This window comes from Leifsonia sp. NPDC058230 (assembly GCF_042882245.1).
GTDB lineage: Bacteria > Actinomycetota > Actinomycetes > Actinomycetales > Microbacteriaceae > Leifsonia.
Window position 1 is genome coordinate 112,690 of sequence record NZ_JBHVWM010000005.1, and the last position, 115,343, is coordinate 228,032.

The 115,343-nt window shown below is 68.3% G+C and carries 101 protein-coding genes and 2 pseudogenes (2 of these 103 only partly in view); 59 read left to right on the forward strand and 44 right to left on the reverse strand.

The window, feature by feature from the left end; translation table 11 throughout:
• From ACFVV0_RS16600 to ACFVV0_RS16645, 10 genes are all read left to right on the forward strand, one after another.
• Positions 1-558 carry the 3' portion of a phosphate/phosphite/phosphonate ABC transporter substrate-binding protein gene (locus ACFVV0_RS16600; RefSeq protein WP_387065487.1) on the forward strand. 381 nt of this gene lie to the left of the window's left edge, so 558 of the gene's 939 nt are visible here — the last part of the coding sequence; its start codon lies off the left edge, out of view; the stop codon is at positions 556-558.
• A gap of 205 nt (positions 559-763) precedes the next feature.
• On the forward strand, positions 764-1,684 hold the full coding sequence (gene phnC / locus ACFVV0_RS16605; protein WP_387065490.1) for a phosphonate ABC transporter ATP-binding protein: 921 nt from the start codon (positions 764-766) through the stop codon (positions 1,682-1,684).
• The gene (phnE, locus tag ACFVV0_RS16610; protein ID WP_387065493.1) at positions 1,684-3,276 is read left to right on the forward strand and encodes a phosphonate ABC transporter, permease protein PhnE; all 1,593 of its coding nucleotides are present in this window, start codon (positions 1,684-1,686) and stop codon (positions 3,274-3,276) included. Before phnC ends, phnE begins: the two co-directional genes overlap by 1 nt.
• On the forward strand, positions 3,273-4,424 hold the full coding sequence (locus ACFVV0_RS16615) for a TIGR03364 family FAD-dependent oxidoreductase (RefSeq protein ID WP_387065496.1): 1,152 nt from the start codon (positions 3,273-3,275) through the stop codon (positions 4,422-4,424). Before phnE ends, ACFVV0_RS16615 begins: the two co-directional genes overlap by 4 nt.
• 30 nt (positions 4,425-4,454) lie before the next feature.
• The gene (locus ACFVV0_RS16620) at positions 4,455-5,348 is read left to right on the forward strand and encodes a phosphonatase-like hydrolase (RefSeq protein ID WP_387065498.1); all 894 of its coding nucleotides are present in this window, start codon (positions 4,455-4,457) and stop codon (positions 5,346-5,348) included.
• On the forward strand, positions 5,345-6,523 hold the full coding sequence (locus tag ACFVV0_RS16625) for an alcohol dehydrogenase catalytic domain-containing protein (RefSeq protein WP_387065501.1): 1,179 nt from the start codon (positions 5,345-5,347) through the stop codon (positions 6,521-6,523). The genes ACFVV0_RS16620 and ACFVV0_RS16625 overlap by 4 nt, the downstream gene beginning before the upstream one ends.
• Positions 6,524-6,565: 42 nt before the next feature.
• Positions 6,566-6,916, forward strand: a complete 351-nt coding sequence (locus ACFVV0_RS16630) for a hypothetical protein (RefSeq protein WP_387065504.1) — start codon at positions 6,566-6,568, stop codon at positions 6,914-6,916.
• A 106-nt stretch (positions 6,917-7,022) separates the two neighbouring features.
• A complete protein-coding gene (locus ACFVV0_RS16635; RefSeq protein WP_387065507.1) occupies positions 7,023-8,126 on the forward strand; it encodes a S1C family serine protease in 1,104 nt (367 codons plus the stop codon).
• 39 nt (positions 8,127-8,165) lie between these two features.
• Positions 8,166-8,768, forward strand: a complete 603-nt coding sequence (locus ACFVV0_RS16640) for a uracil-DNA glycosylase (RefSeq protein WP_387065510.1) — start codon at positions 8,166-8,168, stop codon at positions 8,766-8,768.
• A gap of 4 nt (positions 8,769-8,772) precedes the next feature.
• On the forward strand, positions 8,773-9,318 hold the full coding sequence (locus ACFVV0_RS16645; RefSeq protein ID WP_387065513.1) for a DUF1697 domain-containing protein: 546 nt from the start codon (positions 8,773-8,775) through the stop codon (positions 9,316-9,318).
• Between the two features lie 54 nt (positions 9,319-9,372).
• Here the strand turns inward: ACFVV0_RS16645 and ACFVV0_RS16650 are convergent, their stop codons facing one another.
• Complete coding sequence (locus ACFVV0_RS16650; protein WP_387065516.1) at positions 9,373-10,257, reverse strand: DUF11 domain-containing protein; 885 nt, start codon at positions 10,255-10,257, stop codon at positions 9,373-9,375.
• A 2,376-nt stretch (positions 10,258-12,633) separates the two neighbouring features.
• Between ACFVV0_RS16650 and ACFVV0_RS16655 the strand changes: the two genes are divergently transcribed.
• Together ACFVV0_RS16655 and ACFVV0_RS16660 are read left to right on the forward strand one after the other, a co-directional pair.
• Positions 12,634-18,618 (forward strand): hypothetical protein, encoded by a 5,985-nt coding sequence (locus tag ACFVV0_RS16655; RefSeq protein ID WP_387065518.1) that lies wholly within the window; start codon positions 12,634-12,636, stop codon positions 18,616-18,618.
• A gap of 156 nt (positions 18,619-18,774) precedes the next feature.
• Positions 18,775-18,975 (forward strand): annotated as a pseudogene (locus ACFVV0_RS16660) (CDP-alcohol phosphatidyltransferase family protein); the annotation flags it as partial.
• A gap of 267 nt (positions 18,976-19,242) precedes the next feature.
• Here the strand turns inward: ACFVV0_RS16660 and ACFVV0_RS16665 are convergent.
• The 5 genes and pseudogenes from ACFVV0_RS16665 to ACFVV0_RS16685 all read right to left on the reverse strand — a co-directional run.
• On the reverse strand, positions 19,243-19,581 hold the full coding sequence (locus ACFVV0_RS16665; protein ID WP_387066372.1) for a hypothetical protein: 339 nt from the start codon (positions 19,579-19,581) through the stop codon (positions 19,243-19,245).
• Between the two features lie 119 nt (positions 19,582-19,700).
• Positions 19,701-20,207: a hypothetical protein gene (locus tag ACFVV0_RS16670; protein WP_387065519.1), complete on the reverse strand. Its 507-nt coding sequence runs from the start codon at positions 20,205-20,207 to the stop codon at positions 19,701-19,703.
• A 224-nt stretch (positions 20,208-20,431) separates the two neighbouring features.
• The gene (locus ACFVV0_RS16675; RefSeq protein ID WP_387065522.1) at positions 20,432-21,340 is read right to left on the reverse strand and encodes a serine hydrolase; all 909 of its coding nucleotides are present in this window, start codon (positions 21,338-21,340) and stop codon (positions 20,432-20,434) included.
• Complete coding sequence (locus tag ACFVV0_RS16680) at positions 21,337-22,008, reverse strand: LysR family transcriptional regulator (protein ID WP_387066374.1); 672 nt, start codon at positions 22,006-22,008, stop codon at positions 21,337-21,339. Before ACFVV0_RS16680 ends, ACFVV0_RS16675 begins: the two co-directional genes overlap by 4 nt.
• Before the next feature lie 84 nt (positions 22,009-22,092).
• Positions 22,093-22,161 (reverse strand): annotated as a pseudogene (locus ACFVV0_RS16685) (hypothetical protein); the annotation flags it as partial.
• On the opposite strand from ACFVV0_RS16685, the gene ACFVV0_RS16690 reads away from it, so the two are divergent.
• From ACFVV0_RS16690 to ACFVV0_RS16715, 6 genes are all read left to right on the forward strand, one after another.
• Positions 22,139-24,730 carry a transglycosylase domain-containing protein gene (locus tag ACFVV0_RS16690; protein WP_387065525.1) on the forward strand — a complete coding sequence of 864 codons (2,592 nt, stop codon included), beginning with the start codon at positions 22,139-22,141 and terminating at the stop codon, positions 24,728-24,730. The pseudogene ACFVV0_RS16685 and the gene ACFVV0_RS16690 sit on opposite strands and share 23 nt — an antisense overlap.
• 273 nt (positions 24,731-25,003) lie before the next feature.
• Entirely contained in the window at positions 25,004-25,573 is a 570-nt protein-coding gene (locus ACFVV0_RS16695) for an Ig-like domain-containing protein (RefSeq protein ID WP_387065528.1), read from the forward strand.
• A 67-nt stretch (positions 25,574-25,640) separates the two neighbouring features.
• Complete coding sequence (locus ACFVV0_RS16700) at positions 25,641-27,101, forward strand: Ig-like domain-containing protein (RefSeq protein ID WP_387065531.1); 1,461 nt, start codon at positions 25,641-25,643, stop codon at positions 27,099-27,101.
• A gap of 30 nt (positions 27,102-27,131) precedes the next feature.
• Positions 27,132-27,962, forward strand: coding sequence for a DUF5819 family protein (locus ACFVV0_RS16705; RefSeq protein ID WP_387065534.1), 831 nt, complete (start codon positions 27,132-27,134; stop codon positions 27,960-27,962).
• A gap of 98 nt (positions 27,963-28,060) precedes the next feature.
• A complete protein-coding gene (locus ACFVV0_RS16710) occupies positions 28,061-29,125 on the forward strand; it encodes an HTTM domain-containing protein (protein ID WP_387065536.1) in 1,065 nt (354 codons plus the stop codon).
• Positions 29,083-30,570 (forward strand): phytoene desaturase family protein, encoded by a 1,488-nt coding sequence (locus ACFVV0_RS16715; RefSeq protein ID WP_387065539.1) that lies wholly within the window; start codon positions 29,083-29,085, stop codon positions 30,568-30,570. The genes ACFVV0_RS16710 and ACFVV0_RS16715 overlap by 43 nt, the downstream gene beginning before the upstream one ends.
• Here the strand turns inward: ACFVV0_RS16715 and ACFVV0_RS16720 are convergent.
• The 4 genes from ACFVV0_RS16720 to ACFVV0_RS16735 form a co-directional block, all read right to left on the reverse strand.
• Positions 30,559-31,188 carry an RNA polymerase sigma factor gene (locus ACFVV0_RS16720; protein WP_387065542.1) on the reverse strand — a complete coding sequence of 210 codons (630 nt, stop codon included), beginning with the start codon at positions 31,186-31,188 and terminating at the stop codon, positions 30,559-30,561. The genes ACFVV0_RS16715 and ACFVV0_RS16720 overlap by 12 nt on opposite strands.
• Before the next feature lie 55 nt (positions 31,189-31,243).
• A complete protein-coding gene (locus ACFVV0_RS16725) occupies positions 31,244-32,251 on the reverse strand; it encodes an Ig-like domain-containing protein (RefSeq protein ID WP_387065545.1) in 1,008 nt (335 codons plus the stop codon).
• An 8-nt stretch (positions 32,252-32,259) separates the two neighbouring features.
• Positions 32,260-33,882, reverse strand: coding sequence for a sigma-70 family RNA polymerase sigma factor (locus tag ACFVV0_RS16730; protein WP_387065548.1), 1,623 nt, complete (start codon positions 33,880-33,882; stop codon positions 32,260-32,262).
• Positions 33,883-34,008: 126 nt separating this feature from the next.
• Entirely contained in the window at positions 34,009-34,242 is a 234-nt protein-coding gene (locus ACFVV0_RS16735; protein WP_387065551.1) for a hypothetical protein, read from the reverse strand.
• Positions 34,243-34,579: 337 nt separating this feature from the next.
• On the opposite strand from ACFVV0_RS16735, the gene ACFVV0_RS16740 reads away from it, so the two are divergent.
• Together ACFVV0_RS16740 and ACFVV0_RS16745 are read left to right on the forward strand one after the other, a co-directional pair.
• Complete coding sequence (locus tag ACFVV0_RS16740) at positions 34,580-35,161, forward strand: PadR family transcriptional regulator (RefSeq protein ID WP_387065553.1); 582 nt, start codon at positions 34,580-34,582, stop codon at positions 35,159-35,161.
• Positions 35,162-35,177: 16 nt separating this feature from the next.
• Entirely contained in the window at positions 35,178-36,851 is a 1,674-nt protein-coding gene (locus ACFVV0_RS16745; RefSeq protein WP_387065556.1) for a DHA2 family efflux MFS transporter permease subunit, read from the forward strand.
• Between the two features lie 84 nt (positions 36,852-36,935).
• Here ACFVV0_RS16745 and ACFVV0_RS16750 read toward each other — a convergent pair whose 3' ends face one another.
• The 4 genes from ACFVV0_RS16750 to ACFVV0_RS16765 are packed head-to-tail and all read right to left on the reverse strand — an operon-like array spanning position 36,936 to position 40,147.
• Positions 36,936-37,814 (reverse strand): VOC family protein, encoded by an 879-nt coding sequence (locus ACFVV0_RS16750; RefSeq protein ID WP_387065558.1) that lies wholly within the window; start codon positions 37,812-37,814, stop codon positions 36,936-36,938.
• 46 nt (positions 37,815-37,860) lie between these two features.
• Positions 37,861-38,478, reverse strand: coding sequence for a TetR/AcrR family transcriptional regulator (locus ACFVV0_RS16755; protein WP_387065561.1), 618 nt, complete (start codon positions 38,476-38,478; stop codon positions 37,861-37,863).
• Between the two features lie 6 nt (positions 38,479-38,484).
• The gene (locus ACFVV0_RS16760) at positions 38,485-39,396 is read right to left on the reverse strand and encodes a phosphoribosylaminoimidazolesuccinocarboxamide synthase (RefSeq protein WP_387065564.1); all 912 of its coding nucleotides are present in this window, start codon (positions 39,394-39,396) and stop codon (positions 38,485-38,487) included.
• 43 nt (positions 39,397-39,439) lie between these two features.
• Complete coding sequence (locus tag ACFVV0_RS16765) at positions 39,440-40,147, reverse strand: hypothetical protein (protein WP_387065567.1); 708 nt, start codon at positions 40,145-40,147, stop codon at positions 39,440-39,442.
• Between the two features lie 53 nt (positions 40,148-40,200).
• Between ACFVV0_RS16765 and ACFVV0_RS16770 the strand changes: the two genes are divergently transcribed.
• Positions 40,201-40,692 carry a MarR family winged helix-turn-helix transcriptional regulator gene (locus ACFVV0_RS16770; RefSeq protein WP_387065570.1) on the forward strand — a complete coding sequence of 164 codons (492 nt, stop codon included), beginning with the start codon at positions 40,201-40,203 and terminating at the stop codon, positions 40,690-40,692.
• A 102-nt stretch (positions 40,693-40,794) separates the two neighbouring features.
• Complete coding sequence (locus ACFVV0_RS16775; protein WP_387065572.1) at positions 40,795-42,036, forward strand: FAD-binding protein; 1,242 nt, start codon at positions 40,795-40,797, stop codon at positions 42,034-42,036.
• Positions 42,037-42,073: 37 nt separating this feature from the next.
• On the opposite strand, the gene ACFVV0_RS16780 is transcribed toward ACFVV0_RS16775, so the two are convergent.
• Positions 42,074-42,829 carry a class I SAM-dependent methyltransferase gene (locus tag ACFVV0_RS16780; protein WP_387065574.1) on the reverse strand — a complete coding sequence of 252 codons (756 nt, stop codon included), beginning with the start codon at positions 42,827-42,829 and terminating at the stop codon, positions 42,074-42,076.
• Between the two features lie 8 nt (positions 42,830-42,837).
• Positions 42,838-44,097, reverse strand: coding sequence for a phosphoribosylamine--glycine ligase (gene purD / locus ACFVV0_RS16785; protein WP_387065577.1), 1,260 nt, complete (start codon positions 44,095-44,097; stop codon positions 42,838-42,840).
• 87 nt (positions 44,098-44,184) lie between these two features.
• Between purD and ACFVV0_RS16790 the strand changes: the two genes are divergently transcribed.
• The 9 genes from ACFVV0_RS16790 to ACFVV0_RS16830 all read left to right on the forward strand — a co-directional run bounded on the left by ACFVV0_RS16790 (position 44,185) and on the right by ACFVV0_RS16830 (position 52,851).
• Positions 44,185-44,553: a sterol carrier family protein gene (locus tag ACFVV0_RS16790; RefSeq protein ID WP_387065580.1), complete on the forward strand. Its 369-nt coding sequence runs from the start codon at positions 44,185-44,187 to the stop codon at positions 44,551-44,553.
• A gap of 44 nt (positions 44,554-44,597) precedes the next feature.
• Positions 44,598-44,978, forward strand: coding sequence for a hypothetical protein (locus ACFVV0_RS16795; protein WP_387065583.1), 381 nt, complete (start codon positions 44,598-44,600; stop codon positions 44,976-44,978).
• 26 nt (positions 44,979-45,004) lie between these two features.
• Positions 45,005-46,582 (forward strand): amidophosphoribosyltransferase, encoded by a 1,578-nt coding sequence (gene purF / locus ACFVV0_RS16800; protein WP_387065586.1) that lies wholly within the window; start codon positions 45,005-45,007, stop codon positions 46,580-46,582.
• Between the two features lie 64 nt (positions 46,583-46,646).
• Entirely contained in the window at positions 46,647-47,768 is a 1,122-nt protein-coding gene (purM, locus tag ACFVV0_RS16805; protein ID WP_387065589.1) for a phosphoribosylformylglycinamidine cyclo-ligase, read from the forward strand.
• A 107-nt stretch (positions 47,769-47,875) separates the two neighbouring features.
• Positions 47,876-49,198, forward strand: a complete 1,323-nt coding sequence (locus tag ACFVV0_RS16810) for a Calx-beta domain-containing protein (protein WP_387065591.1) — start codon at positions 47,876-47,878, stop codon at positions 49,196-49,198.
• Between the two features lie 83 nt (positions 49,199-49,281).
• Positions 49,282-50,262, forward strand: coding sequence for an ATP-binding cassette domain-containing protein (locus ACFVV0_RS16815; RefSeq protein WP_387065594.1), 981 nt, complete (start codon positions 49,282-49,284; stop codon positions 50,260-50,262).
• Complete coding sequence (locus ACFVV0_RS16820; RefSeq protein ID WP_387065597.1) at positions 50,259-51,002, forward strand: ABC transporter permease; 744 nt, start codon at positions 50,259-50,261, stop codon at positions 51,000-51,002. Before ACFVV0_RS16815 ends, ACFVV0_RS16820 begins: the two co-directional genes overlap by 4 nt.
• A gap of 41 nt (positions 51,003-51,043) precedes the next feature.
• Positions 51,044-52,240, forward strand: a complete 1,197-nt coding sequence (locus ACFVV0_RS16825; protein WP_387065600.1) for a sensor histidine kinase — start codon at positions 51,044-51,046, stop codon at positions 52,238-52,240.
• The gene (locus tag ACFVV0_RS16830; protein ID WP_387065602.1) at positions 52,237-52,851 is read left to right on the forward strand and encodes a response regulator; all 615 of its coding nucleotides are present in this window, start codon (positions 52,237-52,239) and stop codon (positions 52,849-52,851) included. The genes ACFVV0_RS16825 and ACFVV0_RS16830 overlap by 4 nt, the downstream gene beginning before the upstream one ends.
• 24 nt (positions 52,852-52,875) lie before the next feature.
• On the opposite strand, the gene ACFVV0_RS16835 is transcribed toward ACFVV0_RS16830, so the two are convergent.
• Positions 52,876-53,088: a DUF3073 domain-containing protein gene (locus ACFVV0_RS16835; RefSeq protein WP_387065605.1), complete on the reverse strand. Its 213-nt coding sequence runs from the start codon at positions 53,086-53,088 to the stop codon at positions 52,876-52,878.
• Positions 53,089-53,234: 146 nt separating this feature from the next.
• Between ACFVV0_RS16835 and ACFVV0_RS16840 the strand changes: the two genes are divergently transcribed.
• Positions 53,235-54,308, forward strand: a complete 1,074-nt coding sequence (locus ACFVV0_RS16840; protein ID WP_387065607.1) for an NAD(P)-binding domain-containing protein — start codon at positions 53,235-53,237, stop codon at positions 54,306-54,308.
• 34 nt (positions 54,309-54,342) lie between these two features.
• On the opposite strand, the gene ACFVV0_RS16845 is transcribed toward ACFVV0_RS16840, so the two are convergent.
• The 5 genes from ACFVV0_RS16845 to ACFVV0_RS16865 all read right to left on the reverse strand — a co-directional run bounded on the left by ACFVV0_RS16845 (position 54,343) and on the right by ACFVV0_RS16865 (position 60,499).
• Entirely contained in the window at positions 54,343-56,364 is a 2,022-nt protein-coding gene (locus ACFVV0_RS16845) for a glycogen debranching N-terminal domain-containing protein (RefSeq protein ID WP_387065609.1), read from the reverse strand.
• An 8-nt stretch (positions 56,365-56,372) separates the two neighbouring features.
• Positions 56,373-57,173 carry a Type 1 glutamine amidotransferase-like domain-containing protein gene (locus ACFVV0_RS16850; RefSeq protein ID WP_387065612.1) on the reverse strand — a complete coding sequence of 267 codons (801 nt, stop codon included), beginning with the start codon at positions 57,171-57,173 and terminating at the stop codon, positions 56,373-56,375.
• Positions 57,170-58,003 (reverse strand): carbohydrate ABC transporter permease, encoded by an 834-nt coding sequence (locus ACFVV0_RS16855; RefSeq protein ID WP_387066352.1) that lies wholly within the window; start codon positions 58,001-58,003, stop codon positions 57,170-57,172. Before ACFVV0_RS16855 ends, ACFVV0_RS16850 begins: the two co-directional genes overlap by 4 nt.
• A 113-nt stretch (positions 58,004-58,116) precedes the next feature.
• Complete coding sequence (locus ACFVV0_RS16860) at positions 58,117-59,229, reverse strand: carbohydrate ABC transporter permease (RefSeq protein ID WP_387065615.1); 1,113 nt, start codon at positions 59,227-59,229, stop codon at positions 58,117-58,119.
• A gap of 13 nt (positions 59,230-59,242) precedes the next feature.
• Positions 59,243-60,499: an extracellular solute-binding protein gene (locus ACFVV0_RS16865; protein WP_387065618.1), complete on the reverse strand. Its 1,257-nt coding sequence runs from the start codon at positions 60,497-60,499 to the stop codon at positions 59,243-59,245.
• Positions 60,500-60,738: 239 nt separating this feature from the next.
• Here ACFVV0_RS16865 and ACFVV0_RS16870 point away from each other — a divergent pair, with 239 nt between their 5' ends.
• From ACFVV0_RS16870 to ACFVV0_RS16895, 6 genes are all read left to right on the forward strand, one after another.
• Entirely contained in the window at positions 60,739-61,788 is a 1,050-nt protein-coding gene (locus ACFVV0_RS16870) for a LacI family DNA-binding transcriptional regulator (RefSeq protein ID WP_387065621.1), read from the forward strand.
• 36 nt (positions 61,789-61,824) lie between these two features.
• Positions 61,825-62,427 (forward strand): antibiotic biosynthesis monooxygenase, encoded by a 603-nt coding sequence (locus ACFVV0_RS16875; protein WP_387065624.1) that lies wholly within the window; start codon positions 61,825-61,827, stop codon positions 62,425-62,427.
• Between the two features lie 194 nt (positions 62,428-62,621).
• The gene (locus ACFVV0_RS16880) at positions 62,622-63,470 is read left to right on the forward strand and encodes a DUF4097 family beta strand repeat-containing protein (RefSeq protein ID WP_387065627.1); all 849 of its coding nucleotides are present in this window, start codon (positions 62,622-62,624) and stop codon (positions 63,468-63,470) included.
• Positions 63,467-64,084 carry a helix-turn-helix transcriptional regulator gene (locus ACFVV0_RS16885; RefSeq protein ID WP_387065630.1) on the forward strand — a complete coding sequence of 206 codons (618 nt, stop codon included), beginning with the start codon at positions 63,467-63,469 and terminating at the stop codon, positions 64,082-64,084. Before ACFVV0_RS16880 ends, ACFVV0_RS16885 begins: the two co-directional genes overlap by 4 nt.
• Before the next feature lie 225 nt (positions 64,085-64,309).
• Positions 64,310-66,496, forward strand: coding sequence for an APC family permease (locus ACFVV0_RS16890; protein WP_387066354.1), 2,187 nt, complete (start codon positions 64,310-64,312; stop codon positions 66,494-66,496).
• Positions 66,497-66,566: 70 nt separating this feature from the next.
• The gene (locus ACFVV0_RS16895) at positions 66,567-67,325 is read left to right on the forward strand and encodes a MerR family transcriptional regulator (RefSeq protein ID WP_387065632.1); all 759 of its coding nucleotides are present in this window, start codon (positions 66,567-66,569) and stop codon (positions 67,323-67,325) included.
• A 6-nt stretch (positions 67,326-67,331) separates the two neighbouring features.
• Here the strand turns inward: ACFVV0_RS16895 and ACFVV0_RS16900 are convergent, their stop codons facing one another.
• A complete protein-coding gene (locus ACFVV0_RS16900; protein ID WP_387065634.1) occupies positions 67,332-68,237 on the reverse strand; it encodes a YitT family protein in 906 nt (301 codons plus the stop codon).
• Positions 68,238-68,298: 61 nt separating this feature from the next.
• Here ACFVV0_RS16900 and ACFVV0_RS16905 point away from each other — a divergent pair, with 61 nt between their 5' ends.
• The 3 genes from ACFVV0_RS16905 (at position 68,299) to ACFVV0_RS16915 (ending at position 74,337) form a co-directional block, all read left to right on the forward strand.
• Positions 68,299-69,795, forward strand: a complete 1,497-nt coding sequence (locus tag ACFVV0_RS16905) for a PLP-dependent aminotransferase family protein (protein WP_387065637.1) — start codon at positions 68,299-68,301, stop codon at positions 69,793-69,795.
• Between the two features lie 189 nt (positions 69,796-69,984).
• Positions 69,985-70,971, forward strand: coding sequence for a hypothetical protein (locus ACFVV0_RS16910; protein ID WP_387065639.1), 987 nt, complete (start codon positions 69,985-69,987; stop codon positions 70,969-70,971).
• A 51-nt stretch (positions 70,972-71,022) separates the two neighbouring features.
• Positions 71,023-74,337: an efflux RND transporter permease subunit gene (locus tag ACFVV0_RS16915; RefSeq protein ID WP_387065642.1), complete on the forward strand. Its 3,315-nt coding sequence runs from the start codon at positions 71,023-71,025 to the stop codon at positions 74,335-74,337.
• A gap of 80 nt (positions 74,338-74,417) precedes the next feature.
• On the opposite strand, the gene ACFVV0_RS16920 is transcribed toward ACFVV0_RS16915, so the two are convergent.
• Complete coding sequence (locus ACFVV0_RS16920; protein ID WP_387065645.1) at positions 74,418-74,741, reverse strand: hypothetical protein; 324 nt, start codon at positions 74,739-74,741, stop codon at positions 74,418-74,420.
• 95 nt (positions 74,742-74,836) lie between these two features.
• Between ACFVV0_RS16920 and ACFVV0_RS16925 the strand changes: the two genes are divergently transcribed.
• On the forward strand, positions 74,837-75,772 hold the full coding sequence (locus ACFVV0_RS16925) for an arginase family protein (protein WP_387065648.1): 936 nt from the start codon (positions 74,837-74,839) through the stop codon (positions 75,770-75,772).
• 140 nt (positions 75,773-75,912) lie between these two features.
• On the opposite strand, the gene hutI is transcribed toward ACFVV0_RS16925, so the two are convergent.
• The 3 genes from hutI to hutH form a co-directional block, all read right to left on the reverse strand.
• Positions 75,913-77,130, reverse strand: a complete 1,218-nt coding sequence (gene hutI / locus ACFVV0_RS16930) for an imidazolonepropionase (protein ID WP_387065651.1) — start codon at positions 77,128-77,130, stop codon at positions 75,913-75,915.
• A 2-nt stretch (positions 77,131-77,132) separates the two neighbouring features.
• A complete protein-coding gene (gene hutU / locus ACFVV0_RS16935) occupies positions 77,133-78,788 on the reverse strand; it encodes a urocanate hydratase (protein ID WP_387065654.1) in 1,656 nt (551 codons plus the stop codon).
• A gap of 91 nt (positions 78,789-78,879) precedes the next feature.
• Positions 78,880-80,445, reverse strand: a complete 1,566-nt coding sequence (gene hutH / locus ACFVV0_RS16940; RefSeq protein ID WP_387065657.1) for a histidine ammonia-lyase — start codon at positions 80,443-80,445, stop codon at positions 78,880-78,882.
• 102 nt (positions 80,446-80,547) lie between these two features.
• Here hutH and ACFVV0_RS16945 point away from each other — a divergent pair, with 102 nt between their 5' ends.
• Positions 80,548-81,306 (forward strand): IclR family transcriptional regulator, encoded by a 759-nt coding sequence (locus tag ACFVV0_RS16945; protein WP_387065659.1) that lies wholly within the window; start codon positions 80,548-80,550, stop codon positions 81,304-81,306.
• 132 nt (positions 81,307-81,438) lie between these two features.
• On the opposite strand, the gene ACFVV0_RS16950 is transcribed toward ACFVV0_RS16945, so the two are convergent.
• The gene (locus ACFVV0_RS16950) at positions 81,439-81,912 is read right to left on the reverse strand and encodes a GNAT family N-acetyltransferase (RefSeq protein WP_387065662.1); all 474 of its coding nucleotides are present in this window, start codon (positions 81,910-81,912) and stop codon (positions 81,439-81,441) included.
• 52 nt (positions 81,913-81,964) lie between these two features.
• Here ACFVV0_RS16950 and ACFVV0_RS16955 point away from each other — a divergent pair, with 52 nt between their 5' ends.
• The gene (locus tag ACFVV0_RS16955; protein WP_387065665.1) at positions 81,965-82,846 is read left to right on the forward strand and encodes an RNA polymerase sigma-70 factor; all 882 of its coding nucleotides are present in this window, start codon (positions 81,965-81,967) and stop codon (positions 82,844-82,846) included.
• Here ACFVV0_RS16955 and ACFVV0_RS16960 read toward each other — a convergent pair.
• The 5 genes from ACFVV0_RS16960 to ACFVV0_RS16980 all read right to left on the reverse strand — a co-directional run bounded on the left by ACFVV0_RS16960 (position 82,832) and on the right by ACFVV0_RS16980 (position 86,398).
• Positions 82,832-83,296 carry a DUF6194 family protein gene (locus ACFVV0_RS16960; RefSeq protein WP_387065668.1) on the reverse strand — a complete coding sequence of 155 codons (465 nt, stop codon included), beginning with the start codon at positions 83,294-83,296 and terminating at the stop codon, positions 82,832-82,834. The two genes, ACFVV0_RS16955 and ACFVV0_RS16960, sit on opposite strands and share 15 nt — an antisense overlap.
• Positions 83,297-83,310: 14 nt before the next feature.
• Entirely contained in the window at positions 83,311-84,063 is a 753-nt protein-coding gene (locus ACFVV0_RS16965) for an SDR family oxidoreductase (RefSeq protein WP_387065671.1), read from the reverse strand.
• Positions 84,064-84,133: 70 nt separating this feature from the next.
• On the reverse strand, positions 84,134-84,406 hold the full coding sequence (locus ACFVV0_RS16970; protein WP_387065674.1) for a DUF2277 domain-containing protein: 273 nt from the start codon (positions 84,404-84,406) through the stop codon (positions 84,134-84,136).
• A gap of 16 nt (positions 84,407-84,422) precedes the next feature.
• Positions 84,423-84,926 (reverse strand): SRPBCC family protein, encoded by a 504-nt coding sequence (locus ACFVV0_RS16975; protein WP_387065677.1) that lies wholly within the window; start codon positions 84,924-84,926, stop codon positions 84,423-84,425.
• Positions 84,927-84,928: 2 nt separating this feature from the next.
• The gene (locus tag ACFVV0_RS16980; protein ID WP_387065679.1) at positions 84,929-86,398 is read right to left on the reverse strand and encodes a phytoene desaturase family protein; all 1,470 of its coding nucleotides are present in this window, start codon (positions 86,396-86,398) and stop codon (positions 84,929-84,931) included.
• A gap of 281 nt (positions 86,399-86,679) precedes the next feature.
• Between ACFVV0_RS16980 and ACFVV0_RS16985 the strand changes: the two genes are divergently transcribed.
• Positions 86,680-88,869 (forward strand): DEAD/DEAH box helicase, encoded by a 2,190-nt coding sequence (locus ACFVV0_RS16985; protein ID WP_387065682.1) that lies wholly within the window; start codon positions 86,680-86,682, stop codon positions 88,867-88,869.
• A 121-nt stretch (positions 88,870-88,990) separates the two neighbouring features.
• On the opposite strand, the gene ACFVV0_RS16990 is transcribed toward ACFVV0_RS16985, so the two are convergent.
• The 3 genes from ACFVV0_RS16990 to ACFVV0_RS17000 are packed head-to-tail and all read right to left on the reverse strand — an operon-like array spanning position 88,991 to position 91,173.
• Positions 88,991-89,872, reverse strand: coding sequence for an aminoglycoside phosphotransferase family protein (locus tag ACFVV0_RS16990; protein ID WP_387065685.1), 882 nt, complete (start codon positions 89,870-89,872; stop codon positions 88,991-88,993).
• A 4-nt stretch (positions 89,873-89,876) separates the two neighbouring features.
• The gene (locus ACFVV0_RS16995) at positions 89,877-90,518 is read right to left on the reverse strand and encodes a TetR/AcrR family transcriptional regulator (protein WP_387065688.1); all 642 of its coding nucleotides are present in this window, start codon (positions 90,516-90,518) and stop codon (positions 89,877-89,879) included.
• A 7-nt stretch (positions 90,519-90,525) separates the two neighbouring features.
• Positions 90,526-91,173, reverse strand: a complete 648-nt coding sequence (locus ACFVV0_RS17000) for a TetR/AcrR family transcriptional regulator (RefSeq protein ID WP_387065690.1) — start codon at positions 91,171-91,173, stop codon at positions 90,526-90,528.
• Positions 91,174-91,323: 150 nt separating this feature from the next.
• Between ACFVV0_RS17000 and ACFVV0_RS17005 the strand changes: the two genes are divergently transcribed.
• The 6 genes from ACFVV0_RS17005 to ACFVV0_RS17030 all read left to right on the forward strand — a co-directional run bounded on the left by ACFVV0_RS17005 (position 91,324) and on the right by ACFVV0_RS17030 (position 99,200).
• Complete coding sequence (locus ACFVV0_RS17005) at positions 91,324-93,003, forward strand: ABC transporter substrate-binding protein (protein WP_387065693.1); 1,680 nt, start codon at positions 91,324-91,326, stop codon at positions 93,001-93,003.
• Between the two features lie 90 nt (positions 93,004-93,093).
• Positions 93,094-93,918 (forward strand): ABC transporter ATP-binding protein, encoded by an 825-nt coding sequence (locus ACFVV0_RS17010; RefSeq protein ID WP_387065695.1) that lies wholly within the window; start codon positions 93,094-93,096, stop codon positions 93,916-93,918.
• Positions 93,915-94,724, forward strand: a complete 810-nt coding sequence (locus tag ACFVV0_RS17015) for an ABC transporter ATP-binding protein (RefSeq protein ID WP_387065698.1) — start codon at positions 93,915-93,917, stop codon at positions 94,722-94,724. The genes ACFVV0_RS17010 and ACFVV0_RS17015 overlap by 4 nt, the downstream gene beginning before the upstream one ends.
• An 89-nt stretch (positions 94,725-94,813) precedes the next feature.
• The gene (locus ACFVV0_RS17020; protein ID WP_387066356.1) at positions 94,814-95,836 is read left to right on the forward strand and encodes an ABC transporter permease; all 1,023 of its coding nucleotides are present in this window, start codon (positions 94,814-94,816) and stop codon (positions 95,834-95,836) included.
• A 68-nt stretch (positions 95,837-95,904) separates the two neighbouring features.
• The gene (locus ACFVV0_RS17025; RefSeq protein ID WP_387066358.1) at positions 95,905-96,918 is read left to right on the forward strand and encodes an ABC transporter permease; all 1,014 of its coding nucleotides are present in this window, start codon (positions 95,905-95,907) and stop codon (positions 96,916-96,918) included.
• On the forward strand, positions 96,915-99,200 hold the full coding sequence (locus ACFVV0_RS17030; protein WP_387065700.1) for a glycoside hydrolase family 3 N-terminal domain-containing protein: 2,286 nt from the start codon (positions 96,915-96,917) through the stop codon (positions 99,198-99,200). The genes ACFVV0_RS17025 and ACFVV0_RS17030 overlap by 4 nt, the downstream gene beginning before the upstream one ends.
• Positions 99,201-99,328: 128 nt before the next feature.
• Here the strand turns inward: ACFVV0_RS17030 and ACFVV0_RS17035 are convergent, their stop codons facing one another.
• The 3 genes from ACFVV0_RS17035 to ACFVV0_RS17045 form a co-directional block, all read right to left on the reverse strand.
• Positions 99,329-100,264, reverse strand: a complete 936-nt coding sequence (locus ACFVV0_RS17035) for an alpha/beta hydrolase family protein (RefSeq protein ID WP_387065703.1) — start codon at positions 100,262-100,264, stop codon at positions 99,329-99,331.
• Positions 100,264-101,448: an amidohydrolase gene (locus ACFVV0_RS17040; RefSeq protein WP_387065706.1), complete on the reverse strand. Its 1,185-nt coding sequence runs from the start codon at positions 101,446-101,448 to the stop codon at positions 100,264-100,266. Before ACFVV0_RS17040 ends, ACFVV0_RS17035 begins: the two co-directional genes overlap by 1 nt.
• An 80-nt stretch (positions 101,449-101,528) precedes the next feature.
• Complete coding sequence (locus ACFVV0_RS17045; RefSeq protein ID WP_387065709.1) at positions 101,529-102,059, reverse strand: AAA family ATPase; 531 nt, start codon at positions 102,057-102,059, stop codon at positions 101,529-101,531.
• Positions 102,060-102,241: 182 nt separating this feature from the next.
• Between ACFVV0_RS17045 and ACFVV0_RS17050 the strand changes: the two genes are divergently transcribed.
• A complete protein-coding gene (locus ACFVV0_RS17050; RefSeq protein ID WP_387065712.1) occupies positions 102,242-103,636 on the forward strand; it encodes a pyridoxal phosphate-dependent decarboxylase family protein in 1,395 nt (464 codons plus the stop codon).
• Positions 103,637-103,657: 21 nt separating this feature from the next.
• On the opposite strand, the gene ACFVV0_RS17055 is transcribed toward ACFVV0_RS17050, so the two are convergent.
• Positions 103,658-104,338, reverse strand: coding sequence for a GNAT family N-acetyltransferase (locus ACFVV0_RS17055; protein ID WP_387065715.1), 681 nt, complete (start codon positions 104,336-104,338; stop codon positions 103,658-103,660).
• A gap of 4 nt (positions 104,339-104,342) precedes the next feature.
• Positions 104,343-104,939: a TetR/AcrR family transcriptional regulator gene (locus ACFVV0_RS17060; RefSeq protein WP_387065718.1), complete on the reverse strand. Its 597-nt coding sequence runs from the start codon at positions 104,937-104,939 to the stop codon at positions 104,343-104,345.
• A gap of 114 nt (positions 104,940-105,053) precedes the next feature.
• Between ACFVV0_RS17060 and ACFVV0_RS17065 the strand changes: the two genes are divergently transcribed.
• Together ACFVV0_RS17065 and ACFVV0_RS17070 are read left to right on the forward strand one after the other, a co-directional pair.
• Positions 105,054-105,776, forward strand: a complete 723-nt coding sequence (locus ACFVV0_RS17065) for an MBL fold metallo-hydrolase (protein ID WP_387065721.1) — start codon at positions 105,054-105,056, stop codon at positions 105,774-105,776.
• Positions 105,777-106,009: 233 nt separating this feature from the next.
• The gene (locus ACFVV0_RS17070) at positions 106,010-108,067 is read left to right on the forward strand and encodes an acyltransferase family protein (RefSeq protein ID WP_387065724.1); all 2,058 of its coding nucleotides are present in this window, start codon (positions 106,010-106,012) and stop codon (positions 108,065-108,067) included.
• Here ACFVV0_RS17070 and ACFVV0_RS17075 read toward each other — a convergent pair.
• Together ACFVV0_RS17075 and ACFVV0_RS17080 are read right to left on the reverse strand one after the other, a co-directional pair.
• Entirely contained in the window at positions 108,064-109,566 is a 1,503-nt protein-coding gene (locus ACFVV0_RS17075) for a DUF4127 family protein (RefSeq protein WP_387065727.1), read from the reverse strand. The genes ACFVV0_RS17070 and ACFVV0_RS17075 overlap by 4 nt on opposite strands.
• A 39-nt stretch (positions 109,567-109,605) precedes the next feature.
• Positions 109,606-110,319, reverse strand: a complete 714-nt coding sequence (locus ACFVV0_RS17080; RefSeq protein ID WP_387065730.1) for a GntR family transcriptional regulator — start codon at positions 110,317-110,319, stop codon at positions 109,606-109,608.
• A 172-nt stretch (positions 110,320-110,491) separates the two neighbouring features.
• On the opposite strand from ACFVV0_RS17080, the gene ACFVV0_RS17085 reads away from it, so the two are divergent.
• The 5 genes from ACFVV0_RS17085 to ACFVV0_RS17105 are packed head-to-tail and all read left to right on the forward strand — an operon-like array spanning position 110,492 to position 115,266.
• On the forward strand, positions 110,492-111,787 hold the full coding sequence (locus ACFVV0_RS17085; protein WP_387065733.1) for an ABC transporter substrate-binding protein: 1,296 nt from the start codon (positions 110,492-110,494) through the stop codon (positions 111,785-111,787).
• On the forward strand, positions 111,777-112,700 hold the full coding sequence (locus ACFVV0_RS17090) for a carbohydrate ABC transporter permease (protein WP_387065735.1): 924 nt from the start codon (positions 111,777-111,779) through the stop codon (positions 112,698-112,700). Before ACFVV0_RS17085 ends, ACFVV0_RS17090 begins: the two co-directional genes overlap by 11 nt.
• Positions 112,681-113,595 (forward strand): carbohydrate ABC transporter permease, encoded by a 915-nt coding sequence (locus ACFVV0_RS17095; protein ID WP_387065739.1) that lies wholly within the window; start codon positions 112,681-112,683, stop codon positions 113,593-113,595. Before ACFVV0_RS17090 ends, ACFVV0_RS17095 begins: the two co-directional genes overlap by 20 nt.
• A complete protein-coding gene (locus ACFVV0_RS17100) occupies positions 113,576-114,289 on the forward strand; it encodes an N-acetylmannosamine-6-phosphate 2-epimerase (RefSeq protein WP_387065742.1) in 714 nt (237 codons plus the stop codon). Before ACFVV0_RS17095 ends, ACFVV0_RS17100 begins: the two co-directional genes overlap by 20 nt.
• Before the next feature lie 11 nt (positions 114,290-114,300).
• Positions 114,301-115,266 carry an ROK family protein gene (locus tag ACFVV0_RS17105; RefSeq protein ID WP_387065745.1) on the forward strand — a complete coding sequence of 322 codons (966 nt, stop codon included), beginning with the start codon at positions 114,301-114,303 and terminating at the stop codon, positions 115,264-115,266.
• A 24-nt stretch (positions 115,267-115,290) separates the two neighbouring features.
• On the opposite strand, the gene ACFVV0_RS17110 is transcribed toward ACFVV0_RS17105, so the two are convergent.
• On the reverse strand, positions 115,291-115,343 hold the end of the coding sequence (locus tag ACFVV0_RS17110; protein WP_387065748.1) for a GH1 family beta-glucosidase. 1,321 nt of this gene lie beyond the right edge of the window; only the last 53 of its 1,374 coding nucleotides appear in the window; its start codon lies beyond the right edge, outside the window; its stop codon occupies positions 115,291-115,293.

The following is a 115,343-nucleotide window of genomic DNA, read 5'->3' on the forward strand; positions in this document are numbered from 1 at the left end:
ATCATCACCAAGGAGGGCCAGGAGCCGGGGTACTACTCCGAGGCGATCGTGCCGCAGAACTCGTCGATCACCTCGCTCGACGGCTTCAAGGGCAAGAAGGTGTGCTTCGTCGACCCGAGCTCGACCTCCGGCTACCTGTTCCCGAGCTACAACCTGCTCGAAGCCAAGATCGACCCGACCACCGACGTCACGCCGGTGTTCGCGGGCAAGCACGACGCATCCGCGCTCAAGGTCTCGCAGGGCGCCGAGTGCGACGCCGGCTTCGCCGAGGACTCGGCGGTCGACGCGCAGCCCGGTCTGAAGGTGATCGCCAAGACGATGGTCCCCGGCGCGCCGATGGTGTTCTCGAACACCCTCCCCGACGCCATCAAGAAGGACCTCAGCGACAAGCTGTCGAACGTGACCATCGCCGACATCCAGAAGGCCGGCATCAAGAACGCCGACTCGCAGGGGTTCAAGGACACGTTCTTCGCGTTCAGCCCGGTCGACGACAAGTACTACGACCAGATCCGCGACATCTGCAAGGTCACCAAGGCCACGCAGTGCGAGGCGCAGTGACGCACTGACCGACGTACCCGAATCGCCGCCCAGCCACTCCGGCTGGGCGGCGATTCCGTTTCGGTGCCCGAGGGTGTGCATCCCGAGTCCCGACGCTTGCAGTCCGCACGGCGTTCACCTGCCGGTTACCCGGCGTTGCTCCCGCCGTCGTCCCCGACTTCTACGGTGGCGGAAGGGTTTCGGGGCCGATCTGAGGCAAGGACTAATGGGCGAAGCAGCGCATGTCGTGCAGGTGAGCGACGTAACGAAGAAGTTCGCGGAGACGACCGCCCTCGACGGGGTGTCGCTGACGGTCGGGCGCGGTGAGATCGTCGTGCTCCTGGGGCTGTCCGGCTCCGGAAAGTCCACCCTCCTGCGGCACCTCGACGGTCTCGAGACGCCGACGAGCGGTGAGGTCGAAGTGCTCGGCCAGTCGGTCGCGCAGTTGAAACAGCGTCCGCTCCGCGCCCTCCGCAGCCGGGTCGGATTCATCTTCCAGCAGTTCGAGCTGGTCGGCCCGCTGACCGTGCTCGAGAACGTGCTCACCGGATCCCTCGCCACCCTGCGCGGGCCGCGGCTCGGCGTGTTCAGCTACCCCGCGAGCCTTCGCAAGCGCGCGATCCAGCACCTCGATCGGGTCGGACTCGCCGAGAAGGCGTACCAGCGGGCGGACACGCTCTCCGGCGGCCAGCAGCAGCGCGTAGCGATCGCCCGCGCGCTGATGCAGGAACCCGAGGTCCTCCTCGCCGATGAGCCGGTCGCTTCGCTCGACCCCGAGTCGAGCGAACAGGTGATGGCCCTCATCCGCGAGATCGCTCTGGACAACGGGCTGACCGTGATCTGCAGTCTCCACCAGGTGGACCTCGCCCTCAGCTGGGGCGACCGGATCGTCGGCCTGCGACACGGCCGCGTCGTGCTCGACACACCGACCGCCGATCTGGACAAGCAGCAGGTCATGGAGATCTACGGCCGCGTCGCCGCGACCACCCACGAGCTCAGCGTGATCGAGAGCGAGCTGGCGATCGAGATCGACGCCGAGAGCGAACGTGAGCTGGCGGATGCGGTGCTCGCCGCAGCCGAACCGGTCGGCGCAAGCGTGGGTGCATCCACGTCCGCCTCCGAGCAAGCACCTCCCCGCGCACGCTGATGGTCACCGTCCCCCTCGACGACCGCCTGGCCGTCCCGCGGCGCCCGCGGCCATCCCTCTCGCGCACCGCCGCGATCATCGTGCTGCTCGCCCTGCTGGCGCTGGGGATCGCGGCCTTCCCCCTGCTCGGCGTGAGCTTGGAGACGGTCGCGCGCAGCATCCCGCAGGCCGAAGCATTCTTCGGGCGTATCGTCCCGCTGCACTTCCCGCCGCCGGAGGTGCTCTGGCCGGCGATCGGGCAGACCCTCGGGATGGTCGTGCTCGGCACGCTGCTCGCCGCCTTCATCTCGGTGCCGGTCGCCTACCTCGCGGCCTCGAACACCAGCCCGAACCGCACCGCGCAGTGGATCGGCCGGTTCATCACCGTCGCCACCCGCTCGGTTCCGGATGTGGTGCTCGCGATGGTCTTCGCCGTGCTGTTCACGCTCGGAACCCTCCCCGGCATCCTGGCGATCGGCATCCACTCCATCGGCATGATCTCCAAGCTGTTCGCCGACGCCATCGAGCAGATCGACGAGGGCCCGCGGCTGGCGATCCGCGCGGCGGGTGGGAGCAAGGCGCAGGAGTTCTTCTCGGGCATCGTTCCGCAGGTCATGCCGAGCTGGGTCGCGACCGTGCTGCACCGCAACGACATCAACCTGCGCGGGTCGATCATCCTGGGTTACGTCGGGGTCGCCGGGCTCGGCTACGAGATGTGGAAAGCACTCGCCACGCTCGACTACCGCACCGCAATGGCGCTCGCGCTGGTGATGTTCGCCCTCTGCGTGCTCATGGAGGTCGTGTCGTCCAGCGTGCGGCGCGGGATGCTCGGCGGCGGCAGGCCGCGCAGCCGCGAGTCCCGGCGCATCCGGTCGGCCGTCGGCTGGACGATCACCGGGGTCGTCGTGATCGGTGCGTTCTTCGTCGCGCAGATTCACTGGGGCGACTTCCTGACCTTCTGGAGGAACGTTCCGCTGATCAAGTTCTGGCCGCCGACATTCGAGCCGTACACGGTCGAGCAGATCGCGGTCGCGATGCGCGACACCGTGCTGATCGCCCTCGCCGCGACCATCCTCAGTCTGGTGTTCTCGCTCGTCATCGGCTCGCTCGCCGCCCGCAATGTGGCGCCGAACGCGCCGACCCGCGGGGTGTTCCGTGTGCTGCTCGTGGCGATCCGCGGCATCCCGGAGCTCGTGCTCGCCATCGTGCTCATCATCATCACCGGCCTCGGCCCGACCGCCGCCGTGATCGCGCTCGGATTCGGGGGGATCGGCCTGCTCGGCAAGCTGTTCGCCGACTCGATCGAGGAGGTTCCGGGCGGCCCCGAACGCGCATTGACCGCGGTGGGCGCGCGCAGGCTCCAGGTGTACTCGGCCGCGACGGTTCCGCCGAGCGTGCCCGCGTTCGTCGGTCACAGCTTCTACCTGTTCGACAGCAACATCCGCGCGGCCACCGTGCTCGGCGTCGTCGGGAGCGGGGGGATCGGCTTCTACCTGAACAACGCCTCCCGCGTCTCGGCGTGGAACGAGGTGTTCGCGTTCGTGCTCGTGATCATGGCGACCGTCTTCATTGTCGAGGGCATCGCCGTCTGGATGCGAAAGGCTCTGCGATGACTGCCAAACACTACGACCTCGCCGTCGTCGGAGCCGGGATCGTCGGCCTCGGTCACGCCGTGGCCGCCCTGCGCCGTGGCCTCACGGTCGCGGTCGTCGATCGGGCTTCCACGATCGGCGGCGCATCCGTGCGCAACTTCGGGCATCTCTGCCTCACGGCGCAGGACGGCGAAGCGCGCGAGTACGCGGAGCTCGCCCGTGAACTCTGGCTCACGCTGGCGCCGGCTGCAGGGTTCTGGCTGAAGGAATCCGGCACGGTCGTCGTCGCCCGCGCCGACGATGAACTCGCCGTGCTGTCCGAGTTCCAGGATGCGCGCGGCGACGACGAGGTGCGGATGCTCTCGGCCGGCGAGGTGCGTGAGCTCGTTCCCGTCGGCGATGGTGTCGCTGTCGGCGGTGCCATGCTGCCGCGCGACCTGCAGGTCGACCCGAGGGAGGCATCCCTCGCCATCGCACAGTGGCTCGAGGCGCACGGCGTCGACTTCTTCTGGAGCACCGCCGTGCTCGCCGTCGAGACAGGCGTCGTGCACACGACACGCGGACGGGTCGCGGCCGACGCGGTCGTCGTCGCGGTCAACTATGACGTCGACCTGCTGTTCCCCGGCATCGCGGAGGCGCACGGCATCCAGCGCTGCGGGCTCGACATGCTGCTCGTGGATGCCGACCTCGAGCGTCCGCTGAGCGCGCCGCTCCTCACGGGCTGGTCCCTCCTGCGGTACGCGGGTTTCACCGGGCTGTCGAGCGCGGCCGGCCTGCGCGCGCGGCTCGCGGACGAGCATCCGGAACTCCTCGCGCTCGACCTCAACCAGATGTACACGCAACGCCCCGACGGCAGCCTGATCGTCGGCGACACGCACTACCGCGGCGCGGACGTGCCGCCGTTCCAGAGCGAGGCCGCCTTCGATGCGCTTCTCGAACAGGCGCGCCTGCTGTTCGGCACCGACCGCATCCGCGTTCGTGAGCGGTGGCAGGGCGTTTACGCGTCCGCCCCCGACGAGTTCCTGCTCGCCTCCCCGGCGCCGCAGGTGCGCGTCGTCTCCGTGACCACCGGCATCGGCATGACGACCGGACTCGGGTTCGCCGAGCGCGTCGTCGGAAAGCTCTTCTCATCGGCACCCGCGCTCGCCGGCGCGGGCACGGCCGGATGACCCACTGACCCACAAAGGAAAGGCAAGATCATGACCACGCGCGACGGCCTCATCACCTCCGAATTCGACGACGCTGCGACGTTCGACGACGTCGTGCCCTTCGACGACCTCACCGACCTCACCGACGTCGACCGATCCGACGAAGACGACTGGGAGCAGGAGGAGGAAGAGGACGACGACCTCCTCGACGTCGACCTGGAACTCGTCGTGCTCGACATGGCCGGCACGACCGTCGAGGACGACGGACTCGTCGAGCGCGCCTTCGAGCGGGCCGCGCTCGCCGCCGGCATCGGCGAGACGGCCGACGACCTCGTCACCGCGCTCGCCTACGTGCGCGAGACGATGGGCCAGTCGAAGATCTCCGTCTTCCGTGCCCTCACCGGCGACGAAGACCAGGCGCAGCACGCCAACGCCGAATTCGAGTCGGCCTACGCCGATCTGGCCGCCGCCGAGGGACTGCGCGAGATCCCGGGGGCCGAGCACCTCATCCGCCGCCTCCGCAGCTCGGGCGTGAAGGTCGCGCTGACCACCGGTTTCTCCCAGCCGACGAAGGATGCGGTGCTCGACGCCCTGGGCTGGCGCGACCTCGTCGACGTCACCCTGAGCCCGGCCGAGGCCGGGCGTGGACGTCCGTACCCCGACCTGCCGCTGACGGCGCTGCTGCGCACCGGCGCGACAAGTGTCGAGGGGATGGTCGTTGTCGGCGACACCGCGAGCGACATCATCTCCGGCATCGCTGCCGGAGCCGGCCTGGTGGTGGGTGTGCTCAGCGGAGCCCATGACGAGGAGACACTGCTGGACGCCGGCGCCGACGCGGTCATCGCGAGCGTCGCCGAACTGCCCGCTCTGCTCGGGTTCGACGAGTCCCCCGAATCCCTCGAGGCGCTCCACGCCCGCGACTCCGACGGCGCAGCTGTCCGGTGACAGTCCGAGCGGTCACTCCGCGCGTCGTCGAGCCACCGGCGAGCGCTGGTAAGGGGGTCAGCGTCTATCCGTCGGCGACGGCGATGGTGTGGCCGGGGGAGGGACATCCCCACGAGGCGGTTGCCGTTCCGGGCGTGCGGTTGTCGCCCGGGGACACGCTCGTCGAGATCGAGCTGGCGACGGTGTGCGGTTCCGATGTGCACACCGTCCTCGGCCACCGCAACGCCCCGACACCGCTCGTGCTGGGCCACGAACAGGTCGGCCGGGTGGTCGCTCTCGGCCGGGGCGGCGCGAAATCGGTCGACGGACACCGTGTGTCCCTCGGGGAGCGGGTCGTCTGGTCGGTCGCCGTTCCGTGCGGCCGCTGTGCTCGCTGCCGTCGCGGTCTGCCGCAGAAGTGCGTGAACCTGCAGAAGTACGGGCACGAGCGGATGCGTCGCGGCTGGGAGCTCTCCGGCGGTTTCGCCACGCACGCCCACATCCTCGACGGCACCCCGATCGTGCCGGTGCCCGAGGACATCCCTGCCACCATCCTCGCACCGGCCTCCTGTGCGACGGCGACCGTCGCGGCTGCGCTCGAGGCCGCATCCGAGATCACGCCGCTCGAGGGTGCGCTCGTGCTGGTGGCGGGCGCCGGGATGCTCGGGCTCACCGCATCCGCGATGGCCACCGAGGCTGGTGCCCGGGTCGTCGTGAGCGACCCCGATCCTGGCCGCCGGGATGCCGCGCTCGCGTTCGGAGCCGTCGCCGTCTCCGACCCCCGCGCGGCAAGCGAGTCGCCGCTCGGGCTGGGCGCCGCTCTCGTGCGCGGTGGCGGGCGCGGTGCCGCCCCGACTGTCGCTCTCGAACTCTCGGGTGCACCGGCAGCCGTGCGCTCACTCCTGGGCGCCGTCGACGTCGGTGGGGTGCTCGTGCTGGTCGGCTCCGTCTCTCCTGGCCCCGAGCTCGCGGTCGATCCCGAACAACTGGTGCGCCGCCTGCTCACCGTTCGCGGGGTGCACAACTACGCACCCCGTCACCTCGAGCAGGCCGTGCGCTTTCTCGCCGAGACATGGACCCGGTACCCCTTCGGTGCGCAGGTCGGGGAGACCTTCCAGCTCGCCTCGGTCGACGTGGCCCTCGCCGCCGCCGCGACCGGCGCGCATCCCCGCGTCGCGCTCCTTCCGACGTACTGACACGGGTTCGTCGACGAGGACGCCGCAGGAGAGAATGAGGTCATGTCGGAGAACTGGATCGAGCATCGTCGCGGCCTGGACGGGGAACTCATCGGCTGGATGAAGCCCGTCGGAGACGGCTATGTCGCGATCGACCTCCTCGGACGGGAGAAGACCGGTGTGGTCGATTGGCTGGATGCGGAGGAGACGCTCGACGAGCTCGGCATCGGCTACCTCGCCGATCCGTATGAGCTGCGACTCGACAACGGCGAATGGCTGCGCGTGCGCATGGCCGAAGTATCCGCCCACCAGATCCGGGTGAAGCGGGACGACTGGGGAGACATCAACGTTCCCGAGCTGAGCTACACGCTCCCGTTCCCGGCGCCGGAGACTTTGCGTCCCCTTCGTCCGTGAGAAGCCCGCTGGCCGTGCTCGCATCACCCTCGTTGTCGCGCACGTCTAGCGCCCCCTTCCGGCCTGCCGCTAGCCTGACGCCAGGGCATCGCGGAAGGGGCGGACGATGACGCAGGAGCCGGCGGAGACCTCGACGACCAAGGCTGAACCGTCCACGAAGGGCCGCGCCTGGCTGATCGCCGGCCTCGCCGTGGCTGCAGCGCTCATCCTGATCGCCGGCGGCTTCATCGCCGGGGCGGTCGCAACCCTCGCTCTGAACGCAGGATCGCGCGCCGCCTGCAATGCCGTGTCGGTCGCCGACCGGGTGCTGCCCACGATCGTGACCGTCCTGGTCTCGTCGGGTGGCGGCAACAGCAACGGCAGCGGTGAGATCATCACCAGCGACGGCTACATCCTCACGAACAACCACGTCATCTCGCCGGCGGCCTCGGGTGCGACGCTCCGTGTGCGCTACAGCGACGGCCACGAGACGGATGCGCGGCTCATCGGCCGGGATCCGAAGACCGATCTGGCGGTGATCAAGGTCGAGAGCGATGACGCTCTGCCCGTCATCGACATCGGAAACTCCGGCAACCTGTCCGTCGGTCAGCCGGTGGTCGCCCTCGGCGCCCCGCTCGGGCTCTCGAGCACCGTGACGGCCGGCATCGTGAGTGCGCTCGGGCGCACGGTGCCGGTGCCGAGCGACGACGACCGGAACGCGATCCTGGTGGGGGCCATCCAGACCGACGCCTCGATCAACCCCGGCAACTCCGGTGGCGCCCTGGTCGACTGCAACGGACGGCTGGTCGGAGTGAACACGGCGATCGCGACCGTGCCGGGCAGCGGTGGGCAGGCCAGCACGGGCAGCGTCGGCATCGGTTTCGCTGTGCCGCAGGCGCTCGCCGTGCCGCTGGCGCACCAGCTGATCGAGCACGGCGAGGTCGCCTACCCGACGGCGGGGGTCGAGGTGGTCCCGATCCCGCACGCGGTGGCGGTGCGCTACGGCGTCGCCGACGGGTTGTTCGTGCAGGCGGTCGATCCCGGCGGGCCGGCGGCCGAGGCGGGCATACGGGCCGGGGATGTGATCACGGGGCTGAACGGCCGGCAGGCGGTGAACCTCGACGTGCTGACAACCATCCAGCTGACCCATGAGGCGGGGGACACGATCACGGTCGACTACCTGCGGAACGGGCGGACGCACACGACGACGGTGACACTGGCCGAGCCGTAGGGCTGGCGGCTCGGCTTTCGGAGCGCGTTGAATAGGCGGGTGACGGATGCGGCGGACGAGATTCTGAGGATGGTCGTCGGCGTGCCGGTGCCGCCCGATGCGGAGCACCTCTACGGTGATGATCCGCTCGGCCGTCTCCGCGAACGCAACCTGCGTCGCTACTTCGAACAGCTCGGTGAGCCTCGCGTGCTGCTCCTCGCCGAGGCGCCGGGCTGGCGGGGGATGTGCGTCACGGGTGTTCCCTTCGTCTCGGCCCGTGAGGTGAAAGCGGGGGTGCTCGACGGTCTTGAACTTCCGGACGACCCTGCAGCGCCGTGGGAGGCATCCTCGGCTGTGGTGTGGTCGACGCTCGCCGGATGGCGGGGACCGCTCCCGTTGGCTTGGCCGATCTACCCGCATCACCCGTTCGTCGCGGGGGACCCGCACACGAACCGCACCCCGCGGCCTGGCGAGGTGCGCGCCGGAACACCGGTCGCCCTCGCACTGGCCCGTGCGTTCGGTATCGAGACGATCGTCGCCGTCGGCCGCAAAGCGCAGGGCGCGCTCGCAGCCGAGGGCGTCGAGGCCGATGCGGTGCGGCATCCGGCCCAGGGTGGCGCTCGGCAGTTCGCCGAGCAGGTGGCGAGGCTGAACCGTGCCTGAGGCCGTGAGCAGTCCATCCGTCGCATTGCTGCGTGGAATCAACGTGGGCGGCAACAATCCGGTCGGAATGGCCGACCTCGGCGACTGCTTCCGCGAGGCCGGCTATCGGGATGCGCGCACCTTCAGCGCGAGCGGCAACGTGCTGTTCACTGCCGATCGCGCTCGTGGCCCGGAGCTCGAGGAGGCGCTCGCCCGGATGCTCGAGGCGCGCTTCGGGATCCCGATCCTTGTCGTGGTGCGGTCGAGGGATGAGTTCGCGGCGACGATCGCCGCAGCTCCCCTCGACATCGGTTCCGCCTCGCTGCGCAGCGAAGTCTTCTTCTTGAAGCATCCGCTCACCGCTGAAGCGGCGTTCGCCGAGCTGCCGGAGCTGCGTGAGGGCATCGACTCGATCGCCCCGGGACCAGGCGCCTTGTATTTCTCGCGCCTGGCCGCGCAGGCGACGAAGACCCGCATCACCCGTCTCATGAGCATGCCCCTCTTCCAGCAGATGACCGTGCGCAGCTGGCGGACGAGCACGCGGCTGCTCGAGCTGCTGAACGCCGGTTGACGGGGACAGCCGTCGCGGACGCGACTACGCATGGTCGCGTCCGCTCGACTGCAGCTATTGGTGTGCTCGCTTCTTTCGACGGTTGGCCACCATCCACGCTCCGGCCAGCAGCAACAGGGTTGCAACCGCCACGGGAAGGTCGGTGTCCGCCCCGGTGGTTGCCAGCGCCGGAGGCGCATCCAGGGCAGCGACTCGAACCGACGACTCGGAGGAGGTGACGGTGTCGCCTGTGGGCGATTGCGCGGTCGCGGTTGCGGTGTTCGTGATCGCGCCTGAGTCGATGTCGGTCTGCGTTGCGGTGTAGGTCGCGGTGCAGGTGGTTGTCGTTGCGGGTGCGAGATCGGCAACAGGACAGGTGATGTCGCTCAAGGTTCCGGAGCCGGTGAACGTTGTCTCGTTGATCTGGAGCTGGTCGAGGTTGGTGTTGCCGGTGTTGGTGACGGTGAACGAGTAGCGGATTTGGTCGTCGGCGCCACTGATGTCGGTCACGTTCGCGGTCTTCACCAGTTTCAGTGCCGGCCAGGATTCGACCTCGACTGTCGCCGTCGACTCGTTGTTTGTCGGGTCCGGATCGGTATCCGCTACTGTAACTCGCGCCGTGTTGGTGAGCACCGTTCCGCCTTCGAGGTCACCGATCTTGCCAGTGACGACAAGTGTTGCCGTGCCTCCGACCGGGATCTGGAGCAGTTCATCGATCCGATTTCCCGAGCCGTTGGATGCGCCGCAGCTGGCGCCGTCGACTGCCGCGCACGTCCACGTCACATCGTCGACCTCTGAGGGAACAACATCGACCAGGCGAGCAGCCTGGGCAGCATGCGGTCCTTCATTGGTCACATCAATCGTCCAGCTCGTAGTCCCCTCAGGGGCCACAGTCGGGGCGGGGGCGGTTTTGAAAACGGCAAGGTCAGACGCACAAGGCACCCAATCGAGTTGGATCATGCCATCCGGACCATTGGCTTCTCCAACCGAGGCCGGAGCATATTGGCTGCTGACGTCACGAATCGGGCTGTTGGTGGGGCCGAGCGCTGCTACCCAGCTGGATCCTCCGCCACCACCACCGCCGGTCTCTAAATCCTGCAGTGTGGAGGCGCCGCCGCCGCCACCGGTAGCGCCGCCACCTCCGCCACCTCCCGTGTCCTGTGACCGATCCGGGCCGCCGTTGCCGCCTTGACGGCCGCTTCCCGCCTGACCCGAAACGGTTGCATTGGTGGGATGTATCCCTCCCTGGCCCGCTTGATTGCTCTGTCCGCCCTGGCCTCCGCCGCTGCTCTCGGTTCCGACGGCGCCATCAGTCCCTGGAGCAACGACGCCCGGAGACTGCGGGAGCCCAGCGGCGCCTCCTTGGCCGAGAGAAGGGTCGTGCGTGCCCCCATTGCCGCCTCCTCCGCCGGCGACGAGCACAGACTGCCCTGCAAGAAGCAGCTCGGTGTAGCCACCTCCCCCGGACCCGAGATGGTTGTTGCCTGTGCCGGCGTTTCCGCCCCCAGGAGTCCCGCCTGTGAACGTGCGCGCCCCTCCGCCGCCGATCGTGGCCTCAAACGGCATCCCCGCGACGACATCGATGCGCGCACGTATTTCCGCGGCCGCACCGCCCGCGCTGGGAGCGGGCATGGGACTACCGCCCCCGCCGCCGCGTGCGGTGACCAAGACTTCGCATACGCCGGCCGGCACGGTGCCATCCGCCCGGCCGACTTGCGTGAAAGCAGTCGAGTCCTTCGCGATTGCGGCCGGGCTGTCGGCATGTACCGCCCCCGAGCCCAAAGACAGATAGGCAGAGAGTGTGGCCACGAGGGTGGTCGTCACTACATTTCGAATCGTGGGCAAGCTGTTTCCCTTGGATCTAGACAGCAAAAGTGATTGCCACCTAACGGCAGACGGACGTGGCGCCGCTGTCGGTCTCACTGCGACAGACGGACTCCCACAACAAGTCCAGATCGCGATCTCCCGTTCCGATAACGGAACCGGCTCAGATCGAGCGACGTCGCGTGCGTCGGAGAGTCCCGAGCTCGACTCGGTGCGAACAGGATCGACTCGCGTGCCCCATCTGCCGAGCCTCTGTGATGACGAGGACGAGCGCAGGGAGACCACGACTGCGTTTCGAGTCGGCAGCGGGACGCATCGGGCGTCACGGTTCTAATCAACGACGAGTCATCGCCCCATCTCAGGTGTCAGGGAACGTAGGCATCGGTCAGGGGGTGGCGTCGGTGTTTGCTTGTCGTCGCGTTATGAGGGGGCTCTTGTGGGGTCTTTCATTGTGGTGCGTTAGCGCCGAGCTTGTTCTGGAGACAGAGAAACGTAGGAGACATTTCAGTTATGACGTCACGATTTGTAAGACGCCGGAGGGGGCTTGGTGCGGTTGCTGCGCTGGCTTTGGCTGTGGTTGCGGGGGCTCTATTGCAGCCGGCGCAGCCCGCGCAAGCTAACGTCCCCCCCAGCGTGCACCCGATCCTGTTCAATAGCTTTGGGACGTTCACGAATTTCGCGCCTCTGAACATGGGCGCAGGGGTTCCGACGCTTACGAGAACGGATTCGGGGTGGACGGATCTGGAGCTACCCGAGATCGCGGTTGGTGGTCCGGGGCTTTCCCAGCCGCAGAGTGGGCCAATCCGAAGTCGGTCTACTGGGTTTTGTCTTACGAGTGTGCCCAGTTGGGCTGTTTGCTCCGCTGCTCTAAACCAGCAATGGCGGGTTGGTGCCGGCGGAGGCCTCCCGATATTCAATGGATCTCCACTGTACGCGCTCATAGTAGCCACTCCGCTGGCTGGACCTTCGAGTTTTGCTTTGAACTGGGGTCAAACTGGTGCCAACTACCGGTTGTTCCCCCCGGGCCCGAACTCACAAGGTGGGCTCGTCATGATCTCGAGGGATCTGCGTCTTGTCGATCTCCCGGTGTCGATTGCGACGCCAGCGGCTGGGTCGACGGTTGCGACGCGGAATCCGACGTTCACGGGTACCGGGGCGCCGACTGGGCAGGTGACGGTGCGTGACTCGAACGGGACTGTTTTGTGCACGACGACGGTGCGCGCCGACGGTGGTTGGTCGTGCGCGTCGACTGTTTCGTTGCCGAATGGGCAGCACACGGTGACGGCGACGCAGGTTGTTGATGGTGTCACGACCACCGCTGACCGCACGTTCAGTATTAATGATCCGGGGAACCCAGGTGGTGGGAACGCGTCGGCGTCGGCGGCGGCGGATGCGACCGCGGTTGCTGCGGCGGTTGCTGCGGGGAACGCGGACGCGTCCACTCAAGCCTCGGCTGCTGGTGATGTGTCGGCGGCTGCGGCTGCTCAGACTGCGGCGAACGGGAACGCGTCGGTGGATGCATCTGCTGATGCAACCGCTGCGTCGCAGGCGGCCGCGACCGCGGCGGCGAACGGGGACAATTCGTCGTCCACGAACGCGGCTGCGCAGGCGGCCGCGAATGGTGACGCGTCGGCGGCGGCGCAGTCGGCGGCGATCGCGGATGCGTCCACGGATGCGTCGGCGGATGCGAACGCGAATGCGAATGCGGGTGCGTCGGCGGCGGCGGATGCGAATGGGAACCCGGCGGCGGTTGCTGCGGGGAACGCGGACGCCTCCACCCAGGCCAGCGCTGCCGGTGATGTTTCGGCTTCGGCTGCGGCTCAGGCGGCCGCGAATGCTGACGCATCGACCACGGCGTCGGCGGATGTGTCCACGGACGCGACCGCGGCCTCGAACGCGGCGGCGCAGGCTGCCTCGAACGCGGATAACTCGTCGAACACGAACGCGGCCGCTCAGGCGGCCGCGAATGGCGACGCGTCGGCGGCGGCCCAGTCGGCTGCGATCGCGGATGCGTCTTCGGACGCGTCGGTGAACGGTGGCGGGAACGTGAACGCGGCGGCGTCGGCTGCGGCGGATGCGAACGGGAACCCGGGTGCGTCGGCTGCGGCGGATGCGAATGGGAACCCGGCGGCGGTTGCAGCCGGGAACGCGGACGCGTCCACCCAGGCCAGCGCTGCCAGCGATGTGACGTCGGCTGCCGCCGCTCAGGCTGCGGCGAATGCGACGGCGTCGGTTGATGCGTCTGCTGACGTGTCCACGGATGTCACGGCGGCCTCGAATGCGGCTGCGCAGGCGGCCGCGAACGGTGACGACTCGTCGACCGCGAACGCGGCGGCCACGGCTGCTGCGAACGGGGATGCTTCCCCGGCTGCTCAGTCGGCCGCTACCGCCGATGCGTCCACGGACGCGTCCGGTTCCGCAAGCACTGGCGCGAACGCGTCGGCGTCGGCTGCGGCGGATGCGAACGGGAACCCGGCGGCGGTAGCTGCCGGAAACGCGGACGCGTCCACCCAGGCCAGCGCTGCCACGGATGTGACGGCGGCGGCGGCAGCTCAGGCTGCGGCGAACGTTGACGCGTCGACCACCGCATCGTCGGATGTGACCACGGATGCGACGGCGTCGGCGAACGTGGCGGCTCAGGCTGCTGCGAACGCGGACAACTCGTCGAACACGAACGCAGCAGCCACGGCTGCCACGAACGGTGACGCGTCCACGGCCGCCCAGTCAGCTGCGATCGCGGATGCGTCCTCGGATGCGTCTGGCAACGCCGGTGCCGGTGCGAACGCGAATGCGAATGCGGGTGCGTCGGCTGCGGCGGATGCGAACGGGAACCCGGCGGCGGTTGCTGCCGGGAACGCGGACGCGTCCACCCAAGCGTCGGCAGCGTCGGATGTGACGGCGGCGGCGGCAGCTCAGGCCGCGGCGAACGTTGACGCATCGACCACCGCATCTTCGGATGTGACCACGACGGCGAACGCGGCCTCGAACGCTGCGGCGACTGCTGCTGCGAACGCGGACAACTCGTCGAACACGAACGCGGCCGCTCAGGCTGCCGCGAACGGTGACGCCTCTACGGCGGCCCAGTCGGCTGCGATCGCGGACGCGTCCACCGACGCGTCCGGGAACGCCGGTGCTGGTGCGAACGCTGGCAGCGACACGAACGCGAACGCGGCGGCGTCGGCAGCGGCGGATGCGAACGGGAACCCGGCGGCGGTCGCTGCCGGGAACGCGGACGCGTCCACGCAGGCCAGCGCTGCTAGTGATGTGACGGCGGCTGCGGCAGCTCAGGCTGCGGCGAACACCGACGCATCCACCACGGCGTCGGCTGATGTGACCACGGATGCGACCGCTGCGTCGCAGGCGGCGGCGACTGCTGCCGCGAACGCAGACAACTCGTCCTCCACGAACGCGGCCGCTCAGGCTGCCGCGAACGGCGACGCCTCCACGGCTGCCCAGTCGGCTGCGATCGCGGACGCGTCCACCGACGCGTCCGGCAACGCGGGCGCCGGCGCCAACGCTTCGGCTGATACGAACGCGAACGCGGCGGCGTCGGCTGCGGCGGATGCGAATGGGAACCCGGCGGCTGTCGCTGCGGGGAACGCGGACGCGTCCACTCAGGCGTCGGCTGCATCGGATGTGACGGCGGCTGCGGCAGCTCAGGCCGCGGCGAACGTTGACGCATCCACCACCGCGTCCTCGGATGTGACCACGGATGCGACGGCGTCGGCGAACGTAGCGGCTCAGGCTGCCACGAACGCGGACAACTCGTCGAACACGAACGCGGCCGCGCAGGCTGCCGCCAACGGCGACGCCTCCACGGCGGCCCAGTCCGCTGCCATCGCGGACGCGTCCACCGACGCGTCTGGCAACGCCGGTGCGGGTGCGAACGCGAACGCGGCGGCGTCGGCTGCGGCGGATGCGAATGGGAACCCGGCAGCGGTCGCTGCCGGCAACGCGGACGCCTCCACCCAAGCCTCTGCTGCATCGGACGTGACGGCGGCTGCTGCAGCTCAGGCTGCGGCGAACGCGACCGCGTCGGTTGATGCGTCTGCGGATGTGTCGACGGATGCGACCGCTGCCTCGCAGGCGGCGGCGACTGCTGCTGCGAATGCGGACAACTCGTCGAGCACGAACGCGGCCGCGCAGGCTGCCGCAAACGGTGACGCCTCCACGGCCGCCCAGTCCGCTGCGACCGCGGACGCGTCCACCGACGCGTCCGGCAACGCCGGTGCCGGTGCGAACGCTGGCAGCGACGCGAATGCGAACGCGGCGGCGTCGGCTGCGGCGGATGCGAACGGGAACCCGGCAGCGGTCGCTGCCGGCAACGCGGACGCCTCCACCCAGGCCAGCGCTGCTAGTGATGTGACCGCTTCGGCTGCGGCTCAGGCCGCCGCGAATGTTGACGCCTCCACTACCGCATCTTCGGATGTGACCACTACGGCGAACGCAGCCGCTAACGCTGCGGCGACTGCTGCTGCGAACGCGGACAACTCGTCGAACACGAACGCGGCTGCTCAGGCTGCTGCGAATGGTGACGCGTCGTCGGCGGCTCAGTCGGCTGCGATCGCGGATGCGTCGACCGACGCGTCGGGCAACGCAAGTGCTGGAGCGAATGCGAACGCGGCGGCGTCGGCGGCGGCGGATGCGAACGGGAACCCGGCGGCGGTTGCTGCCGGGAACGCGGACGCCTCCACCCAGGCGTCGGCAGCGTCGGATGTGACGGCGGCGGCTGCGGCTCAGGCTGCGGCGAATGTTGACGCGTCGACCACCGCATCGTCGGATGTGACCACGGATGCGACGGCGTCGGCGAACGTGGCGGCTCAGGCTGCTGCGAACGCGGATAACTCGTCGAGCACGAACGCGGCTGCTCAGGCTGCCGCGAACGGTGACGCCTCTACGGCGGCCCAGTCGGCTGCGATCGCGGACGCGTCCACCGACGCGTCCGGGAACGCCGGTGCTGGTGCGAACGCTGGCAGCGACACGAACGCGAATGCGGGTGCATCTGCTGCGGCGGATGCGAATGGGAACCCGGCGGCGGTTGCTGCCGGGAACGCGGACGCGTCCACGCAGGCCAGCGCTGCTAGTGATGTGACGGCGGCTGCTGCGGCTCAGGCTGCGGCGAACGCGACCGCGTCGGTTGATGCGTCTGCGGATGTGTCGACGGATGCGACCGCTGCCTCGCAGGCGGCGGCGACTGCTGCTGCGAATGCGGACAACTCGTCGAGCACGAACGCGGCCGCGCAGGCTGCCGCGAATGGTGACGCGTCGTCGGCGGCTCAGTCGGCTGCGATCGCGGATGCGTCGACCGATGCGTCCGGCAACACGGGTGCCGGTGCGAACGCTTCGGCTGACACGAATGCGAACGCTGGTGCATCGGCTGCGGCGGATGCGAATGGGAACCCGGCGGCGGTTGCTGCCGGGAACGCGGACGCGTCCACCCAGGCCAGCGCTGCCACGGATGTGACGGCGGCGGCGGCAGCTCAGGCGGCGGCGAACACCGACGCATCCACCACGGCGTCGGCTGATGTGACCACGGATGCGACGGCGTCGGCGAACGTGGCGGCTCAGGCTGCTGCAAATGCGGACAACTCGTCGAACACAAACGCAGCAGCCACGGCTGCCGCGAACGGGAGCGCGTCGGCTGCTGCCCAGTCGGCGGCAACCGCGGATGCGACTTCGGATGCGTCTGCAGGCGCGGGAGCGAACGCGAATGCGGGTGCGTCGGCTGCGGCGGATGCGAATGGCAACCCGGCGGCGGTCGCTGCCGGAAACGCGGACGCGTCCACCCAGGCCAGCGCTGCCACGGATGTGACGGCGGCTGCGGCAGCTCAGGCGGCGGCGAACACCGACGCATCCACCACGGCGTCGGCTGATGTGACCACGGATGCGACCGCTGCGTCGCAGGCGGCGGCGACTGCTGCCGCGAACGCAGACAACTCGTCCTCCACGAACGCGGCCGCTCAGGCTGCCGCGATCGGCGACGCCTCCACGGCTGCCCAGTCGGCTGCGATCGCGGACGCGTCCACCGACGCGTCCGGCAACGCGGGCGCTGGTGCGAACGCGGGAGCGTCGGCTTCGGCTGACACGAATGCGAACGCGGGTGCATCTGCTGCGGCGGATGCGAACGGGAACCCGGCGGCGGTTGCTGCCGGGAACGCGGACGCCTCCACCCAGGCCAGCGCCGCCGCGGATGTAACGGCAGCGGCTGCAGCTCAGGCTGCGGCAAACGTTGACGCCTCCACTACCGCATCTTCGGATGTGACCACTACGGCGAACGCAGCCGCTAACGCTGCGGCGACTGCTGCTGCGAACGCGGACAACTCGTCGAACACGAACGCGGCCGCGCAGGCTGCCGCCAACGGTGACGCCTCCACGGCGGCCCAGTCGGCTGCGATCGCGGACGCGTCCTCGGATGCGTCCGGCAACGCCGGTGCCGGTGCGAACGCGAATGCTTCGGCTGATGCGAATGCGAATGCGGGTGCGTCGGCTGCGGCGGATGCGAACGGGAACCCGGCGGCGGTTGCTGCCGGCAACGCGGACGCGTCCACCCAGGCGTCGGCTGCATCGGACGTGACGGCGGCTGCTGCAGCTCAGGCTGCCGCGAACGCGACCGCGTCGGTTGATGCGTCTGCGGATGTGTCCACGGATGCGACCGCTGCCTCGCAGGCGGCAGCGACCGCTGCCGCGAACGCAGACAACTGGTCGAACACGAACGCTGCAGCGCAGGCTGCCGCCAACGGTGACGCCTCCACGGCCGCCCAGTCCGCTGCGACCGCGGATGCGTCCACCGACGCGTCCGGCAACGCCGGTGCCGGTGTGAACGCGAATGCTTCGGCTGATGCGAATGCGAATGCGAACGCGGCGGCATCGGCGGCGGCGGATGCGAACGGGAACCCGGCGGCGGTTGCTGCCGGCAACGCGGACGCCTCCACGCAAGCCTCGGCTGCCGCGGATGTGACGGCAGCGGCTGCAGCTCAGGCGGCCGCGAACGTTGACGCCTCGACGACGGCGTCTGCTGATGTGGCCACGACGGCGGACGCGGCCTCGAACGTGTCGGCTCAGGCTGCCGCGAACGCGGACAACTCGTCGAACACGAACGCAGCAGCCACCGCTGCCGCGAACGGTGACGCCTCCCCGGCTGCCCAGTCCGCGGCTACTGCGGATGCCTCCACGGATGCGTCCGGCAACGCCGGTGCCGGTGCGAACGCCGGTGCCAGCGCTTCGGTGAACGCGAACGCTTCGTCCTCGGCCTCGGCTGCGGGCAACGCGAACGCGGGTGCGGGTGCGTCGGTGAGTGCGAACGGCACGGCCAGCAGCAACGGCAATGTCGGTGCCAATGCATCCGTCGGTGATGACTCGCTGGCGCGCACTGGTCTGGATGTGGCCGGTTGGCTCATCATTGCCGGCCTGCTGTCCGGGCTTGGCATTGTGCTCACCGTCGTGATCGGGCGCCGCCGGCGTCGCGAGCACGAGAACGCCGAAGACGCCACCGTCTAGGCATAACCACACGTTGGGGAGCCCTGTCAGTCGACAGGGCTCCCCGACTGGTTTCAGCCACAGAACCCCCAGCACGCGGTCGACGGCGGAATGCTGCGACTTGAGCTGAGCAACGCGGGCTGGCGCGTCGGCATTCAGACCGTGGTACGGCCACGGATGCGGAATGGGCACCTCGGATGGCCCAATGACGCACGATGTCCGTCCGGCGACCGACGTACCCGTCGGACCGTCTCGGACTGGGTCGACGGGTTCCTGGCCCGGCGAACCGGAGCTGATTCGGCGCTTGGAACCCGGCTCGATCCGGTCGCCGACCGGTTCGTGGCCGCGGCCGCTGCTATCGGCTTCATCCTCGGCGATATCGTGCCGTGGCAGTGCCGGACTGCTGCTGATCCCCGACGTCCTCCTGGCGCTCACCGCCGCAGTCGCGTTTCGCGGAACTGCGAACATCCCTGTCACCTGGACGGGCAAATCCGCACCATCCTGATCTTCACCGGAATGGCATCGATGCTGGCCGGCGAGACGCTCGGTGAGCACGACGTCGCCAACGCAAGACGTCCTCTTCCCTCTAGACGGCAGAGGTTCGATACCGAGGACAGGTTCGGTCCAGGCTTCGCATTCCGTCGGTCAGCGATCGCACCGTCCGGCTCGCGGGTCCGAGCAAGCCCGCCACGTTGCGCGTTGCTCCTCCGGCGTGATGATCGTCCCGTCAGACGCGGTGACCGAGGTGAGGAAGTTCGGCATTCCAAGCGCGAGTGCGCACGCGTCGAGGGCCGGGCTGAGCTCGTCATAGAAGCCGAGCGGCCACCGCTGCGCCCGATTGAGAGCCCAGTGGTCGACTCGGTACATCATCAACGACTCGTGGGTGTCCTGCTGCGCCGCGAGCCAGCACTCAATCTGGTACCGGATCTGGAGCCCATCGTCGAGCACCAACCAGACCCGCTCCCCCTGCGTCATCACGCGCATGCGCAAACCCTCCTTCGCTTTACGCGGCTGTTTCTTGACGGGGAACCCCTCCCCGTGGGAGCGGGGTCACGAGCGCAACGCCCACTGCGACCCACACGGCGAGGCTTCCGCCGCCGTCCCTAGTTTTCGATTTTTGTTGTGGACCGTTCGGGTGAGAACGCGTACAGCTGCTCGCCCTCGCTCGCAATCCACCACGACCCATCGCAAACGACCGACGCCTTCTTCTCGACACCCTCAGGCCACCAGGTGGCCTCGATAGTGGGGACGCCCAAGTAGGTGAGTGTTGCGCCGGAGTCGAGCTTCTTTGGGGCACGCTCGATCGGTGTTCCGGGAGTGTGAGCTTCGCAGTTGCCGGGCAGGTCACGCAATGTGGAACGCATGATGAGGATCCGCTCGCTGCCGGTCGTGCGAATCTTCTCTTTGATGTCGCGTGCGTCAGCGGGGACCCAACTGGGAAGGGTGGCGTCGGTGCTGGCCAGGCCTTCAGCTCCCGTCGCGTACGCAATCGCGCGAATGTGCCCCTGCTGGTTCTCGGTGATGGCATCAAAGACGCTGCACGATGAGAGAGCCAACGCCGTCACGATCGCCAGGCTGGAAGCTGCCAGTACTTTACGTTTCTCGTTCATAAATACGAGTCTGTTCCAAGAACTCGATTTGCTCATCCGTCGCTGGGACAGGAAGGGAGCCCCCTTGTGAGGTATCCAGAGTCGTACCTCAGTACCCCTCACCAAGATGGCGAGGTGTCGGGATCTGTGGCGACTACTCGGAGTGTGCGTTAGAGAACGACCCCATTGATAAGACCAATTGCCCGCATCAAATTTCACGATAGCGAGAGATCAGCAGGCTCGCGTCACTCTAAAGATGCGCGGAGGTGGTCGTGGAGTCTTCGGGCTACTCGTCCCATGAGGGCTTCTGCCGCGGGTTGAAGCGACGTTGGCACACGGGATTCGGTGAGGGCTGCGATCGCGAAGGTGTGGCCTCCTCGGTGTTCGACGACACCGATTTCGTGCCGGAGGTTCAGGAGAGTTCCGGTTTTGGACGCCCACGACGATGCCTCCGAGATGAAGTCCGGGGTGAGCCGTTGTCGATGCTGGTTTGCCGCCATGAGAGTCCGTGTCCGATTCGCAACATCGGTGTCGATGCGAGTCGGCCGCCAAAGCGCTTCAAGGAGGTCGACCAGGGCACGAGCCGTGGAGATGCTTGCTGCGGATGTGTCGAGTTCGGGGAGCCGGTGGCCGCGCCCGTCGGTCGATCCAAGGACGGCGAGTTCGTGCGCGAGGTGGGTGTCCTCAGGTGGGAGTTTCTCAGCGAGCGTCTCGGCAAGTTCGCCTGCGCTATGACGCACCGCGATTCCGTGGACGCCCAGTTCCTTCAGGAGGTCGACGACCGCTTCGGGGCCAGTCAAAGCGAAGAGGGCATCCGCTGCAGCGCCGTCGCTGAGTGACGTGCTGAGGTAGACGAGGTCGTCGATAGCGACCGTGGCCGGATGCCTGAATCTACTGATTCCGGTGGGACCGGGTGTTGTGATCTTGCCGGGTGGAACGGTGATGGGAGTTGATCCATCCAATTCGCCTCGGCGAATGCGTTCAAGAGTCGCGATCGCCAGCGGGACCTTCACGACCGATGCGATCGGGTATGCGGCATCGGGATCGATGCCGATCTCTTCGCCGGTGTCGAGGTCTCGGACCAGGAAAGAACCGATCAAGCCGCCGCTTTCCAGCTGGCACCTGAGTTCGTCGATGACGGTGAGTTCGATCATTCGGTCCCTTGCTGAATGGAATGGAGGCAGCGGCCGACGGCTGCGCTGAGGCTGCGTTGGATGTGGTCGGCGTCTGCGAGATCCGTTGCCGCAAGATCGTATCCGCGGACCAAATGCAGGTCGCCCAACGGCTGCCAGTTGAGACCCAGCTGGTCGGCCTGTTCCTGCGGACACAGTAGCAAGTCACGCGTGGCGTAGACCTCAGCCGTTGCGACTGTTGTGGACTGGGTAGTGACCAGCTGAGCAGGCGCCAACCCGCTGCTGTCGCGAAGTCTTGTCAGTCGGTCACGGATTCCCGGCACGTCATCTTCGGCCTGCAGCCATATCCGAACTGCGTCCTCACGATCCATCCGGCCCGGTCGGATCGTATCGAAGAAGAACGCCCCGTGGCGCGACCTATCGGATCCCGCCACTCCTAAGCTCACCGACCATGCTGCTTCGGCCGGCGGTACGGGCACAACGGCGACGTTCACATCGGACAGGCGAACCTGCTCGAGGCGGTCGGGTGGGTCGGCGGTGACCACCTCGATGTGCATTCCCTCCCGTCGCGCGTCCACCACGAGGCGAGCGAGATCCGCGACTGCGATCCCTTGTGGCAACGCCAGGCGCAGGGTGCGTGATCGCGCCCTCTCCGCGTCAAGGTTGAGGCTGGCTGCTGCACGGATCAAACGCGTAGCGGAGGGTAGCAAGGCTCTACCGAATGGAGTCAAGACCGCCTTTCGAGAACTCCTGTCAATGAGATGATCGCCCAGGCGGCCCTCCAGCGCAGCAATCCGTCGACTGGCCACTGACTGAGGTATGCCTGCGGCAGCCGCACCCACAGTGAAACTTCCCCGCTCCCCCACGTTGACGAAGGCTACGCACGCCGCAATCAGGTCCATAGGCCCGCATTCTATGCCAAAACGGCATGTAATTACCCTCTTGCGTCTTCGACAGCATCACATGGTCTATCGACGATTGGGTAATGAGATCCAACGCGAGCTCCCAGACCACAGCGCCCATCCTGACGCCAATTCGCGGATACGAGGCCGGGCGATGAGCGCACGGACGACCGCAGGCGCCTTCGCCGCGTTCGTCGGCGTGAGTGCAGTTGCTGGAATTCTGGTGTCGGCTGCCGTGACCCCCGCAATCGCGGTTACCGGACTGGCCGCCAATCACAGCATCGGCGTCTTCGAGGGCCTTCCCGAGTACCTGCAGATAGATCAGCTCGCCCAGCCGACCACCATTTATGCCAAGGAGGGCGATCAGGATGTCGCCCTCGCGACGTTCTACGCGCAGAACCGTCTGCCTGTCGCGTTCGACGAAATCGCGCAGGGCGTCAAAGACGCCGCGATCGCCGGCGAGGACCCCCGGTACTACAGCCACGCCGGCGTCGATGTCCAGGGCACCATCCGCGGTGCCCTCTCCGCGGTCGTCGGGAACGACGTCCAGGGTGGATCCTCGATCACCCAGCAGTACGTCAAGAACGTGCTGCTGCAGAAGTGCGAGGCGAAGCCCGTGAAGACCAAGGAGGAGAAGGCCGCGTACCGGGCCTGTGTCGACGACTCCACGGGAGTGACACCCGACCGCAAGGTCAAGGAGATGAAGCTCGCCATCGGGCTGGAGAAGAAATACTCGAAAGACCAGATCCTCGCTGGATACCTCAACATCGCCGGCTACGGCGGCTCTGTCTATGGCATCGAGGCTGCCGCGCGCTACTACTTCGGAGTCACGGCAGCTCAGCTCAGCCCCGCCCAAGCCGCCAGCCTGGTGGCGATGGTCAACGAACCGACGAGTCTCAAGCTCGACAATCCGGAGAGCAAGACGAATGGTGCCGCCAACGGCTACCAGGCCAACAAGGATCGCCGCGACTACATCCTCGGCAAGATGTATCAGCAGAGGATGCTGACGAAGGGGCAGTACGAAGAGGCCGTTCAGACCCCGATCGCGCCCGTGATCACACCGTCTGTCCGTGGCTGCCAGACCGCTGCCGGTGCGGCTTTCTTCTGCGACTACGTGCAGCGCATCATCCTCAACGATCCGTCGTTCGGCGCGACCCAGGACGATCGCGCCTCGAACTTCAACCGGGGCGGGTACCAGATCTACACGACGCTCGACCTGGACCTCCAGCGGGTGGCTGAGGAGACGATGGCCAGTTATGTGCCGCAGACGTTCGGGGACGTCGACCTTGGTGGTTCGCTCGTCGGTGTCCAGCCTGGAACTGGGCGGGTGCTCTACATGGCGCAGAACAAGCAGTACAGCCAAGACCCGGAGTTGCTCAACCAGGGTGGTCAGTTCTCTGGCGTGAACTACTCAACGGACCGCGCCTACGGGGGTTCGTCCGGGTTCCAGGTCGGGTCGACGTACAAGGTGTTCACGCTGGCGGAATGGCTGAAGCAAGGCCATTCGCTGTACGAGTCGGTGAATGCGAACTACCGCACGTACCATCAAACGGATTTCACCGACAGCTGCGGAGGCCCGTGGACCGGACAATATCGGCCGGACAACGACGCGCCCGGCCAGACCGGCATGCGCAACGCGCTGCAGGCGACCAGCCAGTCGATCAATACGGCTTTTGTCGCCATGGCATACCAGCTCGATCTCTGCAACATCCGAAAAGACGCCGAAGCGTTCGGCGTCCACACCGCAACAGGAGCGCCGCTGAACACCAACCCTTCCTCCGTGCTCGGTACGAATACGATCTCGCCTCTGACGATGGCGACCGCCTTCGCGGGCATTGCGAACAACGGCCTCACCTGCACGCCGATCGCAATCGACAGGATTACCGATGGCACCGGCGAGGAGATCGCTCCCCCCGCGACAAGCTGCGTCCAATCGGTCGACCCCGCCGTTGCGAACGCTATGGCGTACGCCCTCAAAGGATCGATCGAGAACGGAACAGCGCGAGGGACGAACTCCACCGGCGTCGACATGCTCGGCAAGACCGGAACCACCGACGGCAGCCAACAGCTGTGGCTCGTCGCGGCGACGACGAAGGTTGCCGGAGCGTACTGGGTCGGCAATGTAACTGGTGGCGCGGACATGCGAGCGATCTATCCGTCGCACAGGACCACGCCCGCAAACGCTCGGACCCGCGTCATGAACGCAGTGATGACCGCAGCGGTGAACAAGTATGGCGGCGAAGACTTCGGCAAGCCGGGTGGCAAGCTGGTGCGCCGTCTTCAGGTCGCCATCCCGGATGTGATCGGCAAAACACTCGAGGAGGGCATGTCGATCCTGAAGAACCTCGGCCTCGACAGCGTCGATGGCGGCCCGATCGACGCTGCCAGCCCGAGCGGAACTGTCGTTCGCACGGATCCGGGAGCCGGCACCTTGGTGACGGAAGGCGGCAGGGTCACTTTCTACACGAGCAACGGGACCCTCGCCACTCTCCCTGAGGACGCGGATTAGACGCCCACGGGCAGACGGTCGACCGGGTTCCGGGTGTGTCTGGGTTGGGTTTGCTGTCGCGTTATGACTCAGGTCTCACGGTGTCCTTCTCTGTAATGCATCAAGTGGCTAGACGTCACGAGATGCATACGGGTAGGCAAAGAGCCGATCCGATGAGACTAAGGGGAATCATCAATGCGTATGAGACGAAAGATAAGGGCGATGGGTGCGGTGTCTGCGTTCGCCGTGGGGGTAACAGTCCTGGCTCTCAGTAGCCCGGCATCTGCTGCACCAATGGTCCAATCGCCAGAAACGACGTCCATCCCGGTGACGATCAGTACTCCAGCTGCTGGGTCCACGGTCAACACGGATCGCCCCACGTTTGCTGGCTCCGGTGAGCCATCAGCTCACCTTGTGGTCTCAGCCCAGAACGGACTTGGGATCTGCGCGACCCTCGTCAGTGCTGCTGGATCATGGTCGTGTACGCCCTCGTTCGCACTGCCACACGGGCCGTTCACAGTTACCGTGCATCAGCAGGCGCAATATGACGCCACGACGGCAGAGCGCTCATTCAACATCCTCTTCGGCCCCTTGACCATAAGCTCTCCGGTTGCCGGGTCCACGATCGATACAGGTCACCCGATCTTTGTTGGAGGCGGCACGCCATCGGCAGATCTCAGGATCTACGACCTCTGGGACGGGGATGTGCTGTGCACGACAACAGTGGGCGTCAGTGGGGCATGGTCATGTCCTTCGACCGTCGAGCTGTCCAACGGGGAGCACACCGTTTTGGCACTCCAGGTTGACCCAGGAGGCCACCCGACAACAAGTGAACTGACGTTCATCGTTGACAGCACCGACTAAGTGCCCGCCGGGCGTATGCGTGTGCGCGTGCGTGGAAAGCGCTAACACATAGGCGCAGACCTAAGCCGTGGCCACCGAGATCTTCGTCGGCCACGGCTTAGGCGTGGCGCACACGTTGATGCTGGTTCTTCATCGCGGCGGGGCGCACATTCGTGACCGTCTCCACCGCCTAGTGACGCGTTATGAAACAGCCGATGAAGGATCCCGCATGGTGAGGGGCAGGCAGCCGCCTCCAGCGCATCGGAGAAGACGCATGATCCAGAGAACGCAAACACCGTCCAGAGGCGCGAGCCGCTATTGGCTGATCCTGCTCGTGGCATGGATGATGTCCACCTTCGCCGTCTCGCCGGCGCACGCTGCCTCCACCGCCACGATCGTGACCTCCCTGAACGTTCAACAGGACCAGGCGTTCAACGGCGCCCAGATCCGAATCGATTTCACCTTCGAGCTCCCTGCCACGGCAGTTGAAGGCGACAGCTCGACGCTGACACTTCCGAGCACTCTCCGGGTCGCACCCGATCTCTCTGTTCCGCTCGTGGATGCCCTCGGGAACGTCGTTGGAACCATCACGGCGTCGGGCCCCAACGAGATCACCTTCACGTTCTCCGACTTCGTCACCAACTCCGGTGCCGTCACCGGTTCCGGATTCTTCTCCGCTCAGGTGAGCGACCCCGGCGCCAACGGGACCGAAATCAGCCTCGTCTTCACGAACGGCGACCGGACGTTCGAGGAATTCATCACCACCCTCCCATCCGCGACGGCGAGCTTGGACCTGGTCTGGGTCCTCGGCACCTGGAACGACTCAGACCGCGGCACGATCACTGCCGAGGAGGCGATCAGCTGGCGAATCGACACGCCTCGCGGCCCGTGGCTCGACCAATCCGTCACCTTCCGTCCGACGGACGCAACCAGCATCCTCAGGTGCGACAGCATCGCCTTCTTCGAACACCAGACCCCGCCGGGGTCCACAGCCCACCAACCCTCAGATCGACTGCAGCCCACCAGCGATGCCGACATCGTGATCCACTCGTGCACGCCCGACGAGATCACCGTCACGTTCACCAGCCCCACACCGGCCGATGTGATCCGCTCCTTCACACTGGCCGCGGACACACGTGACACCGACTCGACGCTCACCTTCGCTGCCGAAGCAACCGCCACCAACTCCACCAGCAACTCCCGGTGGTTCAACTTCGTCACCCGTCCCGTATCCGGCGGTGCAGGCGAAGGCACCCCCGCGCCCACACCGACGGTCACGCCAACGCCGGCTCCCTCACCGACCCCCGACGGCCCGACGGAAGCAACGAGCAACGCTGCGGGCCAGCCCACGCAACCCGCACGTCTCGCACAAACCGGCACAGATACAACGCCGCTCGTCATTGCGGCCGTCGGCGCCACTGCAGCGGGATTCGGCGTCCTCGCCACCCGATATCTGCTCAGAAGGTCGTATTCGCGGGGATGTCGTTATGAGCGCGGCCTTCTTGACTCTGAGTTCTTGGAGGCCCGTAAAAACCCATGGGCTCGATAGAGGGCCGCTTCCCGGCCCGAGGAGGCAGATGTGACAGCAGCTCCAGCAACGACACGATCCAAACCATCGGGCGACCGGGAAGCCAAGGCGCCCGCACGGAGACCACGCACGCTCGTCATGCGGATCGTCCTGGGCGGGGCGGCGCTGGTGACCGCCTGGCATGTACTCGCGAGCTTTCTCTGGATCGGGCCCATAACGCCGCTGCGTGAATTGATACCGGGCAATGCGCTGAGCTCGTACATGCTGCCGTGGTTCGGGCAGAGCTGGAGCGTTTTCGCGCCGGCGCCCATCAACGGCGACTACCGGTTCCACGTCAGGGCGGTCCTGGCCGACAAATCCGGAAACGAGATCGTGACCGATTGGGTTGCCGCGACCGACGTCGAGCTTGCAATGTCCCATCACACACTCTTTCCCGCTCGAGCCGCCAACCTCGGCCTCAAGCAAGCTTCATCGCTCAAAGCAGCATGGGATGCGCTGACGCCAGCACAGCGAAAGGTGGCGGAGCTGAACTACTTCAAGGGCGATGACTGGCTCGGTCGGATGCAGGTGGCGCTCAACGAGGAGAACAAGAACCAGAACACCGACGCGGTCGTGCGATACATCGTCCAGGAGAGATACTCCGACGCCTACGCGGTCCAGGTCGCACGAGCGATCTGGGGGGACTCAGTGATTCGAGTCCAATACCAAGCAAGCCGACAGAACATCATCCCCTTCGAGGATCGGCACACTCCGGGGGCGCAAAAGCCGGCGCTCCAGTTCGCGCCGATCGGATGGCGTGGCCTGATCGTGATGCCCGGGCAATCCGAACAGGAGTTCGCCGACGTCTTCCTGCGCAACTACAAGGAGGCTGTCAAGAAATGACAACCACACTTCAGCCGGAAACGACAGAAATCGAAGACAGCCCCGATCGTTCGGGCAAAGGTTCACACCGCCCATCTGTGCTGCGCCGAGTTCTGTCAATGCTCGGCTCCCTCGCCGGCGCGATCGTTTCCACCATCCTGAGCGCAATCACAACCCTCTCGACACAGGGGGAGAGCTGGATCGTCGACGGCAAGAAGGCGACCTATGGTCTGGCAGGAACCCGTATTCTCCTCGGCTCAGCGATACTCGGTCTGCTGCTGACCAATTTCGATACCCGGTTCTACACTTTCGGCGCGGGTATGGCCTGGACGGGGCAACTGCAGAACCCGACCAGTGATTTCGTGAGCATCTGGCCGTTCGGAATGTACCTGGCAGCGGCCCCGTATCCCGCCCTGTCTACCGCGATGTACGTCGCCTGCATCGTGTTCGCCGTGCTGTTCATCCTCGGCTACCGCACACGACTGGCGACGATCGGGATGTTCGTGCTGTGGATCTCGATCATCGAGACGAACGACTACGTGCAGGACCAAAGCGACAACCTCGTCAGGATCGCCCTGATCGTGATGTTCTTCGCGGCTCCCGCGGACAGGTGGTCCCTCGACGCCCGACGCCGACGCAAGTTCACCGAACGATCGGGTATCCGGTCGTCGCGCAACCCGATAGTTCGATGGTGGCGGTTCCAGCGCGTCCTTCCGGAGTGGTTCACCAACATCTTCCACAACTTCGCGATCGTCGCGCTCGCGTGCCAAGTCGCCTTCGTCTACGTGGCTGGAGGGCTCTACAAGGCCGGAGGAACACCGTGGTCGGGAGGCACAGCAATCTACGACCCCCTGCATGTGGCTCAGTTCGCACCGTGGCCAGAACTCAGCGACCTCGTGACGAGCTGGGCGCCCGCCGTTGCGTTCGCCACCGTCCTCACCTTGCTGGTCCAGGTCTCGTTCCCGCTGCTGCTGCTTCGCCGTGGAACCCGGATCTTCGCTCTTGTCGTGATGCTCTGCTTCCATCTCGGCATCGCCATCCTCATGGGCCTGCCGTGGTTCTCCCTGTCGATGATCGCGATCGATTGCATCTTCATCCGCGATGCCACGTGGCAACAGGTTCAAGGGGCGATCCGAGGAGCGTGGGACGGCACACGGAGCACCACGCGCGAGAGGTCGAGTTGAGCAATACGCCCGACGTCGTCGTCGTCGGCAGCGGACCGAACGGACTTGCCGCAGCTGTGACGATGGCACGAGCAGGCCTCCACGTCGTCGTCTATGAGCAGGCCGCCCAACCGGGAGGCGGCGCCCGCACGTCCGAGGCAACGCTTCCCGGATTCGCCCACGACATCTGCTCCGCGGTGCACCCGATGGCGCTCGCCTCACCCTTCTTCACAGCGTTCGAACTAGCGAAACGGGTCTCCCTGGTGAGCCCGGAGCTCTCCTACGCACACATCACGCCGACGGAGACAGGGCTCGCCTATCGCGACCTCGAGCGCACCGTCGAGCAACTGGGCATCGACGGTCGCAGGTGGCGCGACATGATGCAGCCGCTCGTTCGAAACATCGACGCACTCTCGAACCTCACAGCCGAACACCTGCTGCGGGTCCCTCCCGAGCTGGGCTTCGCGCTCAGCTTCGGGCTGGCTGTGTTTCGCCAAGCAGCCGGAACAGCACACGGGTTTCATGGCGAGATCGCCCCGGCGCTGTTGGCCGGACTCGGCGCTCATGCCATCCAGCCCGTCCCCTCACTCGCGGCGGCCGCTGTCGGACTCACGCTCGGAGCGCACGCGCACGCAGGCGGGTGGCCGATACCCATCGGCGGAAGCCAAGCGATCACCGACGCTCTCGTACAGGATTTGCACCAGCACGGCGGAGAACTCGTGCTCGAGACCCGAGTCGACACGCTCGACGAGTTCAGCACGGTTCCGTGTGTGTTGCTCGACACCAGCGTCAGGCAGTTCATGTCGATGGCTTCCGGCCAGCTGCAGGGGTTCTATCGCCGCCAACTCGCCTCCTTCAAATACGGACCGGGAGTCGCGAAGGTGGACTACGCGCTCAGCGGGCCGGTCCCGTGGACCCATCCAGAGCTCTCCGGCGCAGGCACGATCCATATCGGAGGAACGGCGACTCACGTCGGAATCGCCGAACGCGAAATCGCACGAGGACGCCACGCGGAAGAGCCATTCATTCTCATCTCGCAGCCAACGCGCTTCGACCCGGGTAGAGCACCCACCGGTAGCCACACGCTGTACGCGTACGCTCACGTCCCGGCGGGCTCGAACCTCGATCAGTTCTCCACCATCACCGACACGATCGAGCGATATGCTCCCGGTTTCCGCGATCTGATCCTCGCGCACAGCAGTCAGACGGCGCGTGACATCGCCCGATACAACCCCAACTATGTCGGGGGAGACATCTCTGGTGGCGCGGCCACGATGCGGCAGCTGATCCAACGCCCGGTGCTGTCACTAAACCCGTGGGCCACGCCGATTCCGGGAACCTATCTGTGTTCCTCCGCAACGCCACCCGGGCCGGGGGTTCACGGTCTCGGAGGGTGGAATGCAGCGCGACGTGCGTTGCGAGACGTATTCGCGCTCGACGCACCCGACCTCGGTTTAGCCGGCTAGCTCCGGCTTATCGTCGGATCCCCACGCTTTGCGCAATCCGCGTCGAGCACGGTAAGTCAACATCGCTGCCGCCGAAGGCGTGATCCTGAGCAGCTCACCGATCTCTGATGCACCGAACCCCTGAACCTCGCTGTACCAGAGCGCCAGTTGCCATCGTGGAGGTAGCGATCGAAACGCGTCGGCAGCGCTCATCCGGTCGATGACATCGGCGCCCTGCTCCATCGGGCTGTCCTCGATTGCGTCGATACTCACCGTCGGTATCCGAGACTCCTGCCGTGACCACCTCGAAATGACGTTTCGAACGGTCACCATCAAGTACGGGCGGAACACCTTCGGTCCGGCGCCGGCGTCCATCGCAGCGAAGACTCGAGCAAACGCTTCGGCCGCGACATCCTCCGCATCCAGGGATCGGCTGTATCGCTTCGCTACGCGGATCGCCGCGGCGTGATGATGTCGCCACAATTCGGCATAGGCCGAGCTGTCGCCGCCTCGTGCCCGTGCCAGGAGTTCGGCATCGCGACGGTACCACTCCGGTTCCGATGAGGACGAGCCCCCAACTCGAACAGGAAGGCCATCGTTCTCGGACCTATCCGGCTTCTCGCAGTATCTGCTTCCCATGCCTTGAGTGTCCGCAAACGCCGGAATACAGGGATGCGTAGCACTACGTGGTCCGCTACGTGCTTCTTAACCCGATCCCCGGTACGGAAACAGCTGCGAGCTGCTCTCCGCCGACCGCGGCGCTCACGAAATACGTGTTACCGGTGGCTGCGACTGCTGTCGTCGTGGCGATGCCGTCGGAGTCGGTGAGCGCGGAGTTCGCGGTAAGGACCAGCCCCGGCGCTGCGTGGAAGGTAACGCGGGCGCTCGCTTTCGGATTTCCAGACACATCGAGCACGCGGGCGGTGAGGAGGTAGATTCGGTCGTCGCCGTGGCTGACCACGTCGGAAGCAACGGACAGCGACGAGCGCTCAGGATCGACGGAGGGTTCGTGGAAACTCACCTCGACGTCGCCGAGCGGAATGGTTCCCCATCGCGCGGCAACAACGAAGTCGCCGGCAACGGACGAAGCCACGTCAACGTGCGCGGTTCCCCCGCTTCCCGTCTTCGTGCGGTGATGGCTCAGTATCGCTCCCGGCGTGGACGATATGTCGACATCCACTCCCGCTACGGGATTGCCGAAGCGGTCAGAGACCTGGATTTCGACGCGATGTCGTGCTCTGCCATCCGCGGGCCGCGATCCGCCGGAGTGCGACAGTGCGGATGCCTTCTCGCTCGGGCTTCCCGCGATGAATTCGACGCGCCGCTCTTCGAATCGCGGTACACCGATCGCGTACGCCGACACCGTTTGCATCCCAGCGATCGTCGAGGTCAAGCCGGCCCGTGCGTTACCGCCACGATCAGTTTCGACGTGAACGGGTCGCTGGCCAGGCAGTTGAATGACCACGGCTCGTCTGGCGATGGGCTTGCCCTGGTGGGTCGTCAAGCTCACCGTCGCAGTGTGCGTCGCAACGCCGTCGGCGACCCTGGTGCCGGTCGTCACTTCGAGCGATCCGGTCGCTTGCGGCGTGTGAGCGGCAGAGGATTGGTCGGGCTCCATGAGCGAGATGGCAATCGCAAGCGCCGTCACGCTACCGGCGACCTTGATGATTCTGGCTAGTCCAGCACGCTGCACGATGGTCATCCCACTCCTCATTCGCTGTCCTTGATCGGCGTCGAATCGCTATGAACCCAGGGTCCGGCTCTCGTTCCCACCGCATACCGTCCGCTCAACGACGCATCGAATGCCCGAACCGCAAAGTCTGAGCGCCATTCGCCGGTTGCATCCAATCGAGAGGCCAGGACATCGGCGTCAGACCGAGTGCGGAGTTGAAAGTGCGCCCCGGGCACTCCGACCACACTCACGCTCGTGTGCGTGTCGAAGAGGCGTACCTCGAGCGTTGGTGACGCCACGTGATTCGGCACGCGGATGGCAGTCGACCTGTCAGCCTGAAGATGGACCTCGAGTTCTCTCGCCGTCGATTCGATCTGGCCGGTGCTCCACCGCCCCTTGTCGTCAGCCTGGACCCTGCTGAGCTCCACGGATCCATCGCGAACGATCACGACCGCAGAAGCTGGGCCGGCGCCCGACAGGATCGGGAAGAACGTGCGGTCTGGGCCGTTGTCGATCGAGACGCTGAGTTCACCGGCTGTAACGAGCGTCTGCTCCGTCGGCGGCCGTTCTGAGCCCTGGATGCTCGGATGTGATGGCTCGGACGACGTCGGGTCGCCCGACGGCGGACTCCCTTGGTCGCGCGGTTCGTGCTCGATCGACGACACCGATGCTTGCGATTGCCCACGGTGGTCCCAGGTGGAAGCTCCAGCGGCGATGGTTGCGACAATGGCCCCCGCTGTGAGGCCAGTCAACAACTTCGGCGAAACCAGCGACAAGCTGGACCCTAACGATGCGCCCCAATCGAGTGCTGATACAACGGGATCGGAGCTCATCGGAACAGCGGCGGCCGTGTCGGCCAGTCGCAGGTCCCCATTCCGGATGGCGGCGAGGTATCCAAGACTGCCCACAGCCCCGAGCGCCAGCGGGAGAAGCACCAGGGCGAGCCTGGAATTGATGTTCTCTGCCTCCGAGGCCAGAGCCGTGCATGCCTCGCATTCGGCGAGGTGGGCTTCGATCCGATCGCGGTCGCGTTTGGTGAGCGTGCCTCGCGTGCGCGCACCGAGCCGTTCGATGGTCCACGAATGCGCTGGATCATCGCCCGACGACGCTATGTGGACCTGTACCCACGCGCGTCGAAGCCCTTCCCTGGCGCGGAAGGAAAGCATGGCGGCGGCCGCCGGAGAGATCCCCATCAGTTTTCCGACGGTTGCGGGATCGTACTCTTCTACCTCCGAGTACCAGAGGACTTCTTGCCACCGTGCCGGGAGGGTCGCGAAGGCTTTGGCGCTCATCCCGCGATCGAGCGCGCGATCCGCTTCGGCGTCCAAGGTTGATTCATCAGGAAGATCATCGGCGAAGTCGATCGGTGCTTCTCTGACCTTGGCACCCAAGCGTGCTGCGAGATTGCGAATCGTGACGATCAGGTACGGCCGAAACCCTTTGGTGGGGCCCGCGCCTCTCTTCGTCGTCTCCCAGATCCGAGTGAAGGCTTCGCTCACGAGTTCATCGGGATCGATCGACGAAGTGATCGACTTCGCCGCTGCGCGCCCCGCCTGGGCATGTCGAACCCACAGCTCTCCATACGCGGACGCATCGCCTGCTCGGGCCCGTTCCACGAGCGTTCCGTCGGAGACGCTCTGGTTCGGTCGTGGGTCATTCATTGCTGCTCGGGTCTTCTGTATGGATCGTGGGGGAGAGGTGCCACGGGACGTGCGACACGCTCCGGTGCGGCGGGCCGCCTCTGGCCCGCCGCACCTGTGGGCCGCTTGACCGATGTCGTGAGGCGATTACCGCGAGGCGAACGAGTAATTGACGACACCGTCGCGAACAGACACCGCGACGAAGTACTTGCTGCTTGTCGCGCCGAGACCGTCCGATGTCACCGAATGAACCTCGAACTTGCCTGCTTTCAGAGCTTTGATCGCTTCTGCCAGAGGCTCGGATTGCTTCGAGCGGATTTGTAGTTGGAACCCCTTGGGGTTGCTCGTGTCGGGTTTGCCCAGCACCTCGCCGGTGATCACGGGCAGTCCTGCGAGGGAATGCGTCGAACTCGAGGCGCCCTCGGGAGGCGAACCGGGAGCGCAGGCTGCAAGCGTGAGTGCGAGCACCACCCCGCATGCTCCAAGCAGCACGCGGCGGGAGTATGGCTTTCGTTCGATTCCGGGCTCAGATCTGTTGCGTGCTCGAGTGCTCATACATCTGTAGACCCCAATGTCACAGCTTCATAACGCGAACGACAACTCGAAATTCATAACTGGTCCCTTGACTTCCGGCTAGCCCACCCCGTATATTCCAAGTGGAATAATCAAGCCGGAGCATCCCGGCGCATCCCCACCCACCAATCGAAAGCTCAGCACCATGCCGCCCCTCGCCCCATTGACACCGCTCGGTGTGGCAGCCCTCGCGCTGCTCATGGAGCGGCCGATGCATCCGTACGAGATGTACCAGACACTGGTGCAGCGCTCGGAGGATCGGGTGGTCAAGGTGCGCCCCGGCTCGCTCTACCACACGGTCGATCGCCTGGCGGTGCAGGGTCTGGTGCGGGCGACCGGAACGGAGCGCGAGGGCAACCGGCCCGAGCGCACGACCTACGAGATCACCGAGCCGGGCAGCCTGGCGCTCAGCGAGCGCGTCACCGAGATCCTCGCCACCCCGGTCAACGAGTACCCGGAGTTCCCGCTCGCCCTCGGGGAATCGCACAACCTGCCCGTGGAGACCGTCATCCAGCTCCTGCGCAATCGTGTCTCGCTCCTCCGTGCCGATCTCGAATTCATCGAGGCGGGCATCCGCGATCTCGAAGCGAAGGAACTGCCCCGCAAGTACTGGATCAACGTGCAATACAGCCGGGCCCTGCGCGAGGTCGAAGTGACCTGGCTCGACTCCCTCATCGTCGACCTCGAATCGGGCGTACTGTCCTGGTCCGAGGAGAAGAAACACTGAAAGAGAAAAGACTCCAATGGAAAAAGAACTGAAGCCGTGGCCCGCGCTTTGGGCGCTGGTCATCGGGTTCTTCATGATCCTCATCGACACGACCATCGTGTCGGTCGCCAATCCGGCGATCATGAAGGGCCTCGACCTCGGCACCGACTACAACGCCGTCATCTGGGTGACGAGCGCATACCTCCTCGCGTACGCCGTTCCCCTGCTCATCACCGGACGTCTCGGTGACCGCTTCGGCCCGAAGAACCTCTACCTGATCGGCCTCGTGATCTTCACGCTCGCCTCCGCCTGGTGCGGATTCTCTGGCGTGCTGCCGGGCGGCGGTATTGGGATGCTCATCGCAGCCCGCGTCGTGCAGGGCCTCGGTGCTGCGCTCATGACGCCGCAGACCATGGCCGTCATCACCCGCATCTTCCCGCCCGACCGCCGCGGTGCGGCCATGGGACTCTGGGGCGCGGTCGCCGGCGTCGCCACCCTGATCGGCCCGCTGCTCGGCGGCGTGCTCGTCGACGGTCTCGGCTGGGAGTGGATCTTCTTCATCAACGTCCCGGTGGGCATTGTGGCCTTCATCCTCGCCATGCGTCTCGTGCCCAAGCTGCCGACGCACTCGCACAGCTTCGACATCATCGGGGTGATCCTGAGTGCTGTGGGCATGTTCCTTCTGGTGTTCGGCATCCAGGAGGGCGGCACGTACGACTGGGGCACGATCGTCGGACCGATCTCGGTGTGGGGTCTCATCATCTCCGGCATCGTGGTGCTGATCGCGTTCGTGGTGTGGCAGCGGTACAACAAGAAGGAGCCGCTGCTTCCGCTCAAGCTGTTCCGCGACCGCAACTTCTCCCTCTCGAACGGCGCCATTACCACGGTCGGCTTCGCCGTGACCTGCATGGCCCTGCCGCTCGTGTTCTACTTCCAGACGGTCCGCGGCCTCACCCCGACCGACTCGGCGCTGATGCTCGCCCCGATGGCCGTGTTCTCGGGCGTGCTCGCGCCGTTCGTCGGCAAGCTCATCGACCGCATCAACCCGCGCTACTTCGCGACCACCGGCCTGGTGCTGTTCGCGCTCGCCCTGTTCTGGTATTCGCGTCTGCTGACTCCGGATGTGTCGATTTGGTGGCTGCTCGCACCGAGCGCCCTCCTCGGCATCGCGATGTCGGGCGTCTGGGGACCGATCTCGACCACGGCGACCCGCAACCTGCCCATGAACCAGGCGGGTGCAGGATCCGGTGTGTTCAACACCACCCGTCAGGTCGGCGCCGTGCTCGGGTCCGCGTCGATCGCAGCCCTCATCGAGGGGCGCCTCGCGGTCGACCTGCCGAAGGCGCCCGGCGGGGCCAGCCCCAGCGAGGCGGCCACCGGAACCGTGCTCCCCGACTTCCTGCACGCCGGATTCACGCAGGCCATGTCTGAGGCGCTGCTCCTGCCCGCCGCGGTCGCCTTCCTCGGCGCGATCATCGTCGCGTTCTGGGCGAAGCCGAAGCCGCCGGCGTGGGGACCGAACGCCGTGCCCGCCGCTGCCGCGGGTACCGCATCCGGTGCAGACGCCGCTACGACCCACGGATCGCATGCCGCTCCGGTGCCGGTGGATGCGGTGCAGCACGGCAGCCACGCGGCCGACGTCGCGCCCGCGACCGACCTGGCGCCGAACGAGCAGCCGCCGCACGGACTGCACGCGACTCCGGTCGACTGACCGAACAACGACGGAGCCCCGTCCGGCCGCATCCACGGCCGGGCGGGGCTTCTCCGTGCTGAAGTCTGCGTTACGAAGTGCGCGCTACGAACCGGTGACCGCGCGCACCGTGTTGGCCCACGGGTCGTCGAAGGCGACCGAGCGCCCGTCGTCCCTGGCTTCGATGCCGTAGTGGCGCATCCGCTCGGTCAGCTCGCCGAGGTCGTCTGCGCCCGGAACCCGGATCTCCACCTGGCCGAGCCCGAGGGCCAGCCGGCGGCGCCCGGCGCCCCGGCTGTTCCAGGTGTTCATCGCCATGTGATGGTGGTAGCCGCCCGCGCTCACGAACAACGCCTGGTCGCCGAGCTCGGCTGTCGCTTCGAAGCCCAGCTTGTCCACATAGAACGATCGCGCGGAGGCCACGTCGCCGACCGAGAGGTGGACGTGTCCGACCACGGCCGTTCCGAGGCGGCTGTCATCGCCCGCTTCGACGGATGCGGTGGCCCGCTCGGTCAGACTCTCGCCGAGAAAGGCGTTGGGGTCGAGGTACAGGCTCGCCATCTCGACCCGGCCGTGCACCCAGCTCCACTGCGAGCGGTCGCGGTCCCAGTAGAGTTCGACGCCGTTGCCCTCGGGGTCGGTGAAGTAGAAGGCCTTGCTGACGAGGTGGTCGGCGCTCCCGGTGAACGTTCCGGGAGCCCGGCTGGCCACCGAGTACACGGCGGCGGCGAGCGTCTCCTCGCTGTCGAAGAGGATCGCCGTGTGGAACAGTCCCGCGTCGTGCGGGGACGCGTGCCGCAGCTCGGGCGCGTACTCGAGGATCACGATGGGGGTCGCATCCCTCCCCAGGATCACCCGGCCACCCTCGGCGGCGAGCACGCTCAGCGTGACGGCGTCGCGGTAGTAGGCGGTCATCGCGTCGAGGTCGGCGACGAGCAGGGTCACCGCGCCCATGGAGGTGTCGGCCGAGAGAAGTTCAGGCATACCTATTTCAATGCTCGATCGGCGCGAAATATTTCTGTGACGGCTCTCAGCGACGCCGAGCCTGCGCCATCGTGTCCAGTTCGGCGGCGACGATCGCACGAGCATCCTGAGCCGTGACGGCCGGATAGGGTCCGACCAGATGAGAGGCGAGCCCGTCGATGAGCGCGCGGATCCGCGTGGCGTCGAGGTCGAGTCGGGCGGAGGGGGTTCCGGACGGCGACCGCCTCTCGACGACCCACCGGATGTTGTCGAGCATGATGGCGTCCGAGTCGCGTTTCACGGGCGCGAGCGCCGGGTCGGAGAGGGCTGCTCCGGCGAACACGAGCCAGACCTCCGCCTCCTCCCGCCGTTCGTCGTCGAGGGGGAGGAACTGCTCGAGCAGGAGCAGCGCATCCGGGAGCCCCTCGTCGGCGTCCGCGCCGTCGCCGGCCACGCCGCCGAGCCCCCGGATGCGCGCCGTCGTCCGCTCCATCACCAGCCGCATCGCGAACTCGACCACGTCGGCTTGCCGCGGAAAGTAGTGCCGCAACGAGCCGAGCGCCATGCCCGCTTCGGCAGCGATCGCGCGGGTGCTGACGGCGTTGATCCCGTCACGGCGGATCACCCGCCACACCGCCTCACCGATGTGGCTGCGGCGTTCCTCGGCGCTCTCGGTCGTTCGCACGCCTGATCAGTCGCCGGTCAGGCGCCCCAGCAGTTCGCGGTAGCGGGCGGCAGTGCGCTCGACGATGTCGGACGGCAGCTCGGGCGGCGTTCCCGTCTTGTCCCAGTTGGCGGCGAGCCAGTCGCGCACGATCTGCTTGTCGAAGCTGGCCATGCGCTCAGACGGGGTGGTGCCGGATGCGTACGTCGCAGCATCCCAGAAGCGGCTCGAGTCGCTGGTGAGCACCTCGTCCGCGAGAGTGATCTCGCCGGTCGCGCGGTCGGCGCCGAACTCGAACTTCGTGTCGGCGATGATGACCCCGCGGCTCTCGGCGATCGCGGATGCGCGCGCGTACACGTGCAGCGACAGGCTGCGCAGCGCTTCGGCCACCTCCAGCCCGACGAGCTCGACGGTGCGCTCGAAGCTGATGTTCTCGTCGTGCTCGCCGAGCGGGGCCTTCCAGGCGGGGGTGTAGATGGGTTCGGGCAGGCGGTCGCCGTTCTGCAGTCCGGCCGGCAGGGGGATGCCGCACACGCTCTGCGACTCCTGGTACTCGACCCAGCCGCTGCCGGTGAGGTAGCCCCGCACGACGCACTCGATCGGGTACATGTCGAGCGGTTTCACCAGCATCGACCGGCCCGCCACCGCATCCGGGATCTCTTCGACGACCCGGTCGCCCACGAGCCGGTGGTCGGGGATCAGATGGTTCGGGACATCGCTCAGCCGGTCGAACCACCACAGGCTGAGCGTCGTCAGCAGCTCGCCTTTGCTCGGGATGCCCGGCTCGAGCACGTGGTCGAACGCGCTCACCCGGTCGCTCGCCACGACCAGGACCGCATCCGTGTCGTCGAGGCCGGTCGCGCCCGACGGAACGTAGAGGTCGCGCACCTTTCCGGAGTAGACGTGCGTGAAGCCGGGGAGGGTGGGGGAGGTGGTCACGCGTCCATGCTAGACCGACGGATGCGCCACCTCCGGCCGCCTGTCAGGCCGTCACCTGCTCACGGTCGCGCACCTCGCGGCGGTCGGTCGGGAGCAGGAAGCCCGCGAAGATCAGCCAGACGATGCCCCCGAAGCGCGCGATCGGCAGGAGGAACTGCAGGGACTCGACGGCGAGGGAGAGGAAGCTGAGCTCGGCGAGCGCTGCGATCACGAGGCCGGTCCAGCTGAGCCAGCGGGGGAGTAGGCGCAGGATGAGCGACGGCACGGCGATGCCGGCGATAAGAAGACCGATGCCGGTGGCGTAGCCGACACCGCCCGCCGCGAAGGCGAGGAACGAAAGGGCCAGGGCGACGGACGCGTCCGCTGTGATCTCGGGGCGGCTCAGGGCGTAGCTCGCGAGCGAGGACACCATGAGGAGGATGGATGCGGTCACGCCGCCGAAGAAGCCGATCGCCGGGCCGGGGACCCGGACGCCGAGCTGGTTCAGACGGGCGAAGGCGCTGGCCGCGAGGATGCCGAGGGGAACGGCCGAGCCGAAGGTCAGGACGGCGGAGATCCGGATGCTGAGCCAGTCGCTCTGGGCGAACGCGGCCACCGCATCCTTTCCGGCGAACGGGGAGACGAAGCCCGTGCCTCCGGCGAGCACGGCGCCGAGGATCAGGGACAGCGCGAGGAGGCCCGCCGACGCGATGGCCAGCGCTCCGAGGTGGGGGCCGCCCGCGCGGCGCCCGGTCGTCGTAGTAGCGTTCATACCCGTAATGATTACACTTTGTAATCGTTCCGCGCAAGCGCTATTCTGATGTCGTGACCGCAGCCGCCCCCGCTCCCCGCCCCGCAAGGCCGAGCCCGCGCACGGCCTTCCTGCTCACCCAGCTCGGAGCGCACGCCGCCGACCGCTTCGCAGCCGGCGTGGCCGAGCTCGGGCTGACTCCCCGCGTGGCCGGCGCGCTCCGCGCCCTCGGCCGCAACCCCGGCATCAGCCAGCGCGAACTCGCCACTCTCCTGGGCACCGTTCCGAGCCGGCTGGTCGCTCTCGTCGACGAGCTGGAGCGCTCGGGCTGGGTGGAGCGCATCCGGAGCCCCAAGGACCGCCGCAACTACGAACTTCAGCTGACGGATGCAGGTCGCGCCGTGCTCGCCGGCCTCCGCGCGATCGCCGAAGCCCACCAGACGGAGGTGCTCGCCCCGCTCGACCACGACGAACAGGTCGCCCTCTCGCGGTTGCTGGCCAAGCTCGCAGCCGGATCGGGTCTCGGCCCTGACGGCCATCCGGGCTACCGCGCCGACCCCGAGTGACGCTGGCGGGTGCAGACTCGACGTATCCGGTCGATCAGCGATGTGCACGTTCACATTAGCTGTCAGACTGGTACGACGACAGGTTTCCGAGGAAGGACCACCGTGGGCGAACGCAACTGGGCCGGCAACTTCGAGTACGGGGCGCCCATCGCGCGCCCGTCGAGCATCGGAGAGCTGCGCGACATCGTGGTCGGCGCCGAATCCGTGCGGGCCCTGGGCTCGCGCCACACGTTCAACGACCTGGCCGACGACGCCGGACTCCTCGTGAGCACGGCGGGACTTCCGGCCGAGATCCGGGTCGACGAGGATGCGCGCACGGCGACCGTCGGCGGCGGCGTGCGCTACGGCGACGTCGCCCGGGTGCTTCAGGAGTCCGGCTGGGCGCTGCACAACCTCGCCTCACTCCCGCACATCTCTGTCGCCGGTGCGATCGCCACTGCGACGCACGGCTCCGGCGACCGAAATGGCAACCTGGCCAAGGCGGTCAGCGGGTTGCGCATCCTGAAGGCCGACGGCGAGACCGTCGAGCTCACCCGCACCGATCCGGAGTTCGCAGGGGCGGTCGTCTCGCTCGGTGCGCTCGGCGTCGTCACCGAGGTGACCCTCGACATCGAGCCCAGCTTCGAGGTGCGCCAGCGGCTGTTCGAGAAGCTGCCGTGGGATGCGGTGACCGGCCACCTCGACGACATCACGTCGGCCGCGTACAGCGTCTCCCTCTTCACCACCTGGGACGAGGATTCGGTGAGCCTCGCCTGGCTCAAGGAGCGCGCGGGCAGCGAGGCCGCTGCCCAGGACGAGTTCTTCGGAGCGCGCGCGCTCATCGAGCCCCGGCACATGATCCCGACGATGGATGTGCGAAACACGACCGAGCAGCTCGGCGTCTACGGCCCGTGGAGCGAGCGGCTGGCGCACTTCCGGTTCGAGTTCACCCCGTCGAACGGCGAGGAGATCCAGTCGGAGTACCTCGTGCCGCGCACGCGTGCGGTCGAGGCGATCGAAGCCGTGCGCGGCATCGCTCCGCTGATCGCCCCGCTGCTGCAGGTCAGCGAGATCCGCACGGTCGCGTCCGACGACCTCTGGCTGTCGTCGGCGTACGGCACCGACGTCGTGGCACTCCACTTCACCTGGTTCCGGGATCAGGCGGGAGTCGAGGCGATACTTCCTGCGCTCGAGGATGCTCTGCTCCCGCTGGGCGCGCGTCCGCACTGGGGCAAGGTGTTCCTCGACCGGGCCGGGGTCGTTCCGGGTCTCTACCCGAAGCTCGCCGACTTCCGAGAGCTGGTCGAGGAGTTCGACCCGACCGCCACGTTCCGCAACGCCTTCCTGGGCCGCCTGCTCGACTGAGCCGGGCACGGCCGCGGGGCACTGTCGACGCGGCGCGTCAGGCAGGCGTGCGGGCGACCGCGAACCGGAACGCGTTGCTGAGCCGGTATCCGCCCCCGGCGACCCGGAACGGCGTGGCCGCTTCGAGAACCGTCGGGGCGCCGGCCGCCTGACCGGCCGCATCCTCACCCAGAAGCACACCGCGGACGAGGGTGTCGTCGTCTGGTGCGGTCCACAGAACCTCGACGAGCTCGGCCGCCACGACCTCGAGGCCGGCTTCGGCGAGCAGGCTTTCGAGCCCGCCAGCGGGGCGCAGGTCTCCGTCGGGGATGGGCTCATCGCCGTGCGCCGCGGCGACGGCGGCTTCGATCGTGTCGATGTCGTTGTGGCTCCGCTCAGCCCAGTTGCAGACAGCTATGAGACCGCCGGGCTTCGTCACCCGAACGGCCTCCGCGACCGCATCGAGAGTGTCCTCGGCGAATTGCAGGGCGTTGAACGCGCACGCGACGTCGAAGCCGCCGTCGGGCCAGGGCAACGACTCGGCCGACCCGAGCCGCACATCCGCCCGGGGAGCTTTCGTGCGGGCGAGTGCCACCATGCCCGGCGCCGGGTCGATGCCTGCGGCAGCCACGCCGAGCCGGTCGAGCATGGCGAGTAGCTCACCGCTACCGCAGCCGATGTCGAGCACCCGGAAGCCGGAGCCGATCCCGGTCGCGGCGATCACGGCTCGGCGGGCGGGGTCGGCGAAGCCGCCCCAGAGCTCGGCCCACTCGCCGGCTACAGACGACCAGCCGTCCTCATCCTCGCCGGCCATCGCTCACCTCAGACTGTGACGCCGGCGGCGATGTCGGTGCGGTACTGCGACCCTTCGAGGCCGATCCTCCCGATGGCCTCGTAGGCGCGCGAGCGGGCCTCGGCGAAGGTGGTTCCACGGGCGACGACACTGAGCACGCGGCCGCCGGTGGCGACGAGTTCGCCGGTCTGCGCATCCCGGGCCGTCGCAGCGTGGGCGATCGTCACCTCGGGCACCGCCGCAGCCTCGTCGAGGCCGGTGATCGGGCGGCCGGTGATCGGCGCCTCCGGGTATCCCTCGCTGGCGAGCACGACGGTCACGGTCACGTCCCAGGCGAACTCCGGACGTTGCTGCGCGGAGAGCGACCCGGTCGCGGCAGCGAACAGCAGCTCGGAGAGCGGGGTCACCATGCGGGGCAGCACCACCTGCGTCTCCGGATCGCCGAACCGGGCGTTGAACTCGATGACGCGGATGCCACGGCTGGTGAGGATGAGACCGCAGTAGAGCAGACCGATGAACGGCGTCTGCTCCCTTGCCAGCTGGCGCACCGTCGGGATCGCGACGGTGTCGATCACCTCGTCCACGAAGTTCTCGGGGAGCCAGGGGAGCGGGGAGTATGCGCCCATGCCGCCGGTGTTCGGTCCCGCATCCCCGTCGAGGAGGCGTTTGAAGTCCTGTGCGGGTGCGAGCGGCAGCACGGTGTGACCGTCGCTGACCAGGAAGAGCGAGACCTCCTGGCCGTCGAGGAACTCCTCGACCAGCACGCTGCCCTGCTCCAGGTAGTGGCTTGCGTGGTCGACCGCGTCGTCGCGATCCTCGGTGACGAGAACGCCCTTGCCGGCGGCGAGACCGTCGGCCTTCACGACATACGGTGCCCCGAGTGCGTCCAGCGCCTCCTCCACCTCGAGGAGAGTGGATGCGCGCACGGCGCGTCCCGTGGGAACGCCCGCTGCATCCATCACCCGCTTGGCGAACGTCTTCGAGCCCTCGAGCTGAGCGGCGACCTTGCCGGGGCCGAAGACCGGGATCCCGCGCGTTCGCAGGGGATCCGCGACGCCCGCGACCAGCGGAGCCTCCGGCCCGATCACGACGAGTTCGATGCCGTTCTCGATCGCATACTCGGTGACTGCGATGCCATCGAGCGGATCGAGGTCGGGCTCGACCCGCACATCCTGAGCGATTCCCGCGTTGCCGGGGGCGACCACGATGTCGTGCGCCGCCTCTTCACTCAGCAGCGACGTGACGATGGCGTGCTCGCGCGCGCCCGAACCCAGCACCAGAATCTTCACGCGAACAATGCTAGAGGACGGCCGCCGCCGCGGACCCTGCCCGATCGGCCCGAACCCGGAATCGGCGGGGGCTGGGAAGATGGAGCCATGGCACGGGCGAAGATCCAGGATGCGGACGGTGAGTCGGCAGTGCGGGCGGCACTCGGCGACGGGGCCGACCGCAACACCACGGCGACGGCCGTGCGCTACCTGCTGCAACTCCTCGCCGAGCGCGCGCCCGGCAACACCGTCGAGGTGCGGGTTCCGCCGTTCGGGGCGGTGCAATGCATCCCCGGGCCGCGCCACACGCGCGGGACCCCGCCGAACGTGATCGAGACGGATGCGCCCACCTGGCTCGCCCTCGCCACCGGCGGCAGCACCTGGGCGCAAGCCGTCGCGGCCGGAAAGGTGCACGCCTCAGGACAGCGCGCCGACCTCGAGGGTCTGCTGCCCCTCCGTGTCGGCGGGATCTCGTGACGGGGGCGCATCCGCTCCCAGGTTCCTTAAGGGACAATGGACTCATGAGCGACGACCCGGAGGTGCACGGCACGGTCACCGAGAGTTCGGTGCGCGTGAAGCGTACGCCGCGGTATGCGCGATTCATGCTCGCGGGGTTCCTCGTTTTCGCAGTCGTCGCGCTCATCCTCACGTTCGCCTTCCCGGAGAACCCCACTTACGACCGCTCGGCCGTCTTCGGCTTCCTGCTGTTGTTCTTCGGGGTCGTCGGCGTAGCGATCGGGGCGGTCGTCGCCCTGCTGATCGACCGGAGGAGCACCCGCAAGGCGCGCACCGTCCTGGCCGATAGAGTTACGGTGTCGGCTGAGCCCGAGGAGAACGTCGCACGCGACGAGACCCCCGGCATCGAAGACGCACCCGATACCCACAAATCCATCGAGAGCTAAACATCCCGACTGAAGGGTTCACCGGTTTGTCCAGAGGCGACGGTCTTCTCAACCACGATCTACTCCCCGGCGAGAAGGGCCCGCAGGATGCCTGCGGCGTCTTCGGAGTCTGGGCACCCGGCGAAGAGGTCGCGAAGCTCAGCTACTTCGGCCTCTACGCATTGCAGCACCGCGGGCAGGAGTCGGCGGGCATCGCCACCAGCGACGGCAGCAAGATCCTCATCTACAAAGACATGGGTCTCGTCTCGCAGGTGTTCAACGAGAACGCACTGAACTCGTTGTCGGGCCACATCGCGGTCGGCCACTGCCGGTACTCGACGACCGGTGCATCCACCTGGCAGAACGCACAGCCGACTCTGGGCAGCACGGCGAGCGGAACCGTCGCCCTCGGCCACAACGGCAACCTGACCAACACCGCCGAACTCATGCAGCTGGCGCACGACCGCTACCCGGCACTCGACGGCGAGCTCTCGCGCGGCAACACGACCGACACCGCCGTCATCACCGCGCTGCTCACCGGCGACCTCGACCACACGCTCGAAGCGACGGCGCTCGACGTGCTCCCGCACCTGCGCGGCGCGTTCTGCCTCGTCTTCATGGACGAGCACACCCTCTACGCCGCCCGCGACCCGCAGGGGGTGCGGCCGCTGGTTCTCGGCCGGCTCGAGCGCGGCTGGGTGGTCGCATCCGAGACCGCGGCACTCGACATCGTCGGAGCGAGCTTCGTTCGCGAGGTCGAGCCGGGCGAATTGATCGCGATCGACGAGAACGGCCTCCGCAGTCAGCGTTTCGCCGAAGAGCGCCGCGCTGGATGCGTGTTCGAGTACGTCTATCTGGCCCGGCCGGACACGACCATCGCCGGACGCGGAGTGCACGAGGCCCGCGTCGAGATGGGCCGCCGGCTGGCCCGGGAGCACGCGGTCGAGGCCGACCTCGTCATCCCGACCCCCGAATCCGGTACCCCCGCGGCGATCGGCTACGCGCAGGCGTCGGGCATCCCGTTCGGCCAGGGTCTCGTGAAGAACTCGTATGTGGGCCGCACGTTCATCCAGCCATCGCAGACCATCCGCCAGCGCGGCATCAAGCTCAAGCTGAACCCGCTCAAAGAGGTCATCAAGGGCAAGCGTCTGATCGTGGTCGACGACTCGATCGTGCGTGGCAACACCCAGCGCGCTCTCGTCTCCATGCTCCGTGAGGCGGGCGCAGCCGAGGTGCACGTCCGCATTTCGAGCCCGCCCATCACCTGGCCGTGCTTCTACGGCATCGACTTCGCCACCCGCGCCGAGCTCATCGCCACCGGTCTCGGGGTCGACGAGGTGCGCCAGTCGATCGGCGCCGACAGCCTCGGTTACCTCTCGGAGGACGGCATGATCGCCGCCACCGAGCAGCCTCGCGAACGCCTCTGCACCGCCTGCTTCACCGGCATCTATCCGATCGACCTTCCGGATGCGCACCACCTCGGCAAGAACCTCCTCGAGCGCCCGGGAGGGGTCGAGTCGCCCGCCGAGGGTGTCGCCGCCGCCGACGGTTGCGACCCCGGCCCGGATGCGGAGTACGAGTCGGTGCTGAACCCGGCCTTCGGAGACCCGGGCCGCCCGGAGTAGCCCCGCGGGCCGGGATGCGTGAACGCCGCGCGCCCGCGCTCCGCGAGCCCGGTAGCCTTGTTCCGTGACCGAAAAGCCCGCATCCTCCTCCGCCTCCTACGCCGCGGCCGGTGTCGACACCGCCGCCGGCGACCTCGCCGTCGAGTTGATGAAGTCCGCTGTGTCGCGCACCCACACCCCTGAGGTGTTCGGCGGCGTCGGCGGTTTCGCCGGGCTGTTCGACGTCTCGGCGCTCAAGGCGTTCCATCACCCGCTGCTCGCGACGAGCACCGACGGCGTCGGCACCAAGGTCGCGATCGCCCAGGCGATCGACAAGCACGACACCATCGGGCAAGACCTGGTGGGCATGGTCGTCGACGACATCATCGTGGTCGGCGCCAAGCCGCTCTTCATGACCGACTACATCGCGTGCGGAAAGGTCGTCCCGGCCCGCATCGCGGAGATCGTCACCGGCATCGCGCGTGCGTGCGAGGCCACCGGAACGGCTCTCGTCGGTGGCGAGACCGCCGAGCATCCGGGACTCCTCGCGCCGGACGACTACGACGTGGCCGGCGCCGCCGTCGGTGCCGTCGAGGCGGATGCGGTGCTCGGAGCCGACCGTGTGCGCGACGGCGACGTCGTCGTGGCGCTCGCGTCGTCGGGGTTGCACTCGAACGGCTTCTCGCTCGTGCGGCACATCCTCGCGCAGAACGGGATCGGGTTCACCGACCGCTCCGACTCGTTCGGCGGCCAGGTCGGCGAGGCCCTGCTCGAGCCGACCCGCCTCTACACCGCACCCCTGCTGAAGGTCCTGCAGGATCCCGCCCTGGCAGGCGCGATCCACTCGCTCAGCCATGTCACCGGCGGTGGCATCGCGGCGAACCTGGCCCGCGTGCTCCCGCTCGGGTCGTGGGTCGAGGTCGACCGCAGCACATGGTCGCCGACCCCGGTCTTCCGCATCCTGAGCGACCTCGCCGGCTCGACGCTCGAATCGAGCGAGGGCACCTGGAATCTGGGTGTCGGGATGTTCGCGGTGGTCGCCGCAGACAAGGCTGCGGCAGTCATCGCCGCCGTCGAGGCCGAGGGCATCCACGCCTGGACCGCCGGAACCGTGTCGACCGCATCCCGTGACCTCGCCGGTTTCGAGCAGGGCGCCAAGGGCGTCGATGGCGGCGCCGTCCGCCTGGTCGGCGCCTACGCCGAGTAGGCGTCACCCTCTCGGCAGCGAGCCCTCCCACCACTGCAACACCCGCAGGGCGTGTCACCCCAATGGGTAGACGCGATGGTCGGCCCTCGGCCGTTAGACTCGCGCGTGTGACACGTCTGCATGCCGGCCTCCGAGCGGCTGCCGGCGTCGTCGTTCTCGGGCTGTCGCTGGGCGGTGTCGCGGTTCTCTCGGAGGCCGCAGCAGCCTCCGCCGCGCCGGTGTCCCCGCGTACCGCCCCGCCCGGCGCGACCGTCACGCCGCTCGTCGACTGCGTCGTCGACGGTCCCATCGAGAGCGGCATAACGGCGCGCACGATCGTCTTCGGCTACCGCAACGACTCGAGCGTCCCGGTGACGACGAGGGCTGGAACCACCGAGAACTTCATCACACCGGGCTCGCCGGATCGGGGCCAGCCGACCACCTTCCTCCCCGGCGAGCATCACGGAACCTTCAGCATCACGATCAATTCCGACAACGGCGGCAGCTCCTTCTGGGTGATCGGCGGCAACCTCGCGAGAGCCGATGCGCAGGGGCCGACCGCGCCCGCCTGCTCGACGTTCACCACGGTCGCGTTGTCGGCCCCGGCCGCCGCCGCTTCCGGTGATTTCCTCACCCTCTCCGCCTCGGTCTCCCGTATGTTCCTGAACGCGCCCGACGCCGGTCTCGTCTCCTTCGCGATCGACTCCGGCAGCCCGACCGTGGTCGCCGTCGACGCGAACGGTGTCGCCCGGGCCGTCGTCTCCACGCCGACCCAAGGTGGTGCCCACACGATCTCGGCGACGTACGTTCCGGTCACGGGCTCTCCGCTTCTCGGCTCACAGGCGCAAGCGGACATCTCGGTGTCACCGGCGACCGGCGCTCTCTCAGTGGTACCGAGCGGCTTCTCGGCGGACAAGCGCCAGGCTTTCGTGACCGTGTCGCGCGCATCCGGAATCGGAGCAGCATCGGTCGACTACACGACGACCGACGGCACGGCGACCGCGGGTGTCGACTACACGGCCAGCGCGGGCACCGTCACCCTCGCCGACGGCCAACTCGCGGCCACGATCAGCATCCCGGTGGCCGCTCGCGCAGCCGGCGCGGCGGAGTCCACCTTCTTCGTGCTGCTTCAGCGAGCGACGACGACCGTGGATGCGGCTGGCGCGACTGTCACGCTCGCCGCGGTTCCCGCATCCCCGGACGCGGACGCAGACGCGGGAACGGGAGCCGGGTCCGGAGCGGGCGGCATCGCCGGGTCCGGTCGCTCAGGCACCGGCGGCGGAGCCGCAGACTCGGTGCTCCCGGGCAGCGACCCGACCGCGACGGCCCCGTCTTCCACCACCGGGAGCGACCTCGTGGTGATGCTCGGAGCGGCCCTGCTGACGATCGGCGGCATCCTCGGCGTCTTCGGTCTCTTCAAATTCGGGAGCACGCGCAACGCGCAGGCGTGAGGCGTGAGGGCGTGACAAATGTCACTCCGCATCCCTGACGGATGCTCTTCGCCCGGAAGTGCGCATCCGGGCACGCTGAGAGGGTGAATCAGACACCAGCCATCCAGCTCACCGATCTGAGGAAGTCCTTCGGCTCCCTGCAGGCGGTCAACGGGGTGAACCTCGCCATCAACGCCGGCGAGGTCGTCGCCCTCCTCGGTCCGAACGGCGCGGGCAAATCGACGACGATCGACCTCGCCCTCGGGCTCGCGAACCCCACCACCGGACGGGCAGAGCTCTTCGGCGGCGACCCACGCGCCGCCATCGAGGAGGGCCGCGTCGGCGCCATGCTCCAGGGCGGCGCGCTGCTGCCCACCCTGACCGTCGCGCAGTCGGTCGCTCTCGTCGCCGCTGCGCACAAGCATCCGCTGACCGTCGCAGAGGCGCTCGAACGGGCGCGGTGCACCGAGATCGCCAAGCAGAAGGTCAGCAAGCTCTCGGGCGGCCAGATGCAGCGGGCGCGGTTCGCGGTCGCGGTCGTCTCCAACCCCGACCTCCTCTTCCTCGACGAGCCGACCGCCGCCATGGACGTCGATGCGCGCCGCACCTTCTGGCAGTCGATGCGGGAGTTCACGGATGAGGGCCGAACCGTCGTCTTCGCCACCCACTACCTCGACGAGGCCGACACCTACGCCGACCGAATCGTCATGCTGAGCGCTGGACGCGTCGTCGCCGACGGCACACCGACGGAGGTCAAGGCGGTCGTCTCCGGCCGGCGCATCCGGGCGGGATTCGACTTCGCGTGGACATCCGCGGTCGAGGATGCGCTCCGCCGCCTCCCGGGCGTCCGCTCGGTTGACCATCGGGCCGAGCAGCTCACCATCGTCAGCGAAGACTCCGATGCGACGCTTCGTGCGCTGCTCGCCGCGCACGACGACATCCACGACATCGAGGTCACCGCGCACACGATGGATGACGCGTTCCTCGCCCTCACCGAAGGCGCGGCGACGCTCGCCGACGCCGCACCCGCCGCATCCGGCACCGCACCCCAGGCGGCCGGCATCTCGAACGGAGCCGCACGATGAGCATCGCCTACCTCGGACTCGAGTCCTTGCGCCAGATCCGCAACGCCCGCTCGATGATCTTCACCCTCGCCGTTCCCCTCGTGATGCTCGTCGCCTTCGGGGGTGCGTTCGGGGCGAGCGGTCAGACCGATCCCGTGACGAAGCTGCCGTGGATCGCCGTGACGACCATCCAGGTGGCCGGGTACGGCGGCATGATGGCAGCCCTCTCGCTCGCCTTCAACATCGTCACCGAGCGGTCGATCGGCTGGAACCGCCAGCTGCGGCTCACGCCCCTCAGCGGCACGGGCTACCTGCTGTCGAAGCTCGTGGCCTCGATGCTGATGGCGCTGGTCTCGATCGTGGTGATCTTCAGCGTCTCGGGCATCCTCTTCCATTCGGATCTGCCGCTCGCCAACTGGCTGACCGCGGGGCTCGGATTGTGGCTCGGGGTGATCCCGTTCGCGCTGATCGGCATCCTGATCGGCCAGTTCGCGAAGCCCGAATACGCCCAGCCGCTGTTCATGGCGGTGTTCATGGGGATGGCCGTGCTCGGTGGCCTCTGGATCCCCTTGCAGATCTTCCCCGCCTGGGTCGCCGACGTGGCCGTGATCGTGCCCTCGTACTGGCTGAACCGCATCGGTCAGATGGGCGCTCACCAGAACGGTGACATCCTGACCCCGGCCGTGGTGCTCCTCGTCTGGACCGTCGTACTCGCCGCGTTCATCGTCTGGCGCTACCGGCGGGATGCGGCCCGCAGCTGATGAGACTGCTCGAGGTCGGTCGCCGGGCTACAGTGAATGCCATGGATGTGGGCCCCGCTGACGCCGCCCGGCGACCCTCAGCGGGGGAGAGCCGCTGGGCGCGGGCGCGTGCCCGCATCTTCGAGCCGCAGGCACGGGGCTGGTACGTCGGGGCGTTCTTCGGCCTCGCCTACCAGGTGCTGACCCTCCTCGCACTCTGGAGCGCTCCCACCAGCCTGCTGGTGAAGCTCGGCACGACCGTGCTGCTCCTCGTCTTCTACGCGGCGTTCACTGTTCTGGCGCCGCTGACCTGGGGCACACGGCTCCGCACCCGGGTTCTCGCCGTCGCCGCGCTCTGGGCAGGGTCGATGGTCTTCTTCCTCCTCATGGGGAGCACGGCCTTCTGGCTCTGGGCGCTGGTCGCCGTCGTCGCCGGCGCGGTCTTCGAAGAGTTCGCAGTGATGGCGGCCGTGACGGTCGCCCTGATCCTTCCGCCGATCGTCTACGGACTGCTGACCGGCTTCACCGACGGAGCCGCCTATTCGTCGATCGTCACCTTCTCGGTCGCGTCGATGATGTTCGGCCTGAATCGGCAGATCAAGGCCGTGCGCGAACTGCGCGCCGCACAGGTCGAGGTCGCACGCCTGGCGGTCGTCGACGAGCGCGCTCGATTCTCCCGCGACATGCACGATGTGCTCGGGCACTCGCTGACCGTCGTCACGGTGAAGTCCGAGCTGGCCAGACGCCTGGTGTCGATCGACCCGGCGCGTGCCGAAGCCGAACTCGCCGACATCGAACGCCTGACCCGCTCGGCCCTCGCCGACCTGCGGGCCGCGGTCGCCGGCTACCGAGGCATGAGCCTGTCGACCGAACTCGCCGCCGCGCAGGCCAGCCTCGCTGCGGCCGACATCGAGGCCCACCTTCCACGCAACGGCGAAGACGTCGACCCTGATCTCCGCGAGCTCTTCGGCTGGGTGCTGCGCGAGGGCGTGACCAACGTGATCCGGCACTCCGGTTCCCGCAACTGCTGGGTCACCGTCACGCCCGACACTCTCGAGGTCGAAGACGATGGGCGCGGGATGGGCGGGGTCGGCACGGTCGGCGCCCCCGGATTCGCGGACAGCGCGCTCGTGCCCGCCGGACGCGGCAACGGGCTGGACGGCCTGACCGCCCGCGCGCGCCAGGTCGGCGCCCGGGTGCTCGTCGGGGCGAGCGAGCACGGCGGAATGCGATTGACAGTCCGGAGAGCGAACGCGTGACCCGACCCATCCGGCTGCTGCTGGCCGATGACCAGGCGCTCGTCCGCGGTGCCCTCGCGGCGCTGCTCGACCTCGAACCCGACCTCGAGGTCGTCGCTCAGGTCGGCCGTGGCGACGAGGTCGTGGATGCGGCACGCGCCCACGCTGCGGACGTCGCCCTGCTCGACGTGGAGATGCCCGGCCTCGACGGCATCCAGGCCGCCGCCGCGCTGAGCGCGAGCCTGCCGGCCTGCCGGTCTCTCATCGTCACGACGTTCGGACGTCCCGGCTACCTGCGGCGCGCGATGGAGGCGGGCGCATCCGGATTCGTCGTCAAGGACACCCCGTCGAGCCAGTTGGCGGATGCGGTGCGCCGGGTCGCTGCCGGACTCCGGGTCGTCGATCCGGCGCTCGCCGCGGAATCGCTCGCGTCGGGCGTCTCGCCGCTGACTCCGCGCGAGACCGAGGTGCTCACGGTCGCCGCGGGTGGCGGGAGCATCACCGACATCGCACGCACGCTCTACCTCAGCGAGGGCACGGTGAGGAACCACCTGTCGAGCGCGATCGGCAAGACGGGCGCGCGCAATCGCTCCGAGGCGGCAGCGATAGCCGCGGAGAAGGGCTGGCTGTAGCAGCCGGCCGACCCGTGTCGAGCGCTAGGCGCGCTTCGGCTGGTCTTGGCCCTCGTAGTCGTCCTGGTACCGGTCGTCTTTGTCGGGCTCGTAGTCTGCCCACGCGGCGTACTGGTCGTCGTGGTGAGAGTGCCCTGTCAGTTCGCGCTCGAGCGCGTCATAGTTCACGTCGGGACTGAATGACTTCAACTCCCGCGCGATCTTGGTGTGCTTTGCCTTTTGACGGCCGCGCCCCATGCGTGACCCCCTAACGGTGCCAGGCCGGGTGGGCAATGAGCCACCCGGGAATCCGAACAGGAACAGTGAAAACTAACCGCTAGTTTAGCATGTGGGGCCTCAGGCGCCCCGAGTTCACGCACAGGCTTGGATGATGGGATGGGCGCGTGACCACGACCAGGACCGACACCCAGGTGGTGATCGTCGGAGCAGGCCAGGCAGGCCTCGCCGTCGCTTACTATCTGCGGCGGTTCGAGCTTACCCCTGGTGTGGATTTCATCCTGTATGACAGGGGTCCGGGAACCGGCGGGGCTTGGCAGCACCGGTGGGACGCACTCAAGCTGGGCAGCGCCCACCACGTCAACGACCTCCCGGGAATGGCCGAACTGGGCATCAGTTTCGAGACGGCTGACAGGTCGCTTCCCGCCAAGGACATCGTCGCCGGATACTACCGCCGCTTCGAGGAACACTACGATCTGCAGGTGCAGCGGCCGGTCACCGTGACGAGCGTCTTCGACCGCGGCGCCGACCTGATGGTGCAGCACACGCTCGGCGAGACCGCGACCCGGGTCGTCGTCAACGCCACCGGCACCTGGGGCGCGCCCTTCGTTCCGTACTACCCGGGCATGAACACATTCTCAGGAAGGCATGTGCACACCTCGTCGTATCTGTCCGCCGAGGAGTTCGCGGGCCAGTCCGTCGTGGTCGTGGGCGGCGGGACGTCGGCGATCGGGTTCCTGCTCGAACTCGAGCACGTCGCTGCGCAGGTGACCTGGGCGACGCGGCGACCCGTCGAGTTCAAAGACGAGTCGGAGCTCACGATCGAGGGCGGCGTCGCAGCCGTGGCGGCTCAGGATGCGGCGGCTCGCGCGGGCAAGGCGCTTCCCAGCATCGTGAGCGGCACCGGAGTTCCGCGCACGCGCCGGATCGCGGCGGGTGTGGAGCGTGGCATCCTCGTCGAGCGTCCGATGTTCAGCGCCATCGAGGAGAACGGCGTGCGGTGGGACGACGGGTCGTTCACTCGGGCCGACGCGATCATCTGGGCCACCGGATTCCGGCCCGAGCTGCGTCACCTCTCCCCGCTGAAGCTGCGCGAGAAGGCGGGCGGATTGACCGTCGAGTCGGGCGCATCCTGGCAGGACCCCCGCATCTTCCTGGCCGGATACGGCCCGCAGTCGAGCACGATCGGCGCCAACCGTGCAGGCCGCGTCATCGCCCGCCAGATCATGGCGCAACTCTGACGCGACCTTTCGCACGAGACGGACGCGCGGTCGGTCAGGCGCGCGTCACGTGGCCGTCCGCGTCGACGGACAGGGACAGCGGGGCGCCGGCGAATCGTAGACCGCTCACCGCCATCGTCCCGACACCGGGGATGGGCGCAACGTCCAGGGTTCCCGACTGGGCGTCGGCGGCGAGGCCGAGGCGCGCGCTGAGCACCGCGACAGATGCCGCGGCCGACCAGGCCTGCGGCCGGCACGCGGCGGGATACGGGATGGGCGTGGACGTGTCCGCCGCGGAGTCGCCGGAGTGCAGCTCGGGCATCCGGTAGTCGAATCCCTCGGCGGCGGCGAGGAGCCCGACGGCGAGCGTCTCCGCTTCGGCAGCGTGACCAGCACGGGCGAGGCCGCTGATCGCGATCGCAGTGTCGTGGGCCCAGACGGACCCGCCGTGGTAGCTGAGGGGCCAGAAGCCGGCCGAGTCGCTCGACATGGTGCGCAGGCCGTAGCCGGAGTTCAGTTCGGGCGAGACCAGGCGCCGCGCCACCAGCTCGGACTGCTCGGCGCTGAGGATGCCCGTGCCGAGCAGGTGGCCGATGTTGCTCGTGACGGTGTCCACCTTGCGCTTGGCGGCGTCGAGCGCGATGGCCGGGTAGGCTCCCGCGGGGTCGTCGATCCAGAAGGCAGCAGCGAAGCGTTCCTTCAGGTCGGCCGCCCACTGGCGCCAGCCGTCCGCGCCCGGACGGCCGAACGCCTCGAGCAGGTCGGCACCGCCGACGGCGGCCTCGTAGGCGTACGCCTGGACCTCGCACAGCGCGATCGGGCCATCGGCGAGCGTGCCGTCGCGCCACTGGACCGAGTCGCCCGAGTCCTTCCAGCCCTGGTTCGCGAGCCCGTGGCCGGTGGTGTCGACGTACTCGAGGAAGCCGTCGCCGTCGCTGTCGCCGTAGTCGCGCATCCACGCGAGTGCCGCTTCGAGGTGGGGGAGCAGCGGCTCGACCTCGGCTGCCGGCATGCCCCACTTCCACGCATCGTGCAGCAGGTTCACCCAGAGGGCGGTCGCATCCACGGTGCCGAAGTAGAGCGGGGGGAGCACGATTCCCCGGCCGGGCAGGGTCAGTGTCGCCGGTCGCAGTTCGTGCATGATCTTGCCCGGCTGCTCCGCCGTCTCGTTCACGACCTCCGTGCCCTGGAGGGCCGCGAGCACGCGCAGGGTGGACGCGGCGATGTCGGTGCCGAGGGGCAGCAGCATCCGGGCCGCCCAGATCGAGTCGCGGCCGAACAGGGTGAAGAACCACGGTGCGCCCGCGGCCAGGAAGATGTCGTCGGGCCGCTCCGTGGTGGACATGCGCAGAGCCTGCAGGTCGGCGAGACCCCGGCTCAGCCAGGCGGCCAGCCGGGAGTCGCCGGTCGCGGCGGTGAACGCGGACCACTCGGCCGAGGGTGCAGCGCCTGCGACGACGGCCGACGGGTCTTCGACGTCGATCCGCCAGCTGAGCGTGACGGACGAGTGGCCCGGGATCTCGGGAGTCCAGAGCAGAGCGGCCGAGTCGTCGCCGGTCTCGATCCCCGCGCCCGGCGCAACAAGGGACGCCGTCATCGCGCCGGAGGTGAAGGTGACGCCGTCGGTGGTGGCGACCGTGGCGACCGGATGCTCGCTGCCGGTCAGTCCCGCCTTCACCAGTTGCATGGGGGTGAAGTCGGCGCGGACAGAGACGGCCACGCGGGGACGGATCGGTGCGCGCAACGCGTTGCGCACGGTGATGGTCTCGATGAGAGCGCCCGCGCGCACCTCACGTATCCGGTCGACGCGCACGCGGGGATCGGCGGTGGCGTCGTCGACGCCACGGGCGAGCGACGTGAACACCGCGGTGGCCGCATCCGGGCCCCCCGTTGCGATGTGCTCGGTCTCCGCGTCACCGACTCTCAGCCCGATCTCGCTCAGCACCCGCACGTCGGAGTGGTAGAAGCCGTGGATGCCGCGGCCGTCGACAGTGCCGTCAGCCGTCGACCAGGCCTGGCTGGGGGCGGTGAGCACCACCACGCTGTCGTGAAGTAGGGGTTGGAGCGGTGCGGTCATCGTGGCGTTCACGCCTCCTCGAGGGTGGGTTGGGGATGGGATGGGGATGTCGTCGGAGCGGCCGGTCCGACCGCATCGAACCCGGGCAGAAGCCGCGGCTCGATGCGGGTCTCGACCGCGCGGCCATCGAGTTCGTCGATGCGCCAGGCGTGCTGCCCGTCGCGCTCCGTGACCACGTCGACGAGCCGGGTGCCGGAGTACACCAGCCCGACACCCTCATCGAGGGCGTAGCCGGGAGGAATGTCGCCCGATCCGACGGCCGCCTCGTGGGCGATGCGACGACGGGGGTCGGAGTCGTAGTGCACGCCGAGCGAGCCGGGCACGAGACCGAGCCCGTCGGGGACGGCCTCGATCTGCGGTCCGAACGAAGCGGTCGTGCCTCCCTCGTGCCAGCACAGAGCACCGGCGGACCCGCCTGCGAGCACCACGCCCGCCTCCCACGCTTCGCGCAGGATCAGGTCGAGTCCGTGGGCACGCCACACGGCGAGCAGATTGACGAGGCTGCCCCCGCTCACCCAGATCACGTCGCGGCTGAGCACGTGCTCGCGCAGGTTCTCGATGTTGGGGTGGGGGAAGAACCGGATGTGGCTCGCCTCCACGCCCGCGGCGCGCGCGGCCTCGAGCTCGGCTCCCTCGACCGAACGCTGGTCGCCGCCGGCAGTGTTGACGTGTGCGACGCGCGGCGCCCGTCCCTTCACATCGGCGAGTGTCACCGCGTGCCGGATGAGCGGCCCATAGGTCGCGTCGGCCCAGCTCCCGGGGTTCAGGCCGCCGCACGTCGCGACGATGGTCGGTGTCGCGGCGGTCACTCCTTCACCGCGCCTTCGCTGGTGTTCATGATGCGTCGCTGGAAGACGAAGAACATCACGGCGACGGGGATGGTCATGATGAGGGCTGCGGCGAGCTTGAGCGGATACTGGTTGCCCTGCCCGAGCGAGCCGGCCGTCAGCGACGCGACGCCCTTGGTGAGCGTTGTGAGGGCGGGGTTCTGAGCCGAGACGATGAAGTGCGACAGCTCGTTCCACGAACCCTGGAACGACAGGATGATGATGGTCACCAGCGCGGGCCTGGCCATCGGCAGCACGACCGACCAGAAGACGCGGAAGGTGCCCGCCCCGTCGATCCTGGCCTGCTCTTCGATGCTCACGGGGATCGACTCGAAGAAGCCCTTCATGATGAAGACGCCCGCCGCATCCACCAGCAGCGGGAGGATCATCCCGGCGTACGAGTCGTACAGCGAGATCTGGTTGAGCACGAGGAACTTCGGGATCAGCAGCACGACCGCGGGAACGGCCATGACCGCGATGAGGCCCGCGAAGATCACGCTGCGGCCACGGAAATGCAGTCGCGACAGGGCGTAGCCGGCGAGCGAGTCGAAGAACACGCGGCCGCAGGTGACGAACACCGTGACGATGACGGAGTTCTTGAACCAGGTCGGAAAGTCGGAGTTCTGGAACAGCGACTGGTAGGCGGCGGTCGTCCAGGTGTTCGGGAAGAGCGACAGCGGTGTCGACGTGGCTTCGGCGTTCGTCTTGAACGACGTGGCGATCTGGATCAGGAAGGGGAAGATGTAGATGATCGCGATGACGGCCAGCACGGCGTAGAGCACTGAGGTCGCTGCGACGCGACCGCCCGACATCCTGCGCCCGGATGTTGGGCGTCCCGACGTGGGCGGCCGTCGCCCGGCTGCAGCTCCCGTGTCGAGAGGGTTCGCGGTGTCGCTTGCGATCGCCGCCCTCTCCGATGCGATGCTCATTTTCCGCTTTCCTTCGGTTGCGCGACCTGGTAAAGCCGCATCCGCCGCTTCGACACCGGGCGATCGCGCAGCACCCAGCGCTGGAACAGCGTGAAGACGATGATGATGACGAACAGGATGAACGCGATGGCGGCGCCCTGACCCCACTGCTGGTTCGTGAAGGCCGCCTGGTACGAGAGGTAGGCCGGCGACAGTGTCGTCTTCGCCGGGCCGCCCTGCGTTCCGGTGTAGATCTGGTCGAAGATCTGCCAGCCGCCGATCAGTCCGAGCGTGAGCACCGTGAACAGTGTCGGGCGCAGTTGGGGGAGGGTCACGCGCCAGAAGCGCTGCCACCCGTTGGCCCCGTCCACCATCGCGGCCTCGGAGACCTCGATGCTCAGGTTCTGGAGTGCGGCGATGAAGACGAGCATGAACGTGCCGCTCGTGGTGAAGATGGCCATCACGATGAACGCCGACATCGCGACCGACGGCCCGCCGAGCCAGTCCCAGTACGAGACGCCGAGCAGGGTGTTGTCGGTGAGCGCCGGCGGACCGGTCGTGATGCCGAACGCTGCGAGAAGGTCATGGATGATGCCGCTCGGCTCGCTGAACCAGTTGGGGCCGTTCACACCGAACCACGCCAGCACGGCGTTCACCGCACCGCTCGCGTTGAAGAGGAACAGCCAGAGCACGGTGATCGCGACCGAGCTGGTCACCGATGGAAAGTAGAACGCGGTGCGGAAGAAGCCGCGGCCGCGCAGGATCTGCCGATTGACGAGCACCGCGAGGAACAGCGCGAGGGCGGTCTGGAGGGGGACGACCAGCACCACGTACCAGGCGTTGTTGCGAAGCGAGGTGCCGAAGTCCTGTTCGGCCAGGCCGCCGCCGGTCAGCAGGGCCTGGTAGTTGGTCGTTCCCGTGAAGTGCACGTTCGACGACAGCGGGCTGCCGTTTCCGTTCCAGTCGGAGACGCTCACCCAGAGCGCCATCAGCACAGGGATGACGAGGAACAGCCCGAGGAGGATCAGCATCGGGGCGGTGAAGATCCAGCCCGAGGCGGCCTCGCCGCGACGGATGCCGCTGGCGCGGCGTCTGGCGGAGAGGCGAGGCCGGCTCGTGGTCGTGGTCATGTGTGGTCAGCCCCTACTTGAGGATCGCCTCGAGGTTCTTCTGGGTGGAATCGAGGATCGTCTTCGGATCGCTCGTCGACAGCGAGGTCAGCTTCGAGTTGAGGTCGGTGACGACATCGGCCGAGCCCTTCGCGGTCGGAACGCCCTTGGCGTAATTCGCGCCGTCGAGGAACGGGACCAGGGTCGGGTTGGCACTCTTCCAGTCTTCGGCTGCGGACTTGATCGACGGCAGGACGCCGAACGCCTTCGAGAAGGCCAGCTGGTCGTCCTGGGTGGTCAGCTGCTCGACGAGCTTGAGCGCGGCGGCCTGGTTCGGGCTGTCGGCGGCGATGCCCCAGCAGTTCGAGAACTGCAGGGTTCCCTTGCCGGCCGGGCCGGCGGGAAGCGGAACGACCGTGTACTTGACGTTCGGGAAGTCGTTCGAGAGCTCGCCCTGAACCCAGTTGCCTTCGATCGTCATCGCGGCTTTGCCCGATCCGAGCGCCTGGCCGCCGTCACCTTCGCCGAGACCTTCCTTGGCGAACTTGTAGACACCCTCGTTGAGAAGCTTCTTGACGAAGGTCAGCGCGGTCACGTTGGCGTCGCTGTTCGCGGTGGCCTTCGTGCTCTCGTCGTTCATGAGGTTGCCACCGGCCTGCACCATGAAGGCGCCGAGCCGTGCGTACTCACTGTTCGTGCTGAGGCCGACGACAGTCGGGGTGGTCAGCTTCTTGGCGACGGCCTCGAGCTGCTCCCACGTGGTCGGGTAGTCGGCCGCGGTGAGACCCGCCGCGTTCCACAGGTCGTTGTTGATCACGAGCTGGAGGGTCGAGAAGTCTTTCGGAGCGCAGTAGAACTTGCCGTCGAACGTGAACGAGTTGACGAGTGCGGGGTAGAAGTCGCTCTTGTTCTTGAGCATGTCGCCGTAGGCGAGCAGCGACCCGTTCGAGGCGTAGCCCGCGAGTGCGTCCGTGCTGAGGTAGAACACATCGGCCGGCTTCTTGGCGGCGAAGCCCTGGGACAGCTGCTGGTTGAGATCGGTCGCCGGGATGACGCTCGCCTTCGTGCCGGAGGTCTTGGACCAGTCGGCGACCGCCGAGGTTACGGCCTTGGTCTCGGCGTCACCGCTCGAGCCGATGAGGACGGTGAGGGGCTTGTTCGACGAGGTCAGCGCGCCGCTCGACGAGCTGCTGCCGCTTCCGCTGAATCCCGAACCGCAGGCACTGAGGGTGAGGGCTGTTGCCGCCGCGACTGCGGCAGCGGCGAGCCACCGTTTTCTGCTTCTTTGCATCGTGTTCTCCTTGGTGGTGGTGCCCGTCCCCTCGGGCCAGGTGGCCTGTCGCGAAGGTATTTGATCGTTCAAAGTGATCGATACAGGCTACAATTTGAACGATCAAACGATAGGCGTCCCTACGATAACCACCCTGTTCGCGGAGTGTCAACCTGTTGGGGAAACTGTCAGCGTGACCATCGGCGGTATCGTCGGTGCAGTATTTTGAACGATCAAGTCGAAGTGACCGAGGAGGCGACATGGGTGTTCACCCGACCGTCGAAGACGTCGCCGTCGCGGCGGGCGTCTCGCGGCAGACCGTCTCGAACGTGCTCAACTCCCCCGCGGTCGTGCGACCGGAGACGCGGGAGCGGGTCGAGGCCGCGATAGCCGAACTCGGATACCGGCCGCACGCATCCGCCCGACGACTGCGCACGCAGAAGAGCTCGATGATCGGCATCCGGCTCGACCCGGGCACTGTCGACGGCATCTCCGGCTCCATCCTCGATCGGTTCCTGCACGCGCTCACCGAACAGGCCGACGCGATGCACCTGCGCGTGCTGCTGTTCACGGCCGCCGATCCCGAGGACGAGATCCGGCAGTTCCAGCGCTTGAGCGAGGGTGCCGACGTCGACGCTTTCGTGCTCACGTCGACCTTCCACGGCGACCCGCGCACCGAATGGCTGATCGAGCACGGCCAGTCCTTCGTGACCTTCGGTCGCCCCTGGGGCATCGACGACATGGCCGACCCGAAGCATCTCTGGGTGGACGTCGACGGACGGCATGGCCTGCGCGAAGCCACCACGCACCTGCTCGCCACCGGTGCGCGGCGAATCGGGTTCCTGGGATGGCCGGCCGGCTCCGGCACCGGCGACGACCGCCGCCGCGGCTGGCTCGAGACCATGCGCGACGGGAGCGGCCTCTCCGACGCCACGCTCGAGACCCTCGACGTCTCCGCCGAAGACGGCGTGAACTCCGGCGCCGACGCGTTGCGTCGCCTCGAGGCGGCCGCCGGAACGATCGATGCGGTGGTCTGCGCGAGCGACTCGCTGGCTCTCGGCGCGCTCATGGCGACCGGCGGCCGCATCCCCGTGATCGGCTACGACAACACCCCGGTCGCCGCGTCGATCGGTTTCTCCAGCGTCGAGCAACCGCTCGACGAGGTGGCGACGGGTGTTCTCGAACTGCTCACGGGAGCGCACGGCGGCAGGATGAACCCGGGAGCGGCGATCACAGACCCTCGGCATCGCCTTGTCGCACCGCGCCTGGTGGTGCGCGACGGGCCGCCGGTGATCGCCGCCGGCCACTGAAACCTCTGCGAAACGAAGATCGGCGAGAATTGAGGCATGCCTCCACAAGAGACTCTCGCGCAGGCGCCACGAGCGCAGCGCCTCCCCGTCACCGTTTCCATCACGCGCCGAGTCGACCACTCGCGACTTCCCGAGGTGACTCGCTGGGTGCAGTCGGGTGTCAACCTCGCCAATGAACACGAGGGGTTCCTCGGGTCGGGCTGGGTTCGCGCACGCCACGACTCCGACGAGTGGCACATGCTCTACCGCTTCGCCGACGCCCGAACGCTCGACGCGTGGGAGGCATCCGACGACCGCGCCGGATGGCTCTACGAGGGTCGTGAGCTGGTGGAGGTCGCCCGCGTCGAGCGCCGCACGGGCATCGAGGGCTGGTTCGACGAGCCGCAGCCGGGAGTCGCCTCCGCGCCCCCACGGTGGAAGCAGGCCGTGACGATCTGGCTGGGCTTCTTCCCGCTCTCGCTGGCCTTCACCACGCTGACCTCCTTCCTCGTTCCGGGCTGGCACCAGCTCTGGCCGCTGGCGACCGTGCTGATCACGACCCTCTGTCTGACGCCGATCATGACGTACGTTCTGCTGCCCTTCGTCACCCGGATGCTGCAGCCCTGGCTCCGACGCCCGCGCCGCCGGTCCCGCTCCTAGCTCCCCGCGCCGCTTGGCCGCATGAACTCGGGGGGAACCCTGACGCGACCCTGAATCATGCCTGGGATCCGCATCCCGGGCTTGCCAGATCGGCAAACGCGATATAGCGTGATCCTTGTCAACAACGCGATATATCGTGAATCACCGAGGGATGCGCACAGCGCACGCCCGCACACAGGCAACAGGAGCCCACAATGGCACAGGACAAGTGGCTGATTCAGCCCGGCGAGAGCAGGATCATCGACGTCGAGCTGGTCCGCTCGCTCAAGGTCGGATTCATCGGCGGCCAGATCGACATCATCGGTCACGACGAGCCGGGAGCACGGGTGGAGGTCCACTCCGTCGCCGGTCGTGACCTCAAGATCACGGTCGACGGCGACCAGCTCGAGATCGACCACCCGCAGCTGCGCTGGGACAACTTCATCGAGGTGTTCCGGTCGATGGTCAGCAACGCCAAGGCCGACGTGAGCGTGCTGGTCCCGCGCGAGGTCGCGCTCAAGTTCGGGATCGTCTCGGCTACCGCGCTCGTCTCGGGGCTGAAGACCGACGCGAAGCTCAGCACCGTCTCCGGCGACCTCGTCGTCGACGGCCTCATCGGGAACATCGAGGTGAACAGCGTGAGCGGAGAGCTCTCCGTTCGCGACCACACTGGCAAGATCTCGGCCCACAGCGTCTCGGGCGATGTGACCGCGACCGGCGCGATCCGCAAATTCAGTGTCGACGGCGTCTCCGGCGACGTGATGCTGGACATCACGGGAACACCCGACGAGATCTCCAGCAACACGGTCTCGGGCGACCTGACCGTGCGCATCCCGGAAGCCCTCGGCGCCCGCTACCGCGTGAACACTGTGTCCGGCAAGATGCAGCTCGACAACGCTTTCATCAACTCGAGCCCGGGCCGCACCCACACCGGAACGGCCGGCTCTCTCAACGGCTCGTGGGTCGACATCAACGTCAACTCCGTCTCGGGCAACATCGCGGTTCTGCGCAGCACGGCGCCGGCGGATGCGACCTCGGGGCAGCAGAGCGGAGCATCCGCATGACCCCCGTCTTCGCGCATGGCAGCCTCCGGCTCTACCTGCTCAGCCTGCTCAACGAGTCGCCCAAGCACGGCTACGAGCTGATCCAGGCGCTCAGCGACCGGTTCGGCGGCACGTACAGCCCGAGCGCCGGCACCATCTACCCCCGGCTGGCGAAGCTGGAGGAGGAGGGGCTGGTCACCAAGACGACCGACGGGCGCAAGACCGTCTACGCCATCACCGACGCCGGCCGGGCCGAGCTCGCCGAGCGCGAGCACGAGCTCGACGCGATCGAGGATGAGGTCACGGACTCGGTGCGCCGTCTCGCCGACGAAGTGCGCGCCGGCGTGCACGAGGCGATGCGGAGCCTGCGCGCGGACCTCGCGTCGGCTGCCAGGGAGACCAGGCGCGCCGCCCCGACCATCAACATCGATCAGGACGTGCGGGATGCGCGGCAGACCTCGAACGCCGCCGTGCGCGAGGCCGAAGCGGCTCTGAACGACTTCCGGCAGCAACTTCGCACCGACCTGCGCTCGGAGGCCGCCCGGGGTCGCCTCTCAGACGACATCGTGCCCATGCTGAAATTGGAGCTCGCGCGCGTGCGGGCATCCGTGCTGGAGGCCTTGAATCGCAGATGAGGCCCCAAAAAGTGGGTCACAGCAATACACAGCGAAAGCGCGTCCGATTCTCAGGGTCGGGCGCGCTGCTGTTTGCGCCCCCGCCAGCACAGCGAACTGCCCGAGAAGACTATCTATTACAGATGCGCAACGTTTTCCGGCGTACGACGCGCCGACTTGACAGTGCATTGGCAGGTAGTAGTGTCATCCCTCGTGACAAATGAGGGGAGATCCCCGAAGCGGTGGTTGATCGGCGACCCGCTTCCGAGTGAGAAACTCGAAGGACAGCTACTCCCGAAGCACCTCGCCCTACCCATCTTCGCCTCCGACGCACTGTCGAGTGTGGCGTACGCCCCGCAGGAACTCCTGATGATCCTGCTGCTCGGTGGTTTGGCGTTCCTGACGTTCGCGCCGTGGGTCGCCGCCGGCGTCGTCCTCCTGCTCGTCACGGTGGTCATGTCTTACCGCCAGCTGGTCAAGGCGTACCCGTCGGGTGGCGGCGACTACGAGGTCGCCCACAAGAACCTGGGCGAGAAGGCCGGACTCGTCGTCGCGTCCGCTCTGCTCGTGGACTATGTGCTGACGGTGGCCGTTTCGGTCGCATCCGGGGTCGACAACATCATCTCGGCGTTGCCCTTCCTCGGCCAGTTCCGCGTCGAGCTCGCCGTGCTGTTCGTCATCCTCATCGCTGCCGTCAACCTGCGTGGCGTGCGCGAGTCGAGCAAGACGTTCGCGATCCCGACGTACCTGTTCATCGCGTCGATCTTCATCATGATCGTGACCGCGCTCGTCCGCACGGCGTTGGGGGATGCTCCGGTCGCCGAATCCGCAGGCTTCACCGTCAACTCCGCCAGTCTCGGGCAGGCCGCGATGATCCTCCTCCTGCTGCGCGCCTTCTCGAGCGGGTGTAGCGCGCTGACCGGTGTCGAAGCAGTGGCGAACGGAGTCCCCGCGTTCCGCACCCCGAAGATCGCCAACGCCCGCAAGACCCTTGCCCTCATGGGCGGGATCGCGATCGTGCTGTTCGCGGGCCTCACCGCGGTCGCTCTGATCAGCCAGGTGCACTACGCGGAGAATCCCTGCGACCTCCAGGGCTGGGCGGAGTGCGCCACCTCGCCGCAACGAAGCCTCATCGCCCAGATCGCCGCGGCCACCTTCGGCAACAACTCCCTTCTCTTCTTCGTCGTGCAGGCCGCGACCGCCGTCGTGCTCCTGCTCGCCGCGAACACCGCGTTCAACGGCTTCCCCCTGCTCGGTTCCGTGCTCGCCCGTGACTCGTACGCCCCGAAATCGCTGAACACCCGCGGCGACCGGCTCGTGTACTCGAACGGCATGATCCTGCTGGCGCTCGCTGCACTGGCCCTGCTTCTCGTGTACCAGGCGAACCTGACCCAGCTCATCCAGCTCTACATCATCGGCGTCTTCGTGTCCTTCACCCTCGGCCAGTCGGGCATGGTGCGGCACTGGATCACGCTGCTGCGCTCGGGGACCGTCAAACCCGGCGACCGCGGCAGCATCATCCGGAGCCTCTGCATCAACGCCTTCGGAGCGTTTCTCACCGCGGTCGTGCTCATCGTCGTGACCATCACGAAGTTCACCCACGGTGCGTACCTCGTGTTCATCTTCATGCCGGTCCTCTTCCTGCTCATGCTCGGCGTGAACCGGTATTACCGCGACGTGGAGAAGGAGATCGAGGTCGACCCGGTCACCACGTTCGGCAGCCGGGGCGACCACGCGATCGTGCTCGTCGGCAAGATGCAGAAGCCGGCGCTGAAGGCCCTCGACTACGCGATCGCCGCCCGGCACGAATCCATCGAGGCCGTGAACATCTCCATCGACGACGAAGCGACGGAACGGCTGCAGAAACAGTGGATCGAGCAGAACATCCACGTGCCGCTCACGATCATCGAATCGCCGTACCGCGATTTCGGGATCCCGCTGATCAAGTACCTCAAGCATCGTCGCGAGGAGCACGGATCCGAGGTCGTCACCGTGTACCTCCCGCAGTACATCGTGGGCCACTGGTGGGAGTCGCTGCTGCACAACCACCGGGCCAACCGCATCCGGCAACAGCTCATGCTCTGCCACGGCGTCACGGTCGCGCTCGTCCCGTGGCTGCTGGACTCGTCGTCGCTCATCTACGGACGGCGCTCGCGCCCGCTGCCGGGTCAGGATCGCCGCGGCGAGCCGATCCGTCCCGTCGCGCGGCGTCCCCTGGAGCCGGCGTCGAAGGTCACGGGGCACGCGAGCCACGGGCACCTCGGACGAGCGGGCACCGGATCGGGCACGCCGGTCTCGGCCGGCCAGTCGCCGACGCCTGCGGTTCCGCCGACACTGCCGACGGGATCGGGTGTGCCGCCGACGACGTCGGGCACCACTCCGGAGAAGAAGCCGGGGGACACGAGGAAGGTGCCCGCTCGCGCCAAGCGCTGAGCGGGACTTGACCTTGACGTGACGTCAACCTCTACCGTGGGATCACCACCCCGCGAGAGAGGAGACGACGATGGACTGGTCGATTCAGGACATCGCCCGCCTGGCCGGCACCACGAGCCGCACGCTGCGTCACTACGACGACATCGGGCTGCTCGCACCCAGCCGCATCGGCGGCAACGGCTACCGGTACTACGACCAGGCCTCCCTCGTGCGGTTGCAGCGCATCCTTCTCCTCCGCGACCTCGGTCTCGGCCTGCCGGCCATCGCGGACGTGCTGGAGGACCAGACGGATGCGGCCCCCGCTCTGCGCAACCACCTGGCCTGGCTGCGGGATGAGCGAGCCCGGCTGGCGCGGCAGATCGCGTCGGTCGAGTCGACGATCACAGCGATGGAGGGAGGTGAACAGATCATGGCAGAAGACATGCTCGACGGATTCGACCACACCCGCTACAAGGAGGAGGTCGAGGAGCGCTGGGGAAAGGAGGCGTACGCGAAGAGCGACGCCTGGTGGCGCAGCAAGTCACCGGCGGAGCGCAAGGAGTGGCAGGAGCTGCAGAAGCGGCTCGCTGACGACTGGATCGCGGCGTCGGCGAGCGGAGCATCCCCGCGCTCGGACGAGGCCCAGGGTCTCGCGCAGCGGCACTTCGAGTGGCTCGCATCCATACCCGGAACACCCGGCAGCGACGCGAACGGGCCCACCAGGGCGTACCTGACCGGCCTCGGCGAGATGTACGTCGCCGACCCGCGCTTCGCGGCGAACTACGGCGGCGAGACCGGCGCCGCGTTCGTGCGCGACGCCCTCCGCGTCTACGCAGACCGCAACCTGTAGCCGAGGTCAGGCGCGGCCGGTGAGGCGGTCGTCGAGCCAGTAGGTGGCGATGGTGAAGGCGGGGCGGCCGGATGCGCGGGGCGCGGCGGCCGCGCGGGCCGCGGCGGCGGCGGCCGGAGCGGGCGCGTCGGGCTGGTGGTCGCGGAGGACGTTGCTGCTGGCCGCGCGGTGCGCCCGGGAGCGTGCGCCGGAGTCGGACTCGAGCAGGATGCCGTCGCGCACGTCGAAACGCGCGGCATCCTGCTCGGCTTCGAGGCCCGCATCCGGCTCGGCCGTGCCCTCGAGTTCGCGTTCGGCTGCGACCGTTGCAGCGGTCTGTGGAAGCCGGATCGCGAAGAAGGGGAGCGTCAGGCTGCACAGGGGCCCGATCAGCAGCGCGAAGGCGAGCGTGCCGACTCCGACGTTGCCGCCGAGGATCCAGCCGATGATCAGCACGGTCACCTCGATGCCGGTGCGCACAGCCCAGATCGGCCAGCCGGTGCGGGCGTGCAGCCCGGTCATGAGTCCGTCGCGCGGGCCGGGGCCCATCTTGGGTCCGATGTAGAGACCGGTGGCGACGGCGAGGAGCAGCAGGCCGCCGACGAACAGCAGCACCTGAGCCCACAGCTCCGTCTGCCGCGGGATGAGCGCGAGTCCGAGCTGCGCGGCCGGCCCGATGAGGAGCACGTTGAGCACGGTGCCGAGCCCCGGACGTTGGCGCAGCGGGATCCACGCCAGCAGCACGACGAGTCCGACGATGTTGGTGATGAGCCCGAACGCCCATCCGGTCTTGATCGACAGGCCCTGCGCGAGCACGTCCCAGGGGGAGACCCCGATGCCCGCCTGCACCATCATCGCGATGGCGATCCCGTAGGCGAAGAGCCCGAGGAGCAGTTGCACGAGTCGGCGGGTGAGGAGCAGTCCGGTGGTCACTCATCCATCCAATTCCATGATTGGCCTTACATCAAGATGCCAATTCGGTTAAGGTGGCCTGATGGCTGACGCACAATTGACCGCCCGATCCCTGGATGCGCTGCTCGGGGAGTGGCGCGGCGACGGTGCGCACTACCAGGCGCTCGCCGACCGCATCCGTCTGCTCGTGCTCGACGGCCGCATCCCGATCGACACGCGCCTGCCGGCCGAGCGCGACCTCGCCGCGCACCTCGCGCTCAGCCGCACCACGGTCACCGCCGCGTACCGCGAGCTGCGCGAGGCGGGCTTCGTCGACAGCGTGCGCGGTTCGGGCAGCCTCGCCAGGCTTCCCGGCCCGGTGCTCACCGCGGCGCCCCCGATCGGCGGCGACGGGATGCTCGACTTCACCAAGGCCGCGCTGCCCGCCGCCGCCTCCCTGCCCGCCGCCGCCAGGGCCGCCGCTGAGGAGCTGCCGCACTTTCTGCCCGACTCGGGCTACGACCCGGTCGGACTGCCGCACCTGCGCGAGGCCATCGCCGCGCGCTACCGCGAGCGCGGGCTGCCGACCGAGGCCGGACAGATCCTGGTGACAGTCGGCGCGCAGCAGGCGATCGCCCTGATCGCGCGCACCTTCCTCGGCCGCGGCGATCGCGCCCTCGTGGAGATGCCGACGTATCCGCACGCGATCGAATCCCTTCGGCTGGCCGGCGCGCGGTTGGTGCCGGTGACCGTGACGGCCGCACCGGCCGCCGGTGCCGGGCCGCACGCTGTCGGCGACGACGAGCTCTCCGACGGGTGGGACGTGGAGGCCGTCGAAGAGAGCATCCGTCGGACGAACCCGGCGCTCGCGTACCTGATCCCCGACTTCCACAACCCGACCGGTGCATCCATGTCGCCTGAGACGCGCATCCGGATTCTGGCCGCCGCTGCGTCGCAGGGCACGATCGTCGTCGGCGACGAGACCACCGCCGAGCTCGACATCGACCGGGTCGGCGAGCGTTTGCCGATCGCGGCATACGGCGTGCGCGAGGCCGGCGACGCGCCCGTGATCCTGATCGGCTCGGCGAGCAAGAGCCTCTGGGGCGGGCTTCGGATCGGCTGGATCCGTGCGGAGCGTCCGCTCATCCGCAAGCTGATCGCGGCCAAGCCGGCCACCGACCTCGGCACGCCGATCCTCGAGCAGCTGGTGGTGGCCCGGATGCTGCCCCAGATGCGCGAGATCCTCGAGGAGCGGCGCGTGCAGCTGAGGGCGGGTCGCGAATCCGTGCGCCGCCTGCTCGCATCGCACTTCCCCGATTGGACCGTGCCCGAGCTGCGTGGCGGCCTCGCCGCCTGGGTCGGCATCGGCGCCCCGGTGAGCTCGGCCCTCGCGCTCGGCGCCCGCAGCCACAACCTCCTCATCGCTGCGGGGCCGCGCTTCGGACTGGACGGCGCCTTCGAACGCTTCCTCCGCATCCCGATCACGTACTCCGAGGACGAGACCGCGCGCGCTCTCGCCGCCCTCGCCCGCACCTGGTCCACCTCCCTGCACGCCCCCATCCCCTACCCCGACCCCGCGTCCCTGGCCGACGTCGTCTGACCCCCGTCTGCCCCATCCCATCCCAGCCCCTCCCTCCACCCACCCACCCACCCCGCCTAGCCCGGTGAGATGCCAGTTTCTACGGTTTTCGGACCCCGGAAACGGTAGAAACCGGCATCTCGGCACCGGGACGGAGGGGGCTGTGGAGAACTTCTGCGGGCAGGTGGGCCGGCGTGGCAGGGTGTGCGGATGGAAACCGAACTCCCGGGGGAGCTGGCCGAGCGGCCCTTCACGGTTCGTGAGGCGCTCGCCGCCGGCGTCGAGCCGTCGCGCCTGCGGCGAAAGGACCTCGCGGTGCCGTTCCGCGGTGCGCGCATCCCTGCGACGGCAGAAGACGCCGACGATTTCGCACTGCGGTGCCGGGCGCTCGTGGCTCGCCGGCCCGACGCCGCGCTTTCGCACACCACGGCCGCACGGATGCACGGGCTGCCGGTCCCGTGGCGCATCCGGGACGAGCTGCATCTGACGGTCGCCCCACCGGGTCGGCCGCCACGTATCGCAGGCGTCCACTCGCACCGCAGCCTCCTCGGCCCACGCGACCTAACACGGGTCGGCGGGATGCTCATGACCGCCGCGGCCCGCACCTGGGCAGACCTCAGTCACACCTTGAGCCTTCGTGAGCTGGTCGCTCTCGGCGACGCGATCGTCCACTGGAGGTCCCGGCGGTCGACGCCCGACGAGCTCCGGGCTTCCGGATGCTCGCCCGGCTCCCGCGGGGCCGCCCGCGCCCGGCACGCCCTTGCGTTGATGCACGAGCGGTCGGAGTCGCCCCAGGAGTCACTCCTCCGGGTCATCCTCGCCGAGGCGGGTCTGCCGCCACCCGATGTGAACGTCGACCTGCGCGGCCCGGACGGACGGTTTCTCGCCCGCCCTGATCTCCGGTTTCCCGACCAGCGGGTGATCGTCGAATACGAGGGGGACCACCATCGAGTCGACCGGGGCCAGTGGCAGCGCGACCTCGTGCGAACGACCCGATTGCAGGCCGTGGGCGAGAAGGTCGTCCGGGTCGGCTCCGCACATCTGCACGCTGAGAAGAGCCTGGTGGTCCTTGTATACCGGTCGCTCGCCGAAAGAGGCTGGCTGCCGGGAGACGCGCACTGCGGCGGGCGCAGCCCGCACCCGGAAGTCGTACCTGGGCATGAGGAATTTGCACAGGCTGCACTGAGATACTTCTGAGGCGGCGATGGCGTCGCACCCCTCCCATCCAGATCCGCAAAGGGTACGCCTGTGCATTTCCTCGCCGTCCTCAGTATGAAGAACCGCGCGCTCATCGCGCTGGTCACGATCGTGGCTGCGGTGTTCGGCGGGCTCGCACTGACGAACCTCAAGCAGGAGCTCGTGCCGAGCATCCAGTTTCCGCAGGTGGCCGTCGTCAGCTCGTACCCCGGCGCATCGCCCGAGGTCGTCAACAACGACGTGAGCACACCGGTCGAGACGGCCATCCAGGGCGTGCCGGGCCTCGAGAGCACCTCGGCCGTCAGCAGCACGAACCAGTCGCTGATCACCGTGATGTTCACCTACGGCACCAACCTGGCGACGGCCGAGCAGAAGCTCGACCAGGCGATCAACCGCATCAAGCCCACGCTCCCCGACGGGGTCGACCCGCAGGTCGTGTCCGGCAGCATCGACGATCTGCCCGTCATCCAGCTCGCGGTCACGGGAAGTGCCGACCAGAAGACCCTCGGCGAGCAGATCACCAAGTTCGCGCTGCCCGACATCAAAGACGTACAAGGCGTCAATGACGCTCAACTGGTCGGCGAGATCGGCCAGCGCATCACGATCGTGCCCGACCCGGCCAAGCTGGCCGCTGCCGGATTCTCCACGCAGTCGATCAAGGATGCGCTGCAGCAGAACGGCGTGCTCGTCCCGGGCGGATCGATCACCGAAGACGGCAAGACGCTGTCGGTGCAGTCGGGCAGCCAGCTCGGGTCGGTCGCCGACATCGCGTCGCTGCCGCTCATCCGGTCGGCATCGGCGAGCGCCGGAGCAGGCGCCGGTGCAGGCGCGGGTGCGGGCGCATCCGGTGCCGCCGCGGGCGCTCCCCAGGCCGCCGTGCCTGCGCCCACGCCCACGATCGGCGAGGTGGCGAGCGTCCAGGAGACCGACGACCCGACCACCTCCCTCTCGCGCGTCGACGGCAAGCCCGCACTGACCATCGCCGTGACCAAGCTCCCGTCGGCCAACACCGTCGAGGTGTCGAAGGGCGTCAACGACCTCATCGACGAACTGCAGACCAAGATCGGCGACGGCGCCAAGATCACCGTCGTGTTCGACCAGGCACCGTTCATCACGCAGTCGATCAACTCGCTCACCGAAGAGGGGCTGCTCGGTCTGCTCTTCGCCGTGATCGTGATCCTGGTGTTCCTGATGTCGATCCGGTCCACCCTGGTGACGGCCATCTCCATCCCGACCAGCGTTCTCATCACGTTCATCGTGATGCAGGCCACCGGATACACGCTCAACATCATCACGCTCGGCGCGCTCACGATCGCCATCGGCCGCGTGGTCGACGACTCCATCGTCGTCATCGAGAACATCAAACGACAACTCGTCGCCGGAGTCGATCGGGCATCGACCATCGTCAAGGCCGTGCGCGAGGTCGCGGGCGCGATCACCGCATCCACGATCACCACGGTCGCGGTGTTCCTGCCGCTCGCGTTCGTCGGCGACGTGACAGGTGAGCTGTTCCGGCCGTTCGCCGTGACCGTGACGATCGCGCTGCTGTCGTCGCTGCTCGTCTCGCTGACGATCGTGCCCGTGCTCGCCTACTGGTTCCTGCGTCCGCCGAAGGCGCGCAAGCACGAGGGCGGAGAGGCCGTCTCCGACGCCTCCCACCTGTCGATCGACGAGGCCGTGGCCGCGGGCGAAGACGAGCTCGAGCATCCGTCGAGGCTGCAGCGCGGGTACCTTCCGATCATCCACTGGACGCTCAAGCACTCGGTCTCGACCATGCTGATCGCGGTGCTGGTGCTCGTCGGAACCGTGTTCCTGTTCCCGCTCATGAAGACGAACTTCCTCGGGTCGTCGGGGCAGAACACGCTCACCATCTCGCAGACCCTCCCGCCGGGCACGAGCCTCGAATCCGAGGACGCAGCCTCGAAGCCGGTCGAGCAGGTGCTGCTCGACACCGAAGGCATCGAGATCGTGCAGCTGTCGATCGGCTCGAGCGGAAGCGCCCTGCGCGACGCGTTCACCGGTGGCGGTGGCGGCATCACCTACTCCGTGACCACCGATCCCGACGCCGACCAGGACAAGCTCAAGAGCACGGTCGAGAACGAACTCGCCAAGATCAAGGACCAGGGTGAGATCACCGTCTCATCGTCCAGCGGGTTCGGTGCCTCCAACGACATCGAGGTCAACATCACGGCCACGAGCAACGCCGATCTGCAGAAGGCCACGGATGCTGTGGCCGGCGAGATCGAGAAGCTCGGCTCGATCAAGCAGACCACCGATAACCTCAGCGCTTCGCTGCCGTACGTCGCCGTGAAGGTCGACCGGGCGAAGGCCGCCGAGGCCGGGCTCAGCGAGGTCGCCGTCGGTGGTCTCGTCTCGCAGGCCGTGCAGCCGACGACGGTCGGATCGGTCGCGATCGACAACACGACTCTGAAGATCTACCTGCAGAGCCCCAACCCGCCGACCACCGTGGCGGCGCTGTCCGCCCTGGAGATCCCGACCCTCGCCGGGCCGGTACGGCTCGACAGTCTGGCGAGCGTCACCGATGTGAACGGCCCGTCGACCGTGACCACGCAGCGCGGTCTGCGCACCGCGACGGTCACAGCCACTCCGGGCACCGACAACCTCGGAACCGCGAACGCCGACGTCACCAAGGCACTCGACTCAGTGGACCTCCCTGCGGGCGCGACCGCCAAGATCGGCGGCGTCTCGTCGAGCCAGTCGGATGCGTTCTCGCAGCTTGGGCTCGCACTGCTGGCGGCCATCCTCATCGTCTACATCGTCATGGTGGCGACGTTCCGGTCGCTGCGGCAGCCACTGCTGCTGCTCGTCTCGGTACCGTTCGCGGCCACCGGTGCGATCGCGCTGCAGGTGATCTCGGGCATCCCGCTCGGCGTCGCGTCGCTCATCGGTCTGCTGATGCTCATCGGCATCGTCGTGACGAACGCGATCGTGCTCATCGACCTCGTGAACCAGTACCGGCGACGGGGGATGTCCGTCTCCGACGCGGTGGCGCACGGCTCCTCGCGTCGTCTGCGCCCGATCCTGATGACGGCGCTGGCCACGATCGCAGCGCTCACCCCGATGGCGATCGGCTGGACCGGCCACGGCGGGTTCATCTCGCAGCCGCTGGCGATCGTCGTGATCGGCGGCCTGGTGTCGTCGACACTGCTCACGCTGATCGTGCTGCCGACGCTCTACAACTTCGTCGAAGGACTGAAGGAGCGACGGGATGCGCGCCGGGCTACGAAGGCGAACGGCGACGGCGGTGCGTCCGGACCCGGGACGGCAGGGGCTGCAGGGCCGGATGCGCCCGCGCCGGGCTCGCCCGAGCCGAGCGCACCCGAGCCCGTGGGGACGCGGCCTTAAGCACGGAACCGTGATGGACGCCCGGTCGATCGACCGGGCGTTCGTCGCGTCCGTCGCATTCGGCCGGGGTGAGGCCGGGTTCAGGCCCGCGCGTTGACCACGTGGTCGAGTGCGGCCTGGGCCAGCATCGGCCACTGGTCCTCGCTGGCGGCGGGCACCTCGACCCAGTCCTGGAACGGCTTGTCTCGGCGCGACGGATCGAACAGGACGGCGCCGGGCAGCAGCATGCACTCAGCGTGCACGCTCGTCTCGCGGCCGAGCTTGAACGCCATCGCGCCGTAGAACTCGCACGCGAACACCTTGCCGTTCACTTTGAGCGCCGGATGGCCGAACATCTTCGCAGTCACCGCGCCGGCTCCCTCGAGCTCGGCGGCGATCTCGACGAAGGCGGGCGCAGCATCCATGTCGCGATCCTAGGGCCCGTTGGGCGTCCGCGATACCGGACAACGGATGCACGCCAACTGTTCCCGCGGACGCGCGGCGTTGCTACGGTCGGCGTATGAGCTCCCGCCCGCTGTCCGTCGACCCCCTCTGGCCGCGCGCTGGCGACTGGCCATCGCCCGACACGATCGAACCGGGCGAGCCGATCGACCTCACGCTGCTCGGCATCCCGACCTGGCGCACCTCCCTCTCGCCCAGCGGAGCGGGCTCGACGCCCGCCGCCGTGCGGGCGGCGCTGCGGTACTACGCGGAGTTCGCGCCGCCGGACAGGTCGGGGCGGAAACGCTACGTCCGTTCGCTATCCGACCTGGTGCTCACCGACGCGGGAGACGTGGAGGAGCCGGACGACCCCGAGGGTGAGGGGCGTGCCATCGCGGCGATGGCGGATGCAGTGGCGCGCGCATCCCTCGTCGTGGCGGTCGGAGGCGACAATGCTCTCACCGTGCCCGCGGCCCTCGGGGCCTGGGGCGAGGAGCTGCCCACGGCCGGGCTGATCACCCTCGACGCGCACCACGACCTCCGCGACGGAGTGAGCAACGGATCCCCGGTGCGTCGCCTCGTCGAAGCCGGACTCGACGGGCGCCGGATCGTCCAGATCGGGATCGCCGACTTCGCCAACTCGCCGGAGTATGCGAGGCGGGCGGCGAGCTACGGGATCACGGTGGTGCACCGCGACGAGCTCCACCGGCGCCCGATCGACGATGTCATGGCGGAGGCCCTGGACATCGCGGGGTCGGCGGGCGGGCCGATCCACGTCGACCTCGACGTCGACGTGTGCGACCGATCGGTGGCGCCCGGATGCCCGGCATCCGTGCCCGGGGGCCTCGCGGCCTGGGAGCTGCGGCGCGCTGCCCGGGTGGCGGCGGCGCATCCCTCGGTGCGATCGCTCGACCTGGCGGAGGTGGACGCGACGGCGGACGCCCCGGATGGACGCACGGTACGCCTCACGGCGCTGTGCGTGCTCGAGGCGGCCGCCGGGGTCGCGCAGCGCTGAGCGCGCTCTGCTCGGCGCCCGGCGCCCGATGCGCTCCCGACTCGCGGCGAATCGACGTTCCCGGGGCCGGGAAGGTCGATGTGCCGCGACTCGGCGCTGGTCAGCGCGCGGCGCGCCGCGCGGGCGCGCGACGCGACCTGCTACGCGAGGCGGGCGCCGGCGCGCCAGACGCCGGCGGCGAGCGGCACGCCCGGCCGGTACGCGAGGTGCACGTAGCCGGGCGCGCGGAGGGCGACGAAGTCTGCCCGAGCGCCCGGCGCGAGGTGCCCCACATCCGTGCGGCGGAGGGCCGCGGCGCCGCCGGCCGTCGCCGACCACACGGCTTCCGCCGGGGTCATCCCCATGTCGCGCACGGCGACGGCGATGCAGAACGGCATCGACGACGTGAACGACGAACCCGGGTTGCAGTCGCTGGCGAGGGCGACGGTCACGCCCGCGTCGATCAGGCGTCGCGCATCCGGATACGGCTGGCGGGTCGAGAACTCGACGCCGGGGAGGAGCGTGGCGACGGTCGACGATCCGGCGAGGGCGACGATGTCGTCGTCGGTGAGGTAGGTGCAGTGGTCGACGCTGGCGGCATCGAGGTCGACGGCGAGCCGGATGCCCGCACCGGGAGCGAGCTGACTCGCGTGCAACCGCACACCCAAGCCCCGGGCCGCGCCGGCCTTGAGGATGCGGCGGGACTGCTCCGGCGTGAAGGCCCCGGTCTCGCAGAACGTGTCGATCCAGCGGGCGTGAGGCGCGCAGGCGTCGAGCATCTCGCCGACGACGAGGTCGACATAGGCGTCCGGATCCGCTGCGAACTCGGCCGGCACGACGTGCGCCCCGAGAAAGGTCGTGTCCTCGGTGACGCGTCGGGCGATCGCGAGCAGCCGGGCCTCGTCGTCCACGGTCAGGCCGTAGCCGCTCTTGATCTCGAAGGTCGTGGTGCCCTGAGCGTGCAACTCGGCGACGAACGTGTCGAGACGGGCCGTGAGCTCCGCATCCGTTGCCGCACGTGTCGCCGCGACGGTGCTGCGGATGCCGCCGGCGCTATATGCCTGTCCGGACATACGCGCCTCGAACTCGGCCGCGCGGTCACCACCGAAGACGAGATGGGTGTGGCTGTCCACGAAACCGGGGATCACCGCGGCGCCCGCGAGGTCGACGACGTCGGCGTCCGAGACGGCCAGCGCGGCCGCATCCGCAACAGGCAGCGACGACGCGGCGCCCGCCCACTGCACGACGCCGTCGACGACGAGCATCGCCGCATGGTCGACGATGCCGAGACGCTCGACTCCGGCGGAGGCGGCGAACGCGGGGTCGTTGGTGACCAGCTGGCCGATACCGGTGAAGAGCGTCGTGGCGGGAGCGAGCATCCCTAGCCCTCCTGCATCGGGATGCGCAGGCCGCGCTCGCGGGCGACCTCGGCGGCCCGCTCGTAGCCGGCGTCGACGTGACGCATGACACCCGTGCCCGGATCGTTCGTCAGTACGCGCTCGATCTTCTCGGCCGCGAGCGGGGTGCCGTCTGCGACGACGACCTGTCCGGCGTGGATGCTGCGCCCGATCCCGACGCCGCCGCCGTGGTGGATCGACACCCAGGTCGCGCCGGATGCGGTGTTGAGCATGGCGTTGAGGAGGGGCCAGTCGGCGATCGCATCCGAGCCGTCGGCCATTGCCTCGGTCTCGCGATACGGCGAGGCGACGGACCCGGAGTCGAGGTGGTCCCGGCCGATGACGACGGGGGCGGTGAGTTCGCCGCTCGCGACCATCTCGTTGAAGCGGAGGCCGGCGAGGTGGCGCTCCTTGTAGCCGAGCCAGCAGATGCGGGAGGGCAGCCCCTCGAAGTGGACCTTCTCACCGGCGGCGGTGATCCAGCGGCGCAGGTGCTCGTCGTCGGGGAACAGTTCGAGGATTGCACGGTCGGTCGCCGCGATGTCGGCGGGGTCTCCGGAGAGCGCCGCCCAGCGGAACGGCCCCTTGCCCTCGGCGAAGAGGGGACGGATGTACGCGGGCACGAAGCCGGGGAAGTCGAACGCGCGACCGTAGCCGCCGAGCTTCGCCTCCGCGCGGATGGAGTTGCCGTAGTCGAAGACCTCTGCCCCCGCATCCTGGAATCCCACCATCGCTTCGACGTGCGCGGCCATGGATGCGCGGGCGCGGTCGGTGAAGGATGCAGGATCGGCGGCGGCGAGATCGTGCCACTCGTCGACAGTCACACCCACGGGGAGGTAGCTCAGCGGGTCGTGCGCACTCGTCTGGTCGGTGACGATGTCGATGGGGACTCCGCGGGCGAGAAGCTCGGGGAAGACCGTGGCGGCGTTGCCGACGAGACCGACGGAGAGCGGCCTGCGCTCGTCGCGCGCTGACAGGACGCGGGCGACGGCGTCGTCGATGTCGGTGGCGAGTTCGTCGAGGTAGCCGTGGTCGATGCGGCGCTGGAGGCGCGACTCGTCCACATCCACGATCAGCACCGCCCCCTCGTTCATCGTGACCGCGAGGGGTTGCGCGCCGCCCATCCCGCCCGCGCCCGCGGTGAGGGTGACCGTGCCGGCGAGGGTACCTCCGAACCTCTTGGCGGCGACCGCGGCGAAGGTCTCGTACGTGCCCTGCAGGATGCCCTGGGTGCCGATGTAGATCCAGGAGCCGGCCGTCATCTGGCCGTACATCGTGAGTCCGAGCGCCTCGAGGCGGCGGAACTCGGGCCACGTCGCCCAGTCGCCGACGAGGTTCGAGTTGGCGATGAGCACCCGCGGGGCCCAGGCGTGGGTGCGGAAGACCCCGACCGGTTTGCCGGACTGCACGAGGAGGGTCTCGTCGTCCTCGAGGTCGCGCAGGGTGCGGACGATCGCGTCGAAGGCCTCCCAGCTGCGGGCGGCGCGGCCGGTGCCGCCGTAGACGACGAGGTCGTCGGGACGCTCGGCGACCTCGGGGTCGAGGTTGTTCATGAGCATCCTGAGCGGCGCCTCGGTCTGCCAGCTCTTCGCGGTCAGCTCGGTTCCGCGCGCGGCGCGGACCGGTCGTGCTCCCTGCATCTTCTCTCCTTCGGTTCTGTCATCGAGTACAGACGAAGTCCCCTCATACGCGGCTCGGAAAGGGGATTTCGGCTGGACTCGATTGCGTTTGTCAGTTGAGGGGGCCGGTCGTGGATTCGGCAGCGGCCAGGATGCGGCCCGACTGTACCAACGCGACGACGGCTTCGATCTCGGGGGAGAGGTAGCGGTCGGGGCCCGGACCGGCGGCCGCCGTTCGAACCTCGGCGATGACGGCGCCGGTCGCGCGTCCGGGAAGGAGCGGCGCGCGCAGGTCGGCGGCGCGGGCGGCGGTCATGACCTCGATGGCGAGAACGCGGCCGAGGCCGTCGATCGCCCGGCGCAGCTTGCGGGCCGCCGCCCAGCCCATCGACACATGGTCCTCCTGCATCGCGGACGACGGGATGGAGTCGACGGATGCGGGCGCAGCCAGCCTCTTCAGCTCCGACACGATGCCCGCGGCCGTGTACTGGGCGATCATCAGTCCGGAGTCGACGCCGACCTCGTGGGCGAGGAACGGAGTGAGGCCCTGGTTGCGAGCCTGGTCGAGGAACCGGTCGGTGCGGCGCTCGGACATGCTCGCCACATCCGCCACCACGATCGCCAGGAAGTCGAGCACGTACGCGATGGGGGCTCCGTGGAAGTTGCCGTTCGACTCGACGCGGCCGTCGAGGGTGAGCACCGGATTGTCGACGGCGGATGCGAGCTCGCGGTCGGCCACGAGACTCGCGTGGGCGAGGGTGTCACGTGCGGCGCCGTGAACCTGGGGGGCGCAGCGCAGCGAGTACGCATCCTGAACCCGGGTGCACTCCGGACCTTTGTGGCTCGCGACGATCGGCGATCCGGCGAGCATGGTGCGAAGGTTGGCGGCCGAGAGCGCTTGACCGTGCTGCGGTCGCAGGCGCTGGAGGTCGTCGGCGAAGACGGCGTCGGTGCCGAGCAGGGCCTCGACGCTCATGGCGGCGGCGATGTCGGCCGTAGAGAGCAGGGCGGCGAGGTCGCTGAGGGCGAGCGAGAGCATGCCGAGCATCCCGTCGGTACCGTTGATGAGGGCGAGTCCCTCCTTCTCGGCGAGCACGACGGGCGGGATGCCGGCAGCAGCGAGCGCGTCGCTCGCCTCGGCCAGGGTGCCCGGGCCGTCGGTCGCTGCCCCGACGCGAACCTGGCCCTCGCCCATCGCAGCGAGCGCGCAGTGGGCGAGGGGGGCGAGGTCGCCCGAGCATCCGAGCGACCCGTACTCGCGGACGATCGGCGTGATCCCGGCGTTCAGGATGGCGGCGTAGGTCTCGACGGTGACGCGCTGCGCGCCGGTGCGCGCGGTCATGAGGGTGGACAGGCGGAGCAGCATGAGGGCACGGACGACCTCGCGCTCGACCTCGGGACCGGAGCCGGCCGCGTGGGAGCGTACGAGACTCGCCTGCAGCTGAGCGCGGCGGTCGGCGGGGATGAACGTGGTCGCCAGCGCGCCGAATCCGGTCGAGATGCCGTAGTGCGGTTCGATGTCGTCGGCGAGGGCTTCGACGATCGCGCGGGAGGCCTGGACGGCTTCGAGCGACGTCGGGTCCAGCACGACGGGGGCGTCGTGGCGGGCGACGGCGACCACATCCGCGACCGTGAGGGGCCGTGCGCCGACGAGCACGCTGTTCTTCGTGAGGAGCATGACCTCATCCCACACTCTGCCGCGCCGCTGCGCCGCACCCGTAGACTCTTCTCCGTCCGGTATCCCAGACACAGGGACCCGGATCCGGATGAGGGGTCGCAGATGAGCAAGGTACCCGCGGCGGAGAACACACTGCGGATTCTGGCGCACCTGGCCGCGCAGCGGGGGCCGGTGCCCGCCGCGACGATCGCGAGCGCACTAGGGCTGCCCCGGTCGACGGTCTATCATCTGCTGGCGGTGCTGATGGAGCACGGATTCGTCCTCCACTTTCCGGAGGCGAAACGCTACGGTCTCGGGGTCGCGTCCTACGAGCTCAGCTCGGCCTTCTCGCGGCAGGAGCCGCTCAGCAGGCTCGGCCGGCCCATCCTCGCCGCACTGGTCGATGCACTCGGGGAGTCCGGCCATCTCGCAGTGCTGCACGGCCGCGACGTCGTGTACATCGTCGAGGAGCGCGCACCCCGCCGGCCGCGCCTGATCACGGATGTGGGAGTGCGGCTGCCGAGTCACCTCACGGCGAGCGGGCGCGCACTCCTCGCGACGCTTCCGCCCGGGCAGCTGCGGGCGCTCTATCCGGATGCGAGCGCGTTCGAAGACCGCACAGGCGCGGGCCCGCACTCGTACGCCGAGCTCAAGCGTGTGGTGGGGGATGCGCGTGACGCCGGATTCGCGACGGAAGACGGCGACGTGACGCCCGGATTCGCATCCGTCGCGGTCTCCGTAAGGGACCACGCCGGCTGGCCTGCGGCCGGTATCGCGATCACATTCCCGCGCGAGAATGTTCCCCGGGAGCAGTGGCCGGCCCTCGCCTCACGCGTGCGCGAGGCGGCGGCGGAGCTGTCGCGCCGCATCCGCGGCAGCTGACGGCCGCCGACCTGTCAGGCGACGGTCGCGCTGACCGCCGACTCTGGATGAGGGGTCGCAACACGCCGCCTGACTACCGCAGGTAACGGCGGGTTGCGACCCCTAGGCAGCCGCCGCCCCGCCCGGCGAGAGCTAGGCGGCGACCGAACCGAGTGGCTTGGCGTAGCAGATCGAGTGCGGGTCGCCGACGTACGACCCGAAGTTCGGGATGCGCTCGTACCCGCGTCGCTCGTACAGCGCGATCGCCGCGTGCTGCCGTGGTCCGGTCTCGAGTTGCAGCGTCGCGACTCCCGCCACGGCGGCAACGGCCTCCGCGTCGGCGAGAAGTGCGGAGGCGAGTCCCTGCCCGCGTGCGTCTTCGTGCACGAACATCCGCTTCAGCTCGGCCGTCCCGTCACCCTTCTCGACGACGGCGACCATGCCGACCGCGCGGCCGGGTGCATCGCGCGCGACGAGCACCGTGACACCGGGCGCCTCGAGCTCGCTCACGTCGAGCAGATAGCAGCTGTCGGCCGGGTAGAGCGCGAGCGTGAACTCGTCGCCGAGGCGCAGGAGCTCTTCGATCTCGGCGGTGCGGGGAGGTTCGATGGCGATGGCGGCGGGCACGCATCCACCGTAGCGCGAGCAGGTGTCGGGAATGTTTCGCTAGCGTTGGGGGATGCAGACGACGCAGAGCGACGACGGTATCGCTGCGTTCAGCGCCGTTCGGGGGCGCCTGTTCGGCATCGCCTACCGGATGCTCGGCACGGTCGCCGACGCCGAGGACGTCGTGCAGGATGCCTGGCTCCGCTGGCAGCAGACCGACCGGGATGCCGTGCGCGACCCCGCCGCGTTCCTCGCGACGATCGCCACCCGGCTCGCCATCACGGCCGCCACCTCGGTGCAGGCGACGCGGGTCGCCTACATCGGGCCGTGGTTGCCCGAACCCGTTCAGACCGGCGCCGATCCGACGCTCGGAGCAGAGACCGCCGAGGCCGTGGAGCTGGCTGTGCTGGTGCTGCTGGAGCGACTGACTCCGACGGAGCGGGCGGCCTACATCCTGCGGGAGGCTTTCGGATACGGCTTCCGCGAGATCGCCGAGGTGCTGCAGACCAGCGAGGCGAACGCGCGCCAGCTCGCCACCCGCGCCCGCAGGCACCTCGAGAGCGAGCGACGCCGGCCGGTCGGCCGAGCAGAGCACGACCGGCTGTTGCGCGCCTTTCTGGCGGCGGCCCGCGCCGGCGATGTGGCCGCCCTCGAAAACCTGCTCGCCGAGGATGCCGTGAGCTACTCCGACGGCGGAGGGGTGGTGACGGCCGCACGCATCCCCGTCGTGGGCGCGTTGCGGATCGCGCGCTTCCTCACGGGGGTCACCGAGAAGTCGGGGCAGGGCATCGACGTCGACTTCGGCGAATGGAACGGCTCGGACGCCGCGTACATCACCCGGGACGGGGAGCCGGTGACCCTCGCGACGATCGACGTCTCCGATCGTGGCATCGAGCGCGTGTACATCGTGCTGAACCCGCAGAAGCTCACCCGCCGAGGCTCAACTGCCGGCTGACCGGCGCTCCACCCGACGGCGTTCGTCCTCGTGCGCGGCCCGGAGCAGCTCGACGACGGTGGCGGTCGTGCGTTCGCCCGGGTTCACCACGGCGACCCACCCGAGCGGCCCGTAGACCGGATGCGGCATGATCGTGTCCGCCTCGCTGAAATCGTGTGCGACCGGGTCGCGGGGGTTTTCGCCGGTGAGCTCGGTGAACCTCTCCTGGCCGACGTGGATGTTGAGTCGCCATCGGCCATCCGGGTCGAGGTCCGACTCCCGGTCGTCGGGATAGTCCTTCGTGACGATGGTCGCGTACGGCTGGACGTTCTGGGGAACCTTCCCGTCAGGGGCGTAGTAGAAGAAGTGGTCTCCCCACGCGACCTCCGGGAACTCGCTGCCCGCGCTGGGTGCGAGTTCCAGGACGCCGTCGAACGAGCGGATGATGTCGAGGATCTGCTCCATGCTCATGGTTCAAGTGTGCGCTAGCGAACAGTTGCTCCGGCGTACTTCTGCGCCAGGTAGTCGTCGAACGTGACCCGGCCGAACGGCTCCCCGGGCACCAGCCCGGCGCCCGTGTCGTAGGCGGCGAACATCTTTCCGGGAAGGCGCACGTTCAGACCGGGTCGGCGGCTTCCGGTCGCCTTCTTCCAGACGTTCAGCAGGTCGAGCATCGTGCGCTGCTGGGGTCCGCCGATGTCGGGAACGCGGCCGTGCGGTGCACCGGCGGCGAGCTCGGCCAGCCGGCCGGCCACCTCCTCGACCGCGATCGGCTGGCAGCGCCAGCCCGGCGCGAGCAGCACCGGCGAATACTTCTGCGCGCGGTAGAGCTGGTCGATCAGCGTGTGGAACTGGGTGGCCCGCTGAATCGTCAGCGGCACCCTCGATGCCTGCGCCACGCGTTCGATGTCGAGGCGTTGACGGTAGTAGGGCATCGGGATGTGGTCGATATCGACGATCGAGATCAGCACCAGGTGGCCGACCCCGGCGGTCTCCGCCGCTGCCATCAGGTTCTGTGCGATCGCGACGTCGTTCTTGCCGCGCGACTGCGCGCAGTGCACGACGGTGTCGACTCCGCGAAAGGCGTCGGCGACTCCCGCGCCCGTGAACAGGTCGCCGACAGCCGAGCCGTCGCGGCCGCTGCGGCTGAGGCCGCGTGCGTCGTGTCCGGCCGCGCGGAGAGCGGCGAGGGTCGGGGTTCCGAGCGTTCCGGTCGATCCGGTGACGAGGATGGTCATGGCGTGGTCCCTTCTTCGTGTCACCAGCTATGACCAGCCGTCGCTCTGATTCGTGACAGCCGAGGTCGGGCTAGGCGGCGGCGAAGCGGCGGGCCGAGCGCTCTTTGGCCTTTGCGGCCTCCTCTTCGCGGTTCTTCGGCGGCGCGGTCGTCACCAGGTCGTCGAGAAGGTGCTGCGTGAGGTGGGCGATCTCGGCGACGGCTCGGTCGAAGGCCTCGGCATTGGCTTTCGACGGCTTCGACGTTCCGCTGATCTTGCGCACGTATTGCAGTGCTGCGGCGTGAACCTCGTCATTCGATGCGGCGGGCTCGAAATTGTGAAGGGTGTGGATGTTCCGGCACATGCGAAGAGGGTACCCCTCAGGATGCCACGGCACGACCCTCTGCGGCACGACCCTCCACGGCACGACCCATTGCGGCACGAGCCTCCGCCGCGCGGCCTTTCGCCACGTGCGCGAGCCGGCGCAACGTCTCGGCGTTCCTGATGTGGAACACGACATCGAGAAGCCGCTGCGGGATGAGCAGCAACGGTCCCGAGAGCACGTACTCCTCGATGCGCACCAGGCACCCGTGGCCTTGCGGCTCGACCTCGATGATGACGCGCTCGCGACCGACCGGCCGGGTCTTGGCCTCCAGCACGACCCGGTGGGGCGCATCCCAGGTGTCCACCCTGGTCTCGTCGTTGAGCACGAACGGCCACACCCCGATCGAGTGGTGCAGCTTGGTGCCGGGTTCGGGCCAGCCGGTGTCGGCTGCCCGCATCCGGGACGCGCCGACCACCCAGGTCGGGTACACCCACGGATCGGCGAGAACGACGAAGATCTGCTCGGGTGTGCAGGCGACGCGGCGCAGGTTGACGGACATGGCTACTGCTCCATCCTTTCGTCGGGGGCCAGTGACGGCATCCGGTTCACCCCGAACTCGTGGCGAAGAGCACTGCGAGCGGCGTAGTAGCCGGGCAGGCCGTGCACCCCCGGTCCCGGAGCGGCGGCAGCGGAGGCCAGGTAGAGGCCGCGGCCGGGCATCCGCCACGGCTCGGTGGAGAGCACGGGCCGGGCGATCAGCTGACGGAAGGTCGCAGCTCCCGCCGAGATGTCTCCGCCCGTGTAGTTCGGGTTGTACCGCTGCATGTCCACGGCCGTGCGCGACGAGGTGGCGAGGATGAGGTCGCGGAAGCCGGGCGCGAACCGCTCGATCTGGCGGATGATCGACTCCTGCTGGTCGATCGCCGACCCGCCCGGAACGTGCGTGTAGGCCCAGAGCACGTGCTTGCCGGCCGGGGCACGTGTCTCGTCGAACAGCGACGGCTGCGACACCAGAACGTACGGGTCGGTGCTGTGACGGCCGGATGCGACCTCGCGTTCCTGACGCGCGATCGCCTCCCGGGTGCCGCCGAGATGCACCGTGGCGGTCTCGGCGAGCTCGCGGTTCTCCCAGGGGACCGGACCGGAGAGCGCGAAATCCACCTTCGCGACGCCGTTCCCGGTGCGGAACCGGGAGATCTTGCGGATGTAGCGGGGAGAGAGCCGGTCTTCGCCGAGGCGGACGGCCGCCTCCGCGCCCGTGTCGAAGAGGATCGCGCGTGCCGACGGCAGGTCGGCGAGGGTGGTCACCTCGACGCCGGTGATCAGCTCACCGCCGTGCGCAACGAGATCGCTGAGGAGGGCATCCGCGATCGACTGGCTGCCGCCCACCGGGATCGGCCAGCCGCGCGCGTGGGCGTAGGTGGCGAGCGTGAGGCCGGCGGCCGCGCCGGCCAGACTCGGCAGCGGCACGGTGGAGTGGGCGAAGACCCCGGTCAGCAGTGCGGCGGCCTCCTCGCCACGGAAGGGACGATTCCACCAGGTACCGCCCTGATTCAGCATCGTCAGGGCGAAACGGGCCGCGGTGATCGGATGGCGCGGAACCTGCAGCACCTGCGATCCGGTGAACTCGGCGAGCGCATCCGCGTGGGCGACGAGGGGACCGAGCAGCCGCCGATAGGCCGGGCCGTCCTCGCCGAGACCGTCGACCGTGCGTTCGAGGTCGTGATAGGCGAGCGCTGCGCGCCCGCCGTCGAACGGGTGCCCGTACGAGGCCGTCGGCACGATGAACGGGATGCGCTTCTCGATCCCGAACCGCCGGAAGAAGCCGGAGGCGAAGGCCAGGGGATGCACGGCCGAACACATGTCGTGCACGAAACCCGGGAGCGTGATCGGTTCGGTGCGCATCCCGCCGCCCGCTGTCGCGTTTCGCTCGTAGACGCGAACCGAGAGTCCGGCGCGGGCGAGGGTGACGGCGGCGGCCAGCCCGTTGGGGCCGGAGCCGATGACGATCGCGTCGGGGTCGGAGTTCATTACCCACTTATACCCCTGGTTGGGCCCGCGCGGACCGGCTGAAAGATCCCCGACCATTCCCAGCTTGGATCCTGTATCGTAGATCAGTCGGCTCTTGACACCGTGCTTTTCTGTGCGGATGGGTTTGTAAGTCAGGTGGGCCGGTTTCGTCGCCAATAGGCGGGCGAATGATCACTGTATGTGAACGGCCCCGGCCAAAGACTGCCCGGGTTCTCCCAGACCATGACCTCAGCGGGTCATGCGCTGTGCCATGCACACGAGAACAACCCAGGAAAGCAACCATGCCAGGATTCAAGAAGCAGCACGGAGCCGCCGGCGCACGCAAGGGCGGTCCCAAGTCGGGCAGCCGCAGCCCCGGCCACCGCGGTTACCGCGCAGAAGAGACCGCCGAAGCGCCCAAGAAGCAGCGCTGGACGACCGAAGACCGCGCAGCGCGTCAGGGCTACGGCTCGCGCGATGCCGCCGGCACCGGTGGCGCCCGCAAGGAGCGACCCAACTGGGAGCCCCGTGGCAAGGACGCACGCACGTGGGAGTCCCGCGGCGAACGCGGCGCGGCCCGCACCGGCAACGGTGAGCGTCCCGCCCGCGGCGAGCGCCCCGCGTACAACAACGACCGTCCGGCACGTTCGTACGACAACGACCGTCCGCGTCGGTCCTCCGACGACCGCGGCGACCGCGCTCCGCGTTCGTACGACAACGACCGTCCGCGTCGTTCGTACGACAACGACCGCCCCGCCCGCAGCTTCGACAACGACCGTCCGCGTCGTTCCTTCGAGGGCGACCGCGCTCCGCGTCGCGACGCCGACAACGACCGTCCGCGTCGTTCTTACGACAACGACCGTCCGGCCCGTTCGTTCGACAACGACCGTCCGCGTCGTTCGTTCGATGACCGTCCCGCCCGTGGCGAGCGTCCGGCCTACGGAGATCGCGCTCCCCGCCGCGAGTTCGACAACGACCGCCCGCGTCGCTCGCCGGATGGCGACCGCGCACCCCGTCGCAGCTACGACAACGACCGTCCGGCCCGTTCGTTCGACAAGGACCGTCCGGCCCGTTCGTTCGACAACGACCGTCCCCGCCGTTCGTTCGACGGCGACCGCGCCCCGCGTCGCGACGCCGGAAACGACCGTCCGCGTCGTTCGTTCGACGACCGCGGCGACCGCGCTCCCCGCCGCGACGGCAACTCGACGTTCTACCCGAACCGCGACGAGAAGGGCGCGTTCACTCCCGAAGCCGACGTCGTGCTCGAGCGCCTCGAGGCCGACGCCATCCAGGCCAAGGATGTCGAGGGCGTGTCCTTCGGTGACCTCGGCATCGGAGGCAACATCGAGCGTGCGCTCGCCGACCTCGGTGCGGCGAGCCCGTTCCCGATCCAGGCTGCGACCATCCCGGATGTGCTGGCCGGCAAAGACGTGCTCGGCCGTGGCCGCACCGGCTCCGGCAAGACCATCGCCTTCGGCGCGCCGCTCGTCGAGCGACTGATGAGCCTCTGGGCCGAGTCGGGCAAGTCGGGCGGAAAGCGCCAGATGGGACGCAAGCCGCGCGCCCTCATCCTCGCCCCCACCCGTGAGCTCGCACTGCAGATCGACCGCACGGTGCAGCCGATCGCCCGCAGCGTCGGACTCTTCACCACCCAGATCTACGGCGGCGTGCCCCAGGCGCGTCAGGTCGGCGCGCTCCAGCGCGGAGTCGACATCGTCATCGGCACTCCCGGCCGCATCGAAGACCTCATCGAGCAGGGTCGTCTCGACCTCAGCGAGGTCGTCATCACGGTGCTCGACGAGGCCGACCACATGTGCGATCTCGGCTTCCTCGAGCCGGTGCAGCGCATCCTTCGCGAGACCGCCGAGGGCGGCCAGAAGCTGCTCTTCTCGGCCACGCTCGACAAGGGTGTCGCCCAGCTCGTCGAGGAGTTCCTCCCCGAGCCGAGCGTGCACGAGGTCGCCGGCGAAGACCAGGCGTCTTCGACCATCGACCACCGCGTGCTCGTCATCGAGCACCGCGACAAGGCCGCCATCATCGAGCAGCTCGCCGACCGTGAGGGCAAGACCCTGGTCTTCGCCCGCACCCGTGCGTTCGCCGAGATGCTCGCCGACCAGCTCGACGACGCCGGCATCCCGGCCGTCAGCCTGCACGGCGACCTCAACCAGTCCCGCCGCACACGCAACCTCGGTCAGCTCACCAGCGGCCGGGTCAACGTGCTGGTGGCGACGGATGTGGCTGCTCGCGGCATCCACGTCGACGACATCGACCTGGTCATCCAGGCCGACGCGCCGGATGAGTACAAGACCTACCTGCACCGCTCGGGCCGCACGGGCCGCGCGGGCAAGCAGGGCACGGTCGTGACGCTCATCCCGCGCCAGCGTCAGCGCCGCATGACCGAGCTGCTCGGCCGCGCCGAGATCGAGGCCGAGTTCGTGCCGGCGATGCCGGGCGACCAGCTGCTCACCGACCTCGCGCAGGCCGGCGCGTAACAAACGCACTGAGTCGCGTCGAATCGACCTTCCCGAGCCCCGGGAACGTCGATTCGGCGCGACTCGCGCGTTAAGCGGTCACTTCTTGTGGGCTGCGATCAGTGTCGCGACGCGACGTCGGTCAGGTGAGTTGCGCGAGTGCGTGGGTGCCGAGGGACGCCATGCGGGGGTTGTCGTCGGAGTGCGCGGCGAGCGCCGAGCCCATCGCGACGGCCCAGCCGGCCGCCCGCGCCCAGGTGTCGTCATCGGAGGGAAGGAGTTCGTCGAGCCGTGCGCGGAACAGCGCGCGCGCATCCGGCTCGAAGGTCAGCCAGGCGGTCGCCAGGTCGGTGGCGGGGTCGCCGGCGGTCAGGTCGCCGAAGTCGATCACCGCCGCCAGTGCCCGGCGATCCGGTGACAGCAGCAGGTTTCCGGGATGCAGGTCGCCGTGCAGCCAGATCGGCGGCCCGTCCCAGGGCTCGGCGGCGAGCGCGCGCTCCCAGTGGGCGGTCGGGCCCGACACATCGGTTCGCTCTGCGAGCTGCTCGAGCCGCGAGCGCACCGCGGCGTCACGCGTGGCCAGCGGCACGCCCCGCACCGGGTTGTGCGGTGCGTCGGCGGGCGCGGCTGTATGCAGAGCAGCCACGAATTCGGCGAGCGGGCGGGCGACGGATGCGCGGGCCGCGCCAGGAACATCCGCACCGTCGACCCCGTCGACCCAGCGCACGATGCTCCACGGCCACGGGAATTCGTCGCTCGGCGCCCCGTTCCGCACCGGAGCGGGGACCGGCACCGGAAGCTGCGGGGCCAGCCGCGGCAACCACTCCTGCTCGTGGGCGATCAGCTGGGCGGCGACCCGGCGGCGGGGGATGCGCACGGCGAGGTCGTCGCCGAGTCGGAAGATCTCGTTGTCCCACCCGTCGGCGACAAGTCGGAGGGGTGCGACGAGATCCGGATGCTGTGCCGAGATCAGACGAGCGACGAGCGCGTCGTCGACGTGGATATCGGCCTCAGGGGTGTGCACTCGCTCAGCCCGGAGTGTTCAGCCAGAGGACCATCGCGGGGATGACCGCCGCCACCGCTTCGGTCATCTGCACTGCATCCGGTTCGAGCAGCCACTGCACCTGGAGCCCGTCCATCGCGGCGATGACGGCCGCCGCTGCCTGCCAGAGCTTCGCCTCTTCGACGTCGGCCGGGGCGGCCTCACGAAAGGCTTCCGCGACCATGCCCCGCAGGCCGATGAAGCGTTCGCGGAAGTAGTCCTGCGCGGGGTGCCCCTCGGTCACGGACTCGGCGGAGAGCACGGCGTACGCCTGCACGATCCCGGCGCGGGTCATGTTCACCTGGGCGGTGATGACGAGGTGGTCCAGGAGTTCTCTACCGACCGGGGGATGCTGCCCCTCGAGGTTCACCACGTCCACCTGGTCGCGGTGTTCGAGCACGGCGATGAGCAGCTGGTCTTTGGTGCCGAAGTGGTGGAGCACGCCGGCGTGGGTCATCCCGGCCTGTTCGGCGATCTCGATGAGTGAGCCGTTGTTGAAGCCACGGTTCGCGAATACCGCCATGGCGGCATCCAGGATGCGCTTGCGGGTGGCCGCGGTGCGCGCCTGGGGCTTCGCGACCCGGTCGGCGGCAGCGCGCTTGGCGCGGATTGTGTGGGACGCGGCCATCTTCGTTTCAGGTCGTGCGGACGTACGAAGACACCGTCGGTCCCGGCTGCAGGACAGCGTTCACGATCGCCTCGATGGCGAACTCGCTCGCCTTCGCGAGATCGACAGCCGCGGGGTCGAGCAGCCACTGCAATTGCAGTCCGTCCATGACCGCGAGGATGGATGCGGCGGCCTTGTCGATCGTGTCGGGGTCGCTCACGTTCTCCTGCGCGCACAGTTCGCGGAACGCCTCGTCGATCTCCAGGCGCAGGGTGCGGTACCGCTCGTGGAAGTATGCCTTCGCGGGGTGATCATCGGTCACCGATTCCGAGGAGAGCACGGTGTAGACCTGCACGATTCCGGGGCGCAGCGAGTTGCGGAACGCGGTGTCGACGAGGTGTGCGAACAGTGCGGGACCGCCGGGGATGTGGTGGCCGTCAAGGTGTGCCACGTCGTCCTGGTCACGGAACTCGAGCACTTCGAGGAGCAGATTCTGCTTGGATCCGAAGTGGTGCAGCACGCCGGCGTGAGTCATCCCGACCTGCTCGGCGATGTCGGAGAGGGTGCCGTTGGCGGACCCCTTGGTGCCGAATGTCTCGATCGCCGCCCGAAGGATCTTCTTGCGTTTGCGCGCGGTCTCGGGGCGAGGTTTCGTGCTGTCGCCCGCCGTGACCATCCGTGCCGCCCTCTCCTTTGTGCCGCTTGCGTGGAAGCTTACCACTCAGTAACCTCAGACCAACTTGCTTTCAGACCAGTAAGCAAGTTAGTGTCAGCCGACATCCCGCACCAGAGGGCACAACGAATGTGCCCGCCAGAAGGAGAAGCAATGAGGCTTAGGAAAACGTTAATCACGGCGTCCGCGATCGTGGCCATCGGCGCACTCGCGCTCACCGGCTGCTCATCGAACGGATCGTCCGGGACGAGCAGTTCGAGCGGCGGCTCTCTCACCGTCGCGAAGCCGGACGGCGCGGCCGTCCTGGCGACCCAGATCAACAACCCGTTCATCACTACCGGTTCCGGTATGTCGCTCGGCTACGACCGCATGATCTACGAGCCCCTCGCGATCGTCAACCCGGTCGGCAAGAACGAGACGACCCCGTGGCTCGCCTCGAAGGTCGAATGGAACTCCGACTACACGCAGCTGACGGTCACACCGCGCGCGAACGTCAAGTGGAGCGACGGCAAGCCCTTCACCGCAGACGACATCGTGTTCACGTACAACCTGATCAAGAACACCCCGGCTCTCGACCTGGGCGGCCTCAAGCTGACCGAGGTCAAGAAGGACGGCGACAACGTCGTCCTGAACTTCAGCGAGTCGAAGTTCGTCAAGCAGGGTGACGTGCTGCAGGTCGCCATGGTTCCCGAGCACCAGTGGAAGGGCATCGCAGACCCGTCGAAGGACGCGGTCAAGGACGCGATCGGCACCGGCCCGTACACGATCAAGACCTTCTCATCGCAGGGCGTCGTGCTGAAGGCTCGCACCGACTACTGGGGCGGCAAGGCCCCCGTGGGCGAGCTGAAGTACCTCGAGTACAACGACAACACCGGCCTGCTCCGCGCTCTCCAGAGCGGTGAGACCGACTGGGCGCAGATCTTCATCACCGACTATCAGAAGAACTACGTCGACAAGGACCCGAAGCACAACGTGTTCTGGGGCGCCAACGTTCTGAGCCCCGACATGATCGTGGTCAACACGACGAAGGCTCCGTTCAACGACGTCGCGTTCCGCAAGGCCGTCAACATGGTCATCGACCGGAAGGCGCACGCCGAGAAGGCGCGCAGCAACGCCGGACCGGAACTGACGAATGTGACCGGCATCCCCCAGCCGACCGGTGACCAGTACATCGCCTCCGAGTACAAGGACCAGACCTTCAAGATCGACGTCGACGGCGCCAAGAAGGTTCTGACCGACGCGGGATACACCTGGAAGGACGGCGCTCTGATCGATCCGTCCGGCTCCCCGGTCTCCTTCACTCTTCAGGACCCGCAGGGCTGGAACGACTACGTCACCGGCATCCAGCTGGTCGCGACGCAGATCAAGAGCACGCTCGGCGCCGACGCGAAGGTCGCAACGCCCGACGCCGACACCTGGTTCGCCAACGTCGCCTCCGGCAGCTTCGATGCGGTCCTGCACTGGACCGGCTCCGGCTCGAACCCGTGGCACATCTACGACGATGTCATGAACAGCAGCTACATCGATCAGGCCGCCGACGGCAAGGTCTCGGACAACTTCGGACGCTACAACAACCCGGAGGCGACCGCGCTGCTCAAGGAGTACGCACAGGCCTCCGAGGACAGCGACCGGACCGCTGCGCTGAACAAGCTGCAGAAGATCTTCGTGGAGGACGTCCCGGCGATCCCGATCGGTACCCACCCGCAGCTGGCCGAGTACAACACCCGCAAGTTCACGGGATGGCCCAGCGAGAGCAACCAGTACGCGACGGCTGACCCGACGCAGCCCTCGGCGGTCCAGGTGATCATGAACCTGAAGCCGGCGAGCAAGTAAGTAAGCAACCTACGCGTTCGGGGTGGATGCGGGCTTCTGTGCCCGTGTCCACCCCGGACGGTCCGCGGTCAGCGTGAAAGCGACATCCCCATGACAGACTCCCTTCTCTCTGTGCGCGACTTCTCGGTCGTGTACGACGTGGATCCGCCGGTCGAGGCGGTCAAGAACGTCACCATCGACATCAAGCGCGGCGAAATCGTCGGCCTCGCCGGCGAGAGCGGGTGCGGCAAGACGACGCTCGCCTACGGAGTGCAGCGCCTCCTCAAGCCTCCGGCCGTCATCAGCAGTGGCAGCGTCGTCTTCCACGACGAAAGCGGCGACGACATCGACATCAACTCCCTCGACGCGGAGGAGATGCGTCGGTTCCGCTGGAACAAGGTCTCCATGGTGTTCCAGGGAGCCATGAACGCTCTCAACCCGGTGGCCACCATCGGCTCGCAGCTCGAGGACGTGTTCCTGGTCCACCGCCCGGGGATGAGCCGGGCGAAGCGTCGCGCTGAGGTGATCGAACTCCTGGAGATCGTGAAGGTGGGCGCTCAGCGCCGGCGTTCCTTCCCCCATGAGCTCTCCGGCGGTATGCGCCAGCGGGTCATGATCGCCATGGCCCTTGCGCTTCGCCCGCAACTGATGATCATGGACGAGCCGACGACCGCCCTCGACGTGCTCGTGCAGCGCGAGATCCTGAAGCAGATCTCCCAGCTCCGCCACGACTTCGGCTTCTCCGTCGTCTTCATCACCCACGACCTCCCGCTGCTCCTGGAGATCAGCGACCGCATCGCGATCATGCGCGAAGGCGAGATCGTCGAGCTGGCCGAAGCGGACCAGATCTGGACGAACCCCCAGCACGCGTACACGCGCAAGCTGCTCCAGTCGTTTCCACGCCTCACCGGCGAGAGAGGGGTTGTCGTACGATGACCACGCTCGAGTTCAAAAACGTCACCAAGATCTACAACGTGCGCGGTGCAGGGCAGCTCAAGGCCCTGGACGACGTGAGCTTCACGCTCGGCCCTCGGCAGACCATCGGACTGGTCGGACAGTCGGGCAGCGGCAAGTCGACGATCGCGAAGATCCTCACGCAGCTCGAGACCCCCACCAGCGGGGAGGTGCTGCTGGACGGCACCCCGATCCCGCGGTCCGGTAAGCGGTTGCGGAAGTATCGTCAGCAGCTCCGGATGGTCTTCCAGGACCCGTTCGCCTCGCTGAACCCCTCGCACTCGATCCGCCACCACATCGAGCGGCCGCTGCGGCTGGACAATGTGGTTCCGCGCAAGGAGGTCGATGACGAGGTGCGGCGACTGCTGCAGCGCGTGCGGCTGGACGCGGATGCCGTGATCGACCGGCGTCCGCACGAGCTCTCCGGTGGTCAGCGTCAGCGGGTGGCCATCGCTCGCGCGCTGGCATCGCGTCCAGCGCTGCTGGTCGCCGACGAGCCGGTGTCGATGCTCGACGTATCGATCCGCCTCGGGGTGCTGAACCTTCTCGCCGAGCTGCAGAGCCAAGAAGGGCTCGGCGTCCTCTACATCACGCACGACCTGGCGACTGCGCGGCATTTCAGCGACGAGATCATCGTGCTCAATCAGGGCAGGATCGTCGAACACGGACCGGCGGACGATGTCATCCTCCGTCCGCAGGACCCGTACACCCGCGAGCTTCGCGGTGCGTCCCCCGACCCCGAGAAGCACTTCGGTGCGATGGCACTGACTCCAGGAGGTGCACTGTGAGCGCCGAAACTGCAACGAACACGGACCAGGAGCCGGCGGACGCCGCGTCCATGGTCGCGAACTCCGTCGATCCGACGCTGGTCGGGACGATGGCCAGCAGGACCGAGCGCCGCGGCAGGCGCATCCCCTGGCGTTTCATCAGCGGACGCGTGGCCTTCTATGCCTTCACCCTGTGGGCGGCGATCACGATCAACTTCTTCTTGCCCCGCATGATGAAGGGCGATGCCGTCTCGTCGTACATGGCGCGAAGCCAGGGCCAGCTGACCCCGGATGCCGAGAAGGCGCTCCGGATCATGTTCGGCCTGGACACGTCGGTGCCCCTGTGGCAGCAGTACGTCAACTACTGGGACATGCTCTTCCACGGCAACCTGGGCGTCTCCATCTCCACGGGCATGGCGCCGGTGGGCGACGCGATCGCCTCCGCCCTGCCGTGGACGCTCGGGCTCGTCGGGTTCGCCACCGTGATCTCGTTCCTCGTCGGCACGAGCCTGGGTGCAGTGATCGGGTGGAAGCGCGGCGGACGTCTCGACGTGTTCGTCCCGGTCACGACATTCCTCGGCACCGTGCCGTACTTCTGGGTCGGCTTGATCCTGATCGCGGTGTTCTCGACGACGCTCGGCTGGTTCCCCGCCGGGCACGCCTACGAACTGGGCGTCGAACCCGGCTGGAACGCGGACTTCATCGGCCAGGTGATCTCGCACGGAGCGCTCCCGATGATCACCATCGTGATCGTCTCGGTCGGCGGCTGGGTGCTCGGCATGCGCAACATGATGCTCACCGTGCTCGACGAGGATTACATCACCGTCGCGCAGGCCAAGGGCATGCCGGATCGTCGCGTGCTCTGGCGCTACGCCGCCCGCAACGCGGTGCTCCCGCAGATTCAGAGCTTCGCCCTCGCCATCGGCTTCATCGTCAGCGGCACGATCGTGATGGAGATGGTGTTCTCCTACCCCGGAATCGGCTTGCTGCTGCTCAACGCCACCAGCGCGAAGGACTACGCGCTGATGCAGGGCATCTTCCTCGTCCTGGTCCTTGCTGTGCTGGTGGCGAACATCCTCGCGGACATCGCCTACGCCATCCTCGACCCCCGCACCCGTCAGACGGAGGCCTGATCGTGACAACCCCCGCCCAGGAATCGCAGACGCTCGCGCAGCCGATCGGCGTCGGCGCTCCAGAGACCATGGCCGTCGCGGCCGCCGGCCGCCAGCGCCCCACGAAGACGACCTTCTGGTCGCAGCTGAAAGCCTCGCTCGCGATGTTCAGCAACCCCAAGTCGGCGGCCGGCCTGATCATCATGGGCGTCTTCGTGCTCGTCGCGATCTTCGCCCCCTGGATCGCCCCGTACGACCCCAACGCGCAGCACCTGGACCAGACCCTCCAGCCGCCCTCGTTCCAGCACCTCCTGGGCACGACCCACATCGGCCAGGATGTCTTCAGCCAGCTCGTCTACGGAACGCGAGGCGTCCTCGTCGTCGGGTTCCTGGCGACGTTCATGGCCACGGTGGTCGCGATCATCATCGGAGTGACCGCCGGCTACCTGCGTGGCTGGAAGAGCGAATCGCTGTCGGCCGTCTCGAACGTGTTCCTCGTCATCCCGGGACTGCCGCTGATGATCATCGTCGCCTCGCAGTTCGAGGATCCGCCGCTGTGGCTCATCGCCGCCGTGCTCGGTCTGACCGGCTGGGCCTGGGGCGCGCGCGTCCTGCGCGCACAGACCATGTCGCTGCGCAACCGTGACTTCATCCAGGCCGCGCGGGCGAACGGTGAACCGTTGCACCGCATCATCCTGGTGGAGATGCTTCCGAACCTCTTGGCGATCATCGCGTCGAGTTTCGTCGGCACCATGACGGCCGCGGTCCTGGGTCTCACGACGCTCGCGTTCATCGGTGTCATCCCGGTGTCGAATCTGAACTGGGGAACCATCCTGTTCTGGGCGCAGCAGAACAACGCGTTCCCGGACTACTGGTGGTGGTACGTTCCCGCCGGCCTGTGCATCGCACTGCTCGGTGTGGCACTGTCGCTGATCAACTTCGGCATCGACGAATACGTCAACCCGCGTCTGCGCTCGGCCGGCGAGCGGGCCCGGGCGATGAAGCGCAAGGGCATCAACATCAACACCGCCGTCACCCAGGTGCGCGCGGATCCCATCGCGGCCCCTCCGGCCGGACACGAACTGGAAAGCAAGACCGAATGACCTCGACTCTGCCATCAGCATCCCCGGTTCTCGCGTCCGGAAGCCTTCCGTACCAGGACCCGTCGCTGACGACAGCGGAACGCGTCGCTGATCTCCTCGGACGTATGAGCGTGGAGGAGAAGGTCGGGCAGATGCTGCAGCTCGACGCGCGCGACGACCTGCGCGACCATGTCCTGCGACGCAACGTCGGCTCCATCCTGCACACGTCCCCGGAGCGGATCCTGGAGGCGAATCGGCTCACGGCCGAGACCCGGCTGCGGATCCCCCTCCTCGTCGGTGAGGACTGCATCCACGGCCACTCGTTCTGGCCGGGCGCAACGATCTACCCCACCCAGCTCGGGATGGCCGCGTCGTGGGATGCGGACCTGATCGCGCGGGTCGCCCGCGCCACCGCAGAAGAGGTCGCGGTGACCGGTGTGCACTGGACCTTCTCGCCCGTGTTGTGCATCGCCCGGGACCTCCGCTGGGGACGGATCAGCGAGACGTTCGGCGAGGATCCCTTCCTCATCGGCGAGCTTGCGAGCGCCATGGTGCGCGGCTATCAGGGAAACGGGCTCGACGATCCGACGGCGATCCTCGCGACGGCGAAGCATTTCGCCGGGTACTCGGAGACGCAGGGCGGCCGCGACGCGAGCGAGGCCGACATCTCCAGACGCAAGCTCCGAAGCTGGTTCCTGCCGCCGTTCGAGCGGGTGGCGCGCGAAGGATGTCGCACCTTCATGCTCGGCTACCAGAGCACCGACGGTGTGCCGATCACAGTGAACGACTGGCTGCTCAACGAGGTGCTGCGCGGGGAGTGGGGGTTCACCGGAACGCTCATCACCGACTGGGACAACGTCGGCCGCATGGTCTGGGAGCAGAAGATCCAGCCCGACTATGCGCACGCCGCCGCCGCCGCGGTGAAGGCCGGCAACGACATGGTCATGACCACGCCGATGTTCTATGAGGGAGCACTCGAGGCGGTCGCGCAGGGGATGCTCGCCGAGGACGCCTTCGACGCCGCCGTTGCCCGGATCCTGACGCTGAAATTCGACCTCGGACTGTTCGAGGATCCCCGCCTCCCTGCGGCTGATCTCGACGCCGTGGTCGGCAACGCGGCGCATGCGGAGCTGAACCTGGAGATCGCGCGGCGTTCGATCGTGCTGCTGGAGAACGACGGGACGCTGCCGCTCGAGTCTGCGCCCCTCCGTGTCGCGCTCGTCGGCCCGCTCGCCGACGATGCGCAGAGCCAGCTCGGCGACTGGGCAGGAGGATCCGGCCAGGCCGGATGGCTGGACGGCCAGCCGCGCGAGATGATCACCACCGTGCTCGACGGTCTGCGGGGGATCGACGGCTGGAGCGTTCTGCACGCCCGGGGCGCGGACATCCTCACGCTTGAAGACGACCCGAGCGGCAAGACGTTCCCCGACGGGCAACCGCGACCCGACGTGGTCGTGCCGTGCGCCCCGGATCCCGCCCTGATCGACGAAGCCGTCGCCGCCGCCGAGGCGTCCGACGTGGTGGTCGCTGTGGTCGGCGACCGGATCGAGCTCGTCGGCGAGGGCCGCTCCACCGCGACACTCGAGCTGATCGGCGGGCAGATCGCGTTGCTCGACGCGATGATCGCGACGGGGAAGCCCATCGTCGTGGTGCTCCTCGCCTCGAAGCCGCTCGTGCTGCCGCCGTCGGTTGCGAATGCCGCCGCCGTCATCTGGGCAGCGAATCCGGGCATGCTGGGTGGTCAGGCGATCGCTGAGATCCTCGCCGGTCGCATCGAACCCTCCGGTCGCCTGCCGATCTCCTTCGCCCGGCACGTCGGCCAGCAGCCGACGTACTACAACCAGATCCGTGGGCAGCACGGCGACCGGTACGCCGACCTCACCCAGGAGCCTGCGTGGGGGTTCGGCGAGGGACTGTCGTACACGACCGTGGAGTACTCCGACCTGACTATCGTGCGAACCGAGCTCAGTGCTCAGGAGGACATCGTCGCCGAGGTCAGCGTGAGCAACACCGGCGGACGTCCGGTCCGTGAGACGGTCCAGGTGTATGTGCGCGACACGGTCACGAGCGTCAGCTGGACGGACAAGGAGCTGAAGGCCTACCGCCAGGTCGATCTGGAACCGGGCGAAACGACTCGGGTGCGCTTCGAGCTCCCCGTGCGCGACTGCTCGATCGTGGACGCCACGGGAACCCGCCGAGTGGAGGCCGGAGGGTTCGAACTGCTCGTCGGTCCCTCCTCCCGTGATGCGACATTACTCACGAGAGGGTTCGAGATCGTCGCGGAGGCCCCCGTGCGTCCCTGAGCCGGGATGCGCGACCCGATCGCGCATCCCCTTGAGCGCCATGTGCGTGGCGCGGCCGTGCCCTCCCCGACCCCGGGGAGGGCACGGGTGTCTCCGGCGATCGCCCGGATCGCTGCCCATCGGGACCGCTACGACGGGAGGCGCTCCGCGACGAATGCGGTGAGGGACTCCAGGTATCCGGGCGCGAAGGTGTCCGTTCCCGGCACCTGGATGCGGTGGTCGCCCTCCGCGATCACGCGCAGCGAGAGCAGTCCGGGCGGCACGAGCGCGCGGAAGCGTTCGGCGCTCACGTCGACCGGGACCGCCGCGTCCAGGGCACCGAACAGGGCGAGCAGCGGAACCCGGAGCCGCTGCAACGACTCGGCCGGGTCGTAGTCGATGATCGTGGCGGCGAATGCCCACAGGTCCTCGCTGTCGGGAACGAAGGCTCCGGCGTCGGCGAGGTCTTCGAAGGCGCGGCGGCGCGAGGGGTCGCGCATCCACGCCTCGGCCTCGGCGAACGGGACGCCGTCGGAGAGCATCAGCATGAACTCGTCGAACGTGGCCGCGGCCGCCGTCTCCCGCTCGGCCACGAGCTCGAGCCGGTCCAGATGGGTGCGGGTCGAGTACGACTCCTGGTCGCGCGGGGTGACGCCCGGTCCGGAGTTGGTGATGACGAAGTCGGCGCCCGTGCGCTCGGCCGCCGCCAGCGCGACCCAGCCTCCCTGACTGTGCCCGAACAGACCGAAACGGGGAACGGGCGCCTCCCCCACCACGAAAAGTGCGTCGAGCGCCGCCGCGGCCCCGACAGCGAGGTCGGCCGCCTGCGTCTCGATGTCCGCCGTCAGCCAGGAGCCGCCCGACCCTCCGACGCCGCGCTTGTCGAAGGTGCAGACGGCCACTCCGAGCTGCAGGACGGCTTCGCGGATGGGCGGGAAGAGAACGTCGTTGTCCCGGTCGGACGCGCCCGAGCCGGGATGCATGGCGAGCAGCGCGGGCGGCGTGACCGGCGCATCCGGAGCCCAGAGCGACCCGGCCAGGACGACCCCGTCGGCCGCGATGGCCCGCAGCTCGCGCACGCTCATCAGCCGAGCCACTCCCGGGCTGCGCTGACCAGGGCTGCGACGCCGCGGTCGATCGTCGGATCGATCACGGGCGCGAAGAACGGGGAGTGGTTCGACGGGATGTCGGTCTCGACGGTTCCGGCGCTCGCCGCGGCGAGGTAGGTCTGCGCGTCGGCTCCTCCGAGGATCCAGTAGACCAGGGGAGCGCCCGCCGCGGTCGCGAGCAGCCCGACGTCCTCGCTGCCGCTCACCTGGCCGGGGTCCAGCACCGACGCCTCGCCGAACGCCTTCCGGAACACGGCGCTCGTGCGCTCGGTCGCCGCGGGCTCGTTGACGGTCACTGGGAACGACTCCGCGTACTCGATCAGAGGCTCCGGTGCACCGGATGCCGCCGATTCGGCCCGCGCGATCCGTTCGACGGCCGCGATCACGCGCGTGCGCACGTCCTCGTTGTAGGCCCGGATGCTCAATCCGAGCTCTGCGTGGTTCGGGATGATGTTGTTCTTCGTCCCCGCGACCAGCCGTCCGACCGTCACGACCGCGGTGTCCCGCGGTGCGATCTCACGGGCGACGATCGTCTGCAGCCGGAGCACGATCGACGCCGCGAGCACGACGGGGTCGATCGTCGTCTCGGGACGGGAACCGTGGCCCCCGCGGCCGTACACGGTGATATCGATGCTGTCCGCGCTGGCGAACGCCGGGCCGGGGTGGGCGCCGAGAGCGCCTGCGGGAGCCGGGCCGACGTGCTGGCCGAGCACCACATCCGGCACCGGGATGCGCTCGTAGAGCCCGTCGTCGAGCATCGACTGCGCGCCGCCGCCGACCTCCTCGGCCGGCTGGAACAGTGCGATCAGCGTGCCGCGCCACTCCCCGCGTTCGGCGCTCAGCTGTTCCGCCGCGCCGATCAGGCCGGCGACGTGCACGTCGTGGCCGCAGGCGTGCATCACCCCGACGTTGACGCTCGCGTAGTCGAGGCCGGTGTCCTCGAGCACCGGCAGCGCATCCATGTCGGCACGTAGCAGCACGGTCGGGCCCTCGCCGTTGCGCAGCACGCCGACCACACCGGTGCGTCCGATGCCGGTGAGCACCTCGAATCCGGCGCCCTCGAGGTGGCGCGCGGCGATGGCGGCCGTCCGCGTCTCCTCGAACGAGAGTTCCGGGTTCTGGTGCAGGTCGCGGTACACCGCGTGAAGATCAGTCGTCATGACCTCATCCTGCCGTGCGGCGCCGCCGAGAGGAAAAAGACACGGGTGAACATACGCTGAAGACGCTCAACCCTCGTCCCTCATCCCGCGTCCTTCACCGTTCTGAGGATGCGCTCGGCGACGAGCGCGGGCGAATCAGCGGTGGTGTCGAACGTGGCGACCGAGAAGCGAGCGGCGTCGATGATGCCGTCGAGCTCGGCGAAGCGGTTCAGGTGCCATGCAAGTCCGTCGGGGTCGTTCTCGTGGCGTCGACGGAGCCGGCGCTCGGCCTCGGCGGGCTCGAGGGTCAGCCGCACGACGGTGAGCGACACGGATGCGCCCAGCGCCTCGCGGTAGCGCTCGACCATCGCCGTCTCCTCCAGCACCCCAGCCAGCACGAGCATCCGAGCGCCGGCGGCGATGTAGTTCGCGGCCACCGAGCGCAGGTTGGCGAGCTCGATCGTGGTGTTGAACCGGTCCCCTGGCGGTGACGGCCAGCCGCGCCGGAGCTCGTCGAGGTCGATGACCGCGTGCGGGATGCGCTCGGCCCTGAGAGCGGCGCCGAGCGCGTCGGCGACGGTCGACTTGCCGACGCCGACGGTCCCGTTCAGAAAGACGGCCGTCGTGGTCATTCCGCTACTCAACCACAGCCCCCTTATTGGTGCGGCCGCCCGACTCCTCAAGTAGTAACAGCCGAGTCCACGAACTTTCCGTGGACTCGGCCGTTTTCAGGCGATTTTGTGAGGACTCGCGAGTGGATGCGCTCTGGGGAGTGTGAGAGTCTTGGCCGGGCTGAAGAGAGGGAGGCGCGACAATGCGCGCAGACGAAGAGCAGGCGGCGGGCGCGACCCGGATGCACGAGGTGTCCGACGAGACGATCAACCTCGTCGACCTGGTGCTGGAGTATTCGCGGCAGCGCATCCTCAGCACCGACACCCCGCTCGACGGCCCGCTGCCGGAGGCCGAGCTCGCGCGGCTGGCGGGCGAGACGATCGTCGAAGACGGAATCGGCGCGCACCGCGCACTCACCCTCTTCGCCGACGTGCTGGCTCCGGCCTGCATCACCACCGACCACCCGCAGTACCTCTCGTTCATCCCGACAGCGCCGACCAAGGCAGCGACCGCCTTCGATCTGGTCGTCTCCGCGAGCGCCGTGTACGGCGGGTCGTGGCTCGAGGGCTCGGGCGCTGTCTTCGCCGAGAACCAGGTCCTCTCCTGGCTGGCGGGCGAGTTCGGGCTGCCGTCGACGGCCGGCGGGGTCTTCGTGCAGGGCGGCACCCTCGGCAACCTCTCCGCCCTCGTCGCCGCCCGCGATCACGCCCGTGCCGAACTCGAAACGGTCGGCGCCGTGCAGCCCGCCCGCTGGCGCGTGGTCTGCAGCGCCGAAGCGCACTCGTCGATCGCCTCCGCGGCGCGGGTGATGGACATCGAGGTCGTCCCGGTCGTCCCCTCGGAGGGCGGGATGCTCACCGGCGAGAACGTGCGCCCCGCGTTGGAGGAGCACGGCGACTCCGTGTTCGCCGTCGTGGCCACGGCCGGATCGACCAACTTCGGGATCGTCGACGACGTCGCATCCATCGCCGCCCTCAAGGAGGAGTTCGGTTTCTGGCTGCACGTCGACGGCGCCTACGGGCTGGCCGGCATGCTCTCGCCGCTCGTTCGGCACCGCTTCGCCGGGGTGGAGCACGCCGACTCCGTCATCGTCGACCCGCACAAGTGGTTGTTCGCACCGTTCGACGCCTGCGCCCTGATCTACCGTGATCCGGAGGCCGGCCGACGGGCTCACACCCAGCACGCCGAGTACCTCGACACCCTCACCGAGACCGCGGAGTGGAGTCCGTCCGACTACGCCGCGCACCTCACCCGTCGCGCACGCGGGCTGCCGCTCTGGTTCTCGCTCGCGACCTACGGTGCCGCCGCGTACCGGGATGCGGTGACCGCGTCGCTCCGACTCACGCAGGACATCGCCCGCGAGATCGAGTCGCGCGCGGGGTTCCGCCTGGTGCGGGAGCCCCAGCTCTCCGTCGTGGTCTTCGAGCGCGATGGCTGGTCGCGGGCGGACTACGCCGACTGGTCTGCGCGGCTGCTCGCCGAGCAGCGGGCGTTCGTCACGCCGAGCTCGCACGCCGGACGACCGAACACGCGGTTCGCCATCCTGAACCCCATGACGACGTTCGAGCAGCTCGTGGGAATCCTCGACACGATGTAGCCGAACTCGGCCGGTTCGGCGTCAGAGGCGTTCGAGCACCAGGATGCTCGTGTCGCTGCGGCGCTCGAACCCGAGCTTCTCGTACACCGAGACCGCCCGCTCGTTCGCGCGTTCCACGTGGAGGAACGGGCGCTCGCCGCGTTCCAAAATGTCCTCGATCACGGCGGCCATCACCCGGGCGGCATAGCCCCGTCCGCGGAAATCGGGATCGGTGCAGACCGCGCTGACCTCGCACCAGCCGTCGGGACGCATCCGCTGACCCGCCATCGCTGCGAGCTGCCCGCCGACGCGCACGCCCCGGTAGCCGCCGAACTCGATCGTGCGCGGCAGGAACGGCCCCGGCTTCGTGCGCTCGACGAGATCGGTCATCTCGGCGACATCGGCGTCGCCCAGCTCGACGAGCGGAGTATCGGGCGTCACGGGGGCGCGGTCTGCGGTGTAGACGAGCTGGAGGGCGTCGTAGGCTCCGACCGTGCGCCAGCCCTCGCGCGGTGCGGGCGTCCCGGGCGCGTAGACGCCGACGACCTCACCCGGCCCGACGAGCTGCGCGAGGTGCGTCCACGCCCGCGGGTCCGCCGGGTCGGCGACCGCGGCGAACGGGGAGACGTCGGCGCGGTACCGCTTGGCATGGTCGTCGCCGACCGCGAACGCAGCGTGAGCACCGGTCAGCGCATTCCACGCGGTGTTGTCGAGAACGTGCATCCCTTCAGCGTGCCACAGGTTCCGGATGCGATTTGCTCGCCGCCTGCAGGCCGTCCGCGAGCAGGTCGACACCGAAGTCGAAGGCCCGCTCGACGTCGCCGCCGAGGCGGAAGCGCCCGCCCAGCTCGAGGAAGATGAACCCGGTCGCCCAGGCGGTGACGGTGCGCGCGGCCTCGAGGGCGTCGTCCGGACCGACCAGCGCCGCCGCGACGTCGAGCACCGGCTTGCTGGCGAACGCCAGCAGGGCTTCGGACGGGTTGGCGATCTCGCGCGGCTGGGAGAAGACCAGCCCGTACGAGTCCGGACGGTCGCGGGCGAACGAGCGGAATGCCCTGGCGACGGCGCGCAGATTCTCGCGCGGGTCGGAGCCGGGAAGCCCGGCGGCAGCCTCGAGCTGCTCCGTCAGGTCGTGCAACGTCTGCTCGGCGATGAGCGCGATGAGATGATCTCGGCTGCGCACTCGCTTGTAGAGGGACGGCGCGCGCACGCCCACCCGCTCGGCGACGGCCTGCATGGTGAGACGGTCGAGGCCGCCCGCTTCGAGGATCGCGGTGCCGGCGGCGACGATCTCGGTGAGGGAGGTGCGGTCCGGTGTCGGCATGGTGGCCTTTCCCTGCTCTCGACGATCTGGCTATTGACGTTAGCCATCATAGCTATGTATCGTAGCCATCATACCTCGAACATCCGGTTCCCGGCCCTCGATTCGAAAGACGTCATGATGCAACTCGCACCCTCACTCCACCGCATCGGCTCCGACCTCGTCGCCGCCTACCTCGTCGAAGACGAGAGCGGTATCACCGTCATCGACGCCGGTCTCGCCGGCAACTGGCACGACCTGCTCGCCGAGCTGAAGGCGATGGGCCGCAGTGTCGACGACATCCGTGGCGTCATCCTGACCCATGGCGACTCCGACCACGTCGGATTCGCTGAGCGCCTGCGCCGCGACCACGGTGTGCCGATCTACGTGCACGAAGCGGATGCGGCACGCGCCCGCGGCGAGGAGAAGACGTCTCCCGCGTGGGGCCACATGAAGCTGGGAGCGACCCTCCGCTTTCTCGGCTACTCCACCCGCAAGGGAGGACTGCGCACGACCTATCTGAAGGAAGTGGTCCCCGTTCACGACGGCCAGGTCCTCGACCTCCCCGGCTCGCCGCGGGTCATCTCGATGCCCGGCCACTCGCCGGGGAGCATCGCCGTCTCGGTTCCTGCCGTCGATGCGGTGTTCGTGGGCGATGCCCTGACCACTCGGCACGTGCTGACCGGAGAGCGTGGGCCGCAGCCCGCGCCGTTCACCGACGAGCCCGACGAGGCGCTCGCGTCGCTCGACCACCTCAACGAGGTCGTGCAGGCGAAGTGGGTGCTCCCCGGGCACGGCATGCCGTGGGACGCCGGAGTCGCTGCGGCCGTCAGTGGTGTGCGGGCCGCGGCTCACCGGTAGCGCCGAACGGCCCACGGCGCTCGACCTCGACCTGGTGGTGCTCGAGCGACCCAGCAACTGGTCATCCTGACGAGCAGCTCTCGTTAACATTCTGTAAACAACCGTGTTCGCCCCCGAATGGGGGTGGTCGGTGTGGCAGAGTTTGAAGTACTCGAACGTCGCCCGCCGCTTACCCATGTGGCACACCTCGAGCCCGGCCCCCCGAGGCCGAGCTCTGTTATCTGGGAGAAGCATTGAGCACGATCACGAGCACCAGCACGCCCGCGGGCGCAAGCGCCGGAACCGGCGAGCGCACGAGCACATCGCGCGGCTTCCGGCCCGACATCCAGGGACTGCGAGCGATCGCGGTGCTCCTGGTGCTGGTGTACCACGCCGGCGTCGTCTTCGTCCCCGGCGGGTACATCGGCGTCGACGTCTTCTTCGTCGTGTCGGGCTTCCTGATCACCGGGCACCTGCTCAGCCAGCTCGAGCGCAGGTCGAAGATCAGTTTCGCCGACTTCTACGCCCGCCGGGTGCGGCGCATCCTGCCGGCCTCGATGGTCGTGCTCGGGTTGACCGTGGTCGCGTCGCTCTTCTGGGTCGCGCCGCTGCAGCGCGAGACGGTGCTGCAGGATGCGCTGGCGACGGCCCTCTACGTTCCGAACTACTGGTTCGCGGTGGAGGGCACGAACTACCTCGCCACGACGACGCCGTCGATGTTCCAGCACTACTGGTCGCTCGGCATCGAGGAGCAGTTCTACCTGTTCTGGCCGGCGATCCTCGCGGTCGGATTCCTCCTGGCGCGCCGGTCGCGGCGCGGGTTGTTCGTGCTGATGATCGTGCTCGTGGTCGCCTCGTTCGCGTTCAGTGTGTGGCTGCTGGGGCAGTCGCAGCCGTGGGCGTTCTTCTCGCTGCCGTCTCGGGCCTGGGAGCTCGGAGTGGGCGGTCTTCTGGCCTTCCTGCTCACCAAGGGCGCGCGCTGGGTGCGGGGCCCGTTCGTCGCCATCCTCGGATGGGCCGGTCTCGCCGGCCTCCTCGTGCTCGCCGCCGTCTACAACGACACCACGGTGTTCCCCGGGGTTAACGCGCTGCTGCCCGTGCTCGCCGCGGCGGCGCTCATCGCGGGCTGTACCGCGCGGCACGCGTGGAGCCCCGCCCGGCTACTCAGCCTCCGGCCCATGCTCTGGCTCGGGATGATCTCGTACTCGCTCTACCTGGTGCACTGGCCGATGCTGCAGCTGGCACAGGCTGCGCTCGGGCTGAACGAGCCGCTGCATCCCGAGGTCAAGCTGGCGATCGCGTTCGCCGCGATCCCGGTCGCCCACTTCCTGTACGTGACCGTGGAGAACCCGGCACGCACGGCCGACTTCTGGGCGAATGCGCGGCCGCGCCGTTCGCTGCTGATCGGTCTCGTCGCATCCGTCGCCGTGCTGGCTCTGAGTGCCTGCTCTCTGGTGCTGACGAGCAACACGTCGCTGAGCACGAACAAGGCGGCCGCACCGTCGAGCGGCGCGGGTCTGCTGCCCAAGGGCACCGCGTACGTGCCGTCGAACCTCAAACCGACGCTGCAGGGGGCGGCCGACGACAACCCGGCGATCTACGCCAACGGCTGCCACCGCGATTTCGGGTCGACGGATCCGAGCGGATGCCTGGTCGGCACGAACCAGGCCGCTCCCGTCGTCGCACTGTTCGGCGACTCGCACGCGGCCCAGTGGTATCCCGCGCTCGCCGCGATGGCCGATGCGGGCCAGATCAGGCTCGACGTGAACACCAAGAGCTCGTGCCCGTCGGTCACCCTCTCGGTGCTCCGCGACGATGCGCCGTACACGGAATGCACGACGTGGCGAGCCGGCGTCATCAAGCGGCTCACCGCTCAGCCTCCGGCGCTCGTGGTGCTCGCCAACTACGGTCGAGCCGACCTCGGCGCCGACAACACCCGCTTCGCCTCCGCGTGGAGCAAGGGACTGCAGACCACCATTCGTGCGCTCTCGCCGTCCAAGGTCGCGGTGTTCTCCGACACGCCCGACATGGGGACGCCGCCCTCGGTCTGCCTCTCGTCGCACCTCAAGGATGCGGCCGCGTGTGCGCGGCCGGCCGTCGAGGCGATCAACAAGGAGGTGCGCACGGTGGAGCAGGCCGCGAAGGGTGCGACCTACGTCGACTTCGTCGGCTACTTCTGCGATACGACCTGCCCGGCCGTGATCGGCAGCACGCTCGTCTACCGCGACTCGCACCACATGACGGCGACGTTCAGCGCGGGACTGAGCAAGGTGGTCGACGCGCAGGTGACGAAGCTGCTTCCCGCGAGCTAGGCGGGTTCGAGAACCAGGCCGATCTCGAAGCTCCTCGCCCACGGCAGCTCGACGTCCACGACACTCCAGGGCGCGCTCGGAGCGGTGACGCCGTCGAGATAGCTCTGCAGTTCGCGCCGGATGCGGGCGACGGCCGAGCGCTGAGCGTCCGGTGCGACCGGTCCGATGCTGCCGCCGAACTCGTCGGTGTGCATCGCCAGCCGCGTGCCGCTCTGGTATGCCCGGTCGTCCAGGATGCGCATGAGCAATGCGCGCCGGGCCTCCGTCTCGTCGAGGGTCCCGAGTCGGCGACCGGCCCAGCCGGCGGCCGCGTGGGCGACCGCTGCGCCGATCGTGTTGCCGGCGGTGTTCCAGCCCCCGTACGACCACAGGCGCAAGAGCAGACCCTCCTCGGCCAGCCGGTCGACGAGGTCGGGGTCGCCGCCGTTGCTGAAGCGCACGTCTGCCAGGGCGACTCCGGCACCGGAGTCCAGTGCGGCACGCACCGCGGCCACCGTGCGTTCGGTGGCGGCCGGATCGGAATCGGGGCGGCTGCCGAAGAAGTCTCCGCGTGCCGGGTCGGGGGCGTGCGCCACGACGACGAGATCGGGCGTCTCGCCCGCTTCCGCCACCCGTCCGCCCGATGCCACGATCTGACGGGTCAGGCTGTCGAGCAGTGGGGCGTTCTCGAAGTTGGGAACGCGGTCGAGGCCGTCGGGTTCGCCGCACACGATGGCCCAACGGGGCGAGCCGGCGACGGCTGCGATCGCGCGCGCGACGAGCACGGCGCCCACCTCATCGGCGCCCGGGTACATCAGCACGGAGCGACCGCTCGGCAGCGCACGCGTCCAGTGCCGCAGCCAGACCTGCTCGGCCGAGCCCGCCGAGTACGGCGCCGTGTCGTCCGCTGTGAGCGCCAGCGTCTCGATGACTCCCTCTTCGTGCAGTCCCAGACTGGCGAGGTTGATCATGTGATTGCGCAGCCGCCGCCGCTCGAAGTCGCTGCGCACCTCGCTCGGGATGCTCGACTCCACGGCGGAGGCGGCGCGCTCGCCGGCGGTCACCTCCGTCTCGAGCATCCGGTGCAGCTCGCCCCCGAGTGCGTGCAACTCGCGACCGTAGTCCTTCCAGTACGGCGGCTCCTCGACGTTCGAGTACGAGTTGCTGGCCCGCATGATGAGCGACGCGGCGGTGACCACGAGCGCGGGGGATGCCGCGGTCAGCTCCCGCAGGAGGTCGAGGCGCCGCAGCGCGGTGACGACCGAGTCGTCGGTGATCCGCGCGGGAATGATGCCGCCGTGCACGAGGGTGTCGACGCACACGACGAGATGGGAGGTGGCCGGGTCGTCGACGACATCCCGTAGCCACGCGTGCAGCGCGCCGATGTCCGCCGGCCGGCGGAAGGCCGGCATGGCCTCGGCGGGCGGGAGCACGAGCTCGACGCCGGCGATGGCGGCCACCTGACGGGGGATGTCGACGTTCACCGGGCGTTCGTCGAGCGGGACGAGTGCAATGCGCATGGTCGCTTTCCTATGGAGTGGGGCCGGAGCTGGAACCGCTCAGCGGGAGCGGTGGATCTGCAGTTCGTAGTGGTACCGGTCGCCGCGATAGGTCGACTCCGCGTACTCGACCGCTCGGTCCTTCGCGTCGAAGCTGGTGCGGGTGACGTAGAACGCAGGCGAGAACGGCGGCGCATGCAGGATCGCCGCCTCTTCGGGCTCGAGAACGCTGGCGTGGATGCTCTGCTCCGCCCATTCGATGCGCATCCCGTAGTCGGTCTCGAGGATGCGGTAGAGGGAATCGCTGCCGACGTTGTCGATCAGGCCGGGGAAGAGCTCCGGATTCAGGTAGGAGTCCTCGAGCGCCATCGGTTCGCCGTCGGCGGTGCGGGCGCGCCGGATGTGGAAGAGCTCGTGCGCGGGACTCAGGCGCAGCTTGGCGCCGAGTTTCGCACCCGCCGGGATGGTCTCGCTGACGAGGATCGACGAGCCGGGTTCGAGCCCTCGCGCGCGCATGTCCTCGCTGAACGAGGTCAGCTCGACGGACTTGGCGATGCGCGGGGCGGCGACGAACGTCCCGGCGCCCTGCACGCGATAGACGAGCCCGTCGTGCTCCAGCCGGTCGAGCGCGCGGCGCACCGTGAGCCTGCTCACGTCGAACTCGGTCGCCAGCTCGCGTTCGGGTGGCAGCTTGGAGTGGGGCTCGAGCCCCTGATCGATCACCTCGACCAGGTGCTGCCGCAGCCGCTCCGACTTGGTGTGCTGTTCCGCCATTCCGTGCAGCATCCCTTCGATGAATTGGTGAAGCCCATTTTAGGGATGATCGACCTGTTTTACGCAAGTGCTGGCGAGTTTTAGGAATTTGGTTGACATCGTTTGACAAAATGGAGTACACCAATTGACAAGCAACCTCCATTCCCGAAACCCACACACCCAAAGGACACCCATGAAAACCAGCAGCACCAGACGGCGGCTCGGCCTGCGCGTCACCGCGCTGACGAGCGTCGCGGTCGCCGCGATCGCCCTGACCGGATGCTCGGGCGCGGCGAGCTCAGGACCGACCACGATCACCTTCTCCTACCTCTGGGGTGGCGAGGAAGCAAAGGCGCTTGAAAAGGTGATCGCCGACTTCAACAAGAGCCAGAGCGAGATCAAGGTCGTCGGTGTCTCGAGCCCCGACGCACAGAAGCAGCTCACCTCGATGTCGTCGAGCAACGGCAGCTTCGACATCTCGGACAACTTCGGCAACACGGTCGGCTCGTGGGCGTCGAAGGGGATCCTCGCTCCCCTCGACGAGTACCTGAAGGCCGACAAGGTCGATCTGGGCGACTTCGCCCCGGCATCGATGGAGCAGATGAAGTTCGACGGCAAGACCTACGCGCTGCCGATCGCCGTGCACACCCAGCAGCTCATGTACAACAAGGATCTGCTGGCCGCGGCGGGCGTCGAGCCGCCGACGACGATGGATGAACTGGCCACGGCGATCCAGAAGCTCACCGTGACCGACGCCAGCGGCGCGATCACCCAGATCGGCCTCGGCAACCCGTCGACCTCCACACTGCTGACCACCCTCGGCTACGCGTTCGGCGGCACCTGGGACGGCAAGGACGGCAAGACCCCGTCTCCCACCGACGCCAAGAACATCGAAGCCCTCGACTGGTACACCTCGACGCTCACCGACAAGTTCGGTGCCGACAAGATCGCTTCGTTCACCAGCGGGCTCGGACAGTACATGTCGGCGCAGGACCCGTTCTACACGGGCAAGGAGGCCATGGTCATCGACGGCGAATGGCAGGCGGTGAACATCCCGAAGGTCGCGCCCAACCTCAACTGGGGGGTCATCGACATCCCGGCGGCGAGCGAGGAGCTGGCAGGCACCACCCAGGTGTCGACGAGCACGCTGTTCATCCCGAGCAACTCCAAGCACAAGGCCGAGGCGGCGAAGTTCCTCGCGTACATCGTCGGAGACAAGCCGATGACCGACTTCACATTGGCGCTCGGCAACCTGCCGTCGAAGACGTCGCTGCTCACCGACTCGGCGTACAGCAGCATCCCGAACTTCGACTCCTGGCTGAAAGTGCTGGCCGGCGAGAACGCCAAGGCGTTGGCGAGCCAGCCGTACAGCGCCGAGTACGCGACCGATCTCGGCACCGCCTTCGACGATGTGGTGCGCGGCGTCGCCACCCCGGAAGCGGCCATGAAGTCCGTGGCGGACAAGGCCAAGTCGTACGATGCAGGCTAAGACCGCCAACCGCGTGGCGCGGCGCCAGACCCTCCTGGGTCTGGCGTTCGCGTCGCCGTTCATCGTGGGAGCCGCGGTGTTCATCGTCTGGCCGGTGATCGCATCCGCGGCCTACAGCTTCACGAACTTCAACCTGTTCCAGGCGCCGGCCTGGGTGGGCCTCGACAACTACGCCCACATGATGCAGGACACGACGTTCTGGAAGTCGCTGTGGAACACGCTGTTCCTCACGGTGTTCGGTGTGCCGCTGACCATCCTCATCTCGATCGCGGGCGCGCACTTCCTCAACCTCCCCGTGCGCGGCCAGCCCCTCTACCGGGCGCTGGTCTACCTGCCGACGATCGTGCCCGTCGTGGTCGGCGGCTACCTCTGGCGCTGGCTGCTGAACACGCAGTACGGCTTCGTCAACTACTTCCTCGGGCTGCTGCATCTGCCTCAGCCGGAATGGCTCGAACAGCCCGACTGGGGCAAGCCGGCCATCCTGCTCATGTGCCTCTGGACCATCGGCGGAACGATGATCATCTACCTCGCCGCGATCAAAGAGGTTCCGGCCGAGCAGTACGAGGCCGCCGAACTCGACGGCGCCGGGTGGTTCCAGCGCTTCCGCTTCATCACCTGGCCGACGGTCTCGCCCGTCACGCTCTTCCAGGTGATCGTGACGGTGATCGCGTACCTGCAGATCTTCACCCAGCCGTACCTGCTCACTCAGACCCGGCTCAACGAGGCGAGCGGCGGCCCGGGGCAATCGATGATCAGCTACGCGATGTACCTCTATCAGAATGCGTTCGTCTTCCTGAAGATGGGGTACGCCTCGGCGATGGCGTGGGTGCTGTTCCTGATCACCCTCGTCATCACGCTCCTCCTCCTCTGGTCGTCGAAGAAATGGGTTCACTATGGTTCTGGACGCGACTGAGACCCGCCGGCGCACGGACGTCGACCGCACCGCAACCGCGACCCGCCGGGATGCGCCGCAACCGCGACGCCGACGTGGCCGGCCCGGGCGCTCGACCGGTCGGTACGTGCTCGTCTGGGTGCTGACCCTCGCCTTCGTCTTCCCGTTCCTCGCGATGCTGAGCACGGCGTTCAAGTTGCCGAACGACATCTTCAGCGCGCCGCCGTCGCTGTGGCCGAAAGAGTGGACGCTCGCCAATTTCGCGGCGGTCTTCGAGCAGATCCCGTTCTGGCAGTACCTGGGGAACACCATCGTGATCGCGGGGCTCTCGGTTCTCGGGATGCTCATCGCCTCCCCGCTCGTGGCGTACTCGCTCTCCAAGATCGGCTGGCGAGGTCAACGGCCGTTGCTGATCATCGTCATGGCGACGATGATGCTGCCGCCGCAGGTGACGATGATCCCGCTGTTCCTGCTCTGGAACGGGCTCGGGGCCACCAACAGCATCATCCCGCTCGTGGCCCCGGCCTTCTTCGGAACACCGTTCCTCATCTTCATGATCAGGCAGTTCCTCATGTCGGTTCCCAACGAGCTCCTGCAGGCGGCGCGCATCGACGGAGCGTCCGAGTTCCGCATCTACTGGTCGATCGTGCTGCCGCAGGCGCGGCCGGCGCTGATCACGGCGACGATCTTCCAGTTCGTCTGGGCGTGGACCGACTTCCTGAATCCGCTCATCTATCTCAACGACCAGTCGAAGTACACGCTCTCGATCGGGCTGTACTCCTTCTTCGGCGAGCACAACGTCGAGTGGGGGCCGCTGATGGCCGCATCCGTTCTCTTCACCATTCCCGCGCTTGCACTGTTCGTGGTGTTCCAGCGCTATTTCGTAGGGGGTATCAGTGCTGGCGCACTCAAGTAGCGAAGAGCAGACCGAGGGAGCCCTCGGGTCGTTGCTGGACACCCTGCGCGGAGGCTTGATCGTCTCGTGCCAGGCGTCGACGGGATCGCCCATGCGCGACACCCCGACGATCGCACGGCTGGCCGCGAGCGCTCTGCAGGGCGGCGCCGTCGCCCTGCGGGTCAACGCTCCGGCCGACATCGCGGCGGTGCGGGAGTTCACGCAGGTGCCGATCATCGGCCTGCACAAGCAGCAGGGGGAGCGGCGTAGCGTGATCACCGTGACCGACGATCAGGTTCTCGGCCTCGTCGCGGCCGGCGCCGACATCGTCGCCGTGGATGCGACCAGCGAGGTCTTCGACGACATCCCTGCCCGCCTTCACCGCGCCCGTGACGCGACGCGCGCCCCGCTCATGGCCGACGTCTCGACGTTCGACGAAGGGATGCAGTCGTGGGAGGCCGGTGCGACGTTCGTCGGCACGACCCTGTCGGGCTACACGCCGTATTCGCCCAGCGGTCCCGCCCCGGATGTCCGACTCGTCGCCGACCTCGCAGCTCGCGGTGTGCGCGTTCTGGCCGAGGGCCGGTACGCCGCACCCGACGATGTCGCCCGGGCCTTCGACGCCGGGGCCTTCGCGGTCGTCGTCGGCGGTGCGATCACCGACCCCGTCGCGATCACACGCCGGTTCGTCGCGGCCTCGCTCCGACGTCGATGACGGTCCCGGGAGTGACATCGTCGACACCGGCGACCCCTGAGGCGGATGCGACCGTCGGCATCGACATCGGCGGCACCAAGATCGCGGCGGCCGTCGTCGATCGCCGGGGACGTCTCAGTCATCGCTCCGAGGTGTCCACGCCCGCGTCCGAGGGCCCGGATGCGATCCTCGACGCCGCCGCGGAGCTCGCCTCGCGGGTGGCGGCGGCCGCAGGCATCAGGCCGAACCGGTTCGGCGTCGGCAGTGCCGGCGCCTTCGACGAGCGTGGACGTGTCGTGCACGCGACCGACCATCTCACCGGCTGGGCGGGAACCGATGCCGCCGCGGGGCTCGAGCGCAGGCTCGACGCCCACGCGATCGTCGTCAACGACGTGCACGCCGCGGCCCTGGGCGAGCTCTGGTCGGGCGGCGCCGCAGACCTGCACCGGTTCCTGTTCGTCGCGGTGGGCACCGGCATCGGCGGGGCGGCCGTCACGGGAAGCAGGGTGGTGCGCGGCGCATCCGGGATGGCCGGATCGGTCGGGCATGTGCGCATCGTGTCGCCGCGCCGCCGGGTCTGCTCGTGCGGCGGCATCGACCACGTCGAGGCGTTCGCCAGCGGTCCGGGAATCGAGCGCACCTACCTCGAGTTCACCGGCCGATCCCGCGGGCTGCGGGACATCGCCCGGCTGGGGCGCGATGGCGACGTCGTGGCGGCAGAGGTGATCCGGAGAGCTGCGGAGGAGCTCGGCGAATCACTGGCCGCCGCCGTGACGCTGTTCGACGCGGGCGTCGTCGTGCTCGGCGGCGGGGTGTCCGGCGTCGGCGAGCTCTTCACGGCGCCGCTCGCATCCCGGCTGCGCGCCGAACTCCCGTCACCGTTCTCCACCGTGGCCGTGCGCCCGGCGATCCTCGGCGGCGACGCTGCGCTTCTCGGCGCGGGAGGCCTTGCTCTGCGGGTGGATGCGGGGGAGCCGTACTCGAGCTTCTTCGTGTAGCGGGCGCTGGCCGGCCCCGCCGGGTCACGCTCCCGCGCTGCCCCCGAGCAGCCGGGCGTATGCTCGGCCGCTGCGTT

Coding starts and splice junctions, on each gene's coding strand:
- phnC (WP_387065490.1), top strand. CDS start 764: ATGGGCGAAGCAGCGCATGTCGTGCAGGTGAGCGACGTAACGAAGAAG.
- phnE (WP_387065493.1), top strand. CDS start 1,684: ATGGTCACCGTCCCCCTCGACGACCGCCTGGCCGTCCCGCGGCGCCCG.
- ACFVV0_RS16615 (WP_387065496.1), top strand. CDS start 3,273: ATGACTGCCAAACACTACGACCTCGCCGTCGTCGGAGCCGGGATCGTC.
- ACFVV0_RS16620 (WP_387065498.1), top strand. CDS start 4,455: ATGACCACGCGCGACGGCCTCATCACCTCCGAATTCGACGACGCTGCG.
- ACFVV0_RS16630 (WP_387065504.1), top strand. CDS start 6,566: ATGTCGGAGAACTGGATCGAGCATCGTCGCGGCCTGGACGGGGAACTC.
- ACFVV0_RS16635 (WP_387065507.1), top strand. CDS start 7,023: ATGACGCAGGAGCCGGCGGAGACCTCGACGACCAAGGCTGAACCGTCC.
- ACFVV0_RS16650 (WP_387065516.1), bottom strand. CDS start 10,257: ATGATCCAACTCGATTGGGTGCCTTGTGCGTCTGACCTTGCCGTTTTC.
- ACFVV0_RS16665 (WP_387066372.1), bottom strand. CDS start 19,581: ATGCGCGTGATGACGCAGGGGGAGCGGGTCTGGTTGGTGCTCGACGAT.
- ACFVV0_RS16670 (WP_387065519.1), bottom strand. CDS start 20,207: ATGAACGAGAAACGTAAAGTACTGGCAGCTTCCAGCCTGGCGATCGTG.
- ACFVV0_RS16675 (WP_387065522.1), bottom strand. CDS start 21,340: ATGATCGAACTCACCGTCATCGACGAACTCAGGTGCCAGCTGGAAAGC.
- ACFVV0_RS16690 (WP_387065525.1), top strand. CDS start 22,139: ATGCCTGCGGCAGCCGCACCCACAGTGAAACTTCCCCGCTCCCCCACG.
- ACFVV0_RS16695 (WP_387065528.1), top strand. CDS start 25,004: ATGGTCCAATCGCCAGAAACGACGTCCATCCCGGTGACGATCAGTACT.
- ACFVV0_RS16710 (WP_387065536.1), top strand. CDS start 28,061: ATGCTCGGCTCCCTCGCCGGCGCGATCGTTTCCACCATCCTGAGCGCA.
- ACFVV0_RS16720 (WP_387065542.1), bottom strand. CDS start 31,188: ATGGGAAGCAGATACTGCGAGAAGCCGGATAGGTCCGAGAACGATGGC.
- ACFVV0_RS16725 (WP_387065545.1), bottom strand. CDS start 32,251: ATGACCATCGTGCAGCGTGCTGGACTAGCCAGAATCATCAAGGTCGCC.
- ACFVV0_RS16730 (WP_387065548.1), bottom strand. CDS start 33,882: ATGAATGACCCACGACCGAACCAGAGCGTCTCCGACGGAACGCTCGTG.
- ACFVV0_RS16740 (WP_387065553.1), top strand. CDS start 34,580: ATGCCGCCCCTCGCCCCATTGACACCGCTCGGTGTGGCAGCCCTCGCG.
- ACFVV0_RS16745 (WP_387065556.1), top strand. CDS start 35,178: ATGGAAAAAGAACTGAAGCCGTGGCCCGCGCTTTGGGCGCTGGTCATC.
- ACFVV0_RS16750 (WP_387065558.1), bottom strand. CDS start 37,814: ATGCCTGAACTTCTCTCGGCCGACACCTCCATGGGCGCGGTGACCCTG.
- ACFVV0_RS16765 (WP_387065567.1), bottom strand. CDS start 40,147: ATGAACGCTACTACGACGACCGGGCGCCGCGCGGGCGGCCCCCACCTC.
- ACFVV0_RS16780 (WP_387065574.1), bottom strand. CDS start 42,829: ATGGCCGGCGAGGATGAGGACGGCTGGTCGTCTGTAGCCGGCGAGTGG.
- ACFVV0_RS16790 (WP_387065580.1), top strand. CDS start 44,185: ATGGCACGGGCGAAGATCCAGGATGCGGACGGTGAGTCGGCAGTGCGG.
- ACFVV0_RS16795 (WP_387065583.1), top strand. CDS start 44,598: ATGAGCGACGACCCGGAGGTGCACGGCACGGTCACCGAGAGTTCGGTG.
- ACFVV0_RS16820 (WP_387065597.1), top strand. CDS start 50,259: ATGAGCATCGCCTACCTCGGACTCGAGTCCTTGCGCCAGATCCGCAAC.
- ACFVV0_RS16825 (WP_387065600.1), top strand. CDS start 51,044: ATGGATGTGGGCCCCGCTGACGCCGCCCGGCGACCCTCAGCGGGGGAG.
- ACFVV0_RS16835 (WP_387065605.1), bottom strand. CDS start 53,088: ATGGGGCGCGGCCGTCAAAAGGCAAAGCACACCAAGATCGCGCGGGAG.
- ACFVV0_RS16845 (WP_387065609.1), bottom strand. CDS start 56,364: ATGACCGCACCGCTCCAACCCCTACTTCACGACAGCGTGGTGGTGCTC.
- ACFVV0_RS16855 (WP_387066352.1), bottom strand. CDS start 58,003: ATGTCGGGCGGTCGCGTCGCAGCGACCTCAGTGCTCTACGCCGTGCTG.
- ACFVV0_RS16860 (WP_387065615.1), bottom strand. CDS start 59,229: ATGACCACGACCACGAGCCGGCCTCGCCTCTCCGCCAGACGCCGCGCC.
- ACFVV0_RS16865 (WP_387065618.1), bottom strand. CDS start 60,499: ATGCAAAGAAGCAGAAAACGGTGGCTCGCCGCTGCCGCAGTCGCGGCG.
- ACFVV0_RS16870 (WP_387065621.1), top strand. CDS start 60,739: ATGGGTGTTCACCCGACCGTCGAAGACGTCGCCGTCGCGGCGGGCGTC.
- ACFVV0_RS16875 (WP_387065624.1), top strand. CDS start 61,825: ATGCCTCCACAAGAGACTCTCGCGCAGGCGCCACGAGCGCAGCGCCTC.
- ACFVV0_RS16880 (WP_387065627.1), top strand. CDS start 62,622: ATGGCACAGGACAAGTGGCTGATTCAGCCCGGCGAGAGCAGGATCATC.
- ACFVV0_RS16885 (WP_387065630.1), top strand. CDS start 63,467: ATGACCCCCGTCTTCGCGCATGGCAGCCTCCGGCTCTACCTGCTCAGC.
- ACFVV0_RS16895 (WP_387065632.1), top strand. CDS start 66,567: ATGGACTGGTCGATTCAGGACATCGCCCGCCTGGCCGGCACCACGAGC.
- ACFVV0_RS16905 (WP_387065637.1), top strand. CDS start 68,299: ATGGCTGACGCACAATTGACCGCCCGATCCCTGGATGCGCTGCTCGGG.
- ACFVV0_RS16910 (WP_387065639.1), top strand. CDS start 69,985: ATGGAAACCGAACTCCCGGGGGAGCTGGCCGAGCGGCCCTTCACGGTT.
- ACFVV0_RS16920 (WP_387065645.1), bottom strand. CDS start 74,741: ATGGATGCTGCGCCCGCCTTCGTCGAGATCGCCGCCGAGCTCGAGGGA.
- ACFVV0_RS16925 (WP_387065648.1), top strand. CDS start 74,837: ATGAGCTCCCGCCCGCTGTCCGTCGACCCCCTCTGGCCGCGCGCTGGC.
- hutI (WP_387065651.1), bottom strand. CDS start 77,130: ATGCTCGCTCCCGCCACGACGCTCTTCACCGGTATCGGCCAGCTGGTC.
- hutU (WP_387065654.1), bottom strand. CDS start 78,788: ATGCAGGGAGCACGACCGGTCCGCGCCGCGCGCGGAACCGAGCTGACC.
- hutH (WP_387065657.1), bottom strand. CDS start 80,445: ATGCTCCTCACGAAGAACAGCGTGCTCGTCGGCGCACGGCCCCTCACG.
- ACFVV0_RS16945 (WP_387065659.1), top strand. CDS start 80,548: ATGAGCAAGGTACCCGCGGCGGAGAACACACTGCGGATTCTGGCGCAC.
- ACFVV0_RS16955 (WP_387065665.1), top strand. CDS start 81,965: ATGCAGACGACGCAGAGCGACGACGGTATCGCTGCGTTCAGCGCCGTT.
- ACFVV0_RS16960 (WP_387065668.1), bottom strand. CDS start 83,296: ATGAGCATGGAGCAGATCCTCGACATCATCCGCTCGTTCGACGGCGTC.
- ACFVV0_RS16965 (WP_387065671.1), bottom strand. CDS start 84,063: ATGACCATCCTCGTCACCGGATCGACCGGAACGCTCGGAACCCCGACC.
- ACFVV0_RS16970 (WP_387065674.1), bottom strand. CDS start 84,406: ATGTGCCGGAACATCCACACCCTTCACAATTTCGAGCCCGCCGCATCG.
- ACFVV0_RS16975 (WP_387065677.1), bottom strand. CDS start 84,926: ATGTCCGTCAACCTGCGCCGCGTCGCCTGCACACCCGAGCAGATCTTC.
- ACFVV0_RS16980 (WP_387065679.1), bottom strand. CDS start 86,398: ATGAACTCCGACCCCGACGCGATCGTCATCGGCTCCGGCCCCAACGGG.
- ACFVV0_RS16985 (WP_387065682.1), top strand. CDS start 86,680: ATGCCAGGATTCAAGAAGCAGCACGGAGCCGCCGGCGCACGCAAGGGC.
- ACFVV0_RS16995 (WP_387065688.1), bottom strand. CDS start 90,518: ATGGCCGCGTCCCACACAATCCGCGCCAAGCGCGCTGCCGCCGACCGG.
- ACFVV0_RS17000 (WP_387065690.1), bottom strand. CDS start 91,173: ATGGTCACGGCGGGCGACAGCACGAAACCTCGCCCCGAGACCGCGCGC.
- ACFVV0_RS17005 (WP_387065693.1), top strand. CDS start 91,324: ATGAGGCTTAGGAAAACGTTAATCACGGCGTCCGCGATCGTGGCCATC.
- ACFVV0_RS17010 (WP_387065695.1), top strand. CDS start 93,094: ATGACAGACTCCCTTCTCTCTGTGCGCGACTTCTCGGTCGTGTACGAC.
- ACFVV0_RS17015 (WP_387065698.1), top strand. CDS start 93,915: ATGACCACGCTCGAGTTCAAAAACGTCACCAAGATCTACAACGTGCGC.
- ACFVV0_RS17020 (WP_387066356.1), top strand. CDS start 94,814: ATGGCCAGCAGGACCGAGCGCCGCGGCAGGCGCATCCCCTGGCGTTTC.
- ACFVV0_RS17025 (WP_387066358.1), top strand. CDS start 95,905: ATGGCCGTCGCGGCCGCCGGCCGCCAGCGCCCCACGAAGACGACCTTC.
- ACFVV0_RS17030 (WP_387065700.1), top strand. CDS start 96,915: ATGACCTCGACTCTGCCATCAGCATCCCCGGTTCTCGCGTCCGGAAGC.
- ACFVV0_RS17035 (WP_387065703.1), bottom strand. CDS start 100,264: ATGAGCGTGCGCGAGCTGCGGGCCATCGCGGCCGACGGGGTCGTCCTG.
- ACFVV0_RS17040 (WP_387065706.1), bottom strand. CDS start 101,448: ATGACGACTGATCTTCACGCGGTGTACCGCGACCTGCACCAGAACCCG.
- ACFVV0_RS17045 (WP_387065709.1), bottom strand. CDS start 102,059: ATGACCACGACGGCCGTCTTTCTGAACGGGACCGTCGGCGTCGGCAAG.
- ACFVV0_RS17050 (WP_387065712.1), top strand. CDS start 102,242: ATGCGCGCAGACGAAGAGCAGGCGGCGGGCGCGACCCGGATGCACGAG.
- ACFVV0_RS17055 (WP_387065715.1), bottom strand. CDS start 104,338: ATGCACGTTCTCGACAACACCGCGTGGAATGCGCTGACCGGTGCTCAC.
- ACFVV0_RS17060 (WP_387065718.1), bottom strand. CDS start 104,939: ATGCCGACACCGGACCGCACCTCCCTCACCGAGATCGTCGCCGCCGGC.
- ACFVV0_RS17065 (WP_387065721.1), top strand. CDS start 105,054: ATGATGCAACTCGCACCCTCACTCCACCGCATCGGCTCCGACCTCGTC.
- ACFVV0_RS17075 (WP_387065727.1), bottom strand. CDS start 109,566: ATGCGCATTGCACTCGTCCCGCTCGACGAACGCCCGGTGAACGTCGAC.
- ACFVV0_RS17080 (WP_387065730.1), bottom strand. CDS start 110,319: ATGGCGGAACAGCACACCAAGTCGGAGCGGCTGCGGCAGCACCTGGTC.
- ACFVV0_RS17085 (WP_387065733.1), top strand. CDS start 110,492: ATGAAAACCAGCAGCACCAGACGGCGGCTCGGCCTGCGCGTCACCGCG.
- ACFVV0_RS17090 (WP_387065735.1), top strand. CDS start 111,777: ATGCAGGCTAAGACCGCCAACCGCGTGGCGCGGCGCCAGACCCTCCTG.
- ACFVV0_RS17095 (WP_387065739.1), top strand. CDS start 112,681: ATGGTTCTGGACGCGACTGAGACCCGCCGGCGCACGGACGTCGACCGC.